Source organism: Methylobacillus draconifructus (assembly GCF_045984355.1).
In the GTDB taxonomy this organism is placed as follows: domain Bacteria; phylum Pseudomonadota; class Gammaproteobacteria; order Burkholderiales; family Methylophilaceae; genus Methylobacillus; species Methylobacillus flagellatus_A.
The window spans coordinates 282,105-395,569 of record NZ_JBJQII010000004.1 but is presented as its reverse complement, the minus strand read 5'-3'; the positions used below and the strand labels follow the sequence as shown (position 1 = coordinate 395,569).

The following is a 113,465-nucleotide window of genomic DNA, read 5'->3' as shown; positions in this document are numbered from 1 at the left end:
CTCCTGGTCGACGACATAGTAATTCGCCGTTTGGCCGAAACTCAGGTTCACCGCGTACCCTAGCGCGATCGAGCGCGCCGGGAACGGGCCCCGCGCCACGATACCGCGCGTCAGGCTGCCTGATACCAGGATCACGCGGGACTGCGGGGGAATATCGCCATATTGCGTTGATTGGGAAGACGGGACGAGGTCGACGAACTGGTGGAACAGCTTTTCCCCGTTGTCGGTGACAGGACCGTCCAGCTGGTCCAGGTACTGCTCGATGACGGCCTGGTCTTCGTCTTCGTATACGCCGACCAGCCTCATTCCCTTGATGACACTACCTCTAAATAAGGCTTTCATTTTATTGCCTTTCCATGGATGGTATCCATTTAATATAACGGCATGCCGCGACAAAAGCTGAGACGGCACGCTGGCGGTCTCGGCTTTTGGCCCCGACCCGCCTGTTTCCCACCAAACGACAGCATTGTTGCTCTTGCTGTTTTTTTATGGGCACTCACCACAATACCAAAAAACTGTTATAACCTTATTACCTCATGGCATATTGCATGCAAGCATGTACAACACAGAAAGATTGACGCCGTACCGCTATGACAACACTCACTTCATCTGAATGGGCCGCCTGGGTCCAGGCCATCGGCTCCGTCGTTGCCATTTTCGCCGCCATCGGCATTTCTGCCTGGCAAAACTATATAGACACCCGTCGCCGCAGCATGGAACAGCGCGGCTATTCCAAGCGGCTGATGTCGGTCACCCACAAGATCGCCTACGACATCTATCTGACACTGCACAATATTGAACAGTTGCGCAGCAATCCGTTAAAAAACGAAACCCGGCAAATGCGCGACTTCAACCGCAGCAAGCTGGGCCGCCTCGAACAGGCTTTGCACGCCATTCCCCTGCACAACCTCGGCACCATTACCGCCGTCGAGCAGGTCATGATCATCTTCTCGCAAATCGAGGCGGCGAACAACCTGCTTGCGCCGGAACCTGCAGACATGAAGCACCATATCGACCATGTGCCGTGCAGCGAGATCTACGGCCGCGCCTGGCGACCAATTGTCGAAGCCTGCCGCGTCGCCAGCTACACATTGCGCGGAGAGGTGCTCAACTACACTTAGCCAGGCGAACAAAGCCTTTCACTACTTTTGTATATGGCTTTTTTTACAGTTCTTAGGCGGGCCTAACCAAGCCTCTACAATACAACGGGCTTGTTGGATAGCTCGTTCTTGTCATCCGTCGTTGCGGGGAAATGCTGCTGCAAGGATTTGCCGATTTCCGTAATGGCATAGACCACGCCTTCCTCGAACCGCCCCTGGCGGAATTTCTCCTGCATCACCTTGATGATGCATTCCCAGCCATGCTGGCCCAGGTGGCGATTGATGCCGCGGTCGGCCAGTATCTCGACGTCATGGTCCGCCATCAGCAGGTAGATCAGCACGCCATTGTTCTGCTCGGTATCCCAGATGCCCAGCTGCGAGAACAGCTGGATCGCCCGCTGGCGCGGCGTGACGCCGCGCAGCACGGCCAGGGGATGCAGGTCGCCCTCGACGACGAAGCGGATTTCGCCGTTATGCGTTTTCTCGCTGGCGGCAATCGCCTGCTCGATGCGCTGCAATGCAGCCGCCGGGAAATGCCGTCGTACATGCCACGGGGTGTTGAATATATGCGCAAGCAGCCGCAGGAGTGTATGTCGCTTTTTCATGCCTTACCAATCGCCCGAGGCGCCCCCTCCTCCAAAACCACCACCGCCACCAGAGAAACCGCCTCCTCCCCAGCCGCCACGGCCACCGCCAAAACCACCGCCGCCAATCGGCACGCCGCCCATGGCGGAGCCGACCATGGTGATGAAGAATGCGACAAAGCCCAGCGCCGCGGCAAACAGCAGCCCGCCGCCGAACAACATCACCGCGCCGCCCACCAGGCTGCCATTGATCGCGCTACCGAGAAAATTGCCGAATATGGCGCGTAACACGCCGCCGAGAATCAGGCCGCCGAATAGCAGCAGGGGCAGCATTTCACCAAACCCGCCACCGCCTTGGCCGCCCTGAGCCCGCGGTTTGGGCGGCGCAGGCAGCCCTTCGCCGGCAATCAGGCGCGTGATATAGCCCAGTGCCGCATCGATGCCGCCATAGAAATTGCCCTGACGGAATGCCGGCGCCATCACGTCGGACACGATACGCTTGGCAATCACGTCGGGAATCGCCCCCTCGAGGCCGTACCCCACCTCGATGCGCATTTTGCGGTCGTCCTTGGCTACCAGCACCAGGACGCCGTCGTCGACTTTGCCACGCCCGAGCTTCCAGGCTTCCACCACACGCATGGAATATTGCTCTATCGCCTCTGGCGCCGTGGTCGGCACCAGCAGCACTGCGATCTGGCTGCCCTTCTCCTGCTCGAATTGCGCAAGCCTGCTTTCCAGCGCAGCCTGTTCCTGTTGGCTCAGCGTGCCTGTGAGATCCGTCACCCTGGCCGTCAATGCCGGTACCGCCACCTCATCCGCATGAACGCAGCCGGCAATCGCCAGCCATAACCACAATAGCTGCGCCAACAGGCTGGCGTATGAATGCTTGTTCAACAAAACCGACACGCTGCCCTATTACTTATCAAAGCTGACAGCAGGCGCCTTGGAGATTTCGCTTTCGTTCTCCACCGAGAAGTTGGGCTTGGGCTGGTAGTCGAACATCTTGGCAGTCAGGTTGTTGGGGAACTGGCGCACGGCGGTGTTGTAAGCCTGCACGGACTTGATGTAGCGGTTACGCGCGACCGTCACGCGGTTCTCGGTGCCCTCCAGCTGCGCCTGCAAGTCGCGGAAGTTGGCATCCGCCTTGAGCTGGGGATAATTCTCGGCCACGGCCATCAGGCGCGAGAGCGCAGAGGTCATCTGGCTTTGCGCAGCCTGGAAGCGCGCAAATGCCTGCTCGTCGTTCAGCAGTTCCGGCGTTGCCTGGATGCTGCCTACCCTGGAACGCGCATCCGCCACCTGGGTCAGCACTTCCTGCTCGTGGGAGGCATAGCCCTTGACGGTGTTCACCAGGTTGGGCACTAGGTCGGCACGGCGCTGGTACTGGTTCAGCACCTCGGACCAGTCCGCCTTGACCTGTTCATCGAGGCTCTGGAAAGTGTTATAGCCACAACCGCTCAATGTCAGCACCATCAATAGCGCCGCCAACTTCAACCAGATTTTTTGCATGTTCTATCCCTTCGTTCCAAGAATCAATTCAATCCACTGATGAAGCGTCAGGTAAAACTTAACGAAAGAATTTCGCCAGACGCTCTAAACACGGGCTCATGCCCATCATTAAACTAAGCTGAAGATGGGGGCGACGCCGCCGATTGCAAGCCCCGCATGGTTTCCCGCGCGAAGCACAAGTCATCCCAGGCCTTGGCCTTGTCCGGCAGGTTGCGCAACAGGTAGGCCGGATGGTAAGTGATGATCACCGGCACCCCGTGAAAATCGTGCAGCCTGCCGCGCAAGCCGGCAATGCTTTTGTCGCTGGCAAGCAGCGACTGCGCCGCGAACTTGCCCAGCGCGACAATCAATTTAGGCTTGATCAGCTCCACCTGGCGCTTGAGGTAAGGGTCGCACTTCACCACTTCCTCGCCATGCGGATCGCGGTTGGCGGGCGGGCGGCACTTGAGCACGTTGGCGATATAGACATTCTCGCCACGCTTCAGTGCGATGGCGGCCAGCATATTGTCGAGCAATTGGCCAGCCGGGCCGACGAATGGTTCGCCGCGCCTGTCCTCCTCTGCTCCGGGCGCCTCGCCGACGAACAGCCATTCCGCATTCGGGTCGCCGACGCCGAACACGGTTTGCGTGCGTTTCTGTGCCAGGTCGCACGCTTCGCATTCCGACACGCTCTGCTGCAAGGCTTGCCAATCCATGGCCATGATGGCGGTCCGCCTGTCGCCCTGCGGAGCGGAAGCTTCTTCTTCAAACAATGGCGGTACGACGCTGTCACCGAACTCCGGCCATGACTGCATGGCTTCGAAATATTCCGGATCGGGCCGCATATCGCCAGCCTCATGATTGCCTGCCTCGGGCATAGGCTCCGCTTGAGCCGCTATCGGGGCCGGCGAGGTTTCAACCGGGCTTGGCGCCTGGGTTTGTAACGGCTCACTGGCGACCTCGCTGGCAAGAGCGTCTGTCCTAGCCTCTACCGGATCAGGTTCAATTGCTGCAACCTCGCGCCGCTCATCCTGCGACTGACCTGCAGCCGGCAATACTGCCGGGTCACGCAAGCGCCAGACTGGCAATAACTCCAGCTCGCGCAACATATCGTCGCGGCTCAGGCCCATGTCGCCTCCTTCACAATGCCGCTCCCATCAGCACGGCATCCTCGCGCCCCTCAGGCGCGGGATAATAGCCGCGGCGGACCGCCATTTCATTGAAGCCCATGCTTTCGTACAGGCTCAGCGCCGCCTGGTTGGAGGGACGCACTTCCAGGAACATGTTCAGCGCGCCATGCTGACGGCCGATATCCATCATATGGGCCAGCAGATTGCGTCCATAGCCCTTGCCCTGCCAGGGTGCCGCGATGCTGATATTGAGCAGGTGCGCTTCATCCAGCACCAGCATCATGACGGCATAGCCGAACAGCTCGCCGTCGCGCTCATATACCCAGCAGCTATGGCCGGCGCTCAGCGAGTCGCTGAAGTTGCCGCGCGTCCAGGGGTACGGGAAAATCGTCGGCTCTATCCTGGACACGGTATCCAGGTCTGCCGCCTGCATGGGCCGCAGCCTGGCCTCTGGCTTCAGCACGGCGTTCATGCGCCGGCCGCCCTGGCTTCGCGCTCGCGCGTGGTCAGCGCGACCTTGTTGCGGATATAGAGGGGCGCGGCTTCGCTGGCCGGACGCCCCAGGCCGGCTTCAAACCCGGGCAATGCCAATCGCGCAATCGCCGCGGCACGCGGATAGGCCTGGGGAAGACACTGCGCCAGTTGCGGGCCATAGCGCTGCTCCAGCGCTTGCGCATAAGCTTTCCAGCCGCTGCCTATCCCGGTCCAGTCCTCGCCCTCGATTGCCGGCACCGCATCCGGCGCATACAGTCCGGGGGCAACGACTTCCTGCCAGCCTGCCGCTGTTTTTTCATAGGCAGCGTGGTACACCTCGCCCATGCGCGCATCCAGGCAGGCGACCACCCTGCCGGCTCCCTGGGCGTCCTCGGCCAGCGCCAGCAAGGTACTTACGCCGATGACGGGCAGCCCCGCCCCGAAAGCCAGGCCCTGGGCCACGCCGCAACCGATGCGCAAGCCTGTGAACGAACCGGGGCCCGCGCCGAAGGCAATGCCGTCCAGGTCGCGCAGCCCTACGCCCGCTTCGTTCAAAAGCTCGCGCAGCAAAGGCAGGATACGCTGGGAATGGGACTGGCCCGCCAGCAGCTCGCGCTCGGCAAACCTGCCATCGAGCAGCAGGGCCAGCGACAGGTATTCCGTAGAGGTATCTAGGGCGAGGAGCTTCATGCCGGATCAAGTGGGGAAGAAGCGAAGAATTCTACTACATCTTCCACGTTGCGCGTCCGGCGCATCGGCGGCAGGCTCTGCCAGATGCGGCGCCCGTAGGGCTTGCTGATCAGCCGCGGGTCGCAGATCATCAGCACGCCGCGGTCGCGTTCGTCGCGGATCAGGCGCCCCGCTCCCTGCTTGAGGGTGATGACGGCATAGGGCAACTGGTACTCCATGAAGGCGTTCTTGCCCTCGGCGTTCATCTTGTCGATGCGTGCCGCCAGCACCGGGTCGTCGGGCGGCGCAAACGGCAGCTTGTCGATGATCACGGCAGAAAGCGCTTCGCCGCGCACGTCCACGCCCTCCCAGAAGCTTTGGGAGCCCACCAGCACGGCATTGCCGAGCTGACGGAAACGCTCCAGCAGCTCGCTGCGCGCGGTGTCGCCCTGCATCAGCAGCGGATACTCCAGCCCCTCGGCAGCAAAGGCATCCTTGAGCAGCGCATGCAATTCGCGCATCGCGCGCAGGCTGGTGCAGAGCACGAACGCGCGTCCGCGGCTGGCCTTGATGACCGGCAACGCCATGGCGGCGACGGCGGCCGCGTATCCGGCGCTATTTGGCTCGGGCATGCCCTGCGGCACGTAGAACAAGCCTTGCCGGCCATACTCGAACGGGCTGTCCCAATGGCCGGTGGTGGCCTCCTGCAGGCCCATCTGCGCGAGGTAATGGCTGAAATCGCTTTTTACCGCCAAGGTCGCGGAGGTGAAAATCCAGCCGCGCGGCTGGGCGTTGAGCTGCTTGCTGAACCCTTCGGCCACGGAAAGCGGCGTGGCATGCAACTGCACCGACTGGCTGAACACTTCGACCCAGCGCACCAGGTTGGCATCGGCGGCGGCATGCCAGCGTTGCAGCAAGGCCTGCAACGCAAGCGCGCGCTGCCAGCAGTTGTCGACGGCCGGATCGCGCTCCGCCTGGGTTTCCAGGACGTTTGCCAGCTCGGCAAGCTTTTCCTGCATCGTCGCATAGGCGGCCTCGAAGTTGCGCAATGCTAGGGCTTTCTGCACCGGCAGGCGCGCGCCCTCGTAGGCGAAGATCAGGCGGAAATCGCGCACGGCTTTTTCCAGCGCGGCCGTCGCCTCCGGCAATGCCGTGCAATCCTTGACCGTCGTGAGGTATTCGTTATGGGAGTCGCGCGCCAGTTCCATGAGCTGGCTGGTGGAATAGCCCTCGCCGAAGAACATGCCCGCAACTTCGGGCAACTGGTGGGCTTCGTCGAAGATCACGGTGTTCGCCGCGGGCAATAGTTCGGCGACGCCTTCGTCGCGCAGCATTACGTCGGCAAAGAACAAGTGGTGGTTCACGACCACCACGTCCGCTGCCAGCGCGCGTTTGCGCGCCTCCATCACGAAGCAATCCTTGTAGAAGGCGCATTCCTGCCCCACGCAATTGTCGCGGGTGGAAGTCACCGCGGGCCAGACGGTAGCGCTTTCGGGCACCGAAGTCAGCTCGCTCTTGTCGCCCGTGGCGCTGTTCTCGGCAAAGGCCTGGATCTTGTGCACATAGGCGGCGTCTTCACGCGAATAGAACTTGCCCTCGCTCAACGCGCGCTGAAGGTGGAAGTGACAGACGTAATTGGCGCGACCCTTGAGCATGGCGACGGTGACCGGCACCTTGAGCGCGTCGCGCACGGCGGGCAGGTCGCGGTTGAACAATTGGTCCTGCAAGGTCTTGGTGCCGGTGGAAATGATGACCTTGCCGCCCGACAGCAGCGCGGGCACGAGGTAGGCGAAGGTCTTGCCCGTGCCGGTGCCGGCCTCGGCTACCAGCTGGCGGTTGTGCTTGATCGCCTCGGCGATCGCCTGCGCCATTTCCTGCTGTTGCAGGCGCGCGCGATAGCCTGGGATGGTTTTCGCCAACGGGCCTTGCGCGGAAAATACATGGTCTAGGTCGCTCAAGCAGGACTTTCAGGGTGATCTATCGAAAACCCTGACATTATACTGGACTTGCGGCTGGATTCCGTGCGGTTCTTGACCGCGGCACATCAACACCAGTCCGGGTTGGGCAAAGCGGCAAACACCTCGCGCAGGCCGTCGGACCAGCCCTGGCGGATGGTGTTGTAGTAGGGGTCGCTTTCGGTAAGGCGCTGCCGGCAATCCGCATGGAAGCTATCCGTGCGGTAGATCAGCAGGTCTATCGGCGCGGCTACCGAGATATTGCTGCGTATGGTCGAATCAAAGGAGATCAGCACGCACTTCACCGCCTCCATGATGTCGCTCTCGTGCGTGATCACGCGGTCGATGATGGGCTTGCCGTACTTGGTCTCGCCGATCTGGAAGTAAGGGGTTTCCTGGCTGGTCTCGATAAAATTGCCCGCGGCGTAAATCGAGAACAGCTTGGGCGGCTCGCCCCGGATCTGCCCGCCGACGAGGATGCTGGCGTTGAAATCGGTGTTATGGTTCTTCAAATGCTCATGGTCGAGCTCGTACACCACCCGCAGCTGCTCGCCCACCAGCTGCGCGGCATCGAACATGCTCGCGACGTTGTGCAATGTCGCGCCCTCGTTGAGCTTGATCGCGTCGCGCAGACGGTTGATCACCGCCTGCGTGATGGCAAGGTTGCCTGCCGTCATCAAGGTAATCACCCGCTCGCCCGGCACGTCGAACACGCTCATCTTGGGGAACACGGCCACCTGGTCGACGCCGGCATTGGTACGGGTATCGGACGCCAAGACCAGCCCCTGGTCGAGCAACAAGCCTACACAGTAAGTCATGCGGAAAACACGGTGATTGAGTTGGGTTCATCATACGCATGCGCGCAGGGCTCGACAATACCACGAGGGGAGTAGTGCCACCCGCCTACGCAAAATGACGTACACTTGCCTTTTTCCCACAGACTCAGGGACAGTCACATGGAATACCGCAAGCTAGGCAAATCAGACCTCGACGTATCCGCCATCTGCCTGGGCACCATGACCTTCGGCGACCAGAACACCGAAGCCGAGGGCCACGCCCAGCTCGATTACGCGCTGTCGCAAGGCATCAACTTCATCGACACCGCCGAGATGTACCCGGTGCCGCCCAAGGCCGAGACCTATACCCGCACCGAAAGCATCATCGGCACCTGGCTCAAGCGCCAGCCGCGCGACAAGATCATCCTCGCGAGCAAGGTGGCGGGCGGCAACCGCAAGCTCGACTGGATACGCGGCGGCCCGAGCGCGGTAGACCGCGAAAATGTGCGTTCGGCCATCGAAGGCTCGCTCAAGCGCTTGCAGACCGACCACCTCGACCTCTACCAGATCCATTGGCCGGAGCGCAACGTGCCCATCTTCGGCCAATACCAGTTCGACCCCGCCAAGGAAACCAAGGTCTGGGTGTCGATCCAGGAGCAGCTGGAAACCCTGGCCGAACTGGTGAAGGAAGGCAAGGTACGCTACGTCGGCGTATCCAACGAGCAGCCGTGGGGCGTAATGGAATTCCTGCGCGTTTCCGAGCAATACGGATTGCCGCGCATCGCCTCCATCCAGAACAGCTACAGCCTGCTCAACCGCGGCTTCGAGTTCGGCATGACCGAGATTGTCTACCGCGAGCAAGTGAGCCTGCTGCCTTACTCTCCCCTCGCATTCGGGCACCTCAGCGGCAAATACGTAGAGAATCCGCAGGCCAAGGGCCGCGTCACCCTGTTTCCCGGCTATGCCCAGCGCTACACCAAGCCCAACGTCACCCCTGCCAGCGCGGCCTATGCGGGGCTCGCACGCAAGCATGGCCTCAGCCCTGCCGAACTGGCCCTGTCGTTCGTCTATCACCGCTGGTTCGTGACCAGCACAATTATCGGCGCTACCAGCCTGGACCAGCTGCAGGAAAATATCGGCGCCTGGCAGAAGCCGCTTTCGCAGGACATTTTGCAGGAAATCGAGGCGATCCACCTGCGATACATGAACCCCGCCCCTTGACGCTTATCTTTAGCGGCATGCAGTTGCCCAACCTGAATACGGCACGCTTGGTGGTGCGTCCTTATGTCATACAGGATGCGCCTACGGTGCAGTCGATGTTGGAAGACCGGCGAATTGCGGCCATGTGCGCCTCCATTCCCTGGCCTTATCCGCCCGGTGCGGCCGAGGAATGGATCGGCACCCATGAAGTTCATCACGACCAGCTGACAGGCGTCATTTTTGCCGCGACCAGGCGGCAGGACGATGCCCTGCTTGGCACTGTCAGCCTGCTGGATATCCATGCCGCCGACCGCCGCGCGGAAGTCGGCTATTGGATTGCCGCCGAGTACTGGAACCAGGGTTACTGCACGGAGGCCTTGCAGGCGCTCATGGCGTTCGCGCGCAACACGCTGGGCATTACGCGCATTACCGGGCGCTGCCTGGCGCATAACCGGGCATCGGCACGCGTGCTGGAAAAATGCGGCTTGCTCCAGGAAGGTTTGCTGCACGCGCATGCCCGCTCAGAAGGGAAATACCACGACGTACTGGCCTTTGGCGTTTGCTGGCCAGAGCGCATGCACTCTGCGGACGGTTGAAGACCTATTGCCAGCATCCGCTGGCAGTTCGCATCAGCCTAATTTGAACCTGCCCACCGCCAAAGCCAGCTCGTCCGCCTGTTGCTGCAATGAGGCTGCCGCTGCAGCCGCCTGCTCGACCAGGGCCGCATTCTGCTGCGTGACCTGGTCCATCTGGCTGATCGCGATGTTCACCTGTTCGATACCGCTGGTCTGCTCGCTGCTGGCGACAGTGATTTCGGCCATGATATCGATGATGCGCTGCACGCTCTGCACCACTTCCTGCATTGTCGCTCCCGCTTCCGTCACCAGCTTTTCCCCGGTGCCGACACGCTCCACCGAGTTGCCGATCAGCTCCTTGATTTCCTTGGCCGCCGAAGCGGAACGTTGCGCCAAGCCGCGCACCTCCGCAGCGACCACGGCGAAACCCCGCCCCTGCTCGCCGGCCCTGGCGGCTTCGACTGCCGCATTCAATGCCAGGATATTGGTCTGGAAGGCAATCCCGTCGATCACGGCGATAATATCGACAACCCGCTTGGAAGCCTCGTTGATCGATTCCATGGTCGATACCACCTGCGACACCACATTGCCGCCGCGCAAGGCAATTTCGGAAGCGGAGGCGACAAGTTGGTTGGCTTGCTGGGCGTTATCCGCGTTTTGGCGCACTGTAGCGGTGATTTCCTCCATGGAGGACGCGGTTTCCTCCAAGGCGCTGGCCTGCTGCTCGGTACGGGAGGATAAATCCAGGTTGCCTGCCGCGATCTCGCTGGAGCCAGTCGCAATCGCGTCGGTGCCTTGGCGCACCCTGTTCACGATGCGCACCAGGCTGTCATTCATTTCCTTCAATGCCGAGAGCAGCTGGCCGGTTTCGTCCTGAGACGATACGTTGATGTCAGCTGTGAGGTCGCCGGCGGCCACGGTCTTTGCGATTGCAATAGCGCTGTTGAGCGGGCGCGTCACGCTGGTGATGATCCAATAGGTCAGCCCGGCGCCGGCAGCAGTCAGGATAAGCAGTGCCAGCAGAATCGACGAGACGGCAAGATCGTGCTGCTTCTGCGCCGAGAGTTGATTGCGCTCGCGAATGCTTGCCGAGTGCTCGCTGACAAACGCCACGATCTGGTCGATCTTTTGAGTAGGTTCGCGGTCCATGCCCTTGACCAGCTTATCGACGGCCTGCGTGCTTTCGAGGCGGGTGCTGTCGAACTGCTTGAGCGCATCAAGATAATCGAGTTCAAGCTTGGCAAGCGAACTTTTCGCCTCGGTCACCATGTCCTCATCCAGGCCGAGCTTAGCGAAAATAGTCTGCAGCTTGCCTAACTCCTCTTGCGTCTCTTTGCCGCTCTTGATGAAGGCATCCCGGTATTTGGCAAACGCTTCCATATCATGGCCGCGCAACAACGTGTTCTTCCACTCCTGGATCTGTATCTTGAATATGACTTGTGCCTTGCGGGCAGTATCCACTGCCTCTTCCGAGGACGAGGCCTGTTCCAGCGTAAGCTGGAGCAAGGCGTTCGTTTTCGACAGCGCGATCCAACCCGTCAGCCCCAGGATCAGCGACCCCAGCAGAAGAAACACGCTCAGGCCGATCAAGCGCGTGGAGATTTTTATATCATGAAGTTGCATTGTCTTACTCGGGAGTTGGAACAGGTTGGATGGGATGAGGCCACACTAGCGGCAGCTTCGTCATTTACGGCATTCCCCAGCGAAACTGAAGACATAAAGCGCGTTGCCCGCATGACAATTTCGCCACATAAATATTGCAATTTAATGTCATTTTGACGAATTGAATTAAAGACCCATCAACGGAGCGCCTATTAAGTACTCGAGAAGATAGAAAATAACCATATAAATACAAAATCTTATGGAAATATTTTTATCAAGGGGTGTCCTTTTTTCATTCTCGCGTGTCATTACTAGTAGAAGACCTGAAAATTTCAGAGTGATCGGCATAACAATTTGAAGCGAAGCTCATTCGCCGGCACATTTCCCTGACGTTGGACGTATCCACCCTCCCCTCGCGGGAGGGCTTGTTTTGCGCTTGGCCGCGTGGCTGCTTGGCTGCGGCCTGTATTGATGTTTTAATCAAGCCATCGAGCCTGCCGCCCGCCAATGTAAAGGAGTCCGATGCGCATCGTCTTTTTCAGCACCCAGGTATACGACCGGGAAAGCTTTCTTGCCTTTCCCAAGCCCCAGAACGCCGAATTCATCTTCCAGCAGCCCAAGCTCACGGTGGATACCGCCGTGCTTGCCGCAGGAGCGGAAGTCGTCTGCGCCTTCATCAATGACGACTTGTCCGCCCCGGTGCTGGAAAAGCTGGCAGCCAATGGCACAAAACTGATCGCGCTGCGCTCCGCAGGCTACAACCATATCGACCTGGAAGCCGCGCAAAGGCTCAACCTGGCCGTCGTGCGCGTGCCCTCCTATTCGCCGCATGCGATCGCCGAGCATACCGTCGCATTGATTCTTGCGCTCAACAGGCACCTGACGCGCGCCTACAGCCGTACCCGCGAAGGCGATTTCAGCCTGCGCGGATTGACGGGGTTCGACCTGGTCAACAAGACCGTAGGCATTGTCGGCACGGGGCAAATCGGCGCAGCGTTTGCGCGCATCATGGCAGGCTTCGGCTGCAAGATACTGGCCTACGATCCCTATCCCAACCCGGACGTGACTGCGCTGGGGGCCAGCTACCTCGAGCTCGACGCATTGTTGGCGCAATCCCATATCGTCAGCCTGCATTGCCCGTTGAGCCCTGCGACCCACCACCTCATCAATGCCAGCTCGCTCAGCCGCATGCAGCAAGGCAGCATGCTCATCAACACCAGCCGCGGCGCATTGGTGGACACGCCCGCCGTGATCGACGCATTGAAGCGCGGCCACTTGGGCTACCTGGGCCTGGACGTTTATGAAGAAGAAGCGGACTTGTTCTTCGAGGACCTATCCGACTTTCCATTGCAGGATGACATGCTGGCACGCCTGCTGACCTTCCCCAACGTCATCATCACCGCGCACCAGGCTTTTCTCACACGCGAAGCGCTCGATGCAATCGCCGGCACCACGCTTGCCAATATCAGCGCCTGGGCGGAAGGTAAGCCGCAAAACCTGGTCAGGCTGGAAACATGAGCCTGATCCCCAGCCAGCTTCCCGAAGGGCTGGAAGCCTACAAGCGTACCCCGGACTTCACGCCGGACAACCTGCCGGCCGCCCTGCAATCGCAGCATTCCACCAAGGCCGGCATCTGGGGCCTGCTGCATGTATTGGAAGGCCAAGTCGTCTACCGCCTGGCGCCGCCGCATGAGGCATCAGCGATTGCCGATGCGGGGGAAACCATCGTCATATTGCCGGAGATCATCCATTGGGTGGAATTCGGCATCCCCGGCAGGTTCTATGTTGAGTTTTACCGCGCAGTGGCAATTGAGTAGCAGCTTTCACGCTTCGCGGCGGCTCGGTTACAGCTCTGCACACTACCGAAACTGTGACTGTTGCCCATCTGCTAGAGAACAGATAAGGCTGAACAAGCACTGTCCTCAAGTATCGAAAGGCTGATGACGCCTTTGCTTTGTCTAGTCCCTTTCCACGACCCGGTCCAGCAAGCAGTCGATCCGCGGCGCAATCAGGATAATGGACAGGAACACCACGGGCCATGCCGTGATGAAAGCATGGGCCCATTGATGCAGGAAGAGAGGCGCAGGCATGCCGCGCAACGCCAGGATCACCGCCGACACGATCAGCGAGGTTACCGCCGACATGACAAAGGCGAACAATGGCTTGCGGTACCGGGAGTGCAGGCGCCTGCCATGCGGCGGCAACCTTACCAAGGCAACGCTTCGCCCTGATGGAAGAATCCGCCGCTGGGCCCTTCCGCGCCCAGTGTGGCGAGTTGTGCGCTGGTCTTGCCGCTGCCATCCACCTCCATCGGGGCGTTGGCGCCGCCAAGCGCTGTCTTCACCCAGCCGGGATGGGCGGCATTGACCTTGATCGCCGTATGCTTGAGCTCGTGCGCGAGATGCACGGTATAAGCGTTCAAGGCGGTCTTGGATGTATTGTAGGCGACGCTCTTCGCCTGCTCGATAGGCGAATCCGGCATGCTGTGCAGGCTGAGGGAAGCGAGGATGCTGGAAAGGTTGACGATTCGCCCGGCCTTGGAGCGCTTGATCAAGGGCAGCAAGGCCTGGGTCAGCTCAATCACGGCGAAGAAATTGACCTCGAAGGTATCGCGCAGCACCTTGCCTTCCACTTGGCTGCTGTTGTTGCCGCCGACCAGGTTCTCTTTCAAGATGCCTGCATTATTCACCAGGATATCCAGCTTGCCGAAATGCTGATCGACAAACGCCGCCACCTGGGCGGCGGCCCCTGGCTTGCCCGCTTCGTAAGGCACCACGACAGCCTTGATGCCTAGCGCCTGCAATTTTTCCGCTGCGGCTTCGCCGCCTGCGGGGTCGCGCACAGCCAATATCACCTGGATGCCTTGCTCCCCCAGTTCCTTAGCGGTTTCGAAACCGATGCCGCGGTTGGCGCCGGTAATCAATGCAACCTTGCTTTCCATGTTACTCATGCTGATCTCCTATATTTATGTACCATACGGTAAATAAATATTAAACGGTGCGAAAATACATTGTCAAATAATTTTTAACCAAGTGGTACAATATTATTAATTCGATAGTGATTGCGAGTATGAACATGGCTGACATCAAGAAACCACGGGGCCGCCCCAGCAAATTCGACCCGGAGGCATCCCTGGAGATTGCGATGCGATTGTTCTGGGCCCATGGCTATGAAGGCACCTCGGTCGCGGAGTTGACCGATGCCATGGGAATCAACAAGCCAAGCCTGTATGCCGCGTTCGGCAGCAAGGAGAAATTATTCGAGAAAGCGCTGCAGCGATACATCGCCGGCCCGATTGCATTCGTTTCGGCGGCGCTCGGCGAACCCACTGCCTACCGCGTGGTAGAAAAACTATTGTCGGAAAGCGTCCATTTCCTTACTGCGCCGGATTCGCCCCGCGGCTGCATGGTCAATACGGGGTCGCTGAGTTGCAGCAAAGAAACCGCCGCGGTCAAGGAAACACTGGCGAAATACAGGCAACAGTTCGAAACTTCCCTGACGGCGCGCCTGCAACGCGCCCAACGAGAAGGCGACCTGCCTGGGCAAACCAATCCTGCCACCCTCGCCAAGTACATCGCCACCTTGCATCAGGGCATGAGCACACAAGCCGCCAGCGGTGCCAGCCGCGAAGCACTGCTGGATATGACAAGGCTTGTGCTGGACAACTGGCCATCTCGTTGACATTCCTGCATCAAGGTGTTACTTTATTGCTACCAACACTAGCAGTATGCCAATGACAACCACCAGCCTCAAATTGCCAGACAACCTGAAAACGCGCATCAAGCAACTTGCCGATGCGACAGGAAAGACTGCGCATGCCTTCATGCTGGACGCGCTCACAGAACAAACCTTGCGAGAGGAAAAGCGGCAGGCGCTGATCGCCCGCGCCCTGGAGGCAAAAGCCGAACATGGACAATCCGGCACCGCTTATGCGGCAGAAGATGTGCATGCCTACCTGCGCAACAAGATACAAGGCCAGCATACAACCAGACCCAAACCCATCAAGCAGACACGATGACCAGCATCGTCTACTCCTCGGCTGCATTGGAGGATATTGAAAGGCTAGTGGATTTTCTGCTGGAGCAATCAGGCGAATGGGCCATGGCCACCTTCGATATCATCGATCACGGTATCTCGCTGCTGGCGTTGCACCCGGATATCGGCCGGCCAATATCCGGCACGGACTTGAAGGAACTCGTGATTTCACGCGGGCGAAGCGGCTATATCGCGCTGTATGAATTCGACCCGCTCACTGACCAGGTATTGATACTGGCGATCAGGCACCAGCGCGAGCTTGAATGAAAGTAATATTGAAATCGCCAGAACCTGGATTCGCTCAACTCATACTGCCCACCTCGAGCAGATGCGTCTTACACAAGCAATGCAACTAAAGCCCATCATCCAAATACTGCACGTCAACCCTGACCCGCAGATACCTGCCTAACTCAGACAACTCCACCACATCAATCCTGCGCTCCCCGGATTCAATCTTGGCAATCACACACAAAGTCACACTAGATATTCCAGATATCCCACATGGACATGGGCTATCTTTCAAGCGGGGAGTAGCAGATGGATTACTCGATACCAAAGAACATGAGAGCCTGCCTCATGATACTCACTCAGCCAGCTATCAACGTGGGATAGCCCTTGGCATTACATTCAAAAATGAAATTGCGAAACTCGTAAAAAATATTTAAGACAAGAAAATGCATCTTCTCCTTACTATATCAATTTGCATCATGTTAACGGCTTGTGGACTGGCATATCAGAAGCAAGTAAAAGAATTACTCAGCCGCTCCACCACTACAGACTGGGGATATCTACATGATGAACATGAGTATCAAGAAAAGCGCTTAATTCAGGAAATGCTGAAAGATCCGGACAGTGCAAAATTCCGGTTTGGATCAACCCAACGAATGGTGAAGAATGTTGGAGGTAGGCCTACCTTGGTTTGGATTTCTTATGTATTCGTCAATGCAAAAAACTCTTTTGGAGGTTATACCGGCGAGAAAACCTATGCATTTGCCTACAAATGCAACCTCACCAAAGATTGTAAATTAGTAGACTATGCAACACCCGGCCAGTATGCCGACCAGTTAGATTGGCAATTGTGAATTAAATAGAGTTCACAATTTAAGTTACTTGCATCATCTGATTGAGTAATTAGACAGGTCGTTTGGCGAAAAACTGCACTGGCTGCGGTTGCGGCATTTGCAGCACGTTCTTGCGTACCTTGCCCATGACGTGCATTTCGCAGCGCTTGCAGTCGAACTTGAGGCTGATCCTGTCCTTGCCGCTGATCAGCGTCATGGGTTCGGCGGTAATCGTGCCCTGCACGCCGATCACGCCTTTGGCTTCCTTCGGGCACATGGCGAAGCTGTAGCGCAGGCAGTGCTTGGTGATCATCACCGGCACCTCGCCCAGCTCCTCGTTCGCTTCGTAGGCGGCGGCAATCGCCTGCACGCCGTGCTTTTCGTAGAACTCGCGCGCTTTCTTGTTGTAGACGTTGGAGAGGTAGCTCAGCGTATCCTGCGGGTATTGCGCAGGCGGCTCGGCGGGCTTGCCGGGCCCGGGGCGCTCGTAACCGAGCAGGCGCGTGGCTTGTAGCTGGGCCACTGCTTCGCGCCGGAGCTGGTTGACGACGGAATTGGGAATGAACCATGCAGCCTTGAGGTCCAGCGCAACTTCGCCAGCTGAAAACTCGGTATTGCCGAGCTTGGCAAGATTGTCGCGGATATTGGCTTGCGCTTTTTCCGCCTGCTCGGCCGGCTGCTTTTCCGCGCTGGTTTGCACATAGGCCATGAAGCCGTCTTCGTCCTGCATGCTGAGCGCGAAGCCGTCCGCCGTTTCATGCAGCATCATCGCCACACTGATTTTTCGCTGGGCGGAATCCTTTTCCAGCAAACGCAGGAAGGCATGGTCGCGGTTGCGGTAGACCTTCATGTTGCGGCGCATGTCGGCGGGCATTTCGTTCGGGTAGAGGCGCTTGCCCTGCACGGTGTTGATGCGCATGCCGGTGAGTTCCTTGTGCACGTCGAAGAAACACACGCCGTCGCCGTTGTGCAATTCCAGCGAAGTTTCCACTTCAAAATAATCCGGCCCGACCTTGGTGACGCGGCCGATTTCCTCGCCCGCGAACTTGGGCGTATCGAACGCGCCGACGTCCTCGCCGCGTCCGTGCAGGAAGTATTCGGTGGTGCTGCGGTTGAAAGTTTTTTCCGGCTGCGGCACGAAGCTGAAGATCGCGCGGCCCGAGGAGGCGCGGCGGTAATGCGGGCTATTCTCGAGGATGTCGTCCAGCAACTGGCGGTAGTAGGCCGTGGCGTTCTTGACGTAGGCGATATCCTTGTAACGCCCCTCGATCTTGAAAGCGCTCACGCCCGCCTCCGCCAGCGCGCGCAGGTTGGCGCTCTGGTCGTTGTCCTTCATCGACAGCAAGTGCTTATCCTTGGCGAGGATGCGGCCCTGGCTGTCTTCCAGCGTGTAAGGCAGGCGGCACTCCTGCGAGCATTCGCCGCGGTTGGCGCTGCGCCCGGTGTGGGCGTGGCTAATGTAGCACTGGCCGCTGAACGCCACGCACAGCGCACCATGGATGAAATACTCCAGGTTGCACTTGGTAGCGGCTGCGACCTTGCGTATGGTATTGAGGTCCATCTCGCGCGCGAGCACGATCTGGGTGAAGCCGACCTGGTCGAGGAACACCGCCTTTTCCACGGTGCGGATGTCGGTCTGGGTGCTCGCATGCAGCTGGATCGGCGGAATATCCATCTGCAGCAGGCCCATGTCCTGCACGATCAGCGCGTCCACGCCCGCGTCGTACAATTGCCAGGCGGTCTGCCGCGCTGCTTCGAGCTCGTTGTCGTGAAAGATGGTGTTGAACGCCACGAACACTTCGGCATGGTAGCGGTGAGCATGCGCCACCAGCCGCGCAATATCCTGCACCGAGTTTTCCGCCTTGGCGCGCGCGCCGAACGCCGGGCCGCCGATATACACGGCATCGGCGCCGTGGTTGATCGCGGCAATGCCGTAATCGGCATTCCTGGCCGGAGCGAGCAATTCAAGATGGCGGCGGCTTTGGGTCATGGCTTGTAGGAATAAAGCGAATGGCAAAAGGATGCGCAATATACCATAATCACGCAAGGGATAGCGCCGAATTGCTCAGGCGCATCAATATGATACAAGCAAAAACAATATGATCAGGAGCACTCCATGCGCATCAACACCATCCGCAACATCTGCTTCACCATCTGCATCCTGTGCATACTTGCCAGCCTGTTGCTCGGCGTCGCCATGATTTGGGACTGGATCAAGGATTCGGATTTCATCCACAAGAGCTTCATGACCCTGGGCGTATTGTTCGTCGCCTCGCTACTGACCTTGACGGTGGCCAAGAAGCTGGGCGTAGGCAACGATTAGATTGTGGCTGGTTCCTTGACGCCAACCTCTTGACATCAACCCAGGGATGCTCCTGATTTCACGCCCTCTTCCCGCCCCGCCGCTTCGGTGAGCACCGCCACATTATCCTTGGTGAAGAAGCCCTGGAAATCGCCGAAGCGCTGCACGTATTCCACAATCAGGGACGAATGCTCGGAGGCGTTGGAGAATATCTGCTTCAAGCCTTCCTCGCGCGAACCGATGACGTCGAGCAGGAAGCCCTTCCCCTGCGAGGCGATCGCATTCACGGCGAACTCGATATGCTCGACGCCCTCGCGCTCGCCGTCCTTCACCGCCACCGCGATATGGTGCAGGCGCGGCCCGTAGTTGCGCACGAAGGTTTCGGTGGGCGACGGCAGCTTTTCCAGGTGGTTGACGAAATAAGGCGTGTTGTTGGCGGTGAACACCTTGGCCGGGCTCTTGGATTCCGGCAGTCCGTGCGCGCTTTTGGTGACATTGGTCGATGAGTTCTGGTCGAAGATATTGTAAGCGCCCCAGAAGTAATAGCTCGACCACGATAGGTATTCCAGGATCGCCACCTCGCGGTTCTGGCTGTAGATCCGCGTCGCGAGATGGTCGATCGGCAGCAGCAGGTCGCCGAAATTGAGCTTCTGCTGCAAGGCCTTGGCCGCTTCATAGGCCATCTGCAATTCAGGATCGATGCGGCTTACCCCGAGGGAATACACACGCATTTCTTCCGGTTTGCGCTCCAGGTAGGCGACGATATTATGCGTATAGGGCGAGGGCTTGCTCACGGCGAGGTTGCCTGGCAGCTCCAGCTTGCGCACCTCGTCCTGCGTGAAAAAGCGGAATTCCCGTTCCTGCTGCAGCTTGACTACGTCATGCAGGCTGTCCACGCGGATGATCTCGCCCATGTAGCGGCTATTCGGCTTGCGCGCCCCCACCGGGTAGATTTCGTTGAGGCTGCGAAAAATGCCGCGCAGGTTGGGATCCTTCACTTCCCGCACCAACAGGTCGGGCGAGTCCAGGTCGATGCGCAGCACATGCGTCCAGTGCGATTCGCTCTCCAGCGTCACCAGGTAATGGTACGAAGTCATGAAGCATAGCTCCGCGACATACTTGACCGAATGCCCCGGGTCCACCGTGATCATGAGCGCATCAATCTCATGCACCATCGCGGTCAACCCCACCGCGTCGCGCTCTTCCAGCAACTTGACCAGGTACTCCTCGAAAAATGCCGAGTTCTCCTTGTCCCCGTGGCGGGGAAACTGCAATGAATTCATGCGTTTTCCTTGTAATACTTTCGGCTATCTAAACCAGAAACCTTAAAAACCTGGTGGACAAATCCCCTAAACCGAGCGATGCAGAAAAAGTGGCTGGCAAGGCGCATCCACGCAGACAGTACACTGAAGTACGGCAAGTGGATGCAACGCCGCCAGACGCTTTTTCTGCATCGCGATCATTGTTGGGATTGGAGTTGGCTGACATGCACCCCCACCGTCATCGTCTCCAACCCGCCGCCCACGCGCATGCCGCTCACAGGGCAGGCGTCGCCGTAATCCAGGCCGGTCGCCAGGCGCACGTGCACGCCATTGGTCCTGCAACGGTTGGATACGTCAAAGCTGGTCCAGCCGGACGGCATCCATGCATCAGCCCAGGCATGGCTTTCCATCAAGCTGCCGTCATTAGTGAACAGGTAACCGCTCACATAGCGTGCGGGGATGCCCAGGTGACGGCAGCAAGCAATGAAAATATGCGCATGGTCCTGGCAGACGCCGTGCCCGCTGCGGAATGCTTCGGCAGCGGAGGTATCCACGGCAGTCACGCCACGGTTGTACGGCACTTTGTCCACGATCGCATGCATCATGTCGTCCAGCGCTTGCTCGTTAGGCTGATTGACTCGGAATTGCTCCGCAAAGTTGCGCAGGATTGCATCCGTAACCGTCAGTGCAGTGGTACGCAAATAAATCTCGCGCGGCAGCATATCGTATGCAGGCGGGATATCCAGGCCTGTTTCCACCTCACCCGTGGCCAGGATATTGATTTCTTCATGCGGGGTATCCAGCACCAGCAGATGCGCTGCATTGCCATAGGCATCGTCGTGACGCTGCAGGTGGCCATTGACCCGGATCTCCCAGCGCCTCACCCGCTGGCCGAAGCCGTCCTGCGGCGTCAAGCGCAGTTTCTGGATGGTGTAATTGACAATATCAGTGTAGAGATAATGCGTGCGGTGGTTGATCGTGAACTGCATGGCAATGCTCCATTCATTCAGTCTCGGCGGCTAGGCCATTGATCGGCGCATTCAAGAAGGTGCGCTGGATCTCGGCACCGAGATTGTTGTTGGAAGTGATGAAATCGGTGAGGAATTCGTGCAGCCCTTCCTGGAAAATATCGTTCATACGTCCATAACGCAGCCGTGCGTGCAGCTCGCCTGCAAGACGCCTGCATTCGCTGCTATGGCGGCCGCTGAGCTGGTCCAGGATGGGCGTGATCTCGGAAAAGCAGGCATGCAACGAGCGCGGCATGTCCTCCCGCAATACCAGCAATTCCGCCACCTTCCATGGCTCGATCGCGTCGTTGAACACCTTCTGGTAGGCCTGGAAGGCGGAAACCGCGCGCAATATCGCGCTCCACTCGTAATAATCCACCGCGCCGCCCACTTCTTCGTCGCGGGGCAGCAGCAAATGATATTTGACGTCGAGCAGGCGCGCGGTATTGTCTGCCCGCTCGATGAACGTCCCCAGGCGCAGGAAGCGGAACGCGTCGTCCCGCAGCATGGTGCCGAAGCTCACGCCGCGGAACAGGTGGGAGCGGGACTTCACCCAGTCGCAGAACTCGCCCAGCCCCTTCTGCATCAAGTCCATGCCGACAAACTGGCTGAATTCCAGCCATAGCGCATTGATGTTTTCCCAGGTTTCCGCCGACAGCGTGACGCGCACGGAACGCGCGTTTTCGCGCGCGCTGCGCAAGGTCGAATAGATGCTGGACGGGTTGTGCGTATCCATGGCGAGGAAGCGCACCACGCCGGCCGCCGTCACTTCGCCGTAATCCCGGCGATAGCTGTCCACGCCGCCGGCAATCTGCAATGCAGGCTCCCATAGCGTGGTTTCGCTCTGCGAGGCGTTCGGTACCAACGACATGTTGTAAGTCACGTCCAGCACGCGCGCCATGTTCTCGGCGCGTTCGATGTAGCGCGCCATCCAGTACAAATGATCTGCGGTTCTGCTTAGCATGGCATCAATCTTTCAAAATCCAGGTGTCCTTGGTGCCGCCCCCTTGCGAGGAATTCACCACCAGGGAGCCTTCGCGCAACGCGACACGGCATAACGCGCCCGGCACCAGGCTGACCGTCTTGCCCGACAGCACGAAGGGCCGCAGGTCGACGTGCCGTGGCGCGATCCCCTTTTCCACCAAGGTCGGGCAAGTCGACAACGCCAGCGTCGGCTGGGCGATGTAGTTGGCCGGGTTCGCCAGGATGCGCTGGCGGAAATCCTCCAGCTCCTGCTTGCTGGCGGACGGCCCGACCAGCATGCCGTAGCCACCCGACCCCTGGACTTCCTTAACCACCAGTTCCGCCAGGTTGTCCAGTACGTACTTGAGGTCGTCCGCCTTGCTGAGCTGGTAGGTCGGCACGTTCGACAGGATAGGCTCCTCGCCGAGATAGAACCTGATCATCTCGGGCACATAGATGTAGGTGTCCTTGTCGTCCGCCACCCCGGTGCCCACCGCATTCGCCAGCGTGACGCCGCCATTGCGGTAGACCGAAAGCAGGCCCGGCACCCCCAGCATGCTGTCGGGACGGAAGCTCAACGGGTCGATGAAGTCGTCGTCGATGCGGCGGTAGATCACGTCCACGCGCTTGGGGCCTTCGGTCGTGCGCATATAGACCGCGTTGTTGCGTACGAACAGGTCCTGGCCCTCCACCAGCTCGATGCCCATTTGCTGGGCGATGAAGGCATGTTCGAAATAGGCGCTGTTGTAGGCTCCTGGCGTCAGCAGCACCACCGTCGGCTCATGCACGCCGGCCTGCGCCACGGCTCGCAGGTTGTTGAGCAGGACTTGCGGGTAGTGCTCGACCGGCGCTACCGGGTAGCGGCGGAACAATTCGGGAAACAGGCGCATCATCATCTTGCGGTTTTCCAGCATGTAGGAAACCCCGGAAGGCGTGCGCAGGTTGTCTTCCAGCACGTAGAAGTCGTTTTCGCCGGTGCGGACCAGATCGACGCCGGCGATGTGGGCATAAACGCCCTTGGGCACGTCCACGCCGAACATTTCGGGGCGGTATTGCGCGTTCGCCAATATCCTGGACGGCACAATGCCCGCCTTGATGATGTCCTGGTCATGGTAGATATCGTGCAGGAACATGTTCAGCGCCTTGACGCGCTGGATCGCGCCGTCGGACAGACGCGACCACTCGCCGGCGGAAAGGACGCGCGGCACGACATCGAACGGGATCAGGCGTTCCGCGCCGGCATCCTCGCCATAGACGTTGAAGGTAATTCCTACCCGGCGAAACAGTAGTTCTGCTTCCTGGCGCTTGCTCTCAAGCTGCTGGTGCGGCACCCCTTGCAGCCAGGCAGCGTACTCGGCATAGATCGGCCGTACCGCTTCGTCTTGCAGGAGCATCTCGTCAAAAGGTTTTTTCTTAGCGGTATCCATGCAGAGACTCTCGCAAGGGTCATGCCAGATAAAAACTCCTTGTTATTCATTGCGTTAAAAATACGACAATCAATAACATCCGGCATTTGCACCAAAATAGTGCGCATGCCAGCTACCGCCGGGTGCCAGCACCAGGCTGGCGATGAGAGGCTCAATCCTTGCCGGAACGCCAGATCGAAATCATCAACATGATGCCGATGACGAATGCTAGGAAAAAGCCAAGGAAGCCGAACGCGGGCAGGCCGAAAAGCTCGGGCCCGCCGCGCACTGTCATGACGATGGAAGAGCCGATGATCAACGAGGCTGTGATCAGCGCCATGGTGAGCCGGTTGGTGCTGTGGTCGAGCTGGTGCCCGAAGTGGTCTAGGCGCTTCAAGTCCAGGTTGAGCTTCAACCTGCCCCGTCCCGCCTCCTTCAGCACCTGCGATACGTCGCCGGGCAGGTCGCTCACTGCGCCCAGCGTCTTGCTGAAACCGCGCGTGCCCTTGCGCCACAGCGTCTTGGGCATGTAGCGCTCGATAATGATCTTCTTCACAAAAGGCGTGAGGTGGCTGACGATCTGGAAGTCCGGATCGAGCTGGCGCCCCAGCCCTTCCAGGGTGATCAACGCCTTGAACAGCATGGTGAGGTCAGGCGGCACCGACAGATGGTTCTCGCGCATGATCGTGGTGAGGTCGTTCAGCAGGATGCCGAAGCTGATGTGCTTGAGCGGCGCATTGTCGTAGGTGCAGATAAATTCGTCGACATCGGCCCCCAGCTTGTCCTCGTCCACTACCACGTTGCCCGCCCAGGCGATGAGGATACCGCGCAATGTATCGATGTCGCGCGATACCAGCGCGGCAAGCAGGTCGGCGATTTCATTGCGCCGGTCTAGGCTGATGCGACCGACCATGCCGCAATCAATCACGGCGATCTTGTTTTCCGGCAGGAAGAAGATATTGCCCGGATGCGGGTCGGCATGGAAAAAGCCGTCGATCAAGACCATCTTCATGACGGCATCCGCGCCGCGTGCGGCAAGCAGGGGCAAGTCCATCCCGGCTTGGCGCGCCTCCTCCAAGCTATTGCCCGGTATGCCGTTGATCTTTTCCATCACCAACACGCTTTCGCTGGTGTAATCCCAATAAATCTTGGCGAAACTGGTGGTTTTGTCAGTGAGGAAGTTGCGCGCGAAACGCTCGGTATTGCGCCCTTCCAACGCGAGGTCGAGCTCGCGCTTCAATGACTTGGAGAACTGATCCACGATTTCGGTGGGGTTGAAGCGCCGCGCCTCCTCCACTTCAGCCTCGATCAGGCGCGCGATGTGGTGCAGCAGGCGCAGGTCGGCGTCAATGTTCTCGCGTATGCCGGGCCGGCGCAATTTCAGGATCACCGGGGTGCCGTCCTGCAGCTTGGCCTGGTAGACCTGGGCAATCGAGGCGCCCGCCACGGGCGTGGTATCGAAATCGCGGAATACCTCGAACGGGGACTTGCCAAGCGCTTCCTGCAAGCCGGGCAGCATATCCTCGAATGGCACGGGCGGCACCTGGTCCTGCAGCTTGGATAACTCTTCTATCCAGTTGGGAGGGAAAATATCCGGGCGCGTTGCCAGCACCTGCCCCATCTTGACGAAGGTCGGGCCCAACTCCTGCAGCGCCATGCGCGCGCGCACCTCAGAGGGGAGTTGCATGATTTCACGCGAGGCTTCCGAATTGAGCGCATTGCCCGCCCGGCGCAACCAACTGCGCTTGCCAAGCCGCTCCGCAATGTCACCCCAGCCGTAATGCATGAGGATGCGGCCAATCGCACGCACACGCTTGAAATCACGCATTACCGAAATTGTTTCACGCAGCATAGTCTTCCCGGCCAAAAAACTGAGTTTGTATTATTCGTCCTGATCCAGGCGATCGGCACGCTGCTCGATGCGGGCAGCCACCTCCTTGAGCTTGTGGCTGGCGGCATGGGCCACTTTCGCGCCCACATGCTTGACCGCCTGCTTGCCAGCGCGTTTCAGACGGCTGCCCGTGCCGTGAATGCGCTTGACGACGGAGCCCGCCAGCAGCCGCGCCCGCTCGCGCGACCCCAGCCTGAAATGGCTGGCATATTCCGCCAGGGTTTGCTCCATTTCTTCCGGACTCAAATGGTGCAGCACCTCGCGGCGCCTTGCATCGTCAAGATTGGTCTTCAATTTCTGCATAAGTGGATAAGCGCTCGAACTCATGATGACATGCCTTATTCCAACATCGACAAAGCCATTCTACACCAAGCCATCAAGCTTCCCTTTCCTTATTGCCAAGACAGTCGCGCTGGCCTTATTGCCAAGACAGTCGCGCTGGCCTTATTGCCAAGACAGTCGCGCTGGCCTTATTGCCAAGACAGTCGCGCTGGCGTTCGAGTTTCAGGAAAACTTAAAGAACTGGTTTACAGAACCGAAAATAAACTAATAGAATCGGGACTAGTGATGAAATTACCCGTCATTTTTGCTGTTTTTGTATTGCTGAACCATGTCCCTACCTGGGCGGGAGAGGTCAGCGCTGCCCGGCAGTTCCAGCAGGATGCGATGGAAGCAACGCAGGGCTGGACCGAATCCGTGCAGGAAGTGCTCATCAACGCCTTGAGCCTCACCGGCATCAAGTACAGCTACGGCGGGAAATCGCCAGAAACCGGGTTCGATTGCAGCGGTTTTGTGCGTTATGTCTTCCAGCAATCCACCAGCATGACCCTGCCTCACGGCGCAAAAGCCATCAGCAAGCTCGGACAGCCGGTATCGCAGGAACAGCTGCAACCGGGGGATTTGGTGTTTTTCAACACCCTGAAATCCGCCTTCTCGCATGTCGGCATCTATCTTGGCAACCAGAAGTTCATCCACGCCCCCAGCTCGGGCGGCGGTGTGCAGGTGGTCGATATGACGGACAATTACTGGGCCAAGCGCTTCAACGGCGCCCGCCGCATGGAAGACAGCCGCTAAGCGCCTCAATACTGCACGTCAGGCCAGGGCAGTATCCAGCATCATCATCAGCACGAAACCGACAATCAAGCCGCTGGTCGCAAAGATCTCATGCCCCTTGCGGTGCGATTCTGGAATAATCTCGTGACTCACCACGAACAGCATGGCGCCTGCGGCAATACCCAATCCCCAGGGCAATAGCGCCGCAGAAGAGCTCACAATCGCAGCGCCGAGCACGGCACCTGCCGGTTCAACCAGGCCGCTCGCCATCCCGATCAATATCGCGGTGCGGCGGGAATAGCCCACCACCGCCAAAGCCATCGCCACAACGAAGCCTTCGGGGATATCCTGGATCGCGATCCCGGTAGCCAGTGCGCCGCCGCGCACGACGTCGCCCCCCGCAAAGCCCACGCCGATCGCCAAGCCTTCCGGCACGTTGTGCAGAGCGATGGCAAACACGAACAGCCAGGTACGTTTCAAGGCCAGCGTATTCTCGCGCTCCATGCCCTTGATGAAGTGCTCATGCGGCACCCAGCGCTCTAACGCCAATAACAGTGCAGCGCCAATAATGATGCTGCCGCCCACCATGGAGGCGGCGCCCCATGCGCTCGCGCCTTGGGCCTGGGCCGACTCGATGCCCGGCACGATCAGGGAAAAGGCGCTGGCGGCGAGCATGACGCCCGCCCCAAAGCCGAACAAGGTATCCATGATGCGGTCAGGCAGCTGCTTCCAGAAGAAGACCGGCAAAGTGCCTGCCGCCGTTGCCAATGCCGCGGCGGAGCCTCCCCAAAAGGCATCGCGCACCTGGGGTACGTCCCAGGCGGCTTGCCCCCAATCCCCAAACGATTGCACCAAAAACAGAATCAAGCCCAGAATACCCAGGGCTATCATCCACAGCCATAGCTTTTGCCGGTTGTTAGCGAGAATGAAGGGGAAGTTCATGACACGTTCCAGTCCCTACTTGGACAAGGCTTCCTGGTAACGGCGTGCGACCTCATCCCAGTTGATGACATTGAAGAACGCGCCGATATATTCCGGGCGGCGGTTCTGGTAGTGCAAGTAGTAGGCATGCTCCCAGACATCCAGGCCGAGAATCGGCGTGTTGCCGTGGGACAAGGGGTTATCCTGGTTGGCGCTGCTTTCCACAATCAGCTTCTTCTCGGGAGTCACTGACAACCATGCCCAACCGCTGCCGAAACGCGTCAGGGCAGCCTTGGTGAAGGCTTCCTTGAATGTATCGAAACCGCCGATGTCGGCCTTGATCGCGTCCGCCAAGGCGCCGGTAGGCTCTCCGCCGCCATTGGGGGACATGACCTTCCAGAACAGGCTATGGTTGGCATGGCCGCCGCCATTGTTGCGCACCGGGCCGCGCAGGTTTTCCGGCAGGCTGTCCAGCTTGGCGACAAGCGACTCTACCGGCTCGTCGGCAAAAGGCGTGCCTTCGATGGCCGCATTCACGTTGTTGATATAAGTCTGGTGATGCTTGGTATGGTGGATTTCCATGGTCTGGGCATCGATATGCGGCTCGAGGGCCGTATAAGCATAATCAAGGGGGGGTAATGTATACGCCATTATTTTGCTCCTTAGTTTTTTGATCGTTAAATTTTAGAGGGAATGTTGAACCCGGTTGCCGCAGTCAATCTGCACGAGCTATCTTATGCTTTTTAGCACAGAAAATCTCACTGGGATTCAGGATTTAGTGTAGCGGCTGGTCTTGCAGGCTACAGAACTGCCCGCAGACGCGCAAGGTCCTCGCTACTAAAGGATGTTGACTATACAGATGGCTAAAGTTCAATAGTTCTCTGTATGTACGGCGCCCATGACGCTGGGCTGCTTCGCGCAATGCGCAATGCATCGCGGGGTCGGAGCAAATGCGCGACAGGCATTGGTGCACCTCGCACAGCCGGCATGCTGCAGTATTGATATCTCCCTGGCGGGCATAGACATTGGCGAGGTTATGGTGGGATACCACATAGGCGGCAAACACGGTATCGATCGGCACGGCCTGTTCATCCGCCTGCACGCACTCCCTGAGCAGCAACTTGGCCTGCTCGAGCGCTGTCTGGTATTGCTGCAATGCAAGCTGGTCCTGCTTGTCGGAGTAGGCGCGGTTTCCCTGGCGAATGGTATGTTCCCAAGTCGCGATCGTATGGTCGGATGCTTCGTCAGGTAGGGAAGATATGGTGTCGTGATGCCTGACCGGGCTCATGTGGCTGGCTCTACAATTAATAATGACAATGAGAGGAATTATTATTTATTTACAAACGCAATACAACTCCCTCGCGTCATAAAAATTGGAAAGAGATGACAACTGGCCCAAGTCCAGCGATAGCAGGCCCTTAATGCGCCTGCAGATTCTGTTTGGAAAACAAGCGCCCTTGCACGCAGTCCACGCGCATTTTTCGCGCCCAGTCCAAGGCTGCGCAGGTATCCACGTCGGTCATCACCGTTTGCACGCCGATCTTGCGCGCCGCCCCTACCAGCCAGTCCACCATCGCCTGGGCGGCTTTTCCGTCCAGCTCCCGCAGCGCCCGGCTGCTGAACTTCACCATGGCGGCATCAAGAAAGGCGCTCAAGGAGAACATGCCCCAGGACAGTCCGGCGTCCTCCAACGCAACCGAGGTGCCGGAATGCTGCAACAGATCCATCATGTGCTGGGTGCGGAAAGTCTCGTGCATGGTGTGGTTCTGGACGACGTTGATGACAATCTCGCGCTCGGACCAGGCATATTCCTTGAACAGGCCAAGGAACGGGTTGTCCTCCCCCTCGCCTCCGGCAAAGAAGCTATCCATGTCAAGGTCCAGCATCAGCCAGCCCTCGCCCGGAAAGCTGGCAATCTGCAGCTTCTTCAATTCCAGCTCGAGATGAAACAGCAATAACGGATTCTTGCGCAGGCTTACCCTCAACTTGTCTGCATTCAACGGCCTGCCGTTGCGCGCCCAGAACCGTGCATGGGCCTCATAGCCCAGCATCTCGATCGATTGCACGTCCACGATAGGCAAATAATCAGTGCCGAATTGCCGCGCCATCACCACGTCCAGCAATTCGTTGGGGGCCATGTCGTGCGGCTCGATCTCATGATCGAGCAATAAGGCCCCTATTTCCGATTGGTTAAATACATTCATGTTGATGAACCTTCCACAAAATCCCTGTCAGGAAACATCATAAATGAGAACAATTTACATTTAAAGAGTTATTTCCAACTATTTTAGTCGGATATTTTTCCTCCCGCAAAATCCTATTTAAATAATTTGATTTCAGCTACTTGCGATCGCTATGGCCGAGATCGCGCTCGGGATCGATACGGTCGCGCACCAGTTGCTTTAATTCCTTCGACTCGGGAAAACGCCCGTGTTCCTTGCGCGAGAATAGCAGCTCCCCATTCAGCCTGACCTCAAAAATCCCTCCGGTTCCCGGAACCAGACTGACGCGCTTAATGTCTGACTCGAACGTTGTCAGCAGCTCCTGCGCCATCCAGGCCGCTCGCAACAGCCAGCGGCACTGCGTGCAATATTCGATTTCCAGTTCCGGCAACTTGGGCAGGCTCATTGACTAACAGCTCCATATGTAAAATAAAGAAATTTAGCGTTCAAGTGATTGAAAAGCAAAAAATGACTGTGCGATACTCTGCAACGTTTTGCAATGACAACATAAATAGCGGAAAATGGGCTAGTCGCTCCCTGTCTTCCAATTACAACCATTAGTATTCAACCATTCTGGTTTTTCCATTGAGGAATCGTTTTACATGCGCAAACTTAAAAAGATCGGCTTGATCGTCGCAGGCCCGTTGCTCGGCGTCATGCTGAGCTTGAGTTACTCCGCCATTGCGGACAAGGAAACCAAGCCGCAGCTGCCGCTCGATGACCTACGCACATTTGCCGAAGTATTCGGCAAGATCAAGAGCGACTATGTAGAACCGGTTGAAGACAAGAAGCTACTGACCGAAGCCATCAACGGCATGCTATCCGGGCTGGACCCCCACTCGGCCTACCTGGACGCTGATGCATTCAAGGACTTGCAGGCAGGCACCCAGGGCGAATTCGGCGGACTGGGCATTGAAGTCGGCATGGAAGACGGTTTCGTCAAGGTAGTGGCCCCGATTGAGGATACGCCTGCATACAAGGCCGGCCTCAAGAGCGGCGACCTGATCATGAAACTGGACGACACGCCGGTGAAAGGCATGACACTGACCGATGCCGTCAAGCGCATGCGCGGCAAGCCGGATACCAAGATCACTCTGACCGTGTTGCGCAAGGGCGAAGCCAAGCCGCTGACCTTTGTGCTCACGCGCGCCATCATCAAGACCCAAAGCGTCAAGTACAAACTGTCTGAACCCGGCTATGCCTATATCCGCGTCACCCAATTCCAGGAACATACCGGCGAAGACCTCGCGAAAGCGCTGAAAGCCATGCGCGAACAGAACAAGGAAGCCTTCAAGGGCCTGATCCTCGACCTGCGCAATAACCCCGGCGGCTTGCTGAACGCGGGTGTCGGTGTGTCCGCAGCCTTCCTGCCCAAGGGCGAGCTCGTGGTCTATACCGAAGGCCGCGGCGAAGAGGCCAAGATGCGCCTCACCGCCAATCCTGAAAACTACGTGCGTGGCGGCGCACGCGCAGACTACCTGCGCGACTTGCCGGCCGACCTCAAGACCCTGCCTATCGTAGTGCTGGTCAATGGCGGTTCTGCATCCGCTTCGGAAATCGTCGCCGGCGCATTGCAGGATCACAAGCGCGCGATCATCATGGGTACCCAGACTTTCGGCAAGGGCTCTGTGCAAACCATCCTGCCGATGAACAATGGTGCCGCCATCAAGCTCACCACCGCCCGCTATTTCACGCCGAAGGGCCGCTCGATCCAGGCCAAGGGCATCGTGCCGGACATTTTGGTGGAAGAAGCAACTGTCAATTCTCAAGAACACGCGGCAATGCTGCGCGAGGCTGACCTGAGCCGCCACCTGAGCAACCCCAAGGACGGGGAAGAGGCTCCTATCGTCCAGCCTGCGCCAGCCGAGCAAGAGGATACCAAGCCCGAGGCACCTGCTGCCGAGCCTGACAGCAAGGATCAGAAAGACAAGGCAGCGCCAAGCGGCCCGATCGAGCCAGGTTCCAAGGCCGATTACCAGTTCAACCAGGCGCTCAACCTGCTGAAGGGCCTGCAGATCCTGCAACGCAAATAAGCAAAACCCCAGGCCGCCTCAGGCGGCCTGGCCTCTGCAATCCTGCAATTCCCGCCATGCTAGACCGCCTCATCATTGAATTCGACAAAGGCCTGCGCACGCTGTTGGCCACGCCGGCCGGCCAACGCCCATATCCAGGCGCCGCCCTGCCAGAAACGCTCACTGAGAAACAAGACAAGCGGCATGCCGCCGCCTTGATGCGCGTCAACCATACAAGTGAGATATGCGCACAAGCCATCTACAGCGGGCAAGCCATTAGCGTGCGCAGGCCTGAAACAGCCGCCACGCTTCGTGCAACTGCACAGCAGGGGGCCGAACACCTGGCCTGGTGCGAAAAACGCATCAAGGAACTGGGTAGCCACACCAGTTTGCTCAATCCGTTGTTTTACGGCGGCTCTTTTGGCCTGGGATTGCTCGCAGGCGCGTTGGGAGACCGTTGGAGCCTAGGCTTCGCAGCGGAAACCGAACGCCAGGCCGGCAATCAACTGGCCCGCCATCTTGAGACATTGAACGCCGACGACCAAAAAAGCCGCACAATCATCAGCCAGATACAAGCCGATGCGGCGGGCCATGCGCAGCAGGCGGCTACGCAAGGGGCAACCGGGCTCCCGTTACCGCTCAAGGCAGGCATACGCATTCTTTCCAACATCATGACAACGACGACTTATCATCTATGACGACATTCAGCGAAATACTGGCTAGCCTCGAGTCCAGCGACCATATCCAGAAAATCGAGCTGCTCGACATCAAGGGCAGTGCGGCAGGCACCATTGAGAACAAGCCGGGCAGCCAAGGCTCCGTGAAGGTATACCACCACCTTTACAAGAAATACGGCAGCATCAGCGTGGCCGCAGCCCGGGAAGGGCTGGAGATTTATGCCGAGCATACCGGCGACGCCGAAGCCAACCCCGGTAAACACCCTAATATTGATCGCTTGTTTGAAATCATCAGGAACGAACAACCGCTCAACGTCAACATTATCTAGCCCCAACCGGGGCTTTTTTGTTGCATCAATTCCCAAGATTGCCACAATTCCGCATTTCCAAAAATCTACAAATGTAAATTGTTGTTATTTTTCTTTGCAAATTATTCACATTACCAATAGCACTCATTATCATTTCACCGCTTTTTAATTCATCAGGGAAATGAATATATGCAACCTCGTTTTAAACTCCGTGCAGGAGTATTGGCACTGCTTTGCCTGTCAAACGGCAACATGTCTTTTGCGGAAGAATCCTTGCCTGAAATCCAAGTCAAGACTACTAGCGGCAATGAGCAACAGGCAACCGAACAGAGCAAATCATACACAGTCAAATCCAGCGCTACGGCCACCAAACTGAACACTACGTTACGCGAAACTCCACAATCCATCTCTGTGATGACGCGTCAACTGATCGATGACTTCAAACTAACTTCTATTAATGACGTACTCGACTTAAGTACGGGCATCAAAGTGGAGCGTGCAGAAACCGACCGGACCTATTACACCGCCCGTGGCTCGGATATCACCAACTTCCAGATTGATGGACTAGGCGTACCATTCCCAGATGGCTTGCTGATTGGCGACATCGACACTTCTGTCTACGATAGGATAGAAGTGCTGAGAGGCGCCAACGGCTTACTTTCAGGCACTGGCAATCCTTCCGCGACAATCAATTTCATCCGCAAACGTCCTACTTCAAGCTTCCAGGCGAAGGTCGACCTCACCGTCGGCTCATGGGACAAGCGCCGCATCGACGCCGACCTATCAGGCCCGCTCAATGCCGCAGGCAATGTACGCGGCCGTCTGGTATTGTCCAACCAGAACCGCCATTCCTATCTGGACCGCTATAGCCAAGAGCGTAACGTCGCTTATGGCATCATCGAAGCCGATATTACCGATAACACCACGTTAGCCTTGGGACATACTTATCAGCAGAACGACACGAATAGCCCAATGTGGGGTTCGTTGCCACTGCTTTACACGGACAACACCCGCCGCCATTATTCGCGTTCCGCCTCCACATCTCCGGACTGGAGCTATTGGAATACCACAAACAACATCACTTTCGCCGAACTGACTCACCTGTTCGACAACGGTTGGAAACTAAAGACCCAACTGACCCGCAAGGAAATGACCGGTGACGCCAAATTGCTGTATGTCTACATGAATGAAGACCGAGCTACCGGCACCGGCCTAATAGGTTGGCCTGGAGCCTATCGCGACTCTTATAAGGAACTGATCGCCGATATCTATGTTTCAGGCCCCTTCCTTCTGGGTGGACGAGAACACGAATTGGTCGTCGGCAGCAACTGGTCGCGTTCCACTTATGACGAACATGAAAAAGCGGCCTCTTATGGCACAACGGCCATCACCAGCTTCGATAGTATTGGCGACTTGCCGCAGCCGAACTGGATCCCCGGCGATTTTGGCAGTTTTGACATCAAGCGACTAAATAGCTATGCCGCCGTCAAGTTCAACCTCAGCGATCGCTGGAAGCTTACCGGTGGAGCCAACCTGCTGAGTTATGAGTATAGTGGGATCGCCTACGGCGAGGAACGTGAAACAAAGGCGCATGACAAGGTCACGCCCTATCTTGGCGCTGTCTTCAATCTCAATGACCAGCACTCGCTCTATGCCAGCTATACCGGTATTTATAATCCGCAAACCAAGCTGGATCGCAGCTTAACTCCAATCGCGCCGTTGCAGGGCAAGAATTTTGAGGCAGGCATCAAAAGCGAGCTGCTGCAACATTTAAATACGTCTTTCTCCATATTCAAGAACGAGCAAGAAAATTTGGCCCAGCAAGCCGGCACAATAGGGTCACGCACTATCTATGAAGGCATTGACGCCACTACCAAGGGTTATGAGTTTGACATTTCAGGCGAGGTAAGCGAACGCCTGAAGCTCAGTGGCGGCTATACCCGCTTGATGAGTGTCAAAGGAAAAGACGATCAAAATGTCAAACCCTATACTCCGAGGCAAATGCTCAAGCTCACTGCCACCTATCAGGTGCCTTATATTGAAAAACTCAAAATCGGGGCCAGCGTCAACTGGCAAGATGAAACACATGTGGACATCAACAATGTCCGTGTCAGGCAGGATAGTTATGCCCTCGTCAACCTGATGGCGAATTATGAGATTGACCAGCACTGGAGCGCAGCAGTGAACGTCTACAACCTAACTGACGAGAAATACCTCACCAGTCTGATGTGGGCGAATGGCGGTCAAAGTTACTACGGCGCCCCGATGAATGCCAGCGCCACTCTGACCTGGAAGTATTAACTAGCTAAGCTAAGTTTCTATAACAAAAAGCCCCGCAATGCGGGGCTTTTTATGTCTAGAGCCTGCCGGAAATCGGCGGGTGGTAAATGATCTGTACGTGAGTCCCAGCGGGATCGGCGCAATAGAAGCTTCTCGCGCCATCGCGATGGGTTTTGGGCGCCATGAGTATCTTGACGCCGTTGGCGACAAAATGGGCATGCCACTCGTCCACCAGCTCTATATGGCTGATGATGAAACCGATATGGTCGAGTCGCTGCTTGCCATCCATAGCTTCGTTGCTGCGGTGCAATGCGAGGTTGTCGTTGCCCGAGGTGAGATAGTAGTTATCGGGGTCGGGCTGCCACTCGACCTGCATGCCGAGGATGTCAACATAGAAATGCAGGCAGGCCTCGATATCCTGCACGAACAGGGCCACATGGCGCAGCCCTTGCATGCCCTGGGGTCGGCTCAAACCTCTGCCTCTTGGATCTCAAAGTCGTGGGTGATCTCGGCCGCCTTGCCAAGCATGATGGAAGCCGAGCAATACTTCTCGGCCGATAATTTGACGGCGCGTTCCACCTGGGCCGGATTCAGGCCCTTGCCGGTCACGACGAAATGCACGTGTATCTTGGTGAATACCTTGGGGATTTCGTCCGCACGTTCGGCGCTGATCTCGGCCACGCAATCCGTCACGGGCTGGCGCGACTTCTTGAGGATAGTAACGACATCGAACGACGTGCAGGCGCCCATGCCGATCAGCAGCATTTCCATCGGTCGCATGCCCAGGTTGCGGCCACCGGCTTCCGGCGCGCCGTCAAGCACCACGGCATGGCCGGTCTCTGACTCGCCCATGAAACAGACGTTCTCAATCCACTTAACACGTGCTTTCATTTTGCCTTTTGTCCCACTCAACCTAGATGGAAAAAACATCCACGGCACATACCATGGATGCCATTAGCAAGCGCTTACTTGACGCCCAGCAGCTCCACATCGAATACCAAGGTGGCATTAGGCGGGATCACGCCGCCGGCGCCGCGCGCGCCATAGCCGTACTCCGGCGGGATGACGAGGGTGCGCTTGCCGCCCACCTTCATGCCGGCAAAGCCTTCGTCCCAGCCGCGGATGACCTGCCCGCCGCCCAGATAGAACACGAACGGTTCGCGGCGATCCACGGAACTGTCGAACTTGGCGCCCTTGCCGTCGGGTTTGCTGGGGTCGTACAGCCAGCCGGTGTAGTGCACGGTCACGTTCAGGCCGGCTTCGGCTTCACGGCCCTCACCTACCTGGGTGTCGATTTTCTGTAATTCGGTGATGTTGTCGCTCATTACGATTTTTTCCTTGTCACTATTGGTATCGGCTGAACAGCCACTCATGGCGAGCATGGCCAGCACGAACGCGCTTGCCAGCATGGCAATTGGTTTCATGGATTACTCCGATAGCAGGTTTACAACAGCAGCGCACTCGCCAAACACAGGCGCTTGCACGCGGCGCGAAGCCAGTATGATACCTAGATTATGCGGCCCTGTGCGGATCAAGGCTGCTGGTAGACCCAGTCGATGAGCGCATCCTGCGCCGCGCGAGAGGCGCTGGCCTTGGGATCGTTCACCATGATCACGGCTACCCAGCGCCGGCCCCTGCGGTCGTGCACATAGCCCGCCAAAGCGCTGACGCCGTTGATGGTGCCGGTTTTCAGGTGCGCGCTGCCCCTGGCCTGGCTGTTGCGCAAGCGGTTGGCCATGGTGCCGTCCACCGAGGGGATAGGCAGCGCGGAAAGATATTCCGGCATCACCGGGCTGGCGTAGGCCGCCAGCAGGAATGCCGCCATATGCCGCGCCGTGATCTGCTCATCGCGCGAGAGCCCGGAGCCATTCTCCAATATCAATTCAGGGAAATGCAGCCCCTTGCTGGCAAGCCACGCCTTGACGACGTGAACGCCATCGGCCTCGGTCGCCGGGCTGGCAACCCGCTCTGCCGCCATGGTCAAGAACAATTGCCTCACCATGAGGTTATTGCTGTATTTGTTAATGGTGCGGATAATTTCCGACAACGGCTGCGAGTCATGGGTCACCAAGCGCTGGGCGCCTTCGGGCAATGCGCCATAACGCCACCCGCCGCGGAGCTTGCCGCCTAACGACAGCCAATTGCTACGGAACAAGCCGTAGGCATATGGCCCATCTTCCAGCACGTTCAATTCCAGGGTCTTGCCGCGGCAAGCCGAGGGGTATTCTCCCCTGAAAGTCACATTCACCTCGTCGCCCACCGGTTCCACCACGAACTGCAGCCGGCTTTTCCAATCCCCGCAATCGCCGCGCACCAGGTTCAGCTGGTTGTGAATATGGATTTCCGGCAATTCAGGATCGGCCTCGATGTTCAGCTTGCCTCCCTCGACGAGGAAATGGAACGAGGTGGACTTGATATTGACGGCAAACGCGTTGGGAACGGCGTTGTAGGGCGCATGCGGCTTGTCGTCGAACTCGGCGGCGTCATGGTAGCGCCGGGCAAAATAGCGGGTATCGAGCACGATATCGCCCCGGATGTCCTCCACGCCCGCCAATTGCAAGTCTTCCAGCATCGCCCGCATATCGGCGGCAAGCAGGTAGGGGTCGCCGCGCCCTTGAATGATCAGGTTGCCGTGCAAGACGCCGTTTTCCAGCCTTCCATCATGGTAGACCTCGGTACGCCAACGATAGGCCGGTCCCAGCAGCTCCAGCCCGGCATAGGTGCTCAGCAGTTTCATAGTCGAGGCGGTCTTCATCGGCCGGTCGCTTTGGTGATCCACCAATGGCGACGGCTGGTCGACACGCTGCACATAAACAGAGACATTCTCGGCAGGAATGCCGTTTTTCCTCAGCAACTCGCCGACCGGTTCCGGCACCGCGGCATGCACCAGCGTCCCAATCCCCATCAGTAGACCTACCCAAAGCAACCTCATATGCTCTCCTCCAATGCAGCCAAGGCTTGTTCCAGCATCCAGTCCATCTCTTTCTCGCTGATGACGTAAGGCGGCATGAAATAGACCGTATTGCCCACCGGCCGCAATAGCAGTCCCCGCTGCAACGCCGCCTGGTAGAACCGCTGCTGGAAACCGGGCTGGCCCGGAATGGCGTCGAACGCCCAGATCATGCCGGTGTTGCGCAAGTGGACAATCGGCAGGTTTTGCCATGCCGCCAGCTTGCGGTTGAGGTAATCGGCCTTGCGGCGGTTGCTGTTCAGCACATCCTGCTGCGCGAATATTTCCAGGGTAGCCAGCGCCGCGCTGCATGCCAGGGCATTGCCGGTGTAGCTGTGCGAATGCAGGAAGCCTCGCGCGACATTGTCATCGTAGAATGCGGCATAGACGTCATCCGTCGTCTGCACGACGGAAAGCGGCAGGTAGCCGCCCGTGATGCCCTTGGAAAGGCAAATGAAATCAGGCTTGATGCCGGCCTGCTCGGTGGCGAACATGGTGCCGGTGCGGCCGAAGCCCACGGCGATCTCGTCCGCGATCAGGTGCACCCGGTAACGGTCGCACAATACACGCAAGCGCTGCAGGTAGATGGGGTGATACATCGCCATGCCAGCGGCGCACTGCACCAGCGGCTCGACAATCACCGCGGCAATCGCGGCATGATGTTCAGCGATGTATGCCTCGGCACGCTCTGCGCAACGCAAGGCATATTGCTCCGCGCTCTCGCCCGGCTTCGCAAGCCGCCAATCCGGGCTGGGCAACGATACGGACTCGCGCAGCAAGGGCGCATAGGTATCCTTGAACAGGGCGACGTCGGTAACGGAAAGCGACCCCAGGGTTTCGCCGTGGTAGCCGTTCTGCAGGCTGAGGAAGCGCGTCTTGCCGGGCTGCCCATGGTTGCGCCAGTAATGGAAACTCATCTTGAGCGCGATCTCGGTGGCGGAGGCGCCGTCGGACGCGTAAAAACTATGTCCAAGCCCGGTAAGCGCAGACAATTGCTCGGAAAGCCGTACCACAGGTTCGTGGGTGAAGCCCGCCAGTATCACGTGCTCGAGTTGGTCCAGCTGTGCCGTAATTGCCTGCTTGATATGGGGATGGTTATGGCCAAACAGGTTGACCCACCACGAACTGACGCCGTCCAGGTAGCGCTTGCCGTCAAAGTCTTCCAACCACACGCCCTCGCCGCGCCTGACCGGCACCAGGGGCAGCGCTTCGTGCTGCTTCATCTGGGTGCAGGGATGCCAGACGGAAGCCAGGCTGCGCTGCAACAGGGATGCGTTACTGGTCGTCATGCGCAGGTTTAATGCAGGACGTACGATGCCGCCTCGTCCGCCAGCACAATACGGTCCGTCGTTAGGCCCAGGTCCCAGGCGGCTTCCTGTGTCGCCAGTTGCAGCATGCTGCTCAAGGCATGGCTCAATTCCGCTGTGAGCGCGATGCTGTAGACCTCCCCGGCCTGGCTATGCAGCTCCAGCATGGATTCGGTGTGGTCCATGTGCACCAGCTTGCATTCCGCGATCAGCACCGGCGGCTCGGCGGTCGCCAGCTTGATGTCATGGTAGGCGCCAGAAAGGTTGATGCCCTGTATCAACGGCAAACTTTCCACCTCCTGGTTGAAATGCTCCAATAGCTCCTCGGCCGTCACGGCCAAGGTTTCATGCATGTTCACGGGAGAGAGCTCGCTATCCTGCAGCAACCCCCACAGCACACGCACGATACGCCGCGTCAGCCAGGCATTAAGCTCTGCCGCATCAGCCAGGCTGATTTTGAGCAACATGCGATCCTGGTGGCTGCTGTAGCTCAAATGAAGCTGCTGGATTGCCACATCCTCAAACCCTTCCGACATTTACCGCTCCTGCAAAACGACTCGATTGAATATGCAATTATAAGGCCTTAAGCAACTCTTTACCGGATAATCCACGGAGCTCCCCCGCAACGCGATGCGTCGCCTGGCTATACAATCGCCTGGCAGGCTTGATACGCCAGCGGTTCCGGCCGGGTGCCGACATCTATTTTCGAAATCAGGAAACCAATTTGAACCTCGGCAGTCGAACCGCTTAACTGCAAGAGCATTAAGTATTCCTGTTGCAATAATTTTTTTACCCATGCTAGGATGAATATCGCCTTGCATGTGTCGGGCAGCCCCGATGCATGTAATTGGTAACGATTGAACATAAGAAACGTAATGGAACAAAGATTAGATCCAACTGCCTTGAGAATTCGACTGATATTGCTGTCAGTCGTATTGTCTTTGCTCAGCTTGGCCTATATCTGCATGCAGCTGCCTGACGCACTCTACGTCACGGATGCCAACGTTGTTCAAATCGTCAAAGTCGAATCTTCTCCCACGGGAGGCGGCGAACCGCCTTCCACCCTGGCGCTATCCTTCACCAGCTTCCTGCTCACCGCGCTTTTGCTCGTTGCCAGCGCTCCGGTCTCCTGGACGCGGACAAGCAACACTACGGCAAAACGCCTTTATTTCTCCACCAACGCAAGACCCCGAGATCCTCCATCTCTTGCCTGAGAGCCGCTAACAAAATCCTTCTCTGGCATCGTTGCTCTGCTGTCTTACCTTACTAGTTGTATTGTCTGCGACAGAACGCCTAGCCAGAACCATTGCACTGAATTTTGTTTGCGCCTCAAAGGGCATTTCCTGCCCACGCAGTATTTCCACCGGACGTTAACAATGCGATGAGATCGTATTCAGGCATGGGCTTGTTTTACCCAATGACTTGAATACCTCGAATACCACTGCATGCAGTGGCAAGCAAACGGCTTCATTCGCCATTGCCACGCCTCATGCTGCCCGGTATTCAGCAACGCTGACTGCTCCTGCGGAAATCCTGCCCGGTAACACCCCTAACTCACGCTGACTATTGCCCGCCCGACCCTGTGCGCTTGATGCACATGCGTCGCCAGGCCTTGCACGCGATGAATTCAGGACTTGACCTCTTTATTAACCGAGCATCGATCAATCTTATGATGAAAAAACTTTCTTTCGCCCTAGGCGTGATGGCGGCGCTGCTGAGCGGCTGCCACCAGGCTGAATCCAACGAACCCCACGAACTGCCCAAGCTCAAGGTGACCTCGCCGCTGCGTCAGGACACCTCCATCGTGAAGGAATACGTTTCCCAGATCCGTGCCATCCGGCATATCGAGGTCCGCGCCCTGGAACGAGGCTACCTGCAGGACACGTTTGTCGACGAGGGGCAGCAGGTAGCCAAGGGTCAACCCATGTTCCGCATCATGCCCAACCTCTACCAGGCCGATCTGCAGAAGGCCAAGGCCGAGGCCAACATGACCAAGATCGAGTATGACAACACCAAGGCGCTGGCGGACAAGAACATCGTTTCGCCCAATGAGCTGGCGCTTGCCAAGGCCAAGCTGGACAAGGCCAACGCCGAGGTCAACGTGGCGGAAACGCATCTCGGCTTCACCAATATCAACGCGCCTTTCACCGGCATCATGGACCACCTGGAAGCCAGGAACGGCAGCCTGGTGGATGAGGGCGACTTGCTGACCACGCTGTCCGACATCAGCAGGATGTGGGTGTACTTCAACGTGCCGGAATCCGAATACCTCGACTACGTCCAGAGCAAGAAGAACCACGCCCAGGACAAGGAAAAGGTGAAGCTGAAGATGGCGAACGGCGACGTGTTCGACCAGGAAGGCGTGGTCGAGACCATAGAGGCCGATTTCGACAACAAGACCGGCAACATCGCCTTCCGCGCCGCCTTTCCCAATCCCAACCAAGTACTGCGGCACGGCCAGACCGGCAGCATCCTCATGAATATCCCCTACAAGGATGCCTTGCTGATCCCGCAGAAAGCCACGTTCGAGATTCTCGACAAGGTCTACGTCTACGTCATCGACAAGGACAACAAGATTCAGCAGCGGCTGGTCACCATTGATGCGGAGCTGCCCCACCTCTACATCGTCAAGGACGGCCTGGAAGCGAGCGACAAAATCCTGATCGAGGGCTTGAGGAAAGTCCATAACGGCGAACAGGTCGCCGTCGATTTCATCTCTCCTGACAAGGCCATGTCGGACCTGAGCCTTTACGCTGAATAACCCAACCAGGCGACGAGATCAATGCTGAATATTTTCATCAAAAGACCGGTCATGGCGATTGTATTGTCGCTATTGATCGTATTCATGGGGTTCTTGTCGATCAAGACCCTGCCCACATCGCAGTTTCCCGACATCGCGCCGCCGCGCGTGATCGTCTCGCTGGCCTATCCCGGCGCCAGCGCTGACGTGCTGGTGCAATCCTCGCTGATCACCATCGAGCGCGCGATCAACGGCGTGCCCGGCATGAAGTACATCGTATCTGATGCGACGAGTGCCGGCGAAGCCACGATCCAGGTGATCTTCGACCTCGGCGTGGACCCCAACCAGGCCATGATCAACGTCAAGACCCGTATCGACCAGGTGATGAGCCGCCTGCCCGAGCTGGTGCAGATGGAAGGCGTGGTGGTCGAGCGCGTGCAGCCCAGCATGCTGATGTACATCAACCTGTTCAGCAAGGATAAGCACGCGGACGAGAAATTCCTCTTCAACTACGCCAACGTCAACATCATTCCCGAGATACAGCGCGTCAACGGCATTGCCCAGGCAAAAATCCTCGGCAGCCGCCAGTACGCGATGCGCATCTGGCTCAACCCCGAGCGCATGCGCGCCTACAACGTCTCCACCGAGGAAGTCATGGAGGCGATCAACAGCCAGAGCGTAATCGGCCGCCCGGGCCGCCTGGGCCAAAGCTCGGGCATCACCGCGCAATCCAAGGAATACGTGCTGATCTACCAGGGCCGCTACAACAAGCCCGAGCAGTATGCAGACATCATCATCCGCGCCAATTCCGAAGGCGAGATCCTCCACCTCAAGGACATCGCCAAGGTCGAGCTGAACAGCGAGTTCTACGACATTTACTCGAACAAGGACGGCTATCCTTCGGCGGCCATCGTGCTCAAACAGAATTACGGCAGCAACGCCACCGAGGTGATCGAGCATGTGAAGGAAAGAATGGAGGAACTGAAGGCCTCCTTCCCCGAAGGCATGGATTATGAAGTCAACTACGACGTATCCAAGTTCCTGGATGCCTCGATCGAAAAGGTGATCCACACCCTGATCGAGGCGTTCGTCCTGGTAGCCCTGGTGGTGTTCATCTTCCTGGGCGACTGGCGTTCCACCCTGATCCCGATCCTGGCGGTGCCGGTTTCGTTGATCGGCACCTTCTTCGTCATGCAGATGTTCGGGATTTCGATCAACCTGATCACGCTGTTCGCGCTGGTGCTGGCAATCGGTATCGTGGTGGATAACGCCATTGTGGTTGTGGAAGCTGTCCATGCCAAGATGGAAACCGAGCACTTGACTCCCTACAAGGCCACCCAAAAGGTACTGGGGGAGATCGGCGGGGCGATCGTCGCCATTACCCTGGTGATGACCGCCGTGTTCGTGCCCGTGGCCTTCATGACTGGGCCGGTGGGCGTGTTCTACCGCCAGTTCTCCATCACCATGGCAGCTTCCATTATCATCTCGGGCGTCGTCGCCTTGTCGCTGACGCCGGTGCTGTGCGCGATGCTGCTGAAGAACAACCACGGCCAGCCCAAGCGCAAGACCCCGGTCAGCCTGTTCATCAATGCCTTCAACCATATGTTCGAGAAGGTGACGGGACGCTACACCCAATTGCTGGATATCGTCGTCACGCGCCGCATCGTCACCTTCCTCATGCTGGCCGCGTTCGCCGCCGGTACCTTCCTGGTCGACAAGACCTTGCCCGCAGGCTTCATCCCGGGCGAGGACCAGGGCATGGTGTATGCGATCATCCAGACGCCGCCCGGCTCCACGCTGGAAGTCACCAACAAGATCGCCCGGCAGTTGCAGGGCATCGCTTCCAAGGTCGAGGGCGTGCAGTCGGTATCTTCCCTGGCGGGCTACGAGGTGCTGACCGAGGGCCGCGGCTCCAATGCCGGCACTTGCATCATCAACCTCAAGGACTGGTCCGAGCGCAAGCAATCCGTGCACCAGATCATCGAGGAGCTGGAAGAGAAGACCAAGGACTTCGGCGCCGTGATCGAGTTCTTCGAACCGCCAGCCGTCCCCGGCTATGGCGCGGCATCGGGCCTGGCGCTGCGCCTGCTCGACAAGACCGATAACACGGATTACCACGAGTTCGACAAGATCAACCAGGATTTCATGAAGGCGCTCGCCAAGCGCAAGGAGCTCACCGGCCTGTTCACCTTCTATGCGGCGAACTACCCGCAATATGAAATCCAGATCGACAACAAGCTCGCGATGCAGAAGAAGGTTTCGATCGCCAAGGCGATGGACAACCTGGACATCCTGATCGGCAGTACCTACGAGCAGGGCTTCATCCGCTTCAACAACTTCTTCAAGGTCTATACCCAGGCCGGGCCGGAATTCCGCCGCTACCCGACCGACATCCTCAACTACTACGTCAAGAACGAGGAAGGCGAAATGGTGCCCTACTCGGCCTTCATGAAGCTGAAGAAAATGCAGGGCCCGAACGAGATCACGCGCTACAACCTGTACAACTCCGCCACCATCCGCGCCATGCCTGCCGACGGCTACACCACGGACGACGCGATCAAGGCCGTGGAGCAAGTGGCGAAAGCCACCCTGCCGCACGGTTATGACGTCGGCTGGGAAGGCTTGTCCTTCGACGAGGCCAACCGCGGCAACGAGGCCATCATCATCTTCGGCGTCGTGCTGGTGTTCGTCTACATGGTGCTGGCGGCGCAGTATGAAAGCTTCATCCTGCCGTTGGTGGTCGTACTCTCGCTGCCCGCGGGCGTGTTCGGCTCGTTCTTCCTGCTCAAGGCATTGGGCCTCGCCAACGACATCTATGCCCAGGTCGGGTTGGTGATGCTGGTCGGCCTGCTCGGGAAGAACGCGGTGCTGATCGTGGAATATGCGGTGCAGAAGCATGCGCAAGGCCTCTCGATCAAGGATGCCGCGATCGAGAGCGCACGCGTGCGTTTCCGTCCCATCCTGATGACCTCGTTCGCCTTCATCGCCGGCCTGATCCCGCTGGTGATCGCTACGGGCGCGGGCGCAGTGGGCAACCGCACCATCGGCAGCTCGGCGCTGGGCGGCATGCTGTTCGGCACCATCTTCGGCGTCATTCTCATCCCTGGCCTGTACTACATATTTGCCAAGCTGTCCGACGGCAAATCGATGATCAGGAACGAAGAAGTCGAGCCTTTAACTGAAATCTATCACTACAGCAAAAACGATGATGACCAAGAATAAAGCCATTCAACTTGCCGTGTTGGGATGCCTGGCGCTCATGGTGCAATCGTGCGCCATCCCGACGATCACGAAAAAAGAACCGCAGGTCGCATTGCCGGAGCATTACAGCAGCGCGAACGATAGCGATGCCGGCACCGGCAGCGCTGCCCGCGTCAACTGGAAGGAGTTCTTCGAGGACCAGCACCTGGCGACGTTGATCGATACCGCCATTGCCAATAACAAGGAGATCAACATCCTCATGCAGCGCATCAGCGTTGCCGAGAACGAGATTCTCGCGCGCAAGGGTGAATACCTGCCCTCGGTCGGCATCGGCGCCACCGCCGAAACCGAGAAGACCGCGCGCTACACCCGCAACGGCGCGATCGAGGAAGGCCTGGAGATCAAGGAAGGCAAGCATTTCCCCAAATATTTCGGCAATTACCAGTTCGGGCTGGTCGCCTCCTGGGAGCTGGATGTCTGGAAGAAGCTGCGCAATGCCACCAAGGTCGCCACCATGGAATACATGGCGTCGGTGGAGGGGAAGAATTTCCTCATCACCAACCTGGTGGCGGAGGTCGCCAACTCCTACTACGAACTGCTCGCGCTGGATAACGAGCTCGACAACCTGGACAAGAACATCGCGATCCAGGAAAACGCGCTGGGCGTGGTGAGGGAGCTGCAGCAATATGCGCGCACCACCTCGCTGGCAGTGAAGCGGTTCGAGGCCGAAGTCAACAAGAACCAGAGCCAGCGTTATGAGGTGAAGCAAAAGATCGTCGAGACGGAAAACCGCATCAACTTCCTGCTGGGCCGCACGCCGCAGCCGATAGCACGCTCTTCGGCTGGTTTCATGGAAATGAAGCCCAAGATGCTGGATGTGGGCATCCCTTCCCAGCTACTGGAAAACCGTCCCGACATTCGCCAGGCGCAACTGGAGCTGGAAGCCGCCAAGCTCAATATCGAGGTGGCGAAGGCGAACTTCTATCCATCCTTCGCCCTCAAGGCCGGGCTGGGGTTCCAGGCGTTCAACCCGCGCTACCTGCTCAACATGCCTGAGTCGGTTGCAGGCTCGTTCGGCGGCGACCTCGTCGCGCCGCTGGTCAACCGCAACGCCATCATCGCGGCCTACAAGAACGCCAGCGCCGGGCAGATCAAGGCCGCGTTCGAGTACGAGCAGGCCATCATCAACGCCTATAGCGAAGTGGCAACCCAGTTGTCGAACCTGGACAACCTCGACAAGAACTACCAGTTGAAGAACAGCCAGGTCGACACCCTGACCAACTCGATCGAGATCTCCAACCAACTGTTCCAATCCGCCCGCGCGGACTACATGGAAGTGCTGCTGACGCAGCGCGACGCGCTGGAGGCGAAGATGGACCTGATCGAGACCAAGCAGAAGCAAATCATGGCAATGATCAACTTATACAGAGCGTTGGGAGGTGGTTGGCAATAGAGACTATCAAACGTATCGCAAAGCAATCCCCAATATTAATCAATTGATTTTCAGGAGATTTATCATGAAACAGGCAATTTCGATTCTGACCTTCTCGTTGTTGGCCTCCTCCGCACTGCTGGCTCAGGCGCAAGACGGCAACGCGCTGCTCAATGGCCAAGTGCTGGCGGCTGCCAATATCAGCCCGCTCAATGCCACTTTCGATGCGCGCATTGCGGAAACACAGGCGGTCGGGACATCCAAGAACGTGGCCGTCATCACCAACAACCGTCCGCATCCCAAGTACGGCTTCAACATCAACCGCATCAACACTTCCGCCGAGCGGGCGGACCGCAACCTTGGCAAGCATTTCGTCTATGTGATGCATCCCAAGAACGGTTTCCTGGTCAAACGCTACGTAGGTTGATCAAGTATCGATCAAGGGCAGACTGGTAAAAAAGCTCGAAACTCTGCACCCTCGGCCTGGTTCGATGAATCAGGCCTTTTTTTGCATATTGGCGCAAGGCATCCAGCCCGGCCGGACTCTCCATCAAGGCAGCTTAATTGTCTTGAGTACGGCAGAGAGCACCCCGGGAAACTTCTGCTCGATCTCGGCAAGCCGCAGGGAGTTCAAGTGCTCCTTGCCGTCGATCACGGTTTCCACTAGCCCGGCGGCACGCAGGATCTTGAAATGGTGCGACATGCTGGACTTGGGGCGGTTCAGGTCCAGTTCGCCGCACGTCATCTGCCGTCCCGCCTGCGCCAAGTGTCCGACGATCTCCATGCGGGCCGGATCTGAGAGCGCATACATGATGTCGGTCAGCTCCACTTGCTCGATGGCAGGATGTTTAATTTGTCTCATGGACAAAATTTATCATAGCCGTTACCATGTTTCTATAGTTCGAATATTTTGGAACTATGGAAACAAACCCTGACGCCATCAGGGAAATGCTTTCCCACCTACCAACCGTCGCTACTCAAAAGGAATGACAATGGCAGACCTATTTTCCTCATACCAGTTGAAAGATGTCGAATTAAAAAACCGCATTGCGGTGCCGCCCATGTGCCAATACATGGCGACCGACGGCCTGGCCAATGATTGGCATCAAGCCCACTATACTTCGCTTGCGCGTGGCGGCAGCGGCCTCGTGATCGTCGAAGCCACCGCCGTCGCGCCTGAAGGGCGCATCACCCCGCACTGCCTGGGGTTATGGAATGATGAACAAGCAGAGCAATTACGTACGATCGCGGCCGCCATCAAGGCTGCCGGGGCCGTGCCCGGCATCCAGATCGCCCATGCGGGACGCAAGGCCAGCGCCAATATTCCCTGGGAAGGTGACGACCACATTCCCGAAGGCGATGCCCGTGGCTGGCAACCCATCGCGCCCTCGGCCAAGGCATTCGGCGGCTTGCTGCCGCGCGTGCCGACCGCCATGAGCATTGCCGACATCCAACGGGTGCAGCAAAACTTTGTCGATGCCGCCCGGCGCGCCGTCGCAGCGGGGTTCGAATGGCTGGAACTGCACTTCGCCCACGGCTACCTGGCGCAGAGCTTTACCTCCATCCATTCCAACCTGCGTACCGATGAATACGGCGGCAATGCTGAAAACCGGGGCCGCTTCACGCGCGAAACCCTGGCCGCCGTGCGCAAGGTCTGGCCTGAAAACCTGCCATTGACCGCACGTTTCGGCGTGCTGGAATTCGACGGGCAGGATGAGCAGACCTTGAGCGAATCCATCCAGCTGGTCAATGACTGGAAACAGCTTGGCCTGGACATGCTCAGCGTCAGCATCGGCTTCAGCACCCCAGAGGCAAAGATTCCGTGGGGGCCTGCCTTCCTTGCCCCGATCGCCCAGCGCGTGCGCAACGAGGCCAATATCCCGGTGTCCTCCGCCTGGGGATTCGGCGCGCCCGACCTCGCCGACCAGGCCGTACGCAACGAACAGCTGGACATTGCCATGATAGGCCGCGCCCATCTCGAGAATCCGAACTGGACCTACCAAGCAGCCAAGGAACTGAACAAGGAAAACCCGGCCTGGGTGCTTCCGCCTCCTTATGCCCATTGGCTGGCGCGTTACCACGACCCAAGACAACGATAACCATCCTCGCCATCCCGATCAGCCTACACGGCTCATCGGGGTGAGCGCGATAAGCTCAACCACCTCTTCCACAAAAGCCTGGGCCAGGCGGCATGTCAGGCACGCATGACATTGCGTATTGGCCTTGGCTTTTCTTCCCGGATGGGCAGATTCACCAACGCCGCCGCAATAGCCAGCACGATGTCGGCATACCACATCCATGAATAATCTCCATTCATGTACAGGGCGACCCCGCCCAGCCATGCCCCGAAAAATCCGCCGACCTGGTGGCTGAGCAAGGCCAGGCCGAACAGCGTGGCCAAATAGCGGGCACCGAACAGCTTGCCGATCAGCCCGGCTGTCGGCGGCACCGTTGAAAGCCAAGTGAAGCCCAAAACCGCTGCGAATAGATAAAAGGTCCATTCCGTCTTCGGCGCGAGCAGGTAAAAACCAATCGCCACCGCCCGCGAGGCGTACATCCAGAACAACAGCATTTTCATGCGCCGGGTCTGCCCGAGCCAGCCTGCGCAAAGGCTGCCGAGCACGTTAGCCAAACCGATGATCGCAATCGATGTCGCGCTGGTGGAGGCAGGCAGCCCGCAGAGATCAATCTCTCCGGGCAGGTGGGTCACCAGGAAAGCGATATGGAAGCCGCAGGTGAAAAACCCTGCATGCAGGCAAAGATAGCTGCGATCCTTGAATGCGATGCGCACCTGCTCTGCCAGGGTCATGCTGCCGGGTGGAGTAGCCGCCTGCCGGCCAGCTGCATCTTTCTTTTCCCTCAGCGGAATCGCCAGCAAAATAGCGCTCAGCGAAGTCGCGGCCAGCACCATGATTGCCGTGACCCAGTTGAATGCATGGATGAGCGCCTGGGCAAACGGGGCGAAAATAAACTGGCCCAAAGAACCCCCGGCATTGATCACGCCTGCGGCAAAAGACCGTTGTTCGCCGGGCAACCGTTGCGCCGCGGCTCCCATCAGGATGGAAAAACTGCCGGCACCCGCACCCACAGCCGTCAGGATACCGATGGAAAAAATCAAGCCGAACCCGGATTGCATGAATGGGGTGATTGCCAAGCCGATGGCGAGCATCACCGTCCCCAGCACGATGACCTTGAACGAGCTCACCCTGTCGGCCAGCATGCCGAAGAGCGGTTGGGCCACGCCCCAGGCCAATTGTGCAATCGCCATGGCCATGCTGACCGTCACGATCCCCAGGCCGGTGGATGTGTTCAGGGGCGAGACGAACAAGCCCAGGGATTGCCGGATGCCCATTGTGACCGCCAGGATGGCAGCGGCAGAGATCACCAATGTCCAGAACGTCCGCTTAGCGTTTATTTCCATCAACACCCACACTTTTGATTGATATGCTCGAGGCTGAGTAGAATACATGCGAACTGGCGATATGTGTTCGCCTTGCAGACTATCTGTGCAAATCATGGCAAATCATGCGCAATCTGGCATGATCAAGATTTCATGACTTCCCGCCCCACACAACGAGAAGGTCGGTATGCATAACCCTAGTGTATTCAAAGAAGAATGCCTGGACGTTCTATACCAGCTCATCACCGAGCACCCGCTTGCCACCCTCGTCACGTCGGGTGCGCAAGGCTTGATGGCCAACCTGGTGCCCTTCACGCTGCACGCGGATAAAGAAAATGGCGTCTTGCGCGCCCATCTCGCCAGGGGGAACAAGCAACTGGACGAACTGCGGGCAGGCGGCGAAGCCCTGGTGGTTTTCCAGGGGCCGCAATTCTACGTTACGCCTTCTTGGTATCCGTCCAAAGCGGAACACGGCAAAGTCGTCCCGACCTGGAATTACACCATGGTCCAGGTGCGCGGAACACCGCGCGTGATTGACGACCCTGACTGGCTGTTGGCCCAAGCCGGCCATTTGACCCAGCTCAACGAAGCCGAGCGCACTCAACCCTGGCATGTGGCGGACGCCCCGGAAGATTTCATCGCCTCGCAGTTGAAAGCGATTGTGGGCGTGGAGATTCCGATCCAGTCGATTGCCGGGAAATTCAAGCTGAGCCAGAACAGGCAGCAGCAGGACAAACAAGGCGTCATGCAAGGTTTCGAGGCCGAGCGAGGCTGTCCCGTCACCGGCTACTTTGCCGAGGAATAAAGGCGGCCATTCATACAAGCCGCGCGCGAATTACACCGCAAGAATTGGAGTGCTTGCGATTGAACCCGACGATATCCTTAGCATATGGACAGGATTGAGGATATTGCAATGGAGCCCGGCATGAGCAAACCGGCTTATCTTTCCGACGAGGCACGCTGGCAAGCAATTGCCAACCGGGATGCGGCGGCGGACGGTTGTTTCGTCTATGGCGTGAAGACCACCAGAATCTATTGCAAGCCCAGCTCGCCCTCCCGGCTGCCGAAACGTAAGAATGTGGAGTTTTTCGCCACCCCGGCATTGGCCGAAGCCGCAGGTTACCGCCCCAGCCAGAGGAAGCAAGACAAAAATACCCTCGCCGCAGAAAGGGCAGCCCTGGTTGCCAAGGCATGCAAGCTCATCGAGGCGTCGGAAACGCCGCCCAGGCTGAACGACTTGGCCGCACGCATCGGCCTGAGTGCCTACCATTTCCACCGCATCTTCAAGGCCGAGACTGGATTGACGCCCAAGGCTTATGCAAGCGCCTACCGCGGGCGCAAGCTGCGGGCGCAGCTGGATACGCCGGACAACTCCGTCACGGACGCCATTTACGGCGCCGGCTTCAACTCCAGCAGCCGCTACTATGAAACTGCCGGGCAATTGCTCGGTATGCGGGCAAGCGACTACCGTACCGGAGGGAGCGGCGCCGTGATCCGCTTTGCCGTAGGGCAATGCGCGCTGGGCGCGATCCTGGTCGCCCAGAGCCAGAAGGGAATATGCGCCATCCTGCTGGGCGACGATCCTGAACAGATCGTGCGCGACCTGCAAGACCAGTTTCCCAAAGCGCGCCTGATTGGCGGAGACGAGGATTTCGAACAGTTGGTCGCCCAGGTCGTCGGCTTCGTCGAAGCGCCCTCGCTTGGCTTGAACCTGCCTCTGGATATCCGCGGCACGGTTTTCCAGGAGAGAGTATGGAAAGTGCTGAGAGAAATCCCGCCAGGAACTACCGTCAGCTATGCCGAAGTTGCAAAGCGCATGGGCTGCCCGCGCGCGGTCCGCGCCGTGGCGCAGGCCTGCGGCGCCAACAAGATCGCGGTCGCGATTCCCTGCCACCGCGTGGTGCGGCGGGATGGCGATATCTCCGGCTATCGCTGGGGCGTCGAGCGCAAACGCGAGTTGCTCGCGCGCGAGCAGGAATCATGAATACCGTGCCGCTCGCAGCTTTGAATTTAGGAACCAATTATCTTTCAATCGCCATCCGGGGATATTTCTTGCACTACGTGATAGGAGACAGTGAATGCCGCACCTATCGTTATTGATGGAAAGAATGAATACGCCGATTGGACAAATGCTGCTCGTCACGGACGAACATCAACGCGTTCGCGCCCTGGATTGGCAAGATCATGAAGACCGCCTGCACCTCTTGATGCAAAGGCAATACCGTGGCGATACCGTCATATTGAATACGCATTCAGGAACATCTCCAGCGGCCTTGGCAATGCAGGCGTATTTTGAAGGCGACCTTCAGATCATAGACACTATCGCGATTGCAACCGGAGGCACCGACTTCCAGAGAACGGTGTGGAAAGCATTAAGGGATATCATCCCGGGAACGCCCATCAGCTACGCCGCCCTGGCGGAGAAAATAGGCAAGCCCTCGGCCGTGCGTGCCGTTGGGCTGGCGAATGGCGCCAATCCGGTCGGCATTATCGTGCCATGCCATAGAGTGATCGGGTCCGACAAATCCCTGACCGGATATGGGGGAGGATTGGAACGTAAAAAATGGCTGCTGAATCATGAACTGCCTAAAACAACAGCAGGGCAATTTAGCTTGCACTATTAATCAGCGTTTTAACCAAGGACTTGGCATGGCCAACGAAATCGCTGCCTTGCTGGCTTCTTTCCGTAATGGCCGCCCCTTCCACCACTAGCGCCAATTGCAATGCCAAGGCCTCGGCCTGCTTGATGCCGGCCTTCTCCGCCAACTCCGCAAACTGACTTCTCAATTGCCTGGAAAACTCCCGGGATCTCTGATTGACCGGATGATCAGACTGGGGAAACTCGACGCCGGCCTTGATCGAGGCAAACCCTTTGAAATCCTTTTCCCCGATGATATCCAGCAGGCCGACGACCAATGCCTCCAGTTCAGCCAACGCGCTTTCCTGCCGTGACGCCTCGGCCAGCCTTTGCCAGAGCTTCTCTTCCTGGGTGCGAAGGTGCTCGATGATGAGAAGCTCCTTCGACTTGAAGTATTTGTACAAGGTCACCTTGGCGACCTGCGCCTGGGCGGCGATGCTGTCCACGCTCGTCGAATTGATGCCTTGCCTGGAAAACAAATCGCCAGCTACCTCCAAGATGTACTCACGCATCCGCCTTGCCATATCAAACGCCCATTCCCAATATTATCTTTTGCTTGTTTTGCAACTTGGAGTAGCACTCCCAAGCCCGATGTTGTTCGTACCATGCCAACAATGCTTCCAGCTTCCGGCTATCCAATGCCGGGTTACTGGATAACCCAGACTGCACGACGTGCATGTAAGTCTGCAACTGATCCTGGGGAACGCTCGCATAGCTGGGGGCCGGGCAGATTCCCGACTGAATATTGCGTTTGAAGGCAAGCGCCTTAAGCAGCAGATCCGGGTCGATGGCGTCCACAACCGCAGCTTCTTGATATTCGGTGCCCTGCTGGGCAAATTGCGCCTGTTGATGTTGTCCTGAAGGCCAGACATGCAGGCCGAGAATAGCGATGGCAGTCACTGCCGCGGCATACCCGCCTGCGAGCAAGGATTTCTCAATCCTCGTCGCGAGCGGCGGCCGCGCGTCCGCCAATACGGTCTTTGCCGCCTGTTGGGCGGTTAGCAACGCGCCCGTCCCGGGACTGCGCAATTCCTCAGCGACCGCCCCTTGCAACAAAATCATCAACTGTGCAACGACGGCTGCAGGATTCTGCAGCTTTGCTACCGTAGCGAGTCGAAGCAAGTGCGCGCTTAATACGGGACAGACCGCAGCCAAAGAATGTTGCGATGCATACTCCTCAAGCGCCCTCTCCCGGATGCCGGGCGCACTCAGCCAAGTATCGAGAAGGGAATATACGCACAGCAGCTTCTCGGCCGGTTTTTTGCCGCTGCGTTCTATCATGTGGATCAACCATGCGCTATTGAGTAAATCCATTGCCTTGCCTTATATGTACTATACCGTTCATTCTGACACATATGCGTTCATCGAGTTATGAATGCAGTCTGGTGAAACAGCGCGGTAACTTCAGTTATTTGGCGGCTTCGCTCAACTGTTCGAGCTTATCCTTGATCAATTGGGCAAGTTTTTCCGCTGTGCGTATTGTGGTGTTTTTATCGCTCCACGAACTCTCCAGCTGGGCAGACTTGGACATGACGACAGCACGCTTTTTGACGTCCACCAAGATCAATCGTGGATAGACAAATAAATAGGTGGGTTTCAAGGCCACGCCAATCACCAGGTAATCCGCCCCGGTTTCCTTGTTGAGCTCAATCGCCGTTTCTACGTTGTCATAAAGATAGGTAGGCGAATGCTGCTCCACCTCCGATTTCACCTTGGCACCTTCCTGGATGACATTCACTCCCTTGTTTTTAAGCGCTTCCTTGAACTTGGTCGACAATAAATCGATGCGCTGCAGCTCTTCCGGCGCATTAGGCAGATTGGTCAGATCATTGAGCTCGAATGCCAACACTACGACTTTGGGCGACTGTTCAACCGCGAGGACAGTTCCCCACAACCCCAAGCCCAGGACTACCATCAATAATTTAAAAACCATGTGCATATTACAATCTCCATAGACTTTACCCGATAAAACCAAACCGTTTAGTTTAAAACTAAACTGTATAGTACATTTTTAGCATGAAGATGCAAAACTTCTTTTGCATTCCATCCTAGCGAGCATCTGGATCAGCCGCGCCCTTCATCCACAAACCCTCAATTTGAAAGACTATGCAAATGAAAAAGCCGAGCCCCTAGGACCACGAGGAAAGGTACGTAACCAAGTGAGCGACAAAATGCCAAGTAAAGATGAATCGGCAGAGTTATTGCTGTTGCCGTACGGCTTGGATTGGCATCTGTGGATTGACGATGAGGTATGGCGAGGTCTGCAGGCGCCAGATTTGGCAGGGATGCCGATGATGCAGCCGCTGACGGTGACTTTTTCGTGGATATTGCCCAGAGATAGGCAAATCACTCGCTTACAAAGCATCTTGCAAATCCACTACTTTATATTTGCAACATAATTTGAGAAGAATTCTGGCAATCGAGCTCCAGGCTTGCATTGTTTTTTTTATGCAATGATCAGCATTTTCCCCTTAAGTCCTTGCTTGGTTTCGCTGATACCAGTCCTTGCTGCGATTGACGATACAAACTACTGCGAGCATGGCCGGAACTTCAATCAGAACGCCAACGACCGTGGCTAAGGCCGCCCCCGAATGAAAGCCAAACAAACTGATAGCGGTGGCAACTGCCAATTCAAAAAAGTTACTCGCACCGATCAAGGCTGAGGGACAAGCCACGCTATGTCGTTCACGCGCTTTGTAGTTCAGCCAATAGGCCAGTCCAGCATTGAAGAATACCTGGATCAAGATAGGGACTGCCAGGAGTGCAATGACAAGTGGCTGCTCAATGATGGAGCGCCCCTGAAAGCCGAACAGCAAAATCAATGTCAGCAATAATGCAGCAATCGACCAGCTACCCGCAGCTTTCATGACCCGCTCAAAACTAGCTTGTCCTTTGGCCAGCACTACCTTGCGCAGCAATTGAGCCACCCACACCGGAATCACAATATAAAGCACAACAGATGTCGTGAGCGTAGCCCACGGCACACTGATCGCAGAAATGCCCAGCAGCAACCCGACCAAGGGAGCAAAGCCAAAGATCATGATGATATCGTTCAGTGCTACTTGGGATAAGGTAAACAAGGGGTCGCCTTGCGTGAGCCGGCTCCAGACAAACACCATCGCCGTGCAAGGAGCGGCAGCGAGCAGTATTAATCCGGCAATGTAGCTGTCTACCTGATCAGCAGGCATCATGCCGCCAAACAGATGTCGAATGAATAACCAGGCAAGCAATGTCATTGAGAATGGCTTGATCAGCCAATTCACAAATAGCGTGATACCGATACCTTTGACGTGCCGGCGTACTTGCCCCAGAGCCGAAAAATCCACCTTGGCCAGCATAGGGATGATCATGACCCAGATCAAAAACCCAACCGGTAAGTTCACTTGGGCAAATTCAAGCCGGGCAATCGCCTGGAATACGTCAGGCCAAAGCTGCCCTAAGGAAACCCCTATCAGTATGCACAAGGCTACCCAGAGGGTGAGATAGCGTTCAAACATACTCATTTGATGCTATCCAGCAAGTGTTTGATATCGGAGGCACTCATGGACTCGACTGGCAGGCTGATGAAGCGTTCCACGCAATGCTGTATCTGCCCGCGGATGCGTGAAAAAGCAATCCGCTTATCTTCATCGCTACCTTCAATAGCGGCGGGATCTTCAAAACCCCAATGTCCTGAAACCGGAGTACCAGGCCAGATGGGGCAGGCTTCTCCGGCTGCGTTATCACAAACAGTAATGACAATATCCATCCTTGGGGCCTCTGGTTTGGCAAACTCATCCCAGCTCTTGCTACGCAATTCTTCGGTGGAATACCCAAGGTCAGCAATTTGCTCGATGGCGAAGGGATTCACTTTGCCCGTGGGGTTACTGCCGGCACTATAGGCCTTGAACCTGCCCTGACCTAATTTGTTGAACAAGGCCTCTGCCATGATGCTTCTGGCGGAGTTGCCTGTGCAAAGGATGAGGACATTGAAAGTTTTAATGGTCATTTGGCTGATGCTTTAGAAAGTTGAAATTGCACTGGAGTGCACGGAACACCGCCACAGCAATTCTCAGTGAGGTAGGCCAGGACACTGTGCATGTGCTCGTAATTGGCTGAGTAGATGACAAAACGGCCTTCATTACGCGACGTCACTAGCTGGGCATGGCTGAGTTCTTTCATATGGAAAGATAATGAAGATGGGGCGATGCCCAAAGACTCGCTGATCTTGCCTGCGGCCAAACCAGCTGTCCCAGCCTGCACGAGAAGTCGATATATTGAGAGCCGGGATTCCTGGGCAAGAGCGGCTAAAGCTGTAACGATGATTTTTGATTCCATATTTCAATAATATTTGAATAATAGAACCAAATCAATCAACGCATAATCACGACTTGCTTATTTAAACTGGGTAGGCTGACCCCGGCATTGGCCAGGGCGAATAATGGCATGATGCCGAATGCCACCCAGGGATGAAGTGCCATTCGGATGCGAGTCACCGGCGGCAGCTCGCGTTGGGCAATACGGAGCTTACGCAGTGGTTGTGCCTGTTATAGTTATCTGAGGATGCTTTCTTGAGCAACTGGCGATGAACGCGTGAGAAAGCACCGGGGCCATGAGCCCGAAGACTACGCCAGCCAGGCTGGGATGGGCTCCGGTGATGAGCAACCCGATCCAGATGATGGCACTAGGCAGAACCTATGCCCATATGCTGTAGCAGGATGAGGCTGCTAATACTCTGGATTTAAATTGCAAACGACATGACCCACCCCCCCTAGCGCAGCTATCAGGACGACTAGGGCAGGCGGTACACGGCCATAAACCAGCAGCCCAAATGCAGTCAGCGCAAGCCCAAAGTCTGCTGTGCTATGAATGGAGCTGGTCCACACCGGATCATAAAGGGCTGACAGCAGGATACCGACCACACTGGCGTTGATCCCTGCTATTGTAGTTTGGATACCCCGGCGGTGGCGGAGGCTTTCCCATAAAGGTAGCGCGCCGATAAGCACCAGACAAGCCGGCAGGAAGATTACCCCAAGTAGCACGAACCCACCTAACCAGCCGTGTAGTGGCCCCTGAGCCACGGCGCCCAGATATGCCGCGAAGGCGAACAGCGGCCCAGGTACAGCTTGAGCTGCGCCATAGCCTGCTAGAAAATCAGCATTGCTCACTGTTCCACTGGGTATGACCGTGGCCTGGAGTAACGGTAAGACGACGTGACCGCCACCAAAGACAAGTGCGCCAGAGTAATAAACGCCTTGGAGCAGTGCCCAGCTCGAAGAACCGCTGACCGCAGCCCATAGTGGCAGGACAACTAATGATACGGCAAATAGCAGCAAGACGACGATGCCGAGTTTGCGCGAGACGGGATATACATGTGCTTGACTAATAACCTGCTGTGATAAAGTGAGTCGCCAGCGGCCCAGCAGGCCTCCAACGACGATGGCAGCGATCTGTCCCGTGACAGTTGGCAGGAGCAGGGTCAGAAGCGCGCCTAGGATAGCCAGGACGGCACGAGGCTGATCTGGGCATAGCGACTTGGCCATATTCCAGACCGCCTGCGCTACTATTGCCACTGCGACGACCTTCAAACCATGCACCCAGCCTGATTCGATCAATCCTTGGTGCTGAATGATGCCGAAGGCGAATAGGATCAGCGCTATTGCCGATGGCAAGGTAAAGCCCGCCCAAGCCGCCAGCATGCCCGGCCAGCCAGCCCGACCCAGGCCTAGCGCCATACCAACTTGGCTGCTAGTCGGTCCCGGGAGAAGCTGGCATAGTGCGACAAGATCAGAATAGCCACGGTCATCAATCCAGCAGCGACGCTCGACGAATTCCGTACGGAAATAGCCCAGGTGTGCGATAGGACCGCCAAAAGAGGTTAGTCCCAGCCTTAAAAACACCAAAAAAACATGCCAGGCATTGTCATGCACTGTGGTGGCCGATACTGACATCACATGGCTTTCTGCTACAGGTGCCGAGACAAGGCTTCGACCCTATTCTTGCGTTCGCCGTATCGGTCGACAAGTAACGGGGAGATATCACGAGTGAGTATAGTGAACTTCACCAACTCTTCCATGACATCCACCACCCGGTCATAGTCGCTAGAAGGCTTCATGCGACCAGCCTCATGAAACGCCTGAAATGCTTTGAGCAATGATACCTCTACATTAGCTAAGCCATCGTCATGTGTATTCATTGAGGCCAATCCTTGTCTACTGTCGCCGATACCAAATCTTACTATTATTGACGATGTACACCACGGCCAGCATCGCTGGAACTTTAATTAACACGCCAAGACGGCGGAAGGCAGGGTTAAATAGTGGCTTACTGCACAAGTTCAAGAGGACTCTTGAGTCGCGCCTCCGTGTGCTGGCAGCAACGATTCGCGCTTCTCCGCCCATTTCAGCATTGCATCCAAAGCGGGGCACAAGGCCTGCCCCCACTCCGTCAGTCGGTACTCAACCTTTGGGGGTACCTGTGGGTAAAGCTTGCGTGAAACGATCCCGTCCGCTTCCAACTGACGAAGTTGCTGGGCCAGCATCTTCTGAGAAATCCCGGGGATCAGCTTCTCAAAGTCGGAATAGCGTTGCGCTTGCCCACCGAAAAGATGGAAAAGAATGATCAGCTTCCATCGGCCTTCCAGTAGCCGAATGACTTCTTCTACGCCAACGGCGGCAGTGGCGGGTGTATATATCTTTCCCATGGCTCAGTAACTTACTTTTTAGTGCGTTCTTGATAGTTTGAAAGTATATGGCGAAAATTCTCATACAGTAAATCACAGCGAGAACGCAACCATGCCCCTTTCACTACCGGATCCAGTCTCCGTTTACTTCGAGATCAGCAATGGCTCGGACATCTCTCAAATTTCCCATTGCTTCACATCGGATACGATTGTTGTGGACGAAGGCAAGACGCATCGGGGGCATGTAGCCATCCAAGCATGGCAGCGTGAGGCACAGAAGGCATTCAAGTACACGGTTGAGCCTGTCAGCGTTTCCCGAGAAGGAGATCGCTTGAAGGTCACAGCCAATGTCGTCGGCAATTTCCCTGGCAGCCCGGCGCAACTCGACCACGTGTTCGGCGTGGATGGCGACAAGATCAAGTTACTGGAGATCGGTTGATGTCCATGAACCTGGAATTACAAGGGCCTTTCATTTCACTGCCTGCAGCAGGATCAAACTGCAGGTGAACGATTCCCTACAAACCTTCCTTCTGATAGACACCTCCAAGGCCGATCCAACCCCCAATTGCTCCAAGGGCGCAGCAGGTAATCGAACACTCGCGCTATTACCCCATTAAAGATATCCAGCAAGGTAGCCAAATATAACCATCCTTCACGGGGTTCAACCAGGGTGCAACCGTATAGCAACTCAATCTCTCGACCCTAGAAGGCCTATACCATCATGATATAGGCCTTGCTGCTTACATGCTTCCCAAGTCCTCTATGGCATCGATCACCATGCCAGTGCCAATAGCGATCATGAGAATGTCTGCTGCCACTCTGACATATTTATAGCCACGCGGTGGTGGGTCCAGTCTGGCCATGATGACTGGAGGTAGGTCGTAATACACGACATCGCGCGGTAGTGGATAACCTCTACGCCATTTTTTGGCTTGTCCTGGCGGCATGCAGCCATTATTCTTTTTCGCTAACCCAGGTGGGCAATGGCCTGCGTGGTATTGATCGCGATAGTAGTCCTGGATGATGACGCGTTGGTTGGTGGAGAAGTGGATGTCGATATCGATGTTGCCTCCATCCCTGCGACCATCGTAGGAGTAACGGTCAGAGCCTCCTCCTTGTTGTTGCTGTTTTTTCATTTGTCCGGGAGGGCCACCATTTCCATTGCCTTTTCCGTGTGGTGGGTCTGCCAGTAGCGGGCTGCTTAAACTCAGGCTGATACAGAAGGCTGAGATGCCCAGCAATATCTGTTTGACTGTTGCGTTCATGGCTCTCTCCATAGTTGTGAGAATATAAGTTTTATTATGATGGGGTTTTGCAATGTTGAGACTGAATATCATTTATTTTTATTAAAATCAGCCACTTCCAGTTCGAACGGCCTATTGTAACTAATCCTGGACTATAGAAATACGCGCCATAACAATAAATCATTGAATCAATCATTCCAGTTGCCCTCTCTGTCAGGTATTTTTCATGCTGAGCAATTGGAAAGAGCAAGCATTTGCATTCCAGACCCGCCACATGCCGTCGATCATGGCGAACTATGTCAGCCATTGTGGAATAGGCGCGGACAATTCTTTCAACGCCTATGGCCTACTCGGCGTCCTGCAGAGCGTGGACGCGCTTGCCGACTGTTTCTGTATAACTGATCCCGCCACCCAAGCAACGCAGGCACTATCGTCGCCTTGACCAACGGCAGCATATCCTCCTCCACTTAGGGTTGTCCCATTAATATCAGAGAACATACTCTTGAATTCAATAATCTAGTTTTCGATTGCAAAAATCTTGATGTAAATTTCAGGCGACAAAAAATGTCGTTTGCAATTTAACTCGAGACTCTCATCTAATTAAAATCAGATACTTAAAAATAATCCAGCAAAATCATTTGCTTAGAGTTTGCAACTCAAAAATGAGATTGAGCAGTTTTTTTGCAACCCAACTCGAGATTTAGCTAAATATATGTTTTTAATGTGAATTAACCCCCCTGGACTTAAACGCTCTTCTGCATTTTTCCACTCAAGAAAATGCTTCAAAGCATCTGAAGCAGGTAGCTGAGCCTTAGCAGCTTCAATACGCATAAGCACTTGGTCTCTTTCTACTGAATCGCCCCCACTTTCGTGACGCGGCGCAGCTCAGCCTGAAGGCGACGGATTTCTGCTTGCTGATTGGAGACGTGCTGTAGTTCGTCTTCGGGTTGTAAAACATCTCGATGTAATCAAATACATCCGAGATTGGCCAGCCCTGTCCCGGATGGCTATTGGGAAGGGTGTCAGGGCCTAATTGGCAGAATCAAAGTGCAGTCGTTCATAACAGCATTTCACTGTGCGTTCCTACAACTTCAACTATGGGTTTTAACTTACCAAAGACGGATTCAGTGCTATATACCCCGAAAACCCTTGCGTCCCCGCTTGCGACGCTTCCGAGTTGAAGTGGTTGGTGGGTGATTCGAAGCCTTTTTGCAGCGTGACCGCCATAAAACAAACGCAATAGCAGTTAAAAACAAACCCAAAACAGCTTGAATGGCTGTTATCAGTGGCAGTCGTTGGTTTCCTGAATCAAGCGCATATGCAGAATTCTGATATGAACACACCACTCGATTACCTTCATGTATCTGCCATGCCCCATATTGGTCTGGGTCTAGCCATGCGCTTATATATTGGCCTTCAGATAGCCCGCTAGGAAACGGGCCGCAAAAATCGACACAGAACGAAATCTGGTCAGTGTCTGTGTTTAGTAGAACTCGAGTGCCGCAACTTTCTTTAGATCTTGGGAGTTCAAGACTCCGTATAGTGCCGGAACGCATAATCAAATCGTCATATGCTGGTAACGGATGAAGCAACATAGCAAATGGCCATATCGGAGCTATAAGGATTAGTAAGATACCCATTCCAAGCCATGGAAATCGTGATACTGGCGCTTTACACTCTTCATATATAAACCGCTTTATGGTCTCAATGTTCAAACCCTGTCTACTCTCTTGTAAATTTTATGACGAAGAAGCGTTAAGTCTACTTTTTATCGACTATTGAAGTACATGGCTGCAGTCCCTTGCGATTCTTGGCTTCGATATTTTGTGTCGTCTATTGAATTGCAAGTATAGAGATGGGGCATTACACCTTTATTATTTATAGGCTACTTTTCTAAGTGGTATCGTTCTTAGGCTAGGGTCAGTAGCCTCTACCTTGAAATGCTTGGTGAGCTGGTGTTTCTGGATGGCTGGTTCGAAATGGGAGCACATGATTATCGCCAGTAAAGGAGCGCTAGGTGATAGAGAAAGGCAATAGCCGATACCCCGACCAGCCACCTAAGCAGTTTGATGCTGATAATACTTTTGGGCGTTTCAGGATTGGAGGTATGGCAAGAGGGGGCTATGTGCTATCGGCGGTGTAAGAAATTATTTGTAAACGGTCATTTGGTAGGAAACTGCCTTAACTGATGCTGTCGGCAATATCACGCTATGCATTCTCGAACGCCCATGGCAGCTGCTCAGCATCACTGATGTGGAAATAGCTGGGGACAACCCCAGCCTACTGGCAGATGCTTATTTATTGCCAATAATTACGGTGCCAGGCTATTTGGCTTAGTGCTCAGTAGCCACTCCTTAAAACATTCCACTGGCAATCTATAGTCATCCATCGAGTGGGATGGCAGCACTTCGTTTGAATTTTTTGATTCTAAGATCGTAGCCCATTGGGTTTCGACATCCTGCATAACTCTCAATACCCGCGCTATCCCTGGGGCATGAGTTTTACTCCCAGCATAGTAGGCATTGAATTGTGAACACCAATTCGCAATTTGTTTGTGAGTATAAGGTGCCATCTCTGGCTTTGTTCCCCACGTCAGCACCTGAATGGCTGAAAGATAGGTGAACGGGAGATGTATCACACCCATTGGGAGCGTTTTGCTATGTGGGGTGTACAAGCTTCTATTGGTACTCAATGTTAGTTAATTCTGGAGCTCAGAATGGGCATGCTTTGAATACGAGCTCTAGATTCAGCAGACATGCTGGATCGGAGTGTTCTAAGCTTTAGTTGTGGACAATTCTACCGCTAACCCTACGGCTTTCCACTCGGGTACTCCCCCAATCAAACGTAATGCGGTGAGGCCATTTTCACGCAGTATTGTGACAGCCTCACTGGAGAGTACACAGTAAGGGTCACGGCAGTATGCGATGATTTGAGATTCGTTTGGCAGCTCGCCCAATCTGGGCACCAAGTCTTTGAGTGGAATATTAACTGCACCAGGCAAATGGCCCTGCGCAAACTCTTCATCAGGGCGCACATCCAACAGCACGATAGACTCATCGGCCATGCGACGTACTAACTCTTGGATGGAAATGGCCTCCATGTTGTCCCGCTGGTAACGGCTATCTAATACGACCTGCCGAATGATGCCCTGCTGAAACTCCGCATAATCTCTTAATGCCACCAGGATATTTGCCACGGGCCCATCTCCCAGACGATACAACATATGTTTCCCGTCCCGCCGTGTTTGCACGAAACCAGCGCGCTTTAGGTGCTGCAGGTGCTGTGATGCATTGGCAATCGAGAGCCCCGTTAGCTCAGCCAGACGTTCTACAGCCTGTTCCCCATTGGCAGCGTGCTCTAGCAATGTGAGGCGGTGCGGGTGTCCCAAAGTCTTCGCTAGTTCAGCCAGAGGAGCGAAGCGACTATAGATAATTTGCGGATCAGGAGTGTTCATTGACAGTAAGATAGCATTAGACTAACATTCAATCAATCAATTGAGTGTTATTGAGTGGAATTGAAATGAATGAAGTTATAAACGGTACTGCCATTAACGCACTATGGTCGTGTCTGGTACTTGCTATCGCGGCCAGTAGCATCTCCTACACCATTACCCAAACAGAGTTGTTTGTTCCTCTGCGAGCCTGGACGCAAAAGCTTGGGCACATGACTGGGTATCTGTTTAGTTGTTTCTACTGCATGAGTCACTGGGTCATTTTTGCTGGCATCAGCATCTATCGCCCTGTATTGATCAACAGCGATTACCTGATCATTGATCTGCTCGTCTCTGCATTTTTCACTATTGCGATCTCAGCGTTTATTTCTGGTTTCATCTTCAAAGTCTTTTTAACCGCCATGGCCATGAAGATCAAGGAAAAGGAAATCAAGGAGATTCTTTCCAAGAAATAACGCTCAGTCATCGAGCGTATACCCCATCGTCTATATGGATTGCATCCATGTCAAAATTAGGGATTCAGACACAGTCCGGCTGAGGGTGATTCTAGATTTTTCCTTCAATTGAAAAAATCATAGCTCAAGCATCAACAAATAACACTTTCCCGCTAATAAACCCATCAACAGATCTTTCGAATGCTTTGCCAACTAGGGAACCTGGGACTGGTTGGAAGCCAGGCATCATGTCGCCATAAACTTCCCACGCTTCTTCTAACACCGTTGGGTTTACTGCATTGATACGAATCCCTCGTGGCAATTCATGTGCAACACATGTGACAAATGTATCTATTGCGCCACTGGTCGTGGAATCAGCAATAGCCATCGGAATAGGTTTGATATTGAGAATCCCGGATATCAGCGTAAAAGAGCCGCCGTCATTGATGTATTCAAGGCCTACCTTCACCAAATTGATCTGCCCCATCATCTTGCTTGCGACAGTAGTGTCCCATTGATCATCCGTCATCTCAGTAAAGGCTGCATACTCACATCTAAGGGCTCCCTACGGAGCCCTTTTTATCGTCTTAAACCCTTCTCAGCACTGGACTTCACCTGCTCGGGGTTAATGTGTGTAAGCTTGCCTTTGCCATAACATGAAACTGCAAGTCGCCATCGTCATCATCGCTGTGGCATACAGGTATCCCTGGCCTAGGACGTAAGGGACTACCATGGCAGAAATCAGCACGAAGACTAACGACTGAATAAATGCCTGTACTGAGGCGGCAGTGCCTTTTCTTTCGGGAAATATATCCAATAGCATCACCATGACCCCAGGCAGAATCAAAGTCAGTCCAAAGGTATATGCGAAAATTGGGATAACGGCCCAAGCCAGTGATTGCAGTGTGAACGCGGAGCTCATGACATTCACAAATGCGGCACTAAGTAAAATCGCATAGCCAATCCTGATCAATGTCTTGTTTTTGACTTTCCCGGAGGAAGCGGAAGAGACAGCAGAGCCAATTACCAGCCCGGCCACGATAGGTATAAACAGCCAGCCGAAATCCAAGGACGTGAGCTGAAGTACATTGAATACAAAATCATGCGCACCAGCCACATATATCAGGAAGCCGCCAAAACCCAGGCCCACACTTAGTGACAAGTTTACAAAATGGCGGTTGGTTACGATCTCATAGTAGTTGCCTAATATCTGCCAAGGCTTAAAAGGCACCCTCTTCTCCGTGGGCAAGGACTCTCCCAGCCACGCAAAACACATTGCCAAGGCTAAGATCCCCAGCGCTGCCAAGAATACAAAGCTCGCCTGCCATGGGAAGTACTGGTGCATCCAACCACCTGCCAAAGGAGCAACTGCAGGAGCCAGACCAAATAACATCGTGACTTTAGCGATTAACTTTTGAGCTACAACCCCATCGAATTGATCCCGAATAATCGCTTGCCCGACCACCATGCCTGCGCCTACAAATAACCCTTGGATTGCCCGATAGATCAATAGCCACAAAAAACTGTCCGTCATTGCGCAGCCAAGGGAAGTCAGCGTAAATCCGATCAACGCCACAATAATGATGGGCTTCCTCCCAAAGCTGTCTGACAACGCACCATGAAATAGCATCATCACGGTGAACGAAATCAAATATACCGTTAAGCTTTGCTGTGCTTGCACCTGGCTGATATTGAAATGGGCTTCCATGTCTGGAAAATACGGAAAATAAGTATCCGTCGTAAATGGGCCTAGCATCGCCAATAAAGCCAAGCAGGCTACCAAGGCGAAGCTGCCCACTTTGTTAGAGTTATTCAATCGTTCAGGCATATATTTTCTTTGGATCACGCGAAATAAAAGGATGAGGAGCATTTAATCTAGCCCTAATGGCTGCAGTGGGAGGCAATATCCCTCCCGCTGCATGACTATCAATAAAGACGCCAATACAGATAAGCCTTACTGGAGATTGCCGCCCAAGGCCTTATACAGCTGCAACTCGCTAATCAATTGTTCGCGCTGAGTGATGATGAACTGCTGTTCCGCCTGATAAACGGTACGTTGGGCATCTAGCACGGTGAGGTAGTCATCCACACCGGAGTCATAGCGGTTTTGTGCCAGAGTCAAATAAGACGATGCATTACTATAATAGGCGGCCTGAGCGTCCAGTTGATTGATGTAGGTTCTTCTTGCTGCCAAACCATTGGCGACTTCCTGGAAGGCTGTTTGAATTGCCTTCTCGTATTGCTTCACTTGGATTTCCTTCTGGATTTCGGCGTAATTCAGATTGGCTTTCAATCGACCCGCAGTAAAAATCGGCAGATTGATTTGAGGCGAAAACGACCACGCGCCTGAGCCACTACCCAGCAGGCCTGATAGCTCATTGCTCGCGGTACCGAGTGAGGCGGTCAACGAAATGCTTGGGAAGAATGCGGCCCGCGCAGCCCCGATATTGGCATTGGCCGCTTTAAGTTGATGCTCTGCCGCCTGGATATCTGGCCTAGCCAATAGGACTTCTGAATTCAGACCAACAGGGAAATCCTCCAATTGATCCTTGATCACAAAGTTTTCAGGGCTGTTCAGGCGAATGGCTTCTTTAGTCCCTACAAGCAACTGCAGCGCATTGAGGTCTTGAGCTACCAGTCTGGTGTATTGCTCAACGTCCGACCGCGCAGTTTCAACTTGAATAGCCGCTTGCTTGAGGCTGATCGCTGAGATCAGCCCGGCATTCAGATTGGTCTCCAACAAGTCATATGTTTGCTTGTAGGTTTTCAGGGACTGCTGACTCACTTCCAGCAATCTCCTGTCAGACTGCAAGGTGAAGTAGCTTTCCCCAACACTGGTGATCAGGCTCAAATATGCTGCTCGCAAATTCTCTGCATTCGCAAAATATTGCTCCAACGCCTGTGCATTCAGGCTTCTTACTCGGCCGAACAGGTCAAGCTCATATGAGGTCACGCCTATAGAGGCTGAATACTGCGTCAACATCCAATCCTGGTTGGCCGGAGACAATGCAGCTGGGGTACGTGACCGGGTGAGACCACCTGTGGCATTGAGCTGAGGGAACAACTCTGATCGCTGTATCCTGTATAAAGCCTGATAGGCCTCTACATTGCTCATCGCGATGCTAATGTCTTTGTTGTTGTATAGCGCAAGCACGACCAACTTCTGCAGCTCTTTATCTTTAAAAAAGTGCTTCCAAAACGGCAGTACTGACTCTGCTGACTCATTGGCGACCTCACTTCCGGCGGGAAATGTATTTGCCACCGGTGATTGAGGCCGTTGGTACTCAGGCAGGAAGGAGCAAGCCCCTAATGCCATGCTCAGTGCCAATACAATTATTTTGTAATTCATTTCTGCAATACCTCTTCAAATCTTGATGTGAGCGTAGAAATCCCACTCATCACAGCGACAAACGTAAATGGAGCAAATCAACTCGGCATTCGAGAACAAGGCATAAAATCCAATTAACACGATGATCCCGACTGCCACGAGTTTGAAATCCACAACATCAATCCCTTTGCTCTTGTGCTGGCGTCTTCTTCCGCTTGATGCCCTCTACCACCAGGACATAGAACAGCGGGACAAAGAAGATGGCTAAGAATGTCGCTGTGAGCATGCCTCCCACGACCCCAGTACCAATCGACTGCTGACTACCGCTACTCGGGCCATTGGCAAGCGCCATGGGCAGCACACCAAACAGGAAGGCAATGGACGTCATGATGATGGGGCGTAGCCTCAAGCGAGCAGCCTCAATGGCAGCCTCAACTGCGGTTTTGCCATGGTTGTCTCGCAGCTCTTTGGCAAACTCAACAATCAAAATCGCATTTTTCGCTGCCAGACCCATGGTGGTCAGCAAACCCACCTGGAAGAACACGTCCGCAGATATGCCGCGCAAGAGTGTGGCCGCAACTGCACCTATAATCCCCAACGGCACAACCATCATGACGGCGACTGGAATTGACCAGCTTTCATACAAGGCTGACAGGCACAAGAACACCACCAAGGCTGACAACAGGAAAAGCAGCGTGGTCTGCGATCCAGCCTCACCTTCTTCGTAGGAGAGCCCGGTGTAGGCCAAACCAATACCTGCTGGCATTTCACGCATGATGCGTTCTACAGAGGCAAGCGCTTCCCCAGTACTGACGCCTGGTGCCGGTTGCCCAACGACTTCCACGGAGGGCACACCATTGAATCGCTCAAGCTTGGGCGAGCCATAGATCCAGCGTCCGGTGGCGATAGCCGAGAACGGCACCATCTGGCCACTGTTACTGCGCACAAACCACTTATTAAAGTCTTCAGGGGCAATGCGGGAGCTGTTGATACCCTGGATGTACACCTTCTTCACCCGACCACGATCAATGAAGTCGTTGACATAGGCAGAGCCCCAAGCGACCGACATGGTTTGATTCACTTCAGCAAGACTGACCTGCTGGGCTCTGGCTCGCTCCTCATCAATCACAATCTCATACTGGGGTTCGTCATCCAGGCCATTGGGACGTACAAGTGCAAGCTTTGAATCCTGGGAAGCCAACTGCAAGAACTTGTTCCGCGCTTCCATCAGTACTTCATGCCCCAAGCCAGCCTGGTCTTGCAGGAAAATATCGAAGCCGGACGAGTTGCCTAACTCAATGATGGAGGGCGGGATGATGGGGATGATGGTGGCATCTTTGATTTTCTTGAAATCTTCGAATGCCCGAATGCCCAATGCCTGCACCTTTTTGCTCGCTTCTTTACGATCTGCGAAGTCAAAGAACTCAATAAAGGCAATCCCTGAGTTCTGGCCATTGCCTGCGAAATTGAAGCCTCGAACCGTGAACACAGTTTTGACCATGTCGCCTTCCTTGGTCATCAAGTGTTCGCGCACCTGAGCCAGCACCGCCTCTGTACGCTCGGCGCTCGAGTTAGGCGGGAGCGTGACCTGAATCATCATCACCCCTTGATCTTCATCAGGTAGGAATCCACTGGGTAGCTTGGTAAGTAACAGCCCCAAGCCACCTACGATTGCCAGGTAAATCACGAAGACCATGCTGCGGCGTTTAAGTGTGGTTTTAACCACGCCCTGATAGCCATTACTGCCACGCTCAAACACACGGTTGAACCATGCGAACGGTGCCCATACATGACCTGATCCGTGGTTGGCCTTGAGCAAGGTTGCACACAACATGGGGGTGAAGAAAATCGCGACCAGTACCGAGAACGCCATGGCAGCAACGATAGTGATTGAGAACTGGCGATAGATCACCCCGGTAGAACCCGAGATGAAGGCCATGGGTAGGAAGACCGCGCTGATCACCAGACCAATACTGATCAAGGCACCCTGAATTTGATCCATGGATTTACGGGCAGCTTCTTTCGGGCTTAGTCCTTCCTCCGTCATCAGCCGCTCGACATTCTCGACTACGACAATCGCATCATCGACCAAGAGGCCGATGGCCAAGACCATGGCAAACATGGTGATCAAATTGATGCTGTAACCGAATGCATACAATACGGCCATGGTGCCAAGCATCACGACAGGCACAGCAATCGTCGGAATGATCGTTGCCCGGAAGTTTTGCAGGAATACAAACATCACGATGAAGACCAGGGCAATGGCCTCAATCAGCGTATGAATGATGGCCTCAATCGATGCCGTGACCTTGGGCGCAGTTTCATACGGGTAGTAGATCTTGACCCCCGCAGGCAGGAATGACTCCAGATTGGAAATGGTTTTGTGGACTGCAGCAGCAGTCTCCAGGGTATTAGCCCCCGTCGCCAGGCGTATCGCCAAACCCGCAGCAGGTTTGCCATCAAACTTACCGGCAACCGAGAAGTTCTGACTGCCCAACCCCACCTCAGCAATGTCCTTGAGCCTGACTTGTGAGCCATCCGCATTGACCTTGACCAGAATCTCATTAAATTCTTCAGCCGTCTTCATGCGCACCTTGCCGACAATCGTGGCATTAAGCTGAACACCTTTTGCTGTCGGCAAGCCACCGAGTTGTCCCATGGAGACTTGGACGTTTTGCTGCTCAACCGCAGAAATCACATCGCTTGGGGTCAGATTGAAGTTGTACAGCTTGGCTGGATCCAACCAAATTCGCATGGCATAAGGTGAACCAAATACCGTGAAGTCACCAACGCCCTTGGTTCTGACGATAGGATCCTGGAGATAGGAGCCAACGTAGTTGCCAAGATCGGTATCATCCCAACGGCCATCTTCTGACACCAGGACAGCGACCATCATAAAGTTGACTGAGAACTTGGCGACACGTATCCCTTGGCGCTGCACTTCTTCGGGCAGTAAGGGGGTCGCAAGTTGCAGTTTGTTTTGCACTTGAACCTGGGCTATGTCCGGGTTCGTTCCTTGGTCAAAAGTGACCGTGATATTCATGCTGCCGTCGGAGCTGCTGGTTGAAGAGATATACCGCAATCCATCCAAGCCATTCAGCTGCTGCTCAATCACCTGTACCACAGTATCCTGCACTGTTTGCGCAGAAGCACCAGGATAGGTTACGGTAATCGCAATGGCAGGCGCAGCCACATCAGGGTAGTGATTTACCGGCAACCTGAATACTGACAATACACCCGCCAGCATAATGAGGATCGCCACTACCCAAGCAAAGACAGGACGATCAATAAAGAATCTAGACATGGATCGTTCCTCGCTTACTCAGCAGCACTGACATTGAATGACTGCACGGGCTTCAGATTGCTTGCTGTTTCTGCCTTGACCTTAACGCCATCCCTAGCCAGTTGAAGCCCCTCGGTCACCACTTGCTCACCAGCTGCCACCCCGGAATTCACAAGCCAATAGTTACCCATCGTCCTATCTGTCTCAATGATGCGCTCGTGTACAACACCTTCCGCATCCACCACCATCACGGTTGCCTGGCCACGGTAATTTCTGGCAACGGCTTGTTGGGGAACCAGTGTGGCCTTGCTGGCAATACCTTCTTGCAGATGGGCATGTACAAACATGCCTGGGAGGAGCTTCTTATCAGGATTCGGGAAGGTGGCACGAAGGATGACGGAGCCTGTTTCCTCATCAACAGTTACCTCCGAGAAATGCAGTGTGCCTTGCAATGGATATTGCGAGCCATCTTCCAAGGTCAGCGTCACGGCCGCTTGCTGCTTACCGGCACTCTTTAGTTTTCCTGCCTCCATGGCACTTCTCAGCCTAAGAATGTCATTCATGGATTGGGTAACATCGACATATATAGGATCCAGTTGCTGCACCACAGCCAGCGCCTGGGTTTGGCCATTGGTGACTAGCGCTCCTTCTGTGATCGCAGATCGGCCAATTCGGCCAGAAATGGGGGAAAGTACCTTGGTGTACTGGAGATTGATTTTGGCAGTCTCCAGATCAGCGATTGCCAGGCGTTTCGATGCCAATGCATCGTCTAGCTGCTGCTTACTAATGGATTGTGAGTTTTCCAGTTGCTGGTACCGAGTTGCTAATCGCTCCGAGTTATAGAGACTGGCTTCAGCGCGATCAAAGGCTGCCTGATAGATGGCAGGATCAATTTGATATAGCTGCTGGCCTTGCTTGACCTCAAGACCCTCGACGAAGAGGCGCTTTTGCACCACGCCATTCACCTGTGGCCTCACCTCAGCAATCCGGTAAGGGCGAGTCCGTCCTGGCAGATCCGCTGCCTTTGCGACTTCCTCTTCTTGCACAACATAAACACCTACCGCTGGCGGTCCAGCATCAACAACAGCAGCCTCCTGCTTACATCCCACTAGGAGCCAACCGCACAACGCAATCAGGACGGGTTTAATCGTATTACTGGATTCAAGGATGCTCATTCATTCACCTGGTTAAATATCGTTATGTGGTACAATGTACCATTAAACGATACATTAAAACAATAGGTCTTTAAGCTTGAATCCAGGTTGAGAGGTACAATGCATCACGATAAAACAAAGAAGGCAGAGCCTATGAAGGCCGACACACACGGTATCCAGGTCATTTCCAGGGCATCCTTGATACTCCGCATCCTGGCAAAAAATCCTTTAGGTCTTAGCCTGGGTAAAATTGCCGAGATCGCTGACTTGCCTCGCTCGACGGTGCAGCGAATTGTGAAGGCGCTTGAAGAGGAAGAGCTGATCACCATGCTGGAGAGTGGCCGGGGCTTCAAGCTAGGGATGGCCTTTGGCCAACTGATGCATGAGACTCAAATCGACATCATTTCGGTGATGCGACCCCACCTTGAATCGCTGGGCAGCGATGTCAATGAAACCGTCGTGCTCTCCTCAATTTCCACTCAGCAATCCAATGTGATTGATCGTATTGCTGCCGAAAGGGAGTTGAGAGTTGTGCCCACATTAGGCGCAGTTCACACGCTCTACACCACAGTGGACGGCAAGCTACTGCTCGCCAATCTGACTGATGAAGAGGTAGTGCAGCGAATCGGTAGTGAATACCCAAAGCTCACGAAGAGGACCAAGGGACTTAATGACTTGTTGAAAGACCTAGCTCAAATACGTAAACAAGGTTTTGCGATTGACCGGGATGAGAACGTGCTTGGTATCAGTGCCGTGGCTGTTGCCATTGATACATTCCTAGGGCGATATGCGGTGGCCATCGTGACCCCTAGTTGCAGGTTTGATGATGCGCTGGAGGACTTCAAAGCAAAGCTTATCACCCTGAGAGAGCGCATCCTGCTTGAGATGGGAAGGTTGAGCTAAACCTGCTTTCCAATCCGATATAAACAATGCTGGCTTAACCAGTTATCGCTACTGACTGCGGGGTGAGCAAACGTATGCTCATCCCGCTTCATGCCAATTCGCTGCATCACGGCTTCCGATTTGGTGTTGTGGACAGATGTGAACGCAACAACTTCTTCCAACTCGATATCCCGGAACGCAACTTCAAGGGCTGCGATAGCACCTTCGGTTGCATAGCCATTTCCCCAATGCTCTTTGCCCAAGCGCCAGCCAATTTCAACACAGGGTGCGAACGGCAAAGGCGCTGTCGGGATGTGTAAACCGATCATCCCAACAAACGCTTTTGATTGCAGGCTTTCCACCGCCCAAAGCCCCCAACCTCTCTCATCAATGAGTGACTGGCAGCGCCTCGCCATGGTATTACTTTGCTCTTGGGTTAAAGGCGCAGGAAAAAACTGGGTTACCTCTGGGTCTGCATTTAATGCAGCAAAAGGAGCCAGGTCTTTATCCTGCCATTGTCGCAAGTGCAGTCTGGTGGTTCGAATTGAAACTGGGAAAGGAAATGTTTTCATAGGGTATCTGAATGCTTGTGTTGGCTTCACGCTACAGGCTGATTGATCACAACGAGCTTGTCCTGCCGACGTCCCAGCCAAAGACTATTGATCAGCCAGGCGACGGACAAGGGTACTGCGATCAACATGGGAGACACGCCTCCCAGGGAGGACACGCCAGCGTATGTCCAGGCACCGACCTGATCCCCCAGCCGGTACAGCGTGGTATCAATCACGTTCTTGGCCTTATATCTATCTTCTCTTGGGATCACTGTAAAAAGGATCTCCCTGATAGGCCGTGAAATCGCAAAGTTACCTGCGCGTCGAAGGGTATACATCACCATGATCATGCCTATCGTTGGCGACAATGCCAGCGCGAGGAAGCCAATTACACTGGCTGCTGGCAACAGTGCCAGAGAAGGGCCCACACCGATCTTGTTCAAGATTCGACTGGTCAAGAATAGCTGCCCGCACAGTGTCAGTACGTTGACGGCCAGGTCAACACTGGCAAAAAACGCGGTCTGTGCACCACGATCAGGGAAATACTTGGCCGCTATATTGATCTGCTCGAAGTACAGGAAAGTGGAAGTCACCGAGAACAGGATCATGAAGATCCCAATGTTGATGAGATATGGCGAACTCAATAAGTGTGTGACTCCAGCCCAGACACTGCCGCCAATCACCTTGGACGAATCCTTTGCCTGAGGAGCATGACTCAAGCTTGGTGTGGTGAGTACGAGCTGCCTCATTGCCAACAGTGCAAGCTCAAGGAGGATGCCTGCCAGAATTAACAGAGCTGAAGTTGGGACTTTCTGGGCTAGCAGCGCTGTCACTGCAGATCCTGAAATAGCTCCCAATGTTGCCCCTGCCGCGATGAGACCGAACAGCCGCTTGCCCTGAGCATTAGTGAACACATCAACGATAGTTGTCCAGAAGATCGAGACGACAAAGAGATTAAATACAGACAACCATACGTAAAAAACTCGACCCACCCAGACTGATGTTGCTTCATCGGCAAAGTAAAATGCCGCAGCGAACATCAGAATATTGAGGGTGAAAAAACGATAGGTCAGCGGTACAAATCGCGCTCTGGGCAGGGTTTTAACCGCCCAAGCAAATGGAATATTTAAAGCAAGCATGGCGACCAAAGTTGCGGAGAACAACCATGGCAGATTATCCAGGCCACCTGCAGCGCCGACCTGGTCTCTGACTGGGCGCAATACGTAATAACTTGCCAGGATTGCGAAGATATAAGCCCACGACCATACCAACGGCCGCCACTCATCTGGACTTACCTTCAAGAGCCCCCTGATTCTGGCGGCTCCCAGGGATAAGGCCTTGGACAGGCTCACTTGTGGAGCCCAAGGGTCTTGGCAAGCTCAGGTGCAGTTTGCACATGACCAAAACCACTTGTACCCATAGCAAATTTATCAGCATCCTTCAGACTGCCTACTACCAGAGGATCGAATCCAGCGGATGTGATAAGGGACTTCACAACTTCAAGGGCCTCTTTATCATCACCGGCGATGGGGATAGCGATTCGAGGATTTTTACCAGCATTGTCTGTAAAGATACGATTATTGGCTGCATTGAATGCGCGAACGATGCGGGCCCCAGGGAAATACTTGGCCGTAGTTACGCCAATGCCTTTTTCCTGAGTCTCTGCATAGAGAGAGCTGCGGTTCGCATTCCCAGCATCAATGATGATCTTGCCCTTCAATGCTGCCGAATAATCACGCCCGACCTGGGGGTAGGCCTCGTAGGGAATAGCCAGTAAGACAACATCCCCAAAGGCGATGGCTTCATCAACAGAACCAGATTTGGCCTTGGGGCCTAGACGATCCACCAATGATTTCAGGGCCTGCGGATCTCTTGAGGAAAAAAGTACTTCATGGCCAGACTTCACCCATAGCGCTCCAACAGCGCCACCTAGATTACCGGCTCCAATCGTGCCGATTTTGATGGCAGTTGTGTTATCTGCAGCAAATGCGTTAGCAAACGGGAGAAGTACGATTGCGCTCAACAAACCTGCGACTTTGAAGACTTCTCTACGTGACCAGATTTTCATTGCATTACTCCTTTGGGCAACTAGGTTTTGATATAACAGCGAGCCTGGTGAGGATGGTATCAATCAGCAGTTTCAACCACAGTACAATACACTGAATCGCCAATCAATACATAATGGAAATTTCCCATTCTACGTTGAACTGAACTTTTGAGCGCTATGAGGATGGGATACGACATTAAGTGACATCACTGCCGCGTAGGAGTTTTAAAGCATCTGCGACGAGCAGAAAAGAAAACAGGGGCGATTGCCCCTGTGGTGTGTCATTCAACTGTCAACGCAGCGCTTGTTGCACTTGGCTTAATTCAAAACGGCCCGCAACACTCCGGTGGCGATGATGCCAATGACAACTGTAGGCAGCAATGGCAATGTCATTGCCGAGACAAACGTAATGGCCAGGGCTATCAAGTCCGCCGGATGGCGGTGTAAGATATTTTGTGTTAACGGTCATTTGGCAGAAATCCGCCGCCACCTAGTGTGGAGTAATAATGACGGCAGAAATCAGCCATCCCTCATGTAGGAATTTGAAAGAAATAATTTAGACTTCCTTATTTACTCATCCAAGAGATTGGATGAATTTGATCAACTTCATGATCTGCATACAAATCGAACCAGCCCAATACTTAGATCAGCATCTAAGGCAGAGTTAATTCATTACATGATAAGTAGTCATAGCTTTACTCGTCGGGAAATTACTCGGCTTCATAGACTTCCTATCTTCATGCACGGAACCAATAGTTTTATCCAATTACGGGATCCATTACTTCCAACAAACCTTGCTTATTTGCTTTTTGTTTTGCTTTTTGTCTGTGTCGGTATCTGGATAGGATGGATAGTGTATGCGGCTCCACTCAATTCCCATACGGTCTCAACTTCAGCAATAGCAGGCATCGTTTTCGGGTATGCATTCTCTCTAATATCTGATTTCTCAGTAAGACACATGCAAATAGTGCACAAACTTAAATCATTAGAACCAGCATTCAATTGAAGCAACCGTCCCTAGAAGTTGGGTCCCACCTGCTGAGCCTGCAAGATCAATGGGCTTCCGTCACTTGCACAGCGTTAGGCAACGATAGCAAACCTAACTGCCTACATACTGTAATCCTATGATGCTTAACTCGATCTTAAGTTAAATTGCATTAATCTCGACTTAAGCTGCAATAATCTCAAGTTAAGTTGCAAACGACAAAAAAATTTCAAAATCCACCCTTGAAAAACCACTACATCGTCCCTATCATTAGCACTCAATAGGGTGGAGTGCTAAACCGCCCTAGCAACCAAACTTGTAACAAACCCAATGATCATTTAAAGATTTTAGGAGAGAAACTCATGGCAATTCGCCCATTGCAAGACCGCGTTATCGTGAAACGCCTGGAAGAAGAGCGCAAGACCGCATCCGGGATCGTGATTCCTGACTCCGCAGCTGAAAAACCAGATCAAGGTGAAGTGATTGCTGTTGGTCCTGGCAAGAAGGACGACAACGGCAAGGCGATCGCCCTGGACGTCAAGGTGGGTGACAAGGTGTTGTTCGGCAAATATGCAGGCCAGGCCGTCAAGGTAAACGGCGAAGAAGTGCTGGTGCTGCGCGAAGATGACATTCTGGGTGTTGTGGAAGCCTAATAGCGGCACAACATTAGCTCAAACAAGTTTATTAGGAGATATAAATGGCTGCAAAACAAGTGATTTTCGGCGATGAGGCACGTGCCAAGATCGTTAATGGCGTGAATGTTCTGGCAAACGCCGTCAAGGTGACCCTGGGCCCTAAGGGCCGTAATGTTGTCCTGGAGCGTTCCTTCGGCTCCCCAACCGTCACAAAGGACGGCGTTTCCGTTGCCAAGGAAATCGAGTTGAGCGACAAGCTGGAAAACATGGGTGCGCAACTGGTGAAGGAAGTCGCTTCCAAGACCAATGACAACGCCGGCGACGGCACCACTACCGCTACCGTGCTGGCACAAGCCATCGTACGCGAAGGCTTCAAGTACGTTGCTGCCGGCTTCAACCCGACAGACCTCAAGCGCGGTATCGACAAGGCTGTTGCCGAGATCGTCAACGAGATCAAGGCGATCTCCAAGCCAACCACCACCAGCAAGGAAATTGCCCAGGTAGGTTCCATTTCCGCCAACTCCGATGCGGATATCGGCCAGATCATTGCTGACGCGATGGACAAGGTAGGCAAGGAAGGCGTGATCACCGTTGAAGACGGTTCCGGCCTGGAAAACGAGCTGGATGTCGTAGAAGGTATGCAATTCGACCGCGGCTACCTGTCCCCATATTTCATCAACAATCCAGAACGCCAGATCGCCCTGCTGGAAAACCCATTCGTGCTGCTCTACGACAAGAAGATCAGCAACATCCGCGACCTGCTGCCGACCCTGGAGCAAGTGGCCAAGGCTGGCCGTCCCCTGCTGATCATCGCGGAAGACGTTGAAGGCGAAGCGTTGGCGACCCTGGTGGTGAACAACATCCGCGGCATCCTGAAGACCGTGGCTGTCAAGGCGCCTGGTTTCGGCGACCGTCGCAAAGCCATGCTGGAAGATATCGCCATCCTGACCGGCGGCAACGTGATTGCTGAAGAAGTCGGCCTGAGCCTGGAAAAAGTGACCCTGGAAGACCTCGGCCAAGCCAAGCGCGTCGAGATCGGCAAGGAAAACACCACCATCATCGACGGCAACGGTACCGAGAGCAACATCAAGGTGCGTATCGACCAGATCAAGAAGCAGATCGAAGAAGCCACCAGCGACTATGATCGTGAAAAACTGCAAGAACGCGTAGCCAAGCTGGCTGGCGGCGTTGCCGTGATCAAGGTCGGTGCCGCCACCGAAACCGAAATGAAGGAAAAGAAGGCTCGCGTTGAAGATGCGTTGCACGCTACACGCGCTGCCGTTGAAGAAGGCATCGTGCCTGGCGGCGGCGTTGCACTGCTGCGCGCCCGCGCTTCCATCAAGGAACTGAAGGGCGAGAACCCAGATCAGGACGCAGGTATCAAGATCGTGCTGCGCGCGATTGAAGAGCCGCTGCGCCAGATCGTGGCTAACGCCGGCGACGAACCATCCGTCGTGGTCAACAAGGTACTGGAAGGTACCGGCAACTACGGTTACAACGCTTCCAACGGCACTTACGGCGACTTGGTTGAGCTGGGCGTTCTCGACCCAGCCAAGGTGACACGTTCCGCCCTGCAGAACGCTGCTTCCGTCGCCTCCCTGATCCTGACTACCGATGCACTGGTAGCCGAGCTGCCTAAGGAAGAAGCGCCTATCGCTCCTCATGACGCAGGCGGCATGGGCGGCATGGGCTTCTAAGCCAGTCCTCATCATTGGCTGCTGCAAGGCAGCCTCAAAGCAAAAAGCCCCGGTTCGCCGGGGCTTTTTTATTTGTTCACGCCGTCAATAGGGATAGATGGTTCCGCTTGCCGTCAATTCGTCATACTTGCCGGTCAGAATATTTATTCCCACATGCGATCAATTAAGCATATACTCGCAAATGATTAGCATTGGTAATTAAAGAATCGCGGGGTTAAATACCCTAGCAAAGCAAGCCCGGAAACGACAGGCAAAAAAAACCCCGATTAAAGGGGAGTAAAATCGGGGTTAAGCATTTAAGCCTCATTGGGATAAGGCTTCCCGCTCAGGGAGGAAAGCGGGAGACGAGTGCGTCGTCTGGAAAATAAGACCGGGCCTTAATCGGATAGTTCATCCAAAGTGCGTTTTTTACATCTGCTTACAATTGCGCACTAAAAGTGCACGCCTGCTTCATTAGCAACACCTGCCTCGGCGGTTCTCTTCAATGCGCTCACCTGCGATAATGCAGGCTATGATGAATTCCACCTTCTCCACTTCTCTGCTCGACGGCCTCAATGAAAAACAACTGGAAGCCGTTACCCTTCCGCACCAGTCCGCGCTGATCCTGGCCGGGGCCGGTAGCGGCAAGACCCGCGTACTCACGACTCGCATCGCCTGGCTAATCCAGACCGGGCAAGTCTCCCCGCACGGCATTCTTTCCGTGACCTTCACCAACAAGGCCGCCAAGGAAATGCTCACCCGCTTGGGCGCCATGCTGCCGATCAACATCCGCGGCATGTGGGCCGGCACTTTCCACGGCTTGTGCAACCGCCTGTTGAGGGCGCACCATCGCGAGGCAGAATTGCCTGCTACATTTCAGATCCTGGATACCGCAGACCAGCTTTCCGCCATCAAGCGCGTCATGAAGGCGATGAATGTCGATGACGAGAAATTCCCGCCCAAGCAGGTGCTGGGCTACATCAACAGCTGCAAGGAAGAAGGCCTGCGCGCCTACGCAGTTGAAGCCTACGACAGCCACTCGCAGCGCATGCGCGAAATCTTCGAGGAATACGACAAGCAGTGCCAGCGCGAAGGCGTGGTGGATTTTGCCGAGCTGCTGCTGCGCTGCTACGAGCTATTGAGCAGGAACAACAGTATCCGCGAACATTACCAGCACCGCTTCAAGTACATTCTGGTGGACGAGTTCCAGGATACCAACCGCCTGCAATACCTGTGGCTGAAACTCCTCGCAGGCGCGGACAACTGCATCTTCGCCGTGGGCGACGACGACCAATCCATCTACGCCTTCCGTGGCGCGCGCGTCGGCAACATGCGCGACTTCGAGCACGACTTCAACGTGCAGAACGTCGTCAAGCTGGAGCAGAACTACCGCTCCCATAGCAATATCCTCGATGCGGCCAACGCCATCATCATGCATAACCGCAACCGCCTGGGCAAGAACCTCTGGACCTCTGCCGGCAAGGGCGAGCCCATCCGCGTATATGAAGGCTACAACGACAAGGACGAGGCCACATTCATCGTCGACGAGATCAAGGCCCTGCACAAGGAAGGCACCGAGCTTAGCCAGATCGCCCTGCTCTACCGCTCCAATGCCCAGTCGCGCATCCTCGAGCACGAGCTGTTTTCCGCAGGCCTGCCTTACCGCGTCTACGGCGGCTTGCGCTTCTTCGAGCGCGCCGAGGTCAAGCATGCGCTCGCCTATCTGCGCCTGATCGCCAGCGGCGACGACGACACCGCCCTACTGCGCGTGATCAACTTCCCGACGCGCGGCATCGGCGCTCGCAGCCTGGAGCAATTGCAGGAACTGGCGCGCCAGCAGGAAAGCAGCCTGTGGCAGGCGGCATGCGCGAAAGCCGGCGACGGCAAGCCAGGCCGCGGCCTGGACGGCTTCGTCGCCCTGGTCAAGCAGATGCAGGAAGAATCCATCGGCCTCACGCTTGCAGAGCAGGTCGAGCTTGCCACCCGGCTTTCCGGCCTGCGCGACCACTATGCGGCGGACAAGGAAGGCGAAGACCGCCTCGCCAACCTGGATGAGCTGGTGAATGCTGCAATTGCTTTCATGAACCAGGACATCGGCATGCAGGTGGACGAGAATGGCGAGGTTGCCATGTCCATCCTCGCGCAATTCCTCGCCCATGCCAGCCTGGAGGCCGGCGAACACCAGGCCGATGTCGGCCGCGACGCGCTGCAGTTGATGACCGTGCATGCCGCCAAGGGCCTGGAATTCAATACCGTTTTCATCAGCGGCCTGGAAGAAGGGCTATTCCCGCACGAGCAGAGCAGTTACGAATCAAACGGCCTGGAGGAAGAACGCCGCCTGATGTACGTGGCCGTGACCCGCGCACGCCAGCGGCTTTATATCAGCTTTGCGCAAAACCGCATGCTGCACGGGCAGGTACGTTATGGCATTCCGTCACGCTTCCTGGATGAAATCCCGGAAGCGCTGGTCAAACGCCTGAACACCGTCTCGAACAAATCCTATGGCGGCGCCAGCCAATACACGGCTGCCGCCGCCCCGGCTCCTCGCCCTCAAGCCAGCATGCCTTGGAAAATCGGCCAGGCCGTGGCCCACAGCAAGTTCGGCCAGGGCGTGGTGGTCAATTACGAAGGCAATGCAAACGACCTGCGCGTGCAGGTCAATTTCGGGCGGGAAGGCTTGAAGTGGCTGGCGCTGGAATACGCCAAGCTGGAAACGCTATAGCAGTTCGACGCGGTCAGGCCGCGGCATCTTGAAGATGTCACGGTTGCTGACGTACTGGAACGCCAGCATGAGGGCGCTGGCGAACAGCATGCAGGCAAACACCAGCACCAGCATCAAGAACCCGCCCATGGCCTTGGAGGCTGCAGACATCATCCCCACCAGCACGCCTGCCAGCGTCATGCTCAACATGATGATCAATGTCACGGACACCCACGTCAGCAGCAAAGGCAGCAGATATTGGATAAACGCGGCCAGACTGGACTTGATGGCGCGCACCACTGAATACTGCTGGAACGCGACCAATGCCGGGGCGAACCAGATCACTAGCACCAGCGGCACCAGCAGCAACATCAACTTGACCAGGATGGGGAAGGACTGTTCCAGCACCTGCTCCGGGCTTTCTTCGCTCCTGGCCAGGGCTTCCAGCTTCATGGCGTCTTCTGCCGTCAGGATATTGATGAGCAGCACGTATGCGACGCAGATGGCGCCCAGGCCCAGCAGCTTCCTGAAACTGGGCTTGATTTCATTGAGCAGGTCGCCCAAGTCGCTGTCGCGGCCGGCATCGGCATCGCGGTAGAAACCTACCGCCAGCGCCAGGAAAGCCGGCAGCAAGAGGAAGGAAACGAATTTCAGGCCTATCAAGCCAGGCAGCATAGCGAAAAAAAACACATGCGCCAGGCCGAGCAGCATCCACTTGCCCGGTTTTTGGCGGAACAAGGCGATTATGTCGCGCACCCACGCGTTCACTTGGCCGAAAATGGTTGGTTTGGCTTGCATGTCGTCCCTTAAAGTAGCCGGCAACGCTGCGCCAGCATGTTCATTTTATTGCCTTGAGCCACGAACAGGTTAATTTGCATCGACCCAGGCCGCCAGTATCTGCTCGCGTGCCGCGATAGCGTTGCGCAGGATGCGCTCGAAGTAATCCGGATCCTTGGCGTGGGTAAGTTCGCCGGCCTGGGGAAAATGCAGGTCATTAAGGCGCGACAGCCAGAAGCGCATGGCGGCAACGCGCAACATCCCGGGCCAGGCGGCATGCTCCTCTTCAGTGAGGGGCCGCACTGCATGATAGGCATCGAGAAACGCCCGCACCCGGCCGGAATCCAGCGTGCCATCGGCGTTGACGCACCAGTCGTTGACCGCAATCGCAATGTCATACAACAGCACATCGTTGCAGGCATAGTAGAAATCGATGACGCCGCCGACCTTGTCCCCGTCCATCAGCACATTGTCGCGGAACAAATCGGCATGGATCACGCCGCGCGGCAATGCGCTGGTGTCGAACGCCTGCTCGAACTCGAGCTGCGCATCCAGCATGCGGCGGTTTTCCGCCTCCAGGAAAGGCGCCACCTTGGCAGCCGTGGCAATGCGCCAACGCTGGCAGCGCAGGTTGCTCATGCTGGCCTCGAACGATGCGCCGGCAAGATGCATGCGCGCCAGCACCTCGCCAATCGCGGCGCAGTGCTGCGGCGAGGGGTTGTCCAGTGACTTTCCTGCCAGGCAGCTCACCAATGCGGCAGGCTTGCCGTTCAGCTCGCCAAGTGTTTGCCCCGCAATGTTCCTGACCGGATGCGGGCACGGAATGCCGCGTTCGGCCAAGTGCGTCATCAGGTCGAGGAAATTGGGTAGCTCTTCCGCGCTATGCTCTTCAAACAACGTCAGCACATAACGCCCGCTGCCGGTGGTGACGAAATAATTGGTATTGGTGATGCCTGACGCGATCCCCTGCAGGTCAAGCAACTCCCCAAGGTCATAGCCTTTGAGCCATTGCTGCATCTGCTCGAATGAAACGGTGGTGAATACGGACATAGAAAACTTTTGGAAAAACCGGGGAAGGTTGCAGAGAGGGTCAAGCGCCACCCTCTCCGGGCACAATGCTTGACGGTCAGAACCGGAACAATACCCACTTGGGGATGCTGACCGTAGGCGCGATATCGCCTTCGCTACGGGCCCAGCCAGCATTTGAATCATCTTTGGTCAGATAATAAGGGGCGCCCACTTTGGGGGTTACCTTCATCATGTAGAGATTGCCGTTGATGCGGTATTCCTCGACCGTATCTTCGCCTCGCTTGGTAATGGTGACTTCAGGCTCAGGATTCTCTCCCTCCATCCCTTCCGGCGGCGGTGGCGCCTCGGGCAAAGGCTCTAGGTTGTCGGGGATGTCCGCAGCAGAGGCCATCAGCGGCAGGAGAAGCGCCAACATCAGCAAAATTTTATGGGTACGCATGACAACCTCGGCTCAGAATAATGCAGCAATTCTATCAAATAGGCCCATCCGCCAAAAGGGCGTTGTTGCTTATTAACAACAAGATATTGGAATGGTCGGCAACCGCCGCCAAACTTTGATTCGCCTACAGATAAAACTGCATGATTTGCTGCTCCGCCGGCGATGGCTCGAAACCCCTGGTCTCATAATGCTTGAAGATGGCTTCGACGATTTCATGGGGCTTGTCGATCACCTGCAGCAAATCGAGGTCTTCCGGCGAAATCATGCCCTCGGCGCCGAGGGTCTCGCGTATCCATGACAGCATGCCGCGCCAGAACGGCTCATGTACCAATATCAATGGAATCCTTCTCGTCTTGGCCGTCTGGATGAGAGTAAGCGCTTCCATCAGCTCATCCAGCGTACCGAAACCGCCCGGCATCACTACATAGGCCGAGGCGTATTTGACGAACATCACCTTGCGCATGAAAAAGTGCTGGAAGTTCTGGCTAATGTCCTGGTAGGGGTTGCCTTTTTGCTCGTGCGGCAATTCGATATTGAGGCCGATGCTGGGCGACCTGCCCTTGTATGCGCCCTTGTTGGCCGCTTCCATGATGCCGGGGCCTCCCCCTGAAATCACGCTGAAGCCGGCATCGGACAGGAGACGCGCGATCTCTTCCGTCAGCTTGTAATAGGGATGGTCGGGCGGCGTGCGCGCGCTGCCGAAGATGGAAACCGCGGGGGTGATTTCCTTCATGCGCTCGGTCGCCTCGACGAATTCTGCCATAATCTCGAACGCGCGCCACGATTCACGTGCCGAGTACTTCTTGTTGGGGAGCTCGGGGTCGAGGATCTTGGGAAGTTTTTTAGCAGCTGACATAAGGTTCCACACTAGTTCAAGATGAAAACATTGTTATTAGTAGACGGTTCGTCCTACCTCTATCGCGCCTTCCATGCGCTGCCCGACCTGCGTAACAAGGCGGGCGAGCCTACGGGCGCGATGTATGGCGTACTGAACATGCTGCGCCGCCTGCACAAGGACTATCCGGCTGATTATAGCGCCTGTGTCTTCGATGCAAAGGGAAAAACCTTCCGCGACGATATTTACCCCGAATACAAGGCACACCGCCCGCCGATGCCGGACGACCTCTCCCGACAGATCGAGCCCTTGCACGAGGCGATCAAGGCCATGGGCTGGCCTTTGCTGATGATAGACGGCGTGGAAGCCGACGACGTGATCGGCTGCCTGGCGCGGCAGGCCGAGGAACAAGGCATGCAGGTGGTGATCTCGACCGGCGACAAGGACATGGCGCAGCTCGTCACGCCGCACATCAAGCTGGTCAACACCATGACCAATGAGGTGCTGGACGAAGCAGGCGTGGAAGCCAAGTTCGGCATCCCCCCCGCCCTGATCATCGACTACCTCACCCTGATCGGCGACAGCGTGGACAACGTACCCGGCGTGGAGAAGGTCGGCCCCAAGACCGCCGTGAAATGGCTCAGCCAGCACGGCTCGCTCGATAAACTCATCGCCAATGCGGCAGAGATAGGCGGCGTGGTGGGCGACAACCTACGCAAGGCGCTGGACTGGCTGCCCACCGGGCGCGAACTCATCACTATCCGCTGCAAGCTGGACCTGCCGCAAATGGTGACTGATCTTGTTACCCAGCCAAGCGACAATGCCAAGCTCGCCGAGCTCTACGAGCGCTTCGAGTTCAAGACCTGGCGGCGCGAGCTGGAAGCCGGCGGCAACGAGGGTGCCGCCGTAAAACCCTTGGCCCCGATCGGCGACCTGTTTTCCGCCGCTGCCGTGCCTGACCGCCAGTTCGAGACCATCCTCGACCAGGCCAGCCTGGACAAATGGCTGCTGCTGCTCAAGTCAGCGCCCTTGGTCACCTTCGACACCGAAACCACCAGCCTGGATGCCATGCAGGCCAAGCTGGTCGGCATGTCGTTCTCGGTGGAAGCGGGCAAGGCAGCCTACGTGCCGCTCGCGCACGACTACACCGGCGCCCCGCAGCAGCTCGATTTCGCCGCAGTGTTGCAGCAAGTCAAGCCTCTGCTCGAGGACGCATCGCTCCCCAAGCTGGGCCAGAATCTCAAGTACGACAAGCATGTGCTCGCCAACCACAGCATTCAGCTGAACGGCATCGCGCACGATACCCTGCTGCAGTCCTACGTGCTGGAAAGCCACCGCACCCACGGCATGGACGACCTCGCCATGCGCCACTTGGGCGTGCAGACCATCACTTACGAGCAAATCGCCGGCAAGGGCGCCAAGCAAGTGCCGTTCAGCCAGATCGGCATCGATACCGCATCCGAATATGCCGCCGAAGATGCCGACATCACTCTGCAACTGCACCAGGTGCTGTATCCGCAGATCGAAACCGACGACAAACTGGAGTTCGTCTACCGCCAGATCGAGATGCCACTGCTCGACATCCTCTACACCATAGAGCGCAATGGCGTGCTGATCGATCAGGCCATGCTGCAGGCGCAAAGCCACGAGCTCGGGCAGAAACTCATCGAACTGGAACAGCAGGCCTACGACATTGCGGGACAGCCGTTCAACCTCGGCTCGCCCAAGCAATTGCAGGAAATCCTGTTCGGCAAGCTCGGCATCAAGCCGCTCAAGAAAACCCCGAGCGGCGCGCCCTCCACCGATGAAGACGTGTTGCAGGAGCTGGCGCTGGATTACCCGTTGCCGAAAGTGCTATTGGAATACCGCGGCCTCGCCAAACTGAAATCGACCTACACCGACAAGCTACCGCGCATGATCAACCCCGCCACCGGCCGCGTGCATACCAGCTACAGCCAGGCTGTGGCGATCACCGGGCGCCTGGCCAGCTCCGACCCCAATTTGCAGAACATCCCCGTGCGTACCGCGGAAGGCCGGCGCATCCGCGAAGCCTTCATCGCCCCGCCAGGGTCGCGCATCATTTCCGCCGACTATTCGCAGATCGAGCTGCGCATCATGGCGCATTTGTCGCAGGATGAAGGGCTGCTATCCGCATTCGCCAAGGGCGAGGATATCCACCGCGCCACCGCCGCCGAGATTTTCGGCGTGCAACGCGACGAAGTCAGCAGCGAACAACGCCGCTACGCCAAGGTGATCAATTTCGGCCTGATCTACGGCATGAGCGCCTTCGGCCTCGCGCAGAACCTCAACATCGAGCGCGGCGCGGCGCAGAGCTACATCGACCGCTATTTCGCGCGCTATCCCGGCGTGCGCGAATACATGCAGAACACGCGCATGGTGGCGAAGGAGCAAGGCTATGTCGAAACCTTCTTCGGCCGCAGGCTGTGGGTGCCCGAGATCAACAGCCCCAACGGCATGCGCCGCGCGGGCGCCGAGCGCGCGGCCATCAATGCGCCGATGCAAGGCACCGCGGCCGACCTGATCAAGCTCGCCATGATCGCCGTGGATGGCTGGTTGAGAACGCAAAAACTGCAAAGCAAGATCATCATGCAGGTGCATGACGAACTGGTGCTGGAAGTACCGGATGCTGAATTGGAATTGGTGCAGCAAGCCCTGCCCAAGCTCATGCAGGATGTTGCCAAGCTGGATGTGCCGTTATTGGCAGAAGTGGGCGTGGGCTCAAATTGGGAAGCCGCGCATTAAGAGCGGCTAGCCAGGAGCGCTTCGCTGAGTTTTGCCGGCCGCTCCAAGGCGGCTTCAGCATTGCGGCCAGGACGCCGCCATTGGATTACTTGCCTTGCTCCTTGTCCAGCTCCTTGAGGAAATAGTCGATCTCCCATTCGCAGCCGCCGCAGCCGGTCAACGCGCCGGTCATGTCGGCAATGCCCTGCAGATCGAACCCCTGCCGGTGCAAGGCGCGAATCTTGCCGCGCTTCACTCCGCTGCAAAAGCAGAGGATTTCGTCGTCGGGGGTTTCTTTCGGGTTGCTCATGGCATATATGATCTATCAATAACACAGGCCATTTTACCCATTCAACGGCAAAAACTTGCATAACATGACCTATCTGCGGCAAATTAGCTGCCTAGCAATTCCGCGCACCAGCTCATCCTCGACATCATGACCGACACCACATCAGCGCGCTTCGGCGTCATCATCATCGGCGACGAAATCCTCTCGGGAAAGCGCCAGGACGCACACTTGGCCAAGGCGATCTCGCTGCTGGCCGCAAGAGGCCTCGCCTTGTCGTGGGCGGAATACCTCGGGGACGACCGGGCGCAGATCGCGGCGACATTGCAACGCACCATGGCGAGCAGCGACATCGTCCTCTGCTTTGGCGGCATAGGCGCCACCCCGGACGACCAGACCCGCCAGGCCGCGGCAGAAGCCGCCGGCCTGGCGATTGCGCGCCACCCGGGCGCGGTGGCCGAAATCGAGGCGCGCTACGGCGAGGCTGCCTATCCCAAGCGCGTGTTGATGGCGGATTTCCCCCGGGACGCCGCCTTGATCCCCAACCCGGTGAACCGCGTGCCCGGATTCTCGCTGGGGCGGCACTATTTCATGCCCGGCTTCCCGGAAATGGCTTGGCCGATGACGGAATGGATACTGGACACGCATTACGCCCACCTGTTCCACCTGCAACCGGCCGCCGAATCATCCATCCTGGTGTTCGATACTGGGGAAAGCCAGCTGCTGGACCTGATGGAAGAGATCACGCGGCAATACCCCAGCCTCAAGCTGTTCAGCCTGCCGCGCCTGGACGAAAGGCGCACCATCGAACTCGGCGTCAAGGGCGAGGCGGCGGCAGTCGCCGAGGCCATGCGGCGAATCCGTGAAGCGCTCGATACGGCAAATCACCCCTGGCAGCCTTTAGAGAGGAGCTAGACGAATGGATTGCCGCCCGTCCTGCGGGGCATGCTGCATCGCCCCCTCGATCACCAGCCCGATTCCCGGCATGCCCGAAGGCAAGCAGGCCGGGCAGCGCTGCGTGCAGCTCGACGAACTCAACCGCTGCCTGATCTTCGGCAAGCCGGAGCGGCCAGCGGTCTGCAGCTCCTTGCGGCCCGATATGGAAATGTGCGGCAGCGACGAACGGCACGCCTTTGCCTGGCTGGCCCAGCTGGAGCAACTCACCTCGCCATAAGATGCCATAAGACGATAGATTGACAGTCTATTGTTAGCCGGCCTCTAATAGAACGACCATTCTATTGGAGCGACGAAATGACCCTCCCCGCCCGGGAAAGGCTACTGGAAGCGGCTTGCAGGCTGTTCTACCAGAACGGCGTACACGCCACGTCGGTGGAGGACATCCTGGATGAGGCATTGGTCGCCCGGCAAAGCCTGTACCTGCACTTCCAGTCCAAGGACGGGCTGGTCGCGGAATTCCTCAAGCTCCGGGTCCAGGCGCCATCGCCACCGAACTCGTCACGCCGGGCAGCCAGGCTGCCGCCCAGGCCCACCAGCTGGCCACCATGCTTCTGGAAACCGTTTCCCCCACCGATAGGAGAACCTAGCATGTCACTACCACGCAAAACCGAGACGAAAACCGCCGGCTTCCGGCTCGGCATCTACGTATTCAAGGATGCGGAAATCATCGATTACGCCGCCCCGCACGGCGTGTTCTCCGTGGCGCGCCGCCTGGACCCGGAGCTCGACGCCTTCCTGGTCGCCGACAGCCTGCGCCCGGTGCAGACCCAGGCCGGGTTCACCGTACTGCCCAACTACAGCTTTGCGGATAATCCCGCTATGGATGCCTTCCTGATCCCGGGCGGCTTCGGCACCCGGCAGGAAATCCACAACAAGCGCCTGCACGACTATATCCGCTCGCTGCCCGAACAGACACTGCTGACCAGCGTCTGCACCGGCTCCTGGATTTACGGCAACATGGGATTGCTGGACGGCATTCCCGCCACCAGCCGCAAGGAGCCTGACCGTATCGAGCAGTCCAACGCCGGCATGGTGCCCATAGAGCGCCTGGCTAAACTGGCCCCGCAATGCAGGATCAGCCGCGCCCGCGTGGTGGACAGCGGCCGCATCGTGACCGGCGGCGGCATTGCCGCGGGCATGGAGATCGGGCTGCATTTGCTGCGCCGGGCCGGCTATGATGAGGATTTCATCCTGGAAGTCGCCCGCATCATGGAATACCACCAGGCTTATGCGGGATACAGGGAAGATATCGAGTATGCTGGCTGAATGTTGAATAAGGACACGCGCCTCCCGACGATGCCTAAGCCATGCATGAAAAAAACATGATGCCCTTGCCTGCAGCCGGCGCGCCTGCGATCCGGGTAGGCTGTGCGGGCTGGGGAGTCCCGCCTCAGCATCCCGCATTGTTCCCGCCCGGCGGCAGCCACCTTGAGCGCTACGCGCGCCTGTTCGACACCGTCGAGATCAATTCTTCCTTCTACCGCCCGCACCAACACAAGACCTATGTGCGCTGGGCGGATGCGGTGCCGGAAGGCTTCCGCTTCTGGGTCAAGACGCCACGGGAAATCACCCATCAGCGCCGGCTGCTCGATTGCGAAGATAGCCTGCTGCGCTTTCTGGAGGAAAGCTCCGGGCTGGGCCGCAAGCTGGGCGGTATCCTGGTCCAGCTGCCGCCCAGCCTGGCGCTGGACATGCCTTCCGCACAGGCATTTTTCACATTGCTGCGCCAGCATTACCCCGGCGCGGCGGCCTGCGAACCGCGCCATGCAAGCTGGTTTTCAATGCAGGTGGAAAAGCTATTGCAGGATTTCAGGCTGGCACGCGTGGCAGCTGACCCGGCCAAGTTTCCTACCGCCGGAGCGCCAGGCGGCGACACTGGCTTCAGCTATTACCGGCTGCACGGCTCGCCGGAAATCTATTACTCGTCCTACCCCGAAGCATATTTGAGGCAGCTTGCGCATACGCTGCAATCAGCGAGCGGCCCGGCCTGGTGCATTTTCGACAACACCGCGCGCGGCGCCGCCACTGCCAATGCGCTGGACATCATGAATTTGACCGGCCTCGCAGCGCACCAAGGCTGAGCATCCCTTTCGAGATAAACGCCGCGCGGCCACGCCCTGGCGCTGTCTTGGTGCATGGCATCGGCCCATGCACCAACCCGGGCTGCGCCGCCCTCATCCCTTGCCGCAACGGCCCGCATTGATTGGTGCCGCAGCTCGGCCAGTGCAGGGAATACTATTTGCTTAAGGCTTACACCGTATTCTTTTTAAGCCTTGAACCATGTTTTCTCTCCACCATCTCAGCTTGCGCAGCAAGGTCTTGTTGATCGTCATCGCAATGATCCTGGCGGGCTTCAGCCTCACCATCGCAGTACTGACCTACAAGGCCTCGCATTTGCAACAGGAATCGGCGCTCGAGTATGCCCGCGCCCTGTCGAGGCAGCACGCCAACGAAGCCAAGGCCGAGATAGACAGCGCTTTCGATGCCGCCCGCACCCTGGCGCAATCTCTGGAAGGGCTTCGTGGCGACGGGCTGGCAAGCCGCAAGCTTGCCGACAGCATGCTGAAGCGGGTGCTGGAAGGCAATCCGGGCTTTGTCGGCGTGTGGACCATATGGGAGCCCAATGCATTTGACGGGCGCGACAACGAGTTCGTCAACCAGCCGGGCACCGATGCCACGGGCCGCTACCTGCCTTACTGGAACCGCGGCGGCGGCCAGGTGTCGGTGGAAGCACTGGCCGACTACAACGTCCCAGGCGCGGGAGACTACTACCTGCTGGCCCGGGACAGCGGCGAGGAGACATTGCTCGAGCCCTATGAATACGAGATTGGCGGCAAGAAGGTATTGATCACGAGCATGGTGGTGCCGATCCGCTACAAGGGCGCAGTGGTCGGCGTTGCAGGCGTGGACATGCTGCTGTCGGAGTTCCAGCAGCGCATCGCCGAGGTCAAGCCGTTCTCCACCGGCTATGCCAGCCTGTTTTCCAACCAGGGCAGCTACGTCGGCGACCGCGATGCGGGCAATGTGGGCAAACCCATGCCCACCGGCGGCGCCTGGGACAAGATCAGGCAGGCGGTCGCTTCCGGACAGCCCTACCAGGACAGCGCCCGGGACGGGACATTGAACACCACGGTATTGAGGATCTACCAGCCGATCGCGATCGCCCAGAGCAAGACGCCATGGTCTTTCGCCGTCACCGTGCCGGAGGATAAAATCCTAGAAGGCGTGCACAGCCTGCGCAACACGGCCATCGTCATCGGCTTGCTGAGCGTCGTCGTGGTCTCGCTGGCACTGGGCTACCTGGTGGACCGCATGGTGATCCGCCCGATCGGCGGCGAACCCGGCGATGCCGCCGACCTGGCCAGCCATATCGCCAGCGGCGACCTCACCTCCCAGGTCGCGCTCAAACCGGGCGACAACTCCAGCATGCTGCAGGCGATGAAAGTGATGCAGGACAAGCTGCGTGACATGGTGAGCGACATCCGCGCCAGCAGCGAGTACGTTTCCAACGCGTCTTCCGAAATCGCGCTCGGCAACAGCGACCTGTCGCAGAGGACGGAAAACCAGGCGGCATCGCTGGAGGAAACCGCCGCCAGCATAGAAGAGCTCACCTCCACCGTAGGCCAGAACGCGGACAACGCGAGAACGGCCAACGAGCTGGCCGCCAACGCCTCCAGCACCGCCGAGCGCGCCAGCAGCACCGTTACCGGGGCCGTGAGCACCATGCAGCAGATCACGGACGAGTCGCGCAAGATGTCGGAGATCACCAATGCGATCGAGGGCATTGCCTTCCAGACCAATATCCTCGCGCTCAACGCCGCGGTCGAGGCCGCACGCGCCGGCGAGCAGGGCCGCGGCTTTGCCGTGGTGGCGCAGGAAGTGCGCAACCTGGCGCAGCGCAGCGCCAGCGCCGCCAAGGAAATCAAGCAATTGATCGACGGCTCGGTCGCCAAGATCGGGCAAGGCTCGAAACAGGTCGCGGATGCCGGCCGCGCCATGGAGGAAGTCGTCGCCGCGGTACAGCGCGTCTCCGGCATCATGCGCGAGATCGCGCATGCCTCCGAGGAGCAGAGCAGCGGCATCCAGCAGATCAATACCGCCATCACCGCGATGGACGAAGTGACGCAGCAGAACGCCGCCCTGGTGGAGCAGGCGATGGCCGCCGCCCATTCGCTGGATGAGCAGGCCCAGCAGTTGAGCAAGACGGTTTCCTTGTTCCGTCTGAGCTGACGACGCGGATGTGCGCTTAAACTATACAAACCTGTATATAAAATTATCCATGGGGTTACGTCGGCAACTTAAAGTAAAACATCGCCTTACCCTGCCCGCGCCCTCTGTTTCCGCGCCTGTGCTCCAGCAATATGTGCTTTGTTACTCCGGCGTTTGCATATAAAATGGGCAGCTTTTCCACGTCATTGATACGGTTATAGTCAGGTGCAGATCGGTCCTTACAAGCTGAAGAACAATCTGGTAGTCGCCCCGATGGCGGGCGTGACCGACAGGCCCTTCCGCGTCCTGTGCAAGAAGATGGGCGCAGGCCTGGCCGTCAGCGAGATGGTGACGTCCAACTCCCTGCTCTACGGCAGCGCCAAGACCCTGCGTCGCGCCAACCACGAAGGCGAGGTCGACCCGATCTCGGTGCAGATCGCGGGGGCCGACCCCAAGATGATGGCGGAGGCCGCCAAGCACAACGTGGACAACGGCGCCCAGATCATCGACATCAACATGGGCTGTCCCGCCAAGAAGATCTGCAACGTCATGGCAGGCTCCGCGTTGCTCAAGGACGAGCCGCTGGTCGCGCAGATCCTCAAGGCGGTGGTCAATGCGGTGGATGTGCCGGTCACCCTCAAGATCCGCACCGGCTGGGACAAGAACAATCGCAACGCCGTCGCTGTCGCCAAGATGGCGGAAGACATCGGCGTGCAGGCGCTCGCCATGCATGGCCGCACCCGCGCCTGCCTCTACACCGGCGACGCGGAATACGACACCATCGCCGCCGTGAAGCAGGCCATCAGTATCCCATTGATCGCCAACGGCGACATCACCACGCCGGAAAAAGCCAGGTTCGTGCTCGACTACACCAAGGCCGACGCCGTGATGATCGGCCGCGCCGCCCAGGGCCGCCCGTGGATTTTCCGCGAAACGGAACATTTTCTTGCGACTGGCGAGCACCTGCCTGCGCCCGAAGTCGAGGAAATCCACCAGGTCATGCTGGAGCATATCCACGACCTCTACGACTTCTACGGCGAGCTGACCGGCATGCGCGTCGCGCGCAAGCATATTTCCTGGTACACCAAGGGCCTGGTCGGCTCGGCCAATTTCCGCCACCACATGAACCAATTGCAGAGCATTGAAGAGCAGCTGCAATCCATCAACGATTTCTTCGGCGAACTCAAGCAGCGTGATGCGCGCCTGCAATACGAAGCAGAGTCCGCTGCCACCGACGACGAGGCCATGGCGGCATAATGGCTAGCCAGCAGGATCTCGCCAGCTGCGTGCGCGCGGCCTTGGATGAATACTTCAAGGACCTCGACGGGCAGCCTCCCCATGCAGTGTACGACATGGTGCTGCAATGCATGGAAAAGCCCTTGCTGGAATATGTCTTGAACCGCGCAGGCGGCAACCAGAGCAAGGCGGCCGAGATTCTCGGCCTCAACCGCAACACCCTGCGCAAGAAACTCCAGCAACACAACCTTCAATAACCTCTTCTGTTAGAAGCTTTTCATTATGGCTGTTATCAAACGTGCGCTTATCAGTGTTTCTGATAAAACCGGCATTCTCGAATTTGCCCAGGCCCTTTCAGGCTTTGGCGTTGAAATCCTCTCCACTGGCGGCACAGCGAAGCTGTTCCGCGACAATGGCATCGCCGTGATCGAAGTCAGCGACTACACCGGTTTCCCGGAAATGCTCGACGGCCGGGTCAAGACCCTGCATCCCAAGGTGCATGGCGGCCTGCTGGGCCGCCGCGACCTGCCAGAGCATGTGGCCGCGATGCAGGTTGCCGGTATCCCGAATATCGATCTGCTGGTAGTCAACCTCTATCCGTTCGAGGCCACCGTGGCGCGTCCTGACGCCACGCTGGAAGACGCGATCGAGAACATCGACATCGGCGGCCCGGCCATGGTGCGTTCCGCCGCCAAGAACTGGCAGGACGTCGCGGTGCTGACCGACGCCTCGCAATACGAGGAAGTGCTGGCGGAAATGCGCAGCACCAACGGCGCCACCAGCAAGGCGACGCGCTTTGCCTTATCCGTCGCCGCGTTCAACCGCATCAGCAACTACGACGGCGCGATCAGCGATTACCTGTCCTCCTTCAACGCAGACGGCACGCGCAATGAATTCCCCGGCCAGGCCAATGGCCGCCTGGTCAAGGTGCAGGACCTGCGCTACGGCGAGAATCCGCACCAGAAGGCCGCGTTCTACCGCGACCTCTACCCTGCGCCCGGCTCGCTCGTGACCGCGCAGCAATTGCAGGGCAAGGAACTGTCCTATAACAACATCGCCGATGCCGATGCGGCCTGGGAATGCGTCAAGAGCTTCGACAGCACCGCCTGCGTCATCGTCAAGCATGCCAACCCTTGCGGCGTGGCTGTGGGCGCTAACCCGCTCGAAGCCTACCAGAAGGCGTTCCAGACAGACCCGACCTCCGCGTTCGGCGGCATTATCGCATTCAACCACACTCTGGACGGCGCAGCGGCAGAAGCCGTTTCCAAGCAGTTCGTCGAAGTATTGATCGCGCCGGACTATACCGAGGAAGCCCTGGAGATATTCAAAGCCAAGGCCAATGTGCGCGTGCTCAAGATTGCATTGCCAAGCGGTGGCGACAGCGCATGGAGCCGTGGCCGCAACTCGCACGACACCAAGCGCGTCGGTTCCGGGCTGTTGATCCAGACCGCGGACAACCATGAAATCAGCATTGATGACATCAAGGTGGTCACCAAGAAGCAACCGACGCCGGAACAGCTGGAAGACCTGCTGTTCGCCTGGCGCGTCGCCAAGTACGTGAAATCCAACGCCATCGTCTTCTGCGGCAACGGCATGACCTTGGGCGTGGGCGCAGGCCAAATGAGCCGCGTCGACAGCACCAAGATCGCCGCGATCAAGGCGCAAAACGCCGGCTTGACCTTGCAAGGTTCCGCCGTGGCGTCCGATGCGTTCTTCCCGTTCCGCGACGGCGTGGATGTCCTGGCGGAAGCCGGCGCCACCTGCGTGATCCAGCCGGGCGGCAGTATCCGCGACGACGAGGTGATTGCTGCGGCGGATGAGCATGGGTTGGTGATGGTGTTCACCAACATCCGCCACTTCCGCCATTGATCGTCACTGGCAAAGCGCCGCTGGCTGCGTTGCACCTCCTTGCCGTACTCGTTTGTACTGTCTGCGTCGGTGCGCCTTGCCAGCAACGCTTTGCCAATGACTCTGCTGGTTGAAGCCACATAAAACCAGGAAACGTTAAAATATCAGCGTGTTTGGCTAATTGATAATCAAAGGGTAAAGATGAAAGTTCTAGTGATAGGCGGCGGCGGACGTGAGCACGCACTGGCATGGAAGCTCGCGCAGAGCGAGCGGATCAGCCGCGTATTTGTGGCGCCGGGCAACGCAGGCACCGCGCTTGACCCCGACATGGTCAACGTGCCCATCACCAAAGTTGCCGAACTGGTCGAGTTTGCGCAGAAGGAGCAGATCGGCCTCACCGTCGTCGGCCCCGAGGCGCCGTTGTCGCAGGGTGTGGTCGATGCGTTCCACGCCGCCGGCCTGAAGATTTTCGGCCCGACCCAGGCCGCCGCGCAACTCGAGAGCTCCAAGGATTTCGCCAAGGCGTTCATGATCCGCCACAATATCCCGACCGCGGCCTACGCCACGTTCACCGATGCCACCGCCGCGCATGACTACGTCAAACAGCAAGGCGCGCCTATCGTGATCAAAGCCGACGGCTTGGCCGCAGGCAAGGGTGTGGTGGTCGCGATGAGTGAGGACGAAGCGCATGCCGCGATTGACGCAATGCTTGCCGACAACAAACTCGGCGCTGCCGGCGCGCGCGTGGTAATCGAGGAGTTCCTCACCGGCGAGGAAGCCAGCTTCATCGTCATGGTGGACGGCAAGAATATCCTGCCGCTTGCCACCAGCCAGGACCACAAGCGCCTGCTGGACGGCGACCAAGGCCCGAACACCGGCGGCATGGGCGCGTATTCCCCCGCTCCCGTCGTCACGCCGGACATCCACGCCAAGGTCATGCGCGAGATCATCGACCCTACCGTGGCAGGCATGGCGAAAGACGGCATTCCCTATACCGGCTTCCTCTATGCCGGCCTCATGATCGGCGAGGACGGCAGCGTCAAGACCCTGGAATTCAACTGCCGCATGGGCGACCCGGAAACCCAGCCCATCATGCTGCGCCTCAAGAGCGATCTGGTCGCCCTGGTGGAGCATGCGGTCAACGGCACGCTGAATGAGGCCAAAACTGACTGGGACCGCCGCAGCGCGCTCGGCGTCGTGCTGGCATCTGCCAACTATCCTGACACACCGCGCCTGGGCGATGAAATCACCGGCCTGCCGAAAGAACTCACGGACGCCCATGTATTCCATGCCGGCAGCAGCATCAAGGACGGCAAGGTCGTCACCAGCGGCGGCCGTGTGTTGTGCGTGGCGGCGCTGGGCGAAACCGTGAAGTATGCCCAGTCCCAGGCCTACAAGATTGCCGACGGCATCAAGTTCGACGGCATGCAGTTCCGCACCGACATCGGCTATCGCGCCGTCAAATCCTAAGAGATAGCACAATGCAGGCACGCGCACTACAGCATTTCCTGCGTAGCGGCGGTGTCATCGCCTACCCGACCGAGTCCTGCTTCGGACTCGGTTGCGACCCCACCAACCATCATGCACTCAAGCGCCTATTGCGCATCAAGGGCCGCCCGCAGCGCAAGGGGCTGATCGTGATTGCACACCAATTTGCGCAATTGCGCAAACTGATCGCGCCGGTCACGAAAGAACAGAAACAACACATGTTCACCCGCTGGCCCGGACCGCATACCTGGCTGGTGCCTGCGTCGCAACGCTGCCCTGCATTGCTCAGGGGCAAGCACACATCCCTGGCGGTGCGCGTCACCGCCAACCCATTCGCGGCGAATCTCTGCCGCAACGCTGGCATGGCGCTGGTTTCCACCAGCGCCAACCACAACGGCCGGGTTCCGGCCAAAACCACTCGCGAATGCCATCGCCTGTTCGGCAGCCGTGTCAGGGTGCTGCCCGGCAGGACTGGCGGCGCGAGCAAACCTTCGACCATACAGGATCTCATCACTGGCAAGATTCTACGCCCGTGAAGCATTGAGACCCGGTGACACCTGGAGAGCTTCATGAACTCAAATGCAATCTTCGACTACCTTCAAGGCCTGCAAGCCCGCATCGTGGAAGCCATCGAGCTGGTGGACGGCAAGCGCTTCCTGCACGATAGCTGGCAGCGAGCGGAAGGCGGCGGCGGGACGTCCTGCATGCTGGAAGAGGGCAATGTGTTCGAGCGCGCCGGCATCGGTTTCTCCCACGTCATCGGCAGCAAGCTGCCGCCGTCCGCGAGCGTCGCCCATCCCGAGGCGGCGGGCCGCAGCTGGCAGGCCATGGGCGTCTCGCTGGTGTTCCACCCGCGCAACCCCTATGTACCCACCGTGCACATGAACGTGCGCTTCTTCGTGGCGGAAAAACCCGGCGAGGAGCCGATCTGGTGGTTCGGCGGCGGCATGGACCTCACGCCTTACTACGGTTTCGAGGAAGACGCCGTGCATTTCCACCGCACCTGCCGCGACGCGGTGGCGCCGTTCGGCGAGCAGTACTACCCCCGCTTCAAGAAAGAATGCGACGACTATTTCTACCTCAAGCACCGCAAGGAGGCGCGCGGCATCGGCGGCATATTCTTCGACGACTTCAGCGAACTGGGCTTCGAGCAAAGCTTCGCATTCCAGCGCAACGTCGGCGATGCCTTCATCAATGCCTACCTGCCCATCGTGCAACGGCGTAAGGATATTCCATACAGCGAGCGCGAACGCGACTTCCAGGCCTACCGCCGCGGCCGCTATGTCGAGTTCAACCTGATCTACGACCGCGGCACCATTTTCGGGCTGCAATCCAACGGCCGCACCGAGTCCATCCTGCTGTCCATGCCGCCCATCGTCAAATGGCGCTACGACTGGAAGCCGGAAACGGGCTCGCCCGAAGCCAGGCTCTATAGCGATTTCATCACCGGGCGCGACTGGCTCACGGAAAACAAATAAGCCAGGCACCCCAGCATGCCCGGGCCGGGGAAATTTAAAGCCCGGGCATAATTCGTGCATACTAGAAAAACAAAAAAACGGGAGTCCCTATGCTTGCACAGCTATTCCGCACCAAACCGGTTGAAATAGGCCGACACAGCGGCCTGAAGAAATGCCTGTCGGCATTCGACCTTGCCTTGCTCGGGATAGGCTGCGCCATCGGCACCGGCATCTTCGTGCTCACGGGTATTGCCGCCGCCGTGTACTCGGGCCCTGCCGTGGTGATTTCCTTCGTCATTGCCGGGCTGGCCGCCGCCTTTGCCGGCTTTGCCTATGCCGAACTCGCCTCCTCGGTCGGCGGCTCCGGCAGCGCCTATGGTTACAGTTACGTGGCGTTCGGCGAATTCGTTGCCTGGACGATCGCCTGGATATTGCTGCTGGAATACGGCGTGGGCGCCGCCGCGGTGGCCAACGGCTGGTCAGGCTACTTCATCAACACCCTGGCCAATTTCGGCATCGTCATCCCTGAAGCCTGGACCAGGGCGCCAAGCCAGGGCGGCATCATCAACCTGCCCGCCTTCGGCATTATCTGGCTGCTGGTGTTCGTGCTCATCAGCGGCGTCAAACAAAGCTCCACCGTCAACAACGTCATGGTGGCGATCAAGCTCAGCACCATCGCTATTTTCCTCGCCATCGCCGTCGGCCATATCAATAGCGACAACTGGCAACCCTTCATGCCGTTCGGCTGGTTCTCCAGCCAGGCGGACGGCAGCAATATCGGCATTCTGGCGGGCGCCTCCCTGGTCTTTTTCGCCTATTTCGGCTTCGATGCCGTCTCCACCGCCGCCGACGAAGCGCGCAACCCGCAGCGCGACCTGCCGATCGGCCTGATTGCCTCCGTCACCTTCTGCACCCTCGTCTATATCCTGGTCTCGGGCGTGCTGACCGGCGTGGTGCACTATTCCGACCTCAACGTATCCTCCCCTGTCGCCTATGCGCTGAGCAAGCTGGGGTACGGCTGGTCGTCCACGCTGGTCGCCACCGGCGTATTGGCAGGCTTGATCACGGTATTGCTGGTACTGCTGTACGGCCTCACCCGCATTCTCTACGCCATGAGCCGCGACGGGCTGATTCCCGCCGCCTTCTCCAAGGTCAACCCGGACCGCCAGTCGCCGACCCGCGTGATCCTGTTCTGCGGCAGCATCATCTCCGTCGTCGCCGGCTTCTTCCCACTTGGCACCCTGGCCGAGACCGTCAACATCGGCACTCTTGCGAGCTTTGTCATGGTATGCGTCGGCGTCATCGTCTTGCGCACCCGCCAGCCTGACCTGCATCGGCCATTCAAGAATCCAGGCGGCCCCATCATTCCTATCCTCGGCATCATCTCCTGCAGCGCGCTCATGGCGTTCCTGCCTGGTGAAACCTGGCACCGCTTCCTGGTCTGGGTAGGCATCGGCATCGTCATGTACTTCGCCTACTCCATGCACCACAGCAAGCTCAGGCAACGCAACAGCTAGTAACTCACAAGGGCGAGCGCAGCGAAGCCAAGTATGGTTTTGACGTTGACTTCCCCGTCTGGCTGCGCCGAGTAGCGCAGTGCTGGATGGAAATAAGGCTTGCGTCTGTCTGAGCGCTAGCGAGTTCAGCAAGCCGCCATCTAGCACGAGCAACGCAGGGGACCGGGAGCTTGCTCCCGGCGCAGACTCCGGGGTCGCCTTTGCTTTGGTTACTTTTATTTGGCGAAGCAAATGAAAGTAACTCGCTGGCAAGCGAAAGGCAACGATTCGACGACTTGCGATAGTGGTCAAAACTATTTTTGCGTAATTCACTATCCAAGCACCACCCCATCGAACCCCACGGTTTTTAGTCTTCATCCATATTGTGATTGACGAGAGGATGGGTTTCGCCCCGCCGGGCGAGTATCTTTCTTTTGTTTCGCCAAAAGAAATATACGAAAGAAAAGGCGACCCGATTGTCTGCGTCCCTACACTACGTTCCGGGCAATCTGCGTTGCTCGCTTTTAATGGGGTCTTGCTGAACTCGCTTCGCTCAAACAGACGCAAGCCCTGATCCATTAAAAGCTGTGCTACTCGGCGCAGCCAGACGGGACTAAAACCTACGGCGACTTGGCTTCACTACGCTCGCCCTGGGCTTTGTAGGCAAAAAAAAGCCAGTCCACAAGGGACTGGCAAGAAGGGACTACTAAAATGGAGATGAGCCCTGCCTTTCGGCAGGGGTACTGCCTAAAGATGGTTTAGAGGCTGAATACGTTGAGTGCGCCACCGCCTGGTGCCGCATTCCACTCCTTCAACTCCTTGTAACCACCTGCTGCGCCCAGACCTTCGTTGTCGTTGGTCAGGCCCAGGTTCATTGCCACACCTGCCCAGCCACCGATGCCGGAGAGGATTGCGACGTATTGCTTGCCCTTGTGACCATAGGTGATCGGATTACCGACGACACCGGAGCCCACGCGGAATTTCCAAAGTTCCTTGCCGCTCTTGGCGTCGACAGCCTTGAACCAGCGATCGAGCGTGCCATAGAAGACAACGTCAGACGCAGTCGCCAAGGCGCCGCTCCAAACCGAGAACTTCTCTTTCTTGTACCAGGCTTGCTTGCCCTTGAGGCCGTCCCAGGCCATGAAGCCGCCCATGACGCCGTCAGGACCGGGGTACATGCTCAGGGTTGCGCCAACCCAAGGCTGGCCAGCCACGTACTTCACTTCCACAGGCTCGTAATCCATGCAGACGTGGTTGAGCGGCACGTAGAACAGCTTGGTCTTGGGAGAGTAGGCAGCAGGCTGCTGGTCCTTCACGCCCAACGCTGCGGGGCAGATGCCCGTGACGTTCACGTCTTCGTGGGTGGAGAACTTGGGGTCCTTTTGCGGGATGCCGGTCACGAGGTCAATGCCAGTCGCCCAGTTGACGAACGGGTGCATCTTTTCCGCCACCAGCAGCTTGCCGGTCTGGCGGTCCAGGGTGTAGCCGAAACCATTGCGGTCAAAGTGGGTAGCGAGCTTCTTGCCGTCCGCATCCCAGAGGATGGTTTCGTTCACTGCATCGAAGTCCCACTCATCGTGAGGCGTCAATTGATAACCCCACTTGGCGACGCCAGTGTCCAGGTCGCGTGCGAAAATGGTCATGGACCACTTGTTGTCGCCGGGACGCACGTCTGGGTTCCAGACGGATGGGTTGCCTGTGGAGTAGTAAACCAGGTTCAATGCCGAATCGTAGGAGTACCAGCCCCAGGTCGCGCCGCCGCCCTGCTCCCAGCCGTTCTTGGTCGCTTGCGGCTTGAGCCAGGTCTTCACGCCCAGGTCCTTTTCAGGGAACTTCAGCTTTTCCTTGGGCAGAGCCTTGAAAGAGCCGCCTTCCTTGTTACCGCCGTTTACGTCTTCATATACGGACAACGAGCTGTAGTGAGGATTGTCCTTGTTGAAATCCTTGCCGATCAGCACTTCGCTGTCAGGACCGGTGCTGTACGCGCGCCATGCAATCGAGCCATCCTTGATGTTGTAGGCTGTCAGGTAGCAGCGGACGCCGTATTCGCCGCCCGAGCATCCGGTGATAACCTTGTCCTTGAACACGTGGGGCGCGTTGGTGGTGGTAGCGCCTTGCTTAACGTCGACAACACCTACGTCCCAAACCTTGGCGCCGGTCTTGGCGTCCAGGGCGACCAGTTGGCCGTCGTTCTGCTGCAGGAAGATCTTGCCGTCGCCGTAGGCGAGGCCGCGGGTGACGTTATCGCAGCAGAGCAATGCCTGCACGGAAGGATCCTGCTTGGGGAAATAGGACCATTTGATCTTTTCCTCGTTGTTCAGGTCGAGCGCATAGACATTGTTGGGGAATGCGGTGGTAAAGTACATCGTGTCGCCGATCACCAGCGGAGCGCCTTCATGGCCGCGGTTAACGCCGGTAGCGAATGTCCAGGCGGCCTTCAGGTTCTTGACGTTGGATTGGCTGATCTGGGACAGCTTGCTATAGCCTGTGCTGGCATAGTCCTTGCGCTGCGTTACCCATTGGTTGTCGTCCTGGATCAGCTTTTCCAGCTCATCTGCTGCAAAAGCAGGGATGGATGTCAGGCCGATCAGGCTGGCACCCAGTGCTATTTTCAAATGCTTCGCTTTCAAGGGATATTCTCCATAGTATGTTTGTTGTTTTATTGCTGGCCGATGCTCTCCACCTCAGCCAGCACCATGACCATGCCTGGTCATCAACTTGCAGGCCCTATTCAGCAATCCCCATGCCAGCCAAAACAATCACCGGGAATAATTCCTGAAAACCATGAAAAAATAATACGTTGCCATATGAATTTATTCCTAACTATCGACTCGAACCCGCCGTAATCAGTTGTCACGAAATTGCACAAGTGCTACATTTGGGAACAGTTCCTAATATCAATCATGAAGTCCACCATGCACCACCCCATGACAAAGTCCCTGCAGGAAATCGAGCATGCAAGGCTGCAGTTTCTTGAGCAAGGCAATATGGCGGAGGGCGTGGTGAACAAGACAATCGCGCGCTCCTGGCAACGCAGCCTGGATAACGGCATCAATGCTTCCCAGCCATTGAGCACTGCAACGCTGGACCGGGTGGAGCTGGAGAAGAAACGCAGCAAGCACCATTTGCTGCTGACGCAGGCCAAGCCCGAGATCACCGCGCTATACGAGCAGATTGCCCACTCATACAGCATGGTGGCGCTCACTGAGGCAGAAGGCGTCATCCTGCATAGCGAAGGCCAGCACTTGCTGGTTGACCTTGCGCCTAGCGAAATCATGAGCCCGGGCTATTCATGGCGCGAGCAGGAGCGCGGCACCAATGCCATCGGCACGGCGATTGTGGAACAGCGGCCGGTAGCGGTACAAGGCGCGGAACACTTTGTCGAGCAACTGCACGGTTTCAGCTGCTATGCCGTCCCCATTTTTGGCCCCAACCAGCAACTGCTTGGCACGCTCAACGTCACCAATGCGTTTGCCGCCCACCAGCAGCACACACTGGCGCTGGTGAAGATGGCCGCCCAGCAGATTGAAAATCGCGTGTTCAGGGCCTGCCACCAAGGGCCGGTAACACTGCACTTCCATACCTCCGCCGATTTTATCGGCTCGGCATGGGAAGGAAATGCAGCATTGTCACGCGAGGGCGAGCTACTGGCCATCAACCGCAATGGGCTGGGCTTGCTGGGCTTGAAAAGCCCGCCCGCGCATTTCCAGTCCATGTTCCTGGAGTCGTTCTCCCACGCCTGCAATGAACACCGGCAAAGCGCTCCGCTGACGCTCACGCTCGCAAACGGCGAACCCGTCTACGCAAGGCTCAGCATTGAACCGGAAACAGCAGCCAGCAACAAGATCGCCGGCATACGCCATGCATCCAGGCCAACCGGTCCCGCGATCACCATGACCGGCGATGATCCGCGTATCGCCGAAATATTGAGCCAGGCCAGGCTGGTCATGAACCAGGATATCTCCATCCTGATCCAGGGGGAAACCGGCGTCGGCAAGGAATTGCTTGCCAGCGCCATCCACCAGGGCAGCGCCCGCGCCGACGGCCCGCTGGTCGCCATCAATTGCGCCGCATTGCCGGAAGGGCTGATCGAGGCGGAACTGTTCGGCTACGAGGAAGGCGCCTTTACCGGCGCACGCCAGAAAGGCAGCCAAGGCAAGATCGAGCAAGCGCATGGCGGCACCTTGTTCCTCGATGAAATCGGCGACATGCCATTGCTCCTGCAGGCCCGACTGTTGCGTGTGCTGCAGGAACGCAGCATCACTCCGCTGGGCGGCAGCAAGTCCAGAAAACTGGATTTTGCCGTGATCAGCGCCACCAATCAGAAATTGCAGGAAAAAGTAGCCGACGGCACATTCCGCAAGGATCTCTACTACCGCCTGAACGGCATCAGCCTGACATTGCCGCCATTGCGCGAACGTCAGGACCTGCTGTCCATCATCCGCAACATCATGGCCACGGAAAGCGGCGGCGGTGTTGAAATCCACGACGAAGTGCTCCATCTGTTCCGCCAGCATCCCTGGCCAGGCAATATCCGCCAGCTGCACAACGTGCTGAAAACCATGCTGGCCCTGGCTGCTGGCAAGCCATTGCAGCGGCAGCACCTGCCTCCCGGCTTCATGGACGAGCTGGACAGCATTGCCCCGGGGCAAAAAAGCACGCCCCTGGCCGCAGGCTCCATCGACGATATCACCAATGAAGCGGTCAAGCTGGCGCTGCAGCACCATGAAGGCAATATCTCCGCCGCGGCACGCGAGCTGGGCATGAGCCGCAACCGCTTCTACCGCAAGCTCAAGGCGCTGGGCCTAGCCTAAGGACGCCCTGATTCCATCCAACAAAAAAGCCAGCCAAAACATTTGACTGGCTTTGCTTGGAGCAACTGCAGCAACCGCTACAAGGTCAATATCCACTGCACGATGACCTTGATATCCTCATCCTTCACCTGCGGGCTGTTCGGGCCCATGGGCACCGGCCCCCAGACGCCACTGGTGCCGTTCTTGACCCGGCCTATCAGCTTGGCTTCCACCCCGGGCTGGCCACGGTACTTGGCCGCGATATCCTGCAATGCCGGGCCGATGACCTTTTGCTTGATCGTGTGGCAAGCCAGACAACCGTTTTTCTGTGCCAGCGACTCCGCCACCTTTGCATCCACCGCTGCCGCCTGCCCAGCCATGAGCAAGCAGCTCGCGGCTACCAATATGCGCATGATTGTCTTCATTCATTCTCCTTGGGAGCCTGCACTCCCGCTGAATCGCGTTACAACGGCCGGCTATTGGCAATGCACCCATTGCCAATCCAATCACCCGGCTACAAACTTTCAGTGCTGTACTGCACGCTCAAAGTATGAGAGCTGCCAGGCTCGACAGTGACGACATTGCCCCTGACGTTGGAGGTCTCGACACATACCATCTGCCGCCAGCCATGGTGGCTGCCCAGGTCGCCGATCTCGGCCGCCTTGCGTTCCCATGGCGTCCAGACCACGGTAGATTGACTGCCGGTTTTCTCGATGACGATCTTGCGGCGCAAGCCCGGGTCTTCCAGCACGCAGGTCGACTCGGTATTCAGGTAAACCCGGTCCACCTCGTCATTGAAGCTAATGTCGCCGGACTGGCGCTTGCGAGCGTAGTCCTCGACCTTGTCCTCATACTCAGTATGATCCAGCCCAAGCACCTTGACTACCTCGATATCGCTGACCTGAAAATAGGTATGCAGGGCCTCGCCGATCACGAACGGCTCATTACCCTTATTAGTGGTAGTCAGCGCCATCTTGAGCGTCGGGCCAATGTTGACGGTCAAGGTCAATTCGCAATCGTAAGGCCACTGCTTTTCCACCTGACGGCTCTCCACCAGCCTCAAGACAAGGCTGGTGGTGTTGTCCGCCTCAGGCTTGGCATCGACCACCTCCCATGGCACCACGCGGGCAAAACCATGCGGACAGAGGGTCTCGTCCGTCGCATGCGGGCCGAACCACGGCCAGCAAACCGGCACGCCGCCACGGATAGAACGTCCGGCGACGAAGCGCGCCTGGTCGGACAACCACAACACCGGCGCCTCGGCATGGCGCGGGTTCCATTGCATGACGTGCCCGCCTTGCAAGGCGACCTTGGCGGTGGCATGCGGGTTTTCGATTTCCAGCGTCACCAACCCGTTCAGGTCTGCGGAAAAATGGATTTTATGCCCGACCCCGTACCGGGCATTCAATTCGTGTACTGATTGCATACGCTCTTTTAAAACTGATTGATGAATTCTTTTTATTATTATCGATGCTGCCTACTTCTCGATCTGGCTTACGTCGCGCACCGCACCTTTGGCCGCGGACGTGCTCATTGCAGCATACGCACGTAATGCAACGGATACATGACGCTGACGGTTGACCGGCTTCCACGCATCTTTGCCGCGCGCCTCCATCGCGGCACGTCGGTGCGCAAGCACTTCGTCCTTGACTGCGAGGTGGATGGTACGGTTGGGAATGTCGATCTCGATGATGTCGTTTTCCTCCACCAGGCCGATCGCGCCGCCCTCGGCAGCTTCGGGCGAGGCATGGCCGATGCTCAGGCCGGAAGTACCGCCGGAAAAGCGCCCGTCGGTCAGCAGCGCGCAAGCCTTGCCCAGTCCCTTGGATTTCAGGTAGCTGGTCGGGTAGAGCATTTCCTGCATGCCAGGGCCGCCGCGCGGGCCTTCGTAGCGGATGATGACGATGTCGCCCGCCTCGATCTTGTCGGCCAGGATGCCTGCGACGGCATCGTCCTGGCTTTCGAAGATACGCGCACGGCCCGTAAACTTGAGGATGCTGTCGTCCACGCCCGCAGTCTTCACGATGCAGCCGTCCAGCGCAATGTTGCCGTAAAGCACCGCCAGGCCGCCGTCCTGCGAATAGGCATGCGCCTTGTCGCGGATGCATCCTTCCTTGCGATCTGTATCCAGGTCAGGCCATAGCATGGACTGGCTGAAGGCAATCGTCGTGGAAATGCCGCCTGGCGCGGCGCGGTAGAATTTCTTCACCTCCTCGTCCGTGGTGGTCATGATGTCCCACTTGTCCAACGCCTCACCCAGGGTAGGGCTATGCACGGTCGGGGTATCGCGGTGGATCAGCCCGGCCCGGCTCAACTCCGCCAGGATACCCATCACGCCGCCCGCGCGGTGCACGTCCTCCATATGGTATTTAGCCGTGGCGGGCGCCACTTTGCTGACGCAAGGCACGCCGCGGGAAATGCGGTCAATGTCGGCCATGGTGAAATCCACCTTGGCCTCGTGCGCCGCTGCCAGCAGGTGTAACACGGTGTTGGTCGAGCCGCCCATGGCGACATCCAGGCTCATGGCGTTCTCGAACGCCTTGAGATTGGCGATGCTGCGCGGCAACACGCTCTCGTCATCCTGCTCGTAATAGCGCTTGGTGATTTCCACGATCAGGCGGCCCGCCTTGAGGAACAGCTCCTTGCGCGCGGCATGCGTGGCCAATGTGGAACCGTTGCCCGGCAGGCTCAGGCCCAGCGCCTCGGTCAGGCAGTTCATCGAGTTGGCGGTGAACATGCCGGAACAAGAGCCGCAGGTCGGGCAGGCGGAACGCTCGATCGCGTCGGACTCTTCATCGGATACGTTGCTGTCCGCGGCCGCCACCATGGCATCCACCAGGTCGAGCTTGTGCACGTTGCCCTGCCAGTTGACCTTGCCGGCCTCCATCGGGCCGCCCGAGACGAACACCACCGGGATATTCAGGCGCAGGGCCGCCATCAGCATGCCCGGGGTGATCTTGTCGCAATTGGAAATGCATACCAGCGCATCGGCACAGTGAGCGCTCACCATATACTCCACGGCGTCCGCAATCAAGTCGCGGCTGGGCAGGCTATAGAGCATGCCGCTATGGCCCATGGCGATGCCGTCGTCCACGGCGATCGTATTGAACTCCTTGGCGACGCCGCCCGCACGCTCGATCTCGCGCGCCACCAGCTGCCCCAGGTCCTTGAGGTGCACGTGCCCTGGCACGAACTGGGTAAAGGAATTGGCGATCGCAATGATCGGTTTCTGGAAGTCGTCCTCCTTCATCCCGGTGGCGCGCCAAAGTGCGCGGGCGCCTGCCATATTGCGGCCATGGGTGGAGGTTCTGGAGCGGTATTGCGGCATAAAAACCCTAAACTAAACGTATAATTAGGAGATTTTACTCCAATCCAAGGGCCAATCCCAATGCTTGTTCATCCACAATTTGATCCAGTCGCCATCCACCTGGGCTCGTTCGGCATTCATTGGTATGGCCTGATGTACCTCATCGGCTTCCTGGCTTTTCTCTGGCTCGGGCGCTGGCGCATCGCCCACCAGCCGTGGTGGTCGCAGGCAGGCTGGACGCCCAAGACGCTGGATGACGCCTTGTTCTACGGCGCGCTCGGCGTCATCCTCGGCGGCAGGCTGGGCTATGCATTGTTCTACCAGCACGAGTACTACCTGGCCCACCCGCACGAGATTCTCTTCCTCTGGCAAGGCGGCATGTCCTTCCACGGCGGCTTCATCGGCGTCATGGCCGCCATGCTGCTGTTCGCCAGGAGGCGCGGCCTGACCTTCTTCGGCATCATGGATTTCGTCGCGCCGTTGGTGCCCGTCGGCCTGGGCGCAGGACGCATGGGCAACTTCATCAACGGCGAGCTATGGGGCCGCGCCAGCGATGCGCCCTGGGCCATGCTCTTTCCGCAAGTGGACAATATCGCGCGCCACCCTTCGCAGCTTTACGAATTCCTGCTTGAAGGCGTCGTGCTGCTCATCCTGCTCTGGTGGTATTCCAGCAAGCCGCGCGCCAGGGGATCGGTGTCGGCGCTGTTCCTGATCGGCTACGGCAGCTTCCGCTTTCTGGTGGAATTCACGCGCGAGCCGGACAGCTTCCTCGGCCTGCTGTCGCTAGGCTTGAGTATGGGACAGTGGTTGAGTTTGCCAATGGTGATTGCGGGGATATGGCTGTTGATTGTGAGCTTGCGTCAATCCCCAAAAGCATGATCGCCCAGGAAGGTTTCACGCCCGCCTAGCCAGTATTGCTGTCGTTGTAGCGGGAAATAAGCGCAAGCGCTTAGAGACTACCCCAAGGCTAATGTCTAAGCGCTATTCCCGCTAATCCCCCTCCAAACTGTACCCTAAAAATTTCCCCGTTTCTGTATCTGGTTTCCTTCCGTTTGCTCCCTTACGATTGTTGCAATCGTCATTGTGTATTCATAGCGTCGGCCCGCCTTCACGGATGCCGGCCCGATTTTTTGAACAAACGTAGGAAGATATGTCGCAACCTAAAGCCGCCATCAAGCCTTACCACCACCCCGCCGCAGGCTGGGGGGCACTGAAGCAAGTTGCCGCGCAGCTTGCGCTGCAGAAGATTCCCGTGAAGGGCGTCATAACCTTGCTTTCGCAGAACCAGCCTGACGGTTTCGACTGCCCGGGTTGCGCCTGGCCGGACAAGGAGCACACTTCCACCTTCGAATTCTGCGAGAACGGCGTCAAGGCGGTGGCGGCTGAAGCAACCGCCAAGCGCGTGCCGCCGGAATTCTTCGCAAAACATACCGTCACCGAGTTGATGGAATGGAGCGATTTCGATCTGGAAAACGAGGGTCGCCTCACCCACCCGATGCGCTACAACCCAGCTACCGACAAGTACGAGGAAGTGTCGTGGGACGGCGCATTCGAGCTGATGGCCGAACACCTGAACGCGCTTGCCGACCCGAATGAGGCGATTTTCTATACCTCGGGCCGCGCCAGCAACGAGGCAGCCTTCCTCTACCAATTGTTCGTACGCGAGTTCGGCACCAACAATTTCCCGGACTGCTCCAACCTCTGCCACGAATCCACCAGCATGGCCTTGCCTCCAACCGTGGGCATCGGCAAGGGATCGGTGACGCTGCACGACTTCGAGCATGCCGACACCTTGCTGATTTTCGGCCAGAACCCCGCCACCAACCACCCGCGCATGCTGGGCGAGCTGCGCGAGGCCGCCAAGCGCGGCGCGCGCATCGTGGCGATCAACCCATTGAAGGAACGCGGCCTGGAGCGCTTCGCCGACCCGCAAAGCCCGTTCGACATGTTGTCGTTCAAAGGCAGCAAGATCAGCGACATGTTCATCCAGCCCAAGCTGGGCGGCGACCTGGCGCTGATCAAGGGCATGATCAAGTTCGTCATCCAGTGGGACGACGAAGCTATCAAGAACGGCTCCGAGCGTGTGGTGGACGTGGAGTTCGTCCAGCAGCACACCAACGGTTTCGAGGCCATCGCCGAGGACGCACGCCAGGAAAGCTGGGACCTGATCGTGGAGGAGTCCGGCGTGCCATTGGAACAGATCGAGGAAGTGGCCCGCATCTATGCTACCGGCGACCGCGTGATCTCGACCTGGGGCATGGGCATCACCCAGCACAAGCATGGCGTCGCCACGATCCAGACCCTGGTCAACCTGATGCTGCTGCGCGGCAATATCGGCAAGGAAGGCGCAGGCCTGTGCCCGGTGCGCGGCCACAGCAACGTACAGGGCAACCGCACCGTGGGCATCTATGAAAAGATGCCGCTGGCCTTCCTGGAAAGCCTTGAGCGCGTATTTGACATCAAGGTGCCGAAAGAACCTGGCTACGATGCCGTATCCGCCATCCAGGCGATGATAGACGGCAAGGCCAAGTTCTTCTTTGCCCTTGGCGGCAACTTCTCAATCGCCACGCCCGATACCGACCGCACATGGGAAGGCCTGCGCAATTGCGACCTGACCGCCCACGTCACCACCAAGCTCAACCGCAGCCACCTGGTGCACGGCAAGGCAGCCTTGATATTGCCGTGCCTGGGCCGCACCGAGATCGACACCCAGGAAACCGGCCCGCAAGGCGTGACCGTGGAAGACTCCATGAGCATGGTGCATATCTCCTACGGCATGAACAAGCCGGCCTCGCCGCACCTGCTGTCCGAGCCCGCCATCGTCGCGCGCCTGGCCCATGCCACGCTCAAGCACAGCAAGACGCCGTGGCTGGAATACATCAAGGACTACAGCAAGATTCGCGACGCCATCGAACAGACCCTGCCAGCCGCGTTCAAAGACTACAACGAGCGCATCAAGCACCCGGGCGGCTTCCGCCTGCCGGTGCCGTCCAGCGACCGCGTCTGGATCACACCTTCCGGCAAGGCCGAGTTCACTTTGCAGGAAATCCCGCGCAACTCGCCTATCCACCAGGCGCGCGAGCAATATGGCGACCGGATGTTCGTGCTCATGACCACGCGCTCCCATGACCAGTACAACACCACCATCTACGGCATGGACGATCGCTACCGCGGCGTATTCGGCCAGCGCCGCGTCGTGTTCATGAACCCGGAAGACATCAAGCGCATGGGCCTCAAGGCCGGCGACTGGGTCAACCTGATCAGCGTCTGGCAGGACGGCATCACCCGCCGCGCCGACAACTTCCTGGTGGTGTCCTACGACATCCCGCAAGGCTGCCTGGGCGGCTACTACCCGGAAACCAACAACCTGGTGCCCCTGGAAAGCGTGGCCGACTTCTCGCATACGCCTACCTCCAAGTCGATCCCGGTGATTATCGAGAAGACGGCAGAACAGAAGGTATCCAATGCTGCTTGACCGGGACTGCGCAGAGCAGGAAACAGGCGACTTTGCCTCCGACCATACCCAGCTCGACCAAAGCGCGGTGCTGATGCTGGGCATCCTGGAGCTCCTGCATGCCGAGCATGAGGAAGGCCGCGCCCGCGTGCCGCTGGCCGCGATCTGCAAACGCCTGGGCATCCGCATGAGCACGTTGCAGCGCCTGATGACCGCCTTGGGCGAGCAAGAGCTTGTCGTCGTCTCCACCGAGAAAGAGCGCCTGGTCGCCGCGCTGACGGCAGGCGGAGAGGAAATCTCGCAGGCTCTGCAGGCCGCTTAATCCGGCCGATCTCCAGCCCACACCCGGCAAAAACTCCGGCCGCGCCAGCGCTTGGCTGGAGTACAATGGCAGGCATCAAGGACTCGACCCCTGCCCCGCCAACATGAAGCTTTATGTCTCGTTTGCTGCCCGCATACGCGCGATGATCGATGAAGGCGTATTGCGGCCCGGCGACAAGATTTTCTCGGTGCGGCAAGCGAGCCAGAAATACGGCCTGAGCATCAGCACCGTCCTGCGCGGCTATCTGCTGCTGGAACAGGAAGGCATCATCAGCAGCCATCCCCAGTCCGGCTACTACGTCACGCCGCGCAAGCGCCTGCAGCAACGCAACCCGTCGCCGCTGTCCAAGGACATCGACCTGTCCGAGGTCGATGCGAGCAAGCTGGTGCTTACCACGCTCAAGTCCATCCGCGAGTTCGGCACCGTGCCGCTGGGCTCGCCCTTCCCGGACCCGCAACTATTCCCGCTCAAGAAGATCCACCAGTACGAAAAAGCCCTGACCGACGATGAAGGCGAATGGGGCGTACTGAGCGACCTGCCGCCCGGCAACGAAATGCTGCGCCAGCAGATTGCACGCCGCTACCTGGCTAACGGCATGGACGTTTCGCCCGACGACATCGTCATCACCCACGGCGCTACCGAGGCCATTACGCTGTGCCTGCAGGCCGTCGCCAAGGCCGGCGACGTCATTGCGCTGGAATCCCCCGGTTATTACGCTCTGGCCCATACCGTGGAGCGCCTGGGCATGCAGGTGGCCGAGCTGCGTACCGACCCGGATTCCGGCATCGACCTGGATGCATTGCGCGCCACCACCGACAACGTGCGCATTGCCGCCGTGGTGCTCACCGCCAACTTCCAGAACCCGCTAGGCTTCGTCATGCCGGACCAAAAGAAGCAGGCATTGGTGGAATTCCTCGAAGACCGGCAGATTCCGCTGATCGAGGATGACGTCTACGGCGAGCTGTACTTCAGCGAAACGGCGCCCAGGCCTGCCAAGGCGTTTGACCGCTCCGGGCTGGTGCTGCATTGCTCGTCGTTCTCGAAATCCCTGGCGCCGGGCTACCGCGTCGGCTGGACCGTGGCCGGACGCTACCGGCAGGAAGTGGAGCGCCTGATGTTCCTCAATAGCCTGTCGCT

113 protein-coding genes and 1 pseudogene (2 of these 114 cut by a window edge) are annotated in these 113,465 nt (G+C 57.0%); 51 read left to right on the top strand and 63 right to left on the bottom strand.

What is annotated here, in order from left to right; translation table 11 throughout:
* Positions 1-342, bottom strand: partial view of a hypothetical protein gene (locus ACJSDX_RS10875; protein WP_309564337.1) — the 5' portion only. Its footprint begins 66 nt before the window's first position; the window shows 342 of its 408 coding nt (coding positions 1-342); the start codon lies at positions 340-342; its stop codon lies off the left edge, out of view.
* 248 nt (positions 343-590) lie between these two features.
* Here ACJSDX_RS10875 and ACJSDX_RS10870 point away from each other — a divergent pair, with 248 nt between their 5' ends.
* On the top strand, positions 591-1,121 hold the full coding sequence (locus ACJSDX_RS10870) for a hypothetical protein (RefSeq protein ID WP_309564336.1): 531 nt from the start codon (positions 591-593) through the stop codon (positions 1,119-1,121).
* A gap of 74 nt (positions 1,122-1,195) precedes the next feature.
* Here ACJSDX_RS10870 and ACJSDX_RS10865 read toward each other — a convergent pair whose 3' ends face one another.
* The 8 genes from ACJSDX_RS10865 to ACJSDX_RS10830 form a co-directional block, all read right to left on the bottom strand.
* Positions 1,196-1,705, bottom strand: coding sequence for a TPM domain-containing protein (locus ACJSDX_RS10865; RefSeq protein WP_407994692.1), 510 nt, complete (start codon positions 1,703-1,705; stop codon positions 1,196-1,198).
* 3 nt (positions 1,706-1,708) lie between these two features.
* Entirely contained in the window at positions 1,709-2,578 is an 870-nt protein-coding gene (locus tag ACJSDX_RS10860; RefSeq protein ID WP_407994691.1) for a TPM domain-containing protein, read from the bottom strand.
* A gap of 21 nt (positions 2,579-2,599) precedes the next feature.
* Positions 2,600-3,193, bottom strand: coding sequence for a LemA family protein (locus ACJSDX_RS10855; RefSeq protein ID WP_309564334.1), 594 nt, complete (start codon positions 3,191-3,193; stop codon positions 2,600-2,602).
* 113 nt (positions 3,194-3,306) lie between these two features.
* A complete protein-coding gene (locus ACJSDX_RS10850) occupies positions 3,307-4,302 on the bottom strand; it encodes a uracil-DNA glycosylase (RefSeq protein ID WP_407994690.1) in 996 nt (331 codons plus the stop codon).
* Between the two features lie 10 nt (positions 4,303-4,312).
* A complete protein-coding gene (rimI, locus tag ACJSDX_RS10845; protein ID WP_407994689.1) occupies positions 4,313-4,774 on the bottom strand; it encodes a ribosomal protein S18-alanine N-acetyltransferase in 462 nt (153 codons plus the stop codon).
* Positions 4,771-5,466, bottom strand: a complete 696-nt coding sequence (tsaB, locus tag ACJSDX_RS10840) for a tRNA (adenosine(37)-N6)-threonylcarbamoyltransferase complex dimerization subunit type 1 TsaB (RefSeq protein WP_407994688.1) — start codon at positions 5,464-5,466, stop codon at positions 4,771-4,773. Before tsaB ends, rimI begins: the two co-directional genes overlap by 4 nt.
* The gene (gene yoaA / locus ACJSDX_RS10835; RefSeq protein ID WP_407994687.1) at positions 5,463-7,403 is read right to left on the bottom strand and encodes a DNA repair helicase YoaA; all 1,941 of its coding nucleotides are present in this window, start codon (positions 7,401-7,403) and stop codon (positions 5,463-5,465) included. Before yoaA ends, tsaB begins: the two co-directional genes overlap by 4 nt.
* A gap of 86 nt (positions 7,404-7,489) precedes the next feature.
* A complete protein-coding gene (locus ACJSDX_RS10830) occupies positions 7,490-8,218 on the bottom strand; it encodes a proteasome-type protease (protein WP_407994686.1) in 729 nt (242 codons plus the stop codon).
* A 138-nt stretch (positions 8,219-8,356) separates the two neighbouring features.
* Between ACJSDX_RS10830 and ACJSDX_RS10825 the strand changes: the two genes are divergently transcribed.
* Complete coding sequence (locus ACJSDX_RS10825) at positions 8,357-9,397, top strand: NADP(H)-dependent aldo-keto reductase (protein WP_407994685.1); 1,041 nt, start codon at positions 8,357-8,359, stop codon at positions 9,395-9,397.
* On the top strand, positions 9,394-9,972 hold the full coding sequence (locus ACJSDX_RS10820; protein WP_407994684.1) for a GNAT family N-acetyltransferase: 579 nt from the start codon (positions 9,394-9,396) through the stop codon (positions 9,970-9,972). Before ACJSDX_RS10825 ends, ACJSDX_RS10820 begins: the two co-directional genes overlap by 4 nt.
* 33 nt (positions 9,973-10,005) lie before the next feature.
* On the opposite strand, the gene ACJSDX_RS10815 is transcribed toward ACJSDX_RS10820, so the two are convergent.
* On the bottom strand, positions 10,006-11,574 hold the full coding sequence (locus ACJSDX_RS10815) for a methyl-accepting chemotaxis protein (protein WP_407994683.1): 1,569 nt from the start codon (positions 11,572-11,574) through the stop codon (positions 10,006-10,008).
* Between the two features lie 501 nt (positions 11,575-12,075).
* On the opposite strand from ACJSDX_RS10815, the gene ACJSDX_RS10810 reads away from it, so the two are divergent.
* Both ACJSDX_RS10810 and ACJSDX_RS10805 read left to right on the top strand, forming a co-directional pair.
* Positions 12,076-13,071 carry a 2-hydroxyacid dehydrogenase gene (locus ACJSDX_RS10810; protein WP_407994682.1) on the top strand — a complete coding sequence of 332 codons (996 nt, stop codon included), beginning with the start codon at positions 12,076-12,078 and terminating at the stop codon, positions 13,069-13,071.
* The gene (locus ACJSDX_RS10805; RefSeq protein ID WP_407994681.1) at positions 13,068-13,370 is read left to right on the top strand and encodes a TehB family protein; all 303 of its coding nucleotides are present in this window, start codon (positions 13,068-13,070) and stop codon (positions 13,368-13,370) included. Before ACJSDX_RS10810 ends, ACJSDX_RS10805 begins: the two co-directional genes overlap by 4 nt.
* A 141-nt stretch (positions 13,371-13,511) precedes the next feature.
* Here the strand turns inward: ACJSDX_RS10805 and ACJSDX_RS10800 are convergent, their stop codons facing one another.
* Together ACJSDX_RS10800 and ACJSDX_RS10795 are read right to left on the bottom strand one after the other, a co-directional pair.
* Complete coding sequence (locus ACJSDX_RS10800; protein WP_407994680.1) at positions 13,512-13,766, bottom strand: DUF2798 domain-containing protein; 255 nt, start codon at positions 13,764-13,766, stop codon at positions 13,512-13,514.
* Positions 13,760-14,503: an SDR family oxidoreductase gene (locus ACJSDX_RS10795; protein ID WP_407994679.1), complete on the bottom strand. Its 744-nt coding sequence runs from the start codon at positions 14,501-14,503 to the stop codon at positions 13,760-13,762. Before ACJSDX_RS10795 ends, ACJSDX_RS10800 begins: the two co-directional genes overlap by 7 nt.
* Positions 14,504-14,628: 125 nt before the next feature.
* On the opposite strand from ACJSDX_RS10795, the gene ACJSDX_RS10790 reads away from it, so the two are divergent.
* The 5 genes from ACJSDX_RS10790 (at position 14,629) to ACJSDX_RS10770 (ending at position 16,670) form a co-directional block, all read left to right on the top strand.
* Complete coding sequence (locus ACJSDX_RS10790; protein ID WP_407994678.1) at positions 14,629-15,234, top strand: TetR/AcrR family transcriptional regulator; 606 nt, start codon at positions 14,629-14,631, stop codon at positions 15,232-15,234.
* A 52-nt stretch (positions 15,235-15,286) separates the two neighbouring features.
* The gene (locus ACJSDX_RS10785) at positions 15,287-15,571 is read left to right on the top strand and encodes a CopG family ribbon-helix-helix protein (RefSeq protein WP_407994677.1); all 285 of its coding nucleotides are present in this window, start codon (positions 15,287-15,289) and stop codon (positions 15,569-15,571) included.
* Positions 15,568-15,855 carry a type II toxin-antitoxin system RelE/ParE family toxin gene (locus tag ACJSDX_RS10780; protein ID WP_407994676.1) on the top strand — a complete coding sequence of 96 codons (288 nt, stop codon included), beginning with the start codon at positions 15,568-15,570 and terminating at the stop codon, positions 15,853-15,855. The genes ACJSDX_RS10785 and ACJSDX_RS10780 overlap by 4 nt, the downstream gene beginning before the upstream one ends.
* A gap of 188 nt (positions 15,856-16,043) precedes the next feature.
* Complete coding sequence (locus tag ACJSDX_RS10775; RefSeq protein WP_407994675.1) at positions 16,044-16,253, top strand: hypothetical protein; 210 nt, start codon at positions 16,044-16,046, stop codon at positions 16,251-16,253.
* 9 nt (positions 16,254-16,262) lie between these two features.
* Complete coding sequence (locus tag ACJSDX_RS10770) at positions 16,263-16,670, top strand: hypothetical protein (RefSeq protein ID WP_407994674.1); 408 nt, start codon at positions 16,263-16,265, stop codon at positions 16,668-16,670.
* A 49-nt stretch (positions 16,671-16,719) separates the two neighbouring features.
* Here the strand turns inward: ACJSDX_RS10770 and ACJSDX_RS10765 are convergent, their stop codons facing one another.
* Positions 16,720-18,639: a peptidase U32 family protein gene (locus tag ACJSDX_RS10765; protein ID WP_407994673.1), complete on the bottom strand. Its 1,920-nt coding sequence runs from the start codon at positions 18,637-18,639 to the stop codon at positions 16,720-16,722.
* A 126-nt stretch (positions 18,640-18,765) separates the two neighbouring features.
* Here ACJSDX_RS10765 and ACJSDX_RS10760 point away from each other — a divergent pair, with 126 nt between their 5' ends.
* Positions 18,766-18,972: a hypothetical protein gene (locus ACJSDX_RS10760; protein WP_309564314.1), complete on the top strand. Its 207-nt coding sequence runs from the start codon at positions 18,766-18,768 to the stop codon at positions 18,970-18,972.
* A 35-nt stretch (positions 18,973-19,007) separates the two neighbouring features.
* On the opposite strand, the gene ACJSDX_RS10755 is transcribed toward ACJSDX_RS10760, so the two are convergent.
* From ACJSDX_RS10755 to ACJSDX_RS10730, 6 genes are all read right to left on the bottom strand, one after another.
* Positions 19,008-20,234, bottom strand: a complete 1,227-nt coding sequence (locus tag ACJSDX_RS10755) for a hypothetical protein (protein ID WP_407994672.1) — start codon at positions 20,232-20,234, stop codon at positions 19,008-19,010.
* A 176-nt stretch (positions 20,235-20,410) separates the two neighbouring features.
* The gene (locus ACJSDX_RS10750; RefSeq protein ID WP_407994671.1) at positions 20,411-21,202 is read right to left on the bottom strand and encodes a transglutaminase family protein; all 792 of its coding nucleotides are present in this window, start codon (positions 21,200-21,202) and stop codon (positions 20,411-20,413) included.
* Positions 21,203-21,215: 13 nt separating this feature from the next.
* Positions 21,216-22,184, bottom strand: coding sequence for an alpha-E domain-containing protein (locus tag ACJSDX_RS10745; RefSeq protein WP_309564311.1), 969 nt, complete (start codon positions 22,182-22,184; stop codon positions 21,216-21,218).
* A gap of 4 nt (positions 22,185-22,188) precedes the next feature.
* Positions 22,189-23,610 (bottom strand): circularly permuted type 2 ATP-grasp protein, encoded by a 1,422-nt coding sequence (locus tag ACJSDX_RS10740; RefSeq protein WP_407994670.1) that lies wholly within the window; start codon positions 23,608-23,610, stop codon positions 22,189-22,191.
* 151 nt (positions 23,611-23,761) lie between these two features.
* Positions 23,762-25,441, bottom strand: a complete 1,680-nt coding sequence (locus ACJSDX_RS10735) for an ABC1 kinase family protein (RefSeq protein ID WP_407994669.1) — start codon at positions 25,439-25,441, stop codon at positions 23,762-23,764.
* Between the two features lie 30 nt (positions 25,442-25,471).
* Entirely contained in the window at positions 25,472-25,807 is a 336-nt protein-coding gene (locus ACJSDX_RS10730) for a hypothetical protein (RefSeq protein ID WP_407994668.1), read from the bottom strand.
* Between the two features lie 240 nt (positions 25,808-26,047).
* Here ACJSDX_RS10730 and ACJSDX_RS10725 point away from each other — a divergent pair, with 240 nt between their 5' ends.
* Positions 26,048-26,554: a C40 family peptidase gene (locus tag ACJSDX_RS10725; protein WP_407994667.1), complete on the top strand. Its 507-nt coding sequence runs from the start codon at positions 26,048-26,050 to the stop codon at positions 26,552-26,554.
* Positions 26,555-26,572: 18 nt separating this feature from the next.
* On the opposite strand, the gene ACJSDX_RS10720 is transcribed toward ACJSDX_RS10725, so the two are convergent.
* From ACJSDX_RS10720 to ACJSDX_RS10700, 5 genes are all read right to left on the bottom strand, one after another.
* Positions 26,573-27,475, bottom strand: coding sequence for a ZIP family metal transporter (locus ACJSDX_RS10720; protein ID WP_407994666.1), 903 nt, complete (start codon positions 27,473-27,475; stop codon positions 26,573-26,575).
* Positions 27,476-27,490: 15 nt separating this feature from the next.
* The gene (locus tag ACJSDX_RS10715) at positions 27,491-28,105 is read right to left on the bottom strand and encodes a superoxide dismutase (protein ID WP_407994665.1); all 615 of its coding nucleotides are present in this window, start codon (positions 28,103-28,105) and stop codon (positions 27,491-27,493) included.
* A gap of 124 nt (positions 28,106-28,229) precedes the next feature.
* Positions 28,230-28,742, bottom strand: a complete 513-nt coding sequence (locus ACJSDX_RS10710; protein WP_407994664.1) for a DUF2753 family protein — start codon at positions 28,740-28,742, stop codon at positions 28,230-28,232.
* A gap of 130 nt (positions 28,743-28,872) precedes the next feature.
* Entirely contained in the window at positions 28,873-29,658 is a 786-nt protein-coding gene (locus tag ACJSDX_RS10705; RefSeq protein WP_407994663.1) for an EAL domain-containing protein, read from the bottom strand.
* 136 nt (positions 29,659-29,794) lie between these two features.
* Positions 29,795-30,082, bottom strand: a complete 288-nt coding sequence (locus tag ACJSDX_RS10700) for an Rdx family protein (RefSeq protein WP_407994662.1) — start codon at positions 30,080-30,082, stop codon at positions 29,795-29,797.
* 196 nt (positions 30,083-30,278) lie between these two features.
* On the opposite strand from ACJSDX_RS10700, the gene ACJSDX_RS10695 reads away from it, so the two are divergent.
* The 4 genes from ACJSDX_RS10695 (at position 30,279) to ACJSDX_RS10680 (ending at position 34,974) form a co-directional block, all read left to right on the top strand.
* Entirely contained in the window at positions 30,279-31,709 is a 1,431-nt protein-coding gene (locus tag ACJSDX_RS10695; protein WP_309564301.1) for a S41 family peptidase, read from the top strand.
* A 56-nt stretch (positions 31,710-31,765) separates the two neighbouring features.
* Positions 31,766-32,386: a 2-polyprenyl-3-methyl-6-methoxy-1,4-benzoquinone monooxygenase gene (gene coq7 / locus ACJSDX_RS10690; protein WP_407994661.1), complete on the top strand. Its 621-nt coding sequence runs from the start codon at positions 31,766-31,768 to the stop codon at positions 32,384-32,386.
* The gene (locus tag ACJSDX_RS10685; RefSeq protein ID WP_407994660.1) at positions 32,383-32,694 is read left to right on the top strand and encodes a DUF2322 family protein; all 312 of its coding nucleotides are present in this window, start codon (positions 32,383-32,385) and stop codon (positions 32,692-32,694) included. The genes coq7 and ACJSDX_RS10685 overlap by 4 nt, the downstream gene beginning before the upstream one ends.
* Before the next feature lie 168 nt (positions 32,695-32,862).
* Positions 32,863-34,974, top strand: coding sequence for a TonB-dependent siderophore receptor (locus ACJSDX_RS10680; protein ID WP_407994659.1), 2,112 nt, complete (start codon positions 32,863-32,865; stop codon positions 34,972-34,974).
* A 55-nt stretch (positions 34,975-35,029) separates the two neighbouring features.
* Here ACJSDX_RS10680 and ACJSDX_RS10675 read toward each other — a convergent pair whose 3' ends face one another.
* From ACJSDX_RS10675 to ACJSDX_RS10645, 7 genes are all read right to left on the bottom strand, one after another.
* Positions 35,030-35,407 carry a VOC family protein gene (locus ACJSDX_RS10675; RefSeq protein ID WP_309565110.1) on the bottom strand — a complete coding sequence of 126 codons (378 nt, stop codon included), beginning with the start codon at positions 35,405-35,407 and terminating at the stop codon, positions 35,030-35,032.
* A 14-nt stretch (positions 35,408-35,421) separates the two neighbouring features.
* Entirely contained in the window at positions 35,422-35,844 is a 423-nt protein-coding gene (locus ACJSDX_RS10670) for an OsmC family protein (protein WP_407994658.1), read from the bottom strand.
* A gap of 74 nt (positions 35,845-35,918) precedes the next feature.
* A complete protein-coding gene (locus tag ACJSDX_RS10665) occupies positions 35,919-36,377 on the bottom strand; it encodes an FKBP-type peptidyl-prolyl cis-trans isomerase (protein ID WP_407994657.1) in 459 nt (152 codons plus the stop codon).
* A gap of 107 nt (positions 36,378-36,484) precedes the next feature.
* On the bottom strand, positions 36,485-37,885 hold the full coding sequence (dacB, locus tag ACJSDX_RS10660; RefSeq protein ID WP_407994656.1) for a D-alanyl-D-alanine carboxypeptidase/D-alanyl-D-alanine endopeptidase: 1,401 nt from the start codon (positions 37,883-37,885) through the stop codon (positions 36,485-36,487).
* Positions 37,882-39,192, bottom strand: a complete 1,311-nt coding sequence (bioA, locus tag ACJSDX_RS10655) for an adenosylmethionine--8-amino-7-oxononanoate transaminase (RefSeq protein WP_407994655.1) — start codon at positions 39,190-39,192, stop codon at positions 37,882-37,884. The genes dacB and bioA overlap by 4 nt, the downstream gene beginning before the upstream one ends.
* Before the next feature lie 8 nt (positions 39,193-39,200).
* Positions 39,201-39,746: a hypothetical protein gene (locus ACJSDX_RS10650; protein ID WP_407994654.1), complete on the bottom strand. Its 546-nt coding sequence runs from the start codon at positions 39,744-39,746 to the stop codon at positions 39,201-39,203.
* Positions 39,747-39,853: 107 nt separating this feature from the next.
* Positions 39,854-40,075 carry a hypothetical protein gene (locus ACJSDX_RS10645; RefSeq protein WP_407994653.1) on the bottom strand — a complete coding sequence of 74 codons (222 nt, stop codon included), beginning with the start codon at positions 40,073-40,075 and terminating at the stop codon, positions 39,854-39,856.
* Positions 40,076-40,085: 10 nt separating this feature from the next.
* Between ACJSDX_RS10645 and ACJSDX_RS10640 the strand changes: the two genes are divergently transcribed.
* From ACJSDX_RS10640 to ACJSDX_RS10620, 5 genes are all read left to right on the top strand, one after another.
* Positions 40,086-40,424, top strand: coding sequence for a hypothetical protein (locus ACJSDX_RS10640; RefSeq protein WP_309564291.1), 339 nt, complete (start codon positions 40,086-40,088; stop codon positions 40,422-40,424).
* A gap of 455 nt (positions 40,425-40,879) precedes the next feature.
* Positions 40,880-41,971, top strand: coding sequence for an efflux RND transporter periplasmic adaptor subunit (locus ACJSDX_RS10635; protein ID WP_407994652.1), 1,092 nt, complete (start codon positions 40,880-40,882; stop codon positions 41,969-41,971).
* A 21-nt stretch (positions 41,972-41,992) separates the two neighbouring features.
* Complete coding sequence (locus ACJSDX_RS10630) at positions 41,993-45,172, top strand: efflux RND transporter permease subunit (protein WP_407994651.1); 3,180 nt, start codon at positions 41,993-41,995, stop codon at positions 45,170-45,172.
* Positions 45,156-46,604, top strand: coding sequence for a TolC family protein (locus ACJSDX_RS10625; RefSeq protein WP_407994650.1), 1,449 nt, complete (start codon positions 45,156-45,158; stop codon positions 46,602-46,604). Before ACJSDX_RS10630 ends, ACJSDX_RS10625 begins: the two co-directional genes overlap by 17 nt.
* A gap of 64 nt (positions 46,605-46,668) precedes the next feature.
* Positions 46,669-47,010 carry a hypothetical protein gene (locus ACJSDX_RS10620; RefSeq protein WP_407994649.1) on the top strand — a complete coding sequence of 114 codons (342 nt, stop codon included), beginning with the start codon at positions 46,669-46,671 and terminating at the stop codon, positions 47,008-47,010.
* Positions 47,011-47,133: 123 nt separating this feature from the next.
* Here the strand turns inward: ACJSDX_RS10620 and ACJSDX_RS10615 are convergent, their stop codons facing one another.
* Positions 47,134-47,445, bottom strand: coding sequence for an ArsR/SmtB family transcription factor (locus ACJSDX_RS10615; RefSeq protein ID WP_309564286.1), 312 nt, complete (start codon positions 47,443-47,445; stop codon positions 47,134-47,136).
* Positions 47,446-47,575: 130 nt separating this feature from the next.
* Between ACJSDX_RS10615 and ACJSDX_RS10610 the strand changes: the two genes are divergently transcribed.
* Positions 47,576-48,682 (top strand): NADH:flavin oxidoreductase/NADH oxidase, encoded by a 1,107-nt coding sequence (locus tag ACJSDX_RS10610; RefSeq protein ID WP_407994648.1) that lies wholly within the window; start codon positions 47,576-47,578, stop codon positions 48,680-48,682.
* Positions 48,683-48,777: 95 nt separating this feature from the next.
* Here ACJSDX_RS10610 and ACJSDX_RS10605 read toward each other — a convergent pair whose 3' ends face one another.
* Positions 48,778-50,004, bottom strand: a complete 1,227-nt coding sequence (locus ACJSDX_RS10605) for an MFS transporter (RefSeq protein WP_407994647.1) — start codon at positions 50,002-50,004, stop codon at positions 48,778-48,780.
* A gap of 166 nt (positions 50,005-50,170) precedes the next feature.
* Here ACJSDX_RS10605 and ACJSDX_RS10600 point away from each other — a divergent pair, with 166 nt between their 5' ends.
* The 3 genes from ACJSDX_RS10600 to ACJSDX_RS10590 all read left to right on the top strand — a co-directional run bounded on the left by ACJSDX_RS10600 (position 50,171) and on the right by ACJSDX_RS10590 (position 52,607).
* A complete protein-coding gene (locus ACJSDX_RS10600; RefSeq protein ID WP_407994646.1) occupies positions 50,171-50,788 on the top strand; it encodes an FMN-binding negative transcriptional regulator in 618 nt (205 codons plus the stop codon).
* 120 nt (positions 50,789-50,908) lie between these two features.
* Positions 50,909-51,967, top strand: a complete 1,059-nt coding sequence (gene ada / locus ACJSDX_RS10595) for a bifunctional DNA-binding transcriptional regulator/O6-methylguanine-DNA methyltransferase Ada (RefSeq protein WP_407994645.1) — start codon at positions 50,909-50,911, stop codon at positions 51,965-51,967.
* Positions 51,968-52,061: 94 nt separating this feature from the next.
* Complete coding sequence (locus ACJSDX_RS10590; protein WP_407994644.1) at positions 52,062-52,607, top strand: methylated-DNA--[protein]-cysteine S-methyltransferase; 546 nt, start codon at positions 52,062-52,064, stop codon at positions 52,605-52,607.
* On the opposite strand, the gene ACJSDX_RS10585 is transcribed toward ACJSDX_RS10590, so the two are convergent.
* The 3 genes from ACJSDX_RS10585 to ACJSDX_RS10575 all read right to left on the bottom strand — a co-directional run bounded on the left by ACJSDX_RS10585 (position 52,591) and on the right by ACJSDX_RS10575 (position 54,554).
* Positions 52,591-53,133 carry a TetR/AcrR family transcriptional regulator gene (locus tag ACJSDX_RS10585; protein WP_407994643.1) on the bottom strand — a complete coding sequence of 181 codons (543 nt, stop codon included), beginning with the start codon at positions 53,131-53,133 and terminating at the stop codon, positions 52,591-52,593. The genes ACJSDX_RS10590 and ACJSDX_RS10585 overlap by 17 nt on opposite strands.
* 13 nt (positions 53,134-53,146) lie before the next feature.
* Entirely contained in the window at positions 53,147-53,935 is a 789-nt protein-coding gene (locus ACJSDX_RS10580; RefSeq protein WP_407994642.1) for a hypothetical protein, read from the bottom strand.
* A gap of 94 nt (positions 53,936-54,029) precedes the next feature.
* Positions 54,030-54,554 carry a DUF2380 domain-containing protein gene (locus ACJSDX_RS10575; RefSeq protein WP_407994641.1) on the bottom strand — a complete coding sequence of 175 codons (525 nt, stop codon included), beginning with the start codon at positions 54,552-54,554 and terminating at the stop codon, positions 54,030-54,032.
* Positions 54,555-54,657: 103 nt separating this feature from the next.
* On the opposite strand from ACJSDX_RS10575, the gene ACJSDX_RS10570 reads away from it, so the two are divergent.
* Positions 54,658-55,020: a hypothetical protein gene (locus ACJSDX_RS10570; protein ID WP_407994640.1), complete on the top strand. Its 363-nt coding sequence runs from the start codon at positions 54,658-54,660 to the stop codon at positions 55,018-55,020.
* 72 nt (positions 55,021-55,092) lie between these two features.
* Here ACJSDX_RS10570 and arsB read toward each other — a convergent pair whose 3' ends face one another.
* From arsB to ACJSDX_RS10535, 7 genes are all read right to left on the bottom strand, one after another.
* Positions 55,093-56,124 carry an ACR3 family arsenite efflux transporter gene (arsB, locus tag ACJSDX_RS10565; protein WP_407994639.1) on the bottom strand — a complete coding sequence of 344 codons (1,032 nt, stop codon included), beginning with the start codon at positions 56,122-56,124 and terminating at the stop codon, positions 55,093-55,095.
* Positions 56,121-56,609 carry an arsenate reductase ArsC gene (locus tag ACJSDX_RS10560; protein ID WP_407994638.1) on the bottom strand — a complete coding sequence of 163 codons (489 nt, stop codon included), beginning with the start codon at positions 56,607-56,609 and terminating at the stop codon, positions 56,121-56,123. The genes arsB and ACJSDX_RS10560 overlap by 4 nt, the downstream gene beginning before the upstream one ends.
* The gene (locus ACJSDX_RS10555) at positions 56,606-56,938 is read right to left on the bottom strand and encodes an ArsR/SmtB family transcription factor (RefSeq protein WP_309564274.1); all 333 of its coding nucleotides are present in this window, start codon (positions 56,936-56,938) and stop codon (positions 56,606-56,608) included. The genes ACJSDX_RS10560 and ACJSDX_RS10555 overlap by 4 nt, the downstream gene beginning before the upstream one ends.
* Before the next feature lie 35 nt (positions 56,939-56,973).
* On the bottom strand, positions 56,974-57,105 hold the full coding sequence (locus ACJSDX_RS10550) for a Na+/H+ antiporter NhaA (protein WP_407994752.1): 132 nt from the start codon (positions 57,103-57,105) through the stop codon (positions 56,974-56,976).
* A 222-nt stretch (positions 57,106-57,327) separates the two neighbouring features.
* A complete protein-coding gene (gene chrA, locus ACJSDX_RS10545; protein ID WP_510355936.1) occupies positions 57,328-58,551 on the bottom strand; it encodes a chromate efflux transporter in 1,224 nt (407 codons plus the stop codon).
* A gap of 14 nt (positions 58,552-58,565) precedes the next feature.
* Positions 58,566-58,715, bottom strand: a complete 150-nt coding sequence (locus ACJSDX_RS10540; RefSeq protein ID WP_457137258.1) for a hypothetical protein — start codon at positions 58,713-58,715, stop codon at positions 58,566-58,568.
* Between the two features lie 222 nt (positions 58,716-58,937).
* Positions 58,938-59,303: a winged helix-turn-helix transcriptional regulator gene (locus ACJSDX_RS10535; RefSeq protein ID WP_407994637.1), complete on the bottom strand. Its 366-nt coding sequence runs from the start codon at positions 59,301-59,303 to the stop codon at positions 58,938-58,940.
* A 91-nt stretch (positions 59,304-59,394) separates the two neighbouring features.
* Here ACJSDX_RS10535 and ACJSDX_RS10530 point away from each other — a divergent pair, with 91 nt between their 5' ends.
* Positions 59,395-59,721 carry a nuclear transport factor 2 family protein gene (locus ACJSDX_RS10530; protein WP_407994636.1) on the top strand — a complete coding sequence of 109 codons (327 nt, stop codon included), beginning with the start codon at positions 59,395-59,397 and terminating at the stop codon, positions 59,719-59,721.
* Positions 59,722-60,022: 301 nt separating this feature from the next.
* On the opposite strand, the gene ACJSDX_RS10525 is transcribed toward ACJSDX_RS10530, so the two are convergent.
* Complete coding sequence (locus ACJSDX_RS10525) at positions 60,023-60,547, bottom strand: RcnB family protein (RefSeq protein ID WP_407994635.1); 525 nt, start codon at positions 60,545-60,547, stop codon at positions 60,023-60,025.
* 205 nt (positions 60,548-60,752) lie between these two features.
* Between ACJSDX_RS10525 and ACJSDX_RS10520 the strand changes: the two genes are divergently transcribed.
* The gene (locus ACJSDX_RS10520) at positions 60,753-60,968 is read left to right on the top strand and encodes a hypothetical protein (RefSeq protein WP_407994634.1); all 216 of its coding nucleotides are present in this window, start codon (positions 60,753-60,755) and stop codon (positions 60,966-60,968) included.
* A gap of 200 nt (positions 60,969-61,168) precedes the next feature.
* Here the strand turns inward: ACJSDX_RS10520 and ACJSDX_RS10515 are convergent, their stop codons facing one another.
* Together ACJSDX_RS10515 and ACJSDX_RS10510 are read right to left on the bottom strand one after the other, a co-directional pair.
* Entirely contained in the window at positions 61,169-61,357 is a 189-nt protein-coding gene (locus ACJSDX_RS10515; protein WP_407994633.1) for a hypothetical protein, read from the bottom strand.
* A 1,942-nt stretch (positions 61,358-63,299) separates the two neighbouring features.
* Complete coding sequence (locus tag ACJSDX_RS10510; RefSeq protein WP_407994632.1) at positions 63,300-63,980, bottom strand: ArsR/SmtB family transcription factor; 681 nt, start codon at positions 63,978-63,980, stop codon at positions 63,300-63,302.
* Positions 63,981-64,045: 65 nt separating this feature from the next.
* On the opposite strand from ACJSDX_RS10510, the gene ACJSDX_RS10505 reads away from it, so the two are divergent.
* The gene (locus ACJSDX_RS10505; protein WP_407994631.1) at positions 64,046-64,432 is read left to right on the top strand and encodes a hypothetical protein; all 387 of its coding nucleotides are present in this window, start codon (positions 64,046-64,048) and stop codon (positions 64,430-64,432) included.
* Positions 64,433-64,556: 124 nt separating this feature from the next.
* On the opposite strand, the pseudogene ACJSDX_RS10500 reads toward ACJSDX_RS10505, so the two are convergent.
* The 5 genes and pseudogenes from ACJSDX_RS10500 to ACJSDX_RS10480 all read right to left on the bottom strand — a co-directional run.
* A pseudogene (locus ACJSDX_RS10500) lies at positions 64,557-64,952 on the bottom strand (short chain dehydrogenase); the annotation flags it as partial.
* A gap of 84 nt (positions 64,953-65,036) precedes the next feature.
* Positions 65,037-66,281 (bottom strand): multidrug effflux MFS transporter, encoded by a 1,245-nt coding sequence (locus ACJSDX_RS10495; RefSeq protein ID WP_407994630.1) that lies wholly within the window; start codon positions 66,279-66,281, stop codon positions 65,037-65,039.
* 84 nt (positions 66,282-66,365) lie between these two features.
* Positions 66,366-67,760 carry an efflux transporter outer membrane subunit gene (locus ACJSDX_RS10490; RefSeq protein WP_407994629.1) on the bottom strand — a complete coding sequence of 465 codons (1,395 nt, stop codon included), beginning with the start codon at positions 67,758-67,760 and terminating at the stop codon, positions 66,366-66,368.
* A gap of 157 nt (positions 67,761-67,917) precedes the next feature.
* The gene (locus ACJSDX_RS10485; RefSeq protein ID WP_407994628.1) at positions 67,918-71,043 is read right to left on the bottom strand and encodes an efflux RND transporter permease subunit; all 3,126 of its coding nucleotides are present in this window, start codon (positions 71,041-71,043) and stop codon (positions 67,918-67,920) included.
* Between the two features lie 14 nt (positions 71,044-71,057).
* Positions 71,058-72,197 (bottom strand): efflux RND transporter periplasmic adaptor subunit, encoded by a 1,140-nt coding sequence (locus ACJSDX_RS10480; protein WP_407994627.1) that lies wholly within the window; start codon positions 72,195-72,197, stop codon positions 71,058-71,060.
* 132 nt (positions 72,198-72,329) lie between these two features.
* On the opposite strand from ACJSDX_RS10480, the gene ACJSDX_RS10475 reads away from it, so the two are divergent.
* A complete protein-coding gene (locus ACJSDX_RS10475; RefSeq protein WP_407994626.1) occupies positions 72,330-73,079 on the top strand; it encodes an IclR family transcriptional regulator in 750 nt (249 codons plus the stop codon).
* Here ACJSDX_RS10475 and ACJSDX_RS10470 read toward each other — a convergent pair.
* From ACJSDX_RS10470 to ACJSDX_RS10460, 3 genes are read right to left on the bottom strand one after another with little or no spacing between them, the layout of a single operon-like run.
* Entirely contained in the window at positions 73,076-73,630 is a 555-nt protein-coding gene (locus tag ACJSDX_RS10470) for a GNAT family N-acetyltransferase (RefSeq protein WP_407994625.1), read from the bottom strand. The genes ACJSDX_RS10475 and ACJSDX_RS10470 overlap by 4 nt on opposite strands.
* Positions 73,631-73,656: 26 nt before the next feature.
* On the bottom strand, positions 73,657-74,961 hold the full coding sequence (locus ACJSDX_RS10465; protein WP_407994624.1) for an NTP/NDP exchange transporter: 1,305 nt from the start codon (positions 74,959-74,961) through the stop codon (positions 73,657-73,659).
* The gene (locus ACJSDX_RS10460) at positions 74,958-75,677 is read right to left on the bottom strand and encodes an NADPH-dependent F420 reductase (protein WP_407994623.1); all 720 of its coding nucleotides are present in this window, start codon (positions 75,675-75,677) and stop codon (positions 74,958-74,960) included. Before ACJSDX_RS10460 ends, ACJSDX_RS10465 begins: the two co-directional genes overlap by 4 nt.
* Positions 75,678-77,003: 1,326 nt before the next feature.
* On the opposite strand from ACJSDX_RS10460, the gene groES reads away from it, so the two are divergent.
* From groES to ACJSDX_RS10445, 3 genes are all read left to right on the top strand, one after another.
* On the top strand, positions 77,004-77,294 hold the full coding sequence (groES, locus tag ACJSDX_RS10455; protein ID WP_309564260.1) for a co-chaperone GroES: 291 nt from the start codon (positions 77,004-77,006) through the stop codon (positions 77,292-77,294).
* Positions 77,295-77,338: 44 nt separating this feature from the next.
* The gene (gene groL, locus ACJSDX_RS10450) at positions 77,339-78,973 is read left to right on the top strand and encodes a chaperonin GroEL (protein ID WP_309564259.1); all 1,635 of its coding nucleotides are present in this window, start codon (positions 77,339-77,341) and stop codon (positions 78,971-78,973) included.
* 502 nt (positions 78,974-79,475) lie between these two features.
* Positions 79,476-81,674, top strand: coding sequence for a UvrD-helicase domain-containing protein (locus tag ACJSDX_RS10445; RefSeq protein ID WP_407994622.1), 2,199 nt, complete (start codon positions 79,476-79,478; stop codon positions 81,672-81,674).
* Here ACJSDX_RS10445 and ACJSDX_RS10440 read toward each other — a convergent pair.
* The 4 genes from ACJSDX_RS10440 to ACJSDX_RS10425 all read right to left on the bottom strand — a co-directional run bounded on the left by ACJSDX_RS10440 (position 81,669) and on the right by ACJSDX_RS10425 (position 84,754).
* Positions 81,669-82,451, bottom strand: a complete 783-nt coding sequence (locus tag ACJSDX_RS10440; RefSeq protein ID WP_407994621.1) for a BPSS1780 family membrane protein — start codon at positions 82,449-82,451, stop codon at positions 81,669-81,671. The genes ACJSDX_RS10445 and ACJSDX_RS10440 overlap by 6 nt on opposite strands.
* Positions 82,452-82,520: 69 nt before the next feature.
* Entirely contained in the window at positions 82,521-83,480 is a 960-nt protein-coding gene (thrB, locus tag ACJSDX_RS10435; RefSeq protein WP_407994620.1) for a homoserine kinase, read from the bottom strand.
* A gap of 76 nt (positions 83,481-83,556) precedes the next feature.
* Positions 83,557-83,898, bottom strand: a complete 342-nt coding sequence (locus tag ACJSDX_RS10430) for a DUF2782 domain-containing protein (protein ID WP_309564256.1) — start codon at positions 83,896-83,898, stop codon at positions 83,557-83,559.
* 124 nt (positions 83,899-84,022) lie between these two features.
* Positions 84,023-84,754, bottom strand: a complete 732-nt coding sequence (locus ACJSDX_RS10425) for an LOG family protein (RefSeq protein WP_309564255.1) — start codon at positions 84,752-84,754, stop codon at positions 84,023-84,025.
* A 21-nt stretch (positions 84,755-84,775) separates the two neighbouring features.
* Between ACJSDX_RS10425 and polA the strand changes: the two genes are divergently transcribed.
* Positions 84,776-87,496: a DNA polymerase I gene (gene polA / locus ACJSDX_RS10420; RefSeq protein ID WP_407994619.1), complete on the top strand. Its 2,721-nt coding sequence runs from the start codon at positions 84,776-84,778 to the stop codon at positions 87,494-87,496.
* Positions 87,497-87,581: 85 nt separating this feature from the next.
* On the opposite strand, the gene ACJSDX_RS10415 is transcribed toward polA, so the two are convergent.
* The gene (locus tag ACJSDX_RS10415) at positions 87,582-87,785 is read right to left on the bottom strand and encodes a (2Fe-2S)-binding protein (protein WP_309564253.1); all 204 of its coding nucleotides are present in this window, start codon (positions 87,783-87,785) and stop codon (positions 87,582-87,584) included.
* 126 nt (positions 87,786-87,911) lie between these two features.
* Here ACJSDX_RS10415 and ACJSDX_RS10410 point away from each other — a divergent pair, with 126 nt between their 5' ends.
* The 12 genes from ACJSDX_RS10410 (at position 87,912) to ACJSDX_RS10355 (ending at position 100,473) form a co-directional block, all read left to right on the top strand.
* Positions 87,912-88,676 (top strand): competence/damage-inducible protein A, encoded by a 765-nt coding sequence (locus tag ACJSDX_RS10410; protein WP_407994618.1) that lies wholly within the window; start codon positions 87,912-87,914, stop codon positions 88,674-88,676.
* Positions 88,677-88,680: 4 nt separating this feature from the next.
* Positions 88,681-88,935 carry a YkgJ family cysteine cluster protein gene (locus ACJSDX_RS10405; protein ID WP_407994617.1) on the top strand — a complete coding sequence of 85 codons (255 nt, stop codon included), beginning with the start codon at positions 88,681-88,683 and terminating at the stop codon, positions 88,933-88,935.
* 77 nt (positions 88,936-89,012) lie between these two features.
* Entirely contained in the window at positions 89,013-89,984 is a 972-nt protein-coding gene (locus ACJSDX_RS10400) for a TetR family transcriptional regulator (protein ID WP_407994616.1), read from the top strand.
* A gap of 56 nt (positions 89,985-90,040) precedes the next feature.
* Positions 90,041-90,799: a DUF72 domain-containing protein gene (locus ACJSDX_RS10395; protein ID WP_407994615.1), complete on the top strand. Its 759-nt coding sequence runs from the start codon at positions 90,041-90,043 to the stop codon at positions 90,797-90,799.
* 199 nt (positions 90,800-90,998) lie between these two features.
* Complete coding sequence (locus ACJSDX_RS10390; RefSeq protein WP_407994614.1) at positions 90,999-92,948, top strand: methyl-accepting chemotaxis protein; 1,950 nt, start codon at positions 90,999-91,001, stop codon at positions 92,946-92,948.
* A 204-nt stretch (positions 92,949-93,152) separates the two neighbouring features.
* Entirely contained in the window at positions 93,153-94,184 is a 1,032-nt protein-coding gene (dusB, locus tag ACJSDX_RS10385; RefSeq protein ID WP_407994613.1) for a tRNA dihydrouridine synthase DusB, read from the top strand.
* Positions 94,184-94,420: a Fis family transcriptional regulator gene (locus ACJSDX_RS10380; RefSeq protein WP_309564245.1), complete on the top strand. Its 237-nt coding sequence runs from the start codon at positions 94,184-94,186 to the stop codon at positions 94,418-94,420. Before dusB ends, ACJSDX_RS10380 begins: the two co-directional genes overlap by 1 nt.
* A gap of 25 nt (positions 94,421-94,445) precedes the next feature.
* Positions 94,446-96,032, top strand: coding sequence for a bifunctional phosphoribosylaminoimidazolecarboxamide formyltransferase/IMP cyclohydrolase (gene purH / locus ACJSDX_RS10375; protein WP_407994612.1), 1,587 nt, complete (start codon positions 94,446-94,448; stop codon positions 96,030-96,032).
* Positions 96,033-96,212: 180 nt separating this feature from the next.
* Positions 96,213-97,481 carry a phosphoribosylamine--glycine ligase gene (gene purD, locus ACJSDX_RS10370; protein WP_407994611.1) on the top strand — a complete coding sequence of 423 codons (1,269 nt, stop codon included), beginning with the start codon at positions 96,213-96,215 and terminating at the stop codon, positions 97,479-97,481.
* Between the two features lie 11 nt (positions 97,482-97,492).
* Positions 97,493-98,035 carry an L-threonylcarbamoyladenylate synthase type 1 TsaC gene (gene tsaC, locus ACJSDX_RS10365; protein ID WP_407994610.1) on the top strand — a complete coding sequence of 181 codons (543 nt, stop codon included), beginning with the start codon at positions 97,493-97,495 and terminating at the stop codon, positions 98,033-98,035.
* Between the two features lie 33 nt (positions 98,036-98,068).
* Entirely contained in the window at positions 98,069-98,977 is a 909-nt protein-coding gene (hemF, locus tag ACJSDX_RS10360; protein WP_407994609.1) for an oxygen-dependent coproporphyrinogen oxidase, read from the top strand.
* Between the two features lie 89 nt (positions 98,978-99,066).
* Positions 99,067-100,473, top strand: coding sequence for an APC family permease (locus ACJSDX_RS10355; RefSeq protein ID WP_407994608.1), 1,407 nt, complete (start codon positions 99,067-99,069; stop codon positions 100,471-100,473).
* A gap of 737 nt (positions 100,474-101,210) precedes the next feature.
* Here ACJSDX_RS10355 and ACJSDX_RS10350 read toward each other — a convergent pair.
* Positions 101,211-103,082 carry a methanol/ethanol family PQQ-dependent dehydrogenase gene (locus ACJSDX_RS10350; RefSeq protein WP_407994607.1) on the bottom strand — a complete coding sequence of 624 codons (1,872 nt, stop codon included), beginning with the start codon at positions 103,080-103,082 and terminating at the stop codon, positions 101,211-101,213.
* A gap of 297 nt (positions 103,083-103,379) precedes the next feature.
* Between ACJSDX_RS10350 and ACJSDX_RS10345 the strand changes: the two genes are divergently transcribed.
* On the top strand, positions 103,380-105,266 hold the full coding sequence (locus ACJSDX_RS10345; protein ID WP_407994606.1) for a sigma-54-dependent Fis family transcriptional regulator: 1,887 nt from the start codon (positions 103,380-103,382) through the stop codon (positions 105,264-105,266).
* A gap of 77 nt (positions 105,267-105,343) precedes the next feature.
* On the opposite strand, the gene ACJSDX_RS10340 is transcribed toward ACJSDX_RS10345, so the two are convergent.
* The 3 genes from ACJSDX_RS10340 to ilvD all read right to left on the bottom strand — a co-directional run bounded on the left by ACJSDX_RS10340 (position 105,344) and on the right by ilvD (position 108,573).
* A complete protein-coding gene (locus ACJSDX_RS10340; RefSeq protein WP_309564237.1) occupies positions 105,344-105,670 on the bottom strand; it encodes a c-type cytochrome in 327 nt (108 codons plus the stop codon).
* A gap of 89 nt (positions 105,671-105,759) precedes the next feature.
* Positions 105,760-106,671 carry a D-hexose-6-phosphate mutarotase gene (locus tag ACJSDX_RS10335; RefSeq protein WP_309564236.1) on the bottom strand — a complete coding sequence of 304 codons (912 nt, stop codon included), beginning with the start codon at positions 106,669-106,671 and terminating at the stop codon, positions 105,760-105,762.
* Between the two features lie 51 nt (positions 106,672-106,722).
* Positions 106,723-108,573, bottom strand: a complete 1,851-nt coding sequence (gene ilvD, locus ACJSDX_RS10330; protein ID WP_309564235.1) for a dihydroxy-acid dehydratase — start codon at positions 108,571-108,573, stop codon at positions 106,723-106,725.
* A gap of 60 nt (positions 108,574-108,633) precedes the next feature.
* Between ilvD and lgt the strand changes: the two genes are divergently transcribed.
* From lgt to ACJSDX_RS10310, 4 genes are all read left to right on the top strand, one after another.
* A complete protein-coding gene (gene lgt, locus ACJSDX_RS10325) occupies positions 108,634-109,431 on the top strand; it encodes a prolipoprotein diacylglyceryl transferase (RefSeq protein ID WP_407994605.1) in 798 nt (265 codons plus the stop codon).
* Positions 109,432-109,702: 271 nt separating this feature from the next.
* The gene (locus ACJSDX_RS10320) at positions 109,703-112,027 is read left to right on the top strand and encodes an FdhF/YdeP family oxidoreductase (RefSeq protein ID WP_407994604.1); all 2,325 of its coding nucleotides are present in this window, start codon (positions 109,703-109,705) and stop codon (positions 112,025-112,027) included.
* Complete coding sequence (locus ACJSDX_RS10315; protein ID WP_407994603.1) at positions 112,017-112,328, top strand: hypothetical protein; 312 nt, start codon at positions 112,017-112,019, stop codon at positions 112,326-112,328. The genes ACJSDX_RS10320 and ACJSDX_RS10315 overlap by 11 nt, the downstream gene beginning before the upstream one ends.
* 103 nt (positions 112,329-112,431) lie before the next feature.
* Positions 112,432-113,465 carry the 5' portion of an aminotransferase-like domain-containing protein gene (locus tag ACJSDX_RS10310; RefSeq protein WP_407994602.1) on the top strand. Its footprint extends 382 nt past the window's final position, so only the first 1,034 of its 1,416 coding nucleotides appear in the window; the start codon lies at positions 112,432-112,434; its stop codon lies beyond the right edge, outside the window.

Coding starts and splice junctions, on each gene's coding strand:
- ACJSDX_RS10815 (WP_407994683.1), bottom strand. CDS start 11,574: ATGCAACTTCATGATATAAAAATCTCCACGCGCTTGATCGGCCTGAGC.
- ACJSDX_RS10790 (WP_407994678.1), top strand. CDS start 14,629: ATGGCTGACATCAAGAAACCACGGGGCCGCCCCAGCAAATTCGACCCG.
- ACJSDX_RS10700 (WP_407994662.1), bottom strand. CDS start 30,082: ATGAGCCTGCCCAAGTTGCCGGAACTGGAAATCGAATATTGCACGCAG.
- ACJSDX_RS10445 (WP_407994622.1), top strand. CDS start 79,476: ATGCAGGCTATGATGAATTCCACCTTCTCCACTTCTCTGCTCGACGGC.
- ACJSDX_RS10675 (WP_309565110.1), bottom strand. CDS start 35,407: ATGCAAGGGCTGCGCCATGTGGCCCTGTTCGTGCAGGATATCGAGGCC.
- ACJSDX_RS10695 (WP_309564301.1), top strand. CDS start 30,279: ATGCGCAAACTTAAAAAGATCGGCTTGATCGTCGCAGGCCCGTTGCTC.
- ACJSDX_RS10725 (WP_407994667.1), top strand. CDS start 26,048: ATGAAATTACCCGTCATTTTTGCTGTTTTTGTATTGCTGAACCATGTC.
- ACJSDX_RS10345 (WP_407994606.1), top strand. CDS start 103,380: ATGACAAAGTCCCTGCAGGAAATCGAGCATGCAAGGCTGCAGTTTCTT.
- ACJSDX_RS10320 (WP_407994604.1), top strand. CDS start 109,703: ATGTCGCAACCTAAAGCCGCCATCAAGCCTTACCACCACCCCGCCGCA.
- ACJSDX_RS10335 (WP_309564236.1), bottom strand. CDS start 106,671: ATGCAATCAGTACACGAATTGAATGCCCGGTACGGGGTCGGGCATAAA.
- ACJSDX_RS10770 (WP_407994674.1), top strand. CDS start 16,263: ATGCATCTTCTCCTTACTATATCAATTTGCATCATGTTAACGGCTTGT.
- ACJSDX_RS10680 (WP_407994659.1), top strand. CDS start 32,863: ATGCAACCTCGTTTTAAACTCCGTGCAGGAGTATTGGCACTGCTTTGC.
- ACJSDX_RS10515 (WP_407994633.1), bottom strand. CDS start 61,357: ATGCGTATTGAAGCTGCTAAGGCTCAGCTACCTGCTTCAGATGCTTTG.
- bioA (WP_407994655.1), bottom strand. CDS start 39,192: ATGACGACCAGTAACGCATCCCTGTTGCAGCGCAGCCTGGCTTCCGTC.
- ACJSDX_RS10555 (WP_309564274.1), bottom strand. CDS start 56,938: ATGGAATCAAAAATCATCGTTACAGCTTTAGCCGCTCTTGCCCAGGAA.
- purD (WP_407994611.1), top strand. CDS start 96,213: ATGAAAGTTCTAGTGATAGGCGGCGGCGGACGTGAGCACGCACTGGCA.
- tsaC (WP_407994610.1), top strand. CDS start 97,493: ATGCAGGCACGCGCACTACAGCATTTCCTGCGTAGCGGCGGTGTCATC.
- ACJSDX_RS10440 (WP_407994621.1), bottom strand. CDS start 82,451: ATGCAAGCCAAACCAACCATTTTCGGCCAAGTGAACGCGTGGGTGCGC.
- ACJSDX_RS10520 (WP_407994634.1), top strand. CDS start 60,753: ATGCTGAGCAATTGGAAAGAGCAAGCATTTGCATTCCAGACCCGCCAC.
- ACJSDX_RS10625 (WP_407994650.1), top strand. CDS start 45,156: ATGATGACCAAGAATAAAGCCATTCAACTTGCCGTGTTGGGATGCCTG.
- ACJSDX_RS10460 (WP_407994623.1), bottom strand. CDS start 75,677: ATGAAAATCTGGTCACGTAGAGAAGTCTTCAAAGTCGCAGGTTTGTTG.
- ACJSDX_RS10665 (WP_407994657.1), bottom strand. CDS start 36,377: ATGAAACCAATTGCCATGCTGGCAAGCGCGTTCGTGCTGGCCATGCTC.
- ACJSDX_RS10720 (WP_407994666.1), bottom strand. CDS start 27,475: ATGAACTTCCCCTTCATTCTCGCTAACAACCGGCAAAAGCTATGGCTG.
- ACJSDX_RS10540 (WP_457137258.1), bottom strand. CDS start 58,715: ATGAAGCCTTCTAGCGACTATGACCGGGTGGTGGATGTCATGGAAGAG.
- ACJSDX_RS10850 (WP_407994690.1), bottom strand. CDS start 4,302: ATGGGCCTGAGCCGCGACGATATGTTGCGCGAGCTGGAGTTATTGCCA.
- tsaB (WP_407994688.1), bottom strand. CDS start 5,466: ATGAAGCTCCTCGCCCTAGATACCTCTACGGAATACCTGTCGCTGGCC.
- ACJSDX_RS10380 (WP_309564245.1), top strand. CDS start 94,184: ATGGCTAGCCAGCAGGATCTCGCCAGCTGCGTGCGCGCGGCCTTGGAT.
- ACJSDX_RS10610 (WP_407994648.1), top strand. CDS start 47,576: ATGGCAGACCTATTTTCCTCATACCAGTTGAAAGATGTCGAATTAAAA.
- ACJSDX_RS10390 (WP_407994614.1), top strand. CDS start 90,999: ATGTTTTCTCTCCACCATCTCAGCTTGCGCAGCAAGGTCTTGTTGATC.
- ACJSDX_RS10870 (WP_309564336.1), top strand. CDS start 591: ATGACAACACTCACTTCATCTGAATGGGCCGCCTGGGTCCAGGCCATC.
- ACJSDX_RS10315 (WP_407994603.1), top strand. CDS start 112,017: ATGCTGCTTGACCGGGACTGCGCAGAGCAGGAAACAGGCGACTTTGCC.
- ACJSDX_RS10395 (WP_407994615.1), top strand. CDS start 90,041: ATGATGCCCTTGCCTGCAGCCGGCGCGCCTGCGATCCGGGTAGGCTGT.
- ACJSDX_RS10830 (WP_407994686.1), bottom strand. CDS start 8,218: ATGACTTACTGTGTAGGCTTGTTGCTCGACCAGGGGCTGGTCTTGGCG.
- thrB (WP_407994620.1), bottom strand. CDS start 83,480: ATGTCCGTATTCACCACCGTTTCATTCGAGCAGATGCAGCAATGGCTC.
- groES (WP_309564260.1), top strand. CDS start 77,004: ATGGCAATTCGCCCATTGCAAGACCGCGTTATCGTGAAACGCCTGGAA.
- ada (WP_407994645.1), top strand. CDS start 50,909: ATGAGCAAACCGGCTTATCTTTCCGACGAGGCACGCTGGCAAGCAATT.
- ACJSDX_RS10580 (WP_407994642.1), bottom strand. CDS start 53,935: ATGGATTTACTCAATAGCGCATGGTTGATCCACATGATAGAACGCAGC.
- ACJSDX_RS10630 (WP_407994651.1), top strand. CDS start 41,993: ATGCTGAATATTTTCATCAAAAGACCGGTCATGGCGATTGTATTGTCG.
- ACJSDX_RS10615 (WP_309564286.1), bottom strand. CDS start 47,445: ATGAGACAAATTAAACATCCTGCCATCGAGCAAGTGGAGCTGACCGAC.
- ACJSDX_RS10425 (WP_309564255.1), bottom strand. CDS start 84,754: ATGTCAGCTGCTAAAAAACTTCCCAAGATCCTCGACCCCGAGCTCCCC.
- coq7 (WP_407994661.1), top strand. CDS start 31,766: ATGCTAGACCGCCTCATCATTGAATTCGACAAAGGCCTGCGCACGCTG.
- lgt (WP_407994605.1), top strand. CDS start 108,634: ATGCTTGTTCATCCACAATTTGATCCAGTCGCCATCCACCTGGGCTCG.
- chrA (WP_510355936.1), bottom strand. CDS start 58,551: ATGTCAGTATCGGCCACCACAGTGCATGACAATGCCTGGCATGTTTTT.
- ACJSDX_RS10705 (WP_407994663.1), bottom strand. CDS start 29,658: ATGAATGTATTTAACCAATCGGAAATAGGGGCCTTATTGCTCGATCAT.
- ACJSDX_RS10605 (WP_407994647.1), bottom strand. CDS start 50,004: ATGGAAATAAACGCTAAGCGGACGTTCTGGACATTGGTGATCTCTGCC.
- ACJSDX_RS10760 (WP_309564314.1), top strand. CDS start 18,766: ATGCGCATCAACACCATCCGCAACATCTGCTTCACCATCTGCATCCTG.
- ACJSDX_RS10805 (WP_407994681.1), top strand. CDS start 13,068: ATGAGCCTGATCCCCAGCCAGCTTCCCGAAGGGCTGGAAGCCTACAAG.
- ACJSDX_RS10485 (WP_407994628.1), bottom strand. CDS start 71,043: ATGTCTAGATTCTTTATTGATCGTCCTGTCTTTGCTTGGGTAGTGGCG.
- ACJSDX_RS10755 (WP_407994672.1), bottom strand. CDS start 20,234: ATGAATTCATTGCAGTTTCCCCGCCACGGGGACAAGGAGAACTCGGCA.
- ACJSDX_RS10670 (WP_407994658.1), bottom strand. CDS start 35,844: ATGAAAGCACGTGTTAAGTGGATTGAGAACGTCTGTTTCATGGGCGAG.
- ACJSDX_RS10855 (WP_309564334.1), bottom strand. CDS start 3,193: ATGCAAAAAATCTGGTTGAAGTTGGCGGCGCTATTGATGGTGCTGACA.
- hemF (WP_407994609.1), top strand. CDS start 98,069: ATGAACTCAAATGCAATCTTCGACTACCTTCAAGGCCTGCAAGCCCGC.
- ACJSDX_RS10600 (WP_407994646.1), top strand. CDS start 50,171: ATGCATAACCCTAGTGTATTCAAAGAAGAATGCCTGGACGTTCTATAC.
- ACJSDX_RS10810 (WP_407994682.1), top strand. CDS start 12,076: ATGCGCATCGTCTTTTTCAGCACCCAGGTATACGACCGGGAAAGCTTT.
- ACJSDX_RS10410 (WP_407994618.1), top strand. CDS start 87,912: ATGACCGACACCACATCAGCGCGCTTCGGCGTCATCATCATCGGCGAC.
- ACJSDX_RS10525 (WP_407994635.1), bottom strand. CDS start 60,547: ATGAACGCAACAGTCAAACAGATATTGCTGGGCATCTCAGCCTTCTGT.
- ACJSDX_RS10405 (WP_407994617.1), top strand. CDS start 88,681: ATGGATTGCCGCCCGTCCTGCGGGGCATGCTGCATCGCCCCCTCGATC.
- ACJSDX_RS10340 (WP_309564237.1), bottom strand. CDS start 105,670: ATGAAGACAATCATGCGCATATTGGTAGCCGCGAGCTGCTTGCTCATG.
- ACJSDX_RS10650 (WP_407994654.1), bottom strand. CDS start 39,746: ATGTCGGAAGGGTTTGAGGATGTGGCAATCCAGCAGCTTCATTTGAGC.
- ACJSDX_RS10785 (WP_407994677.1), top strand. CDS start 15,287: ATGACAACCACCAGCCTCAAATTGCCAGACAACCTGAAAACGCGCATC.
- ACJSDX_RS10415 (WP_309564253.1), bottom strand. CDS start 87,785: ATGAGCAACCCGAAAGAAACCCCCGACGACGAAATCCTCTGCTTTTGC.
- ACJSDX_RS10640 (WP_309564291.1), top strand. CDS start 40,086: ATGGAACAAAGATTAGATCCAACTGCCTTGAGAATTCGACTGATATTG.
- ACJSDX_RS10795 (WP_407994679.1), bottom strand. CDS start 14,503: ATGAGTAACATGGAAAGCAAGGTTGCATTGATTACCGGCGCCAACCGC.
- ACJSDX_RS10585 (WP_407994643.1), bottom strand. CDS start 53,133: ATGCGTGAGTACATCTTGGAGGTAGCTGGCGATTTGTTTTCCAGGCAA.
- ACJSDX_RS10685 (WP_407994660.1), top strand. CDS start 32,383: ATGACGACATTCAGCGAAATACTGGCTAGCCTCGAGTCCAGCGACCAT.
- ACJSDX_RS10355 (WP_407994608.1), top strand. CDS start 99,067: ATGCTTGCACAGCTATTCCGCACCAAACCGGTTGAAATAGGCCGACAC.
- ACJSDX_RS10470 (WP_407994625.1), bottom strand. CDS start 73,630: ATGAAAACATTTCCTTTCCCAGTTTCAATTCGAACCACCAGACTGCAC.
- dacB (WP_407994656.1), bottom strand. CDS start 37,885: ATGAGGTTGCTTTGGGTAGGTCTACTGATGGGGATTGGGACGCTGGTG.
- ACJSDX_RS10495 (WP_407994630.1), bottom strand. CDS start 66,281: ATGCTCCTCATCCTTTTATTTCGCGTGATCCAAAGAAAATATATGCCT.
- ACJSDX_RS10575 (WP_407994641.1), bottom strand. CDS start 54,554: ATGGTTTTTAAATTATTGATGGTAGTCCTGGGCTTGGGGTTGTGGGGA.
- ACJSDX_RS10710 (WP_407994664.1), bottom strand. CDS start 28,742: ATGAGCCCGGTCAGGCATCACGACACCATATCTTCCCTACCTGACGAA.
- purH (WP_407994612.1), top strand. CDS start 94,446: ATGGCTGTTATCAAACGTGCGCTTATCAGTGTTTCTGATAAAACCGGC.
- ACJSDX_RS10530 (WP_407994636.1), top strand. CDS start 59,395: ATGCCCCTTTCACTACCGGATCCAGTCTCCGTTTACTTCGAGATCAGC.
- groL (WP_309564259.1), top strand. CDS start 77,339: ATGGCTGCAAAACAAGTGATTTTCGGCGATGAGGCACGTGCCAAGATC.
- ACJSDX_RS10645 (WP_407994653.1), bottom strand. CDS start 40,075: ATGTTCAATCGTTACCAATTACATGCATCGGGGCTGCCCGACACATGC.
- ACJSDX_RS10535 (WP_407994637.1), bottom strand. CDS start 59,303: ATGGGAAAGATATATACACCCGCCACTGCCGCCGTTGGCGTAGAAGAA.
- ACJSDX_RS10430 (WP_309564256.1), bottom strand. CDS start 83,898: ATGCGTACCCATAAAATTTTGCTGATGTTGGCGCTTCTCCTGCCGCTG.
- ACJSDX_RS10750 (WP_407994671.1), bottom strand. CDS start 21,202: ATGCAGTTCACGATCAACCACCGCACGCATTATCTCTACACTGATATT.
- polA (WP_407994619.1), top strand. CDS start 84,776: ATGAAAACATTGTTATTAGTAGACGGTTCGTCCTACCTCTATCGCGCC.
- ilvD (WP_309564235.1), bottom strand. CDS start 108,573: ATGCCGCAATACCGCTCCAGAACCTCCACCCATGGCCGCAATATGGCA.
- arsB (WP_407994639.1), bottom strand. CDS start 56,124: ATGAGTATGTTTGAACGCTATCTCACCCTCTGGGTAGCCTTGTGCATA.
- rimI (WP_407994689.1), bottom strand. CDS start 4,774: ATGAACGCCGTGCTGAAGCCAGAGGCCAGGCTGCGGCCCATGCAGGCG.
- ACJSDX_RS10620 (WP_407994649.1), top strand. CDS start 46,669: ATGAAACAGGCAATTTCGATTCTGACCTTCTCGTTGTTGGCCTCCTCC.
- ACJSDX_RS10825 (WP_407994685.1), top strand. CDS start 8,357: ATGGAATACCGCAAGCTAGGCAAATCAGACCTCGACGTATCCGCCATC.
- ACJSDX_RS10715 (WP_407994665.1), bottom strand. CDS start 28,105: ATGGCGTATACATTACCCCCCCTTGATTATGCTTATACGGCCCTCGAG.
- ACJSDX_RS10400 (WP_407994616.1), top strand. CDS start 89,013: ATGACCCTCCCCGCCCGGGAAAGGCTACTGGAAGCGGCTTGCAGGCTG.
- ACJSDX_RS10635 (WP_407994652.1), top strand. CDS start 40,880: ATGATGAAAAAACTTTCTTTCGCCCTAGGCGTGATGGCGGCGCTGCTG.
- ACJSDX_RS10490 (WP_407994629.1), bottom strand. CDS start 67,760: ATGAATTACAAAATAATTGTATTGGCACTGAGCATGGCATTAGGGGCT.
- ACJSDX_RS10510 (WP_407994632.1), bottom strand. CDS start 63,980: ATGAACACTCCTGATCCGCAAATTATCTATAGTCGCTTCGCTCCTCTG.
- ACJSDX_RS10480 (WP_407994627.1), bottom strand. CDS start 72,197: ATGAGCATCCTTGAATCCAGTAATACGATTAAACCCGTCCTGATTGCG.
- ACJSDX_RS10740 (WP_407994670.1), bottom strand. CDS start 23,610: ATGGATACCGCTAAGAAAAAACCTTTTGACGAGATGCTCCTGCAAGAC.
- ACJSDX_RS10505 (WP_407994631.1), top strand. CDS start 64,046: ATGAATGAAGTTATAAACGGTACTGCCATTAACGCACTATGGTCGTGT.
- ACJSDX_RS10730 (WP_407994668.1), bottom strand. CDS start 25,807: ATGAGTTCGAGCGCTTATCCACTTATGCAGAAATTGAAGACCAATCTT.
- ACJSDX_RS10780 (WP_407994676.1), top strand. CDS start 15,568: ATGACCAGCATCGTCTACTCCTCGGCTGCATTGGAGGATATTGAAAGG.
- ACJSDX_RS10735 (WP_407994669.1), bottom strand. CDS start 25,441: ATGCTGCGTGAAACAATTTCGGTAATGCGTGATTTCAAGCGTGTGCGT.
- ACJSDX_RS10745 (WP_309564311.1), bottom strand. CDS start 22,184: ATGCTAAGCAGAACCGCAGATCATTTGTACTGGATGGCGCGCTACATC.
- ACJSDX_RS10560 (WP_407994638.1), bottom strand. CDS start 56,609: ATGACCATTAAAACTTTCAATGTCCTCATCCTTTGCACAGGCAACTCC.
- ACJSDX_RS10475 (WP_407994626.1), top strand. CDS start 72,330: ATGAAGGCCGACACACACGGTATCCAGGTCATTTCCAGGGCATCCTTG.
- ACJSDX_RS10765 (WP_407994673.1), bottom strand. CDS start 18,639: ATGACCCAAAGCCGCCGCCATCTTGAATTGCTCGCTCCGGCCAGGAAT.
- ACJSDX_RS10865 (WP_407994692.1), bottom strand. CDS start 1,705: ATGAAAAAGCGACATACACTCCTGCGGCTGCTTGCGCATATATTCAAC.
- ACJSDX_RS10590 (WP_407994644.1), top strand. CDS start 52,062: ATGCCGCACCTATCGTTATTGATGGAAAGAATGAATACGCCGATTGGA.